General features: G+C 60.8%; 101 protein-coding genes and 2 pseudogenes (2 of these 103 running past the window's edge). 61 read left to right on the plus strand and 42 right to left on the minus strand.

Going from position 1 to position 115,343, the window contains the following annotated elements:
- On the minus strand, nt 1–1,967 hold the 5' portion of the coding sequence (locus RL_RS34540) for a TonB-dependent siderophore receptor (protein ID WP_011649096.1). The gene continues 214 nt to the left of window position 1, outside the view; only the first 1,967 of its 2,181 coding nucleotides appear in the window; it begins with the start codon at nt 1,965–1,967; its stop codon lies beyond the left edge, outside the window.
- A 415-nt stretch (nt 1,968–2,382) separates the two neighbouring features.
- On the opposite strand from RL_RS34540, the gene RL_RS34545 reads away from it, so the two are divergent.
- The 9 genes from RL_RS34545 (at nt 2,383) to RL_RS34585 (ending at nt 11,946) form a co-directional block, all read left to right on the plus strand.
- The gene (locus RL_RS34545; RefSeq protein WP_011649097.1) at nt 2,383–3,669 is read left to right on the plus strand and encodes a GGDEF domain-containing protein; all 1,287 of its coding nucleotides are present in this window, start codon (nt 2,383–2,385) and stop codon (nt 3,667–3,669) included.
- 175 nt (nt 3,670–3,844) lie between these two features.
- The gene (locus RL_RS34550; RefSeq protein WP_003550551.1) at nt 3,845–4,588 is read left to right on the plus strand and encodes a FadR/GntR family transcriptional regulator; all 744 of its coding nucleotides are present in this window, start codon (nt 3,845–3,847) and stop codon (nt 4,586–4,588) included.
- Nucleotides 4,572–6,170 carry an ABC transporter substrate-binding protein gene (locus tag RL_RS34555; protein ID WP_011649098.1) on the plus strand — a complete coding sequence of 533 codons (1,599 nt, stop codon included), beginning with the start codon at nt 4,572–4,574 and terminating at the stop codon, nt 6,168–6,170. The genes RL_RS34550 and RL_RS34555 overlap by 17 nt, the downstream gene beginning before the upstream one ends.
- Nucleotides 6,171–6,228: 58 nt before the next feature.
- Entirely contained in the window at nt 6,229–7,188 is a 960-nt protein-coding gene (locus tag RL_RS34560; RefSeq protein WP_011649099.1) for an ABC transporter permease, read from the plus strand.
- A gap of 2 nt (nt 7,189–7,190) precedes the next feature.
- Nucleotides 7,191–8,069, plus strand: coding sequence for an ABC transporter permease (locus RL_RS34565; RefSeq protein ID WP_011649100.1), 879 nt, complete (start codon nt 7,191–7,193; stop codon nt 8,067–8,069).
- Nucleotides 8,070–8,087: 18 nt separating this feature from the next.
- Nucleotides 8,088–9,005 carry a dihydrodipicolinate synthase family protein gene (locus RL_RS34570; RefSeq protein WP_011649101.1) on the plus strand — a complete coding sequence of 306 codons (918 nt, stop codon included), beginning with the start codon at nt 8,088–8,090 and terminating at the stop codon, nt 9,003–9,005.
- Nucleotides 9,006–9,013: 8 nt separating this feature from the next.
- On the plus strand, nt 9,014–10,030 hold the full coding sequence (locus RL_RS34575) for an ABC transporter ATP-binding protein (protein WP_011649102.1): 1,017 nt from the start codon (nt 9,014–9,016) through the stop codon (nt 10,028–10,030).
- Complete coding sequence (locus tag RL_RS34580) at nt 10,031–10,984, plus strand: ABC transporter ATP-binding protein (RefSeq protein ID WP_011649103.1); 954 nt, start codon at nt 10,031–10,033, stop codon at nt 10,982–10,984. It abuts the gene before it with no gap.
- 26 nt (nt 10,985–11,010) lie between these two features.
- Nucleotides 11,011–11,946 (plus strand): dihydrodipicolinate synthase family protein, encoded by a 936-nt coding sequence (locus RL_RS34585; RefSeq protein WP_011649104.1) that lies wholly within the window; start codon nt 11,011–11,013, stop codon nt 11,944–11,946.
- Between the two features lie 99 nt (nt 11,947–12,045).
- Here the strand turns inward: RL_RS34585 and RL_RS34590 are convergent, their stop codons facing one another.
- Nucleotides 12,046–12,810 (minus strand): IclR family transcriptional regulator, encoded by a 765-nt coding sequence (locus tag RL_RS34590; RefSeq protein WP_011649105.1) that lies wholly within the window; start codon nt 12,808–12,810, stop codon nt 12,046–12,048.
- Nucleotides 12,811–13,003: 193 nt separating this feature from the next.
- Here RL_RS34590 and RL_RS34595 point away from each other — a divergent pair, with 193 nt between their 5' ends.
- The 9 genes from RL_RS34595 (at nt 13,004) to RL_RS34635 (ending at nt 22,635) form a co-directional block, all read left to right on the plus strand.
- Nucleotides 13,004–14,578 carry an ABC transporter substrate-binding protein gene (locus RL_RS34595; protein ID WP_011649106.1) on the plus strand — a complete coding sequence of 525 codons (1,575 nt, stop codon included), beginning with the start codon at nt 13,004–13,006 and terminating at the stop codon, nt 14,576–14,578.
- Nucleotides 14,579–14,726: 148 nt separating this feature from the next.
- Entirely contained in the window at nt 14,727–15,581 is an 855-nt protein-coding gene (locus RL_RS34600; RefSeq protein WP_011649107.1) for a hydrolase, read from the plus strand.
- Complete coding sequence (gene ggt, locus RL_RS34605; RefSeq protein ID WP_011649108.1) at nt 15,578–17,188, plus strand: gamma-glutamyltransferase; 1,611 nt, start codon at nt 15,578–15,580, stop codon at nt 17,186–17,188. Before RL_RS34600 ends, ggt begins: the two co-directional genes overlap by 4 nt.
- Before the next feature lie 130 nt (nt 17,189–17,318).
- Entirely contained in the window at nt 17,319–18,293 is a 975-nt protein-coding gene (locus RL_RS34610) for an ABC transporter permease (protein ID WP_011649109.1), read from the plus strand.
- A gap of 4 nt (nt 18,294–18,297) precedes the next feature.
- The gene (locus RL_RS34615) at nt 18,298–19,212 is read left to right on the plus strand and encodes an ABC transporter permease (RefSeq protein ID WP_011649110.1); all 915 of its coding nucleotides are present in this window, start codon (nt 18,298–18,300) and stop codon (nt 19,210–19,212) included.
- A complete protein-coding gene (locus RL_RS34620; RefSeq protein WP_011649111.1) occupies nt 19,209–20,186 on the plus strand; it encodes an ABC transporter ATP-binding protein in 978 nt (325 codons plus the stop codon). Before RL_RS34615 ends, RL_RS34620 begins: the two co-directional genes overlap by 4 nt.
- Nucleotides 20,183–21,190 (plus strand): ABC transporter ATP-binding protein, encoded by a 1,008-nt coding sequence (locus tag RL_RS34625; protein WP_173364465.1) that lies wholly within the window; start codon nt 20,183–20,185, stop codon nt 21,188–21,190. Before RL_RS34620 ends, RL_RS34625 begins: the two co-directional genes overlap by 4 nt.
- Before the next feature lie 219 nt (nt 21,191–21,409).
- The gene (locus RL_RS34630; protein ID WP_041936996.1) at nt 21,410–22,084 is read left to right on the plus strand and encodes a L,D-transpeptidase; all 675 of its coding nucleotides are present in this window, start codon (nt 21,410–21,412) and stop codon (nt 22,082–22,084) included.
- Between the two features lie 14 nt (nt 22,085–22,098).
- Nucleotides 22,099–22,635 (plus strand): OmpA family protein, encoded by a 537-nt coding sequence (locus tag RL_RS34635; RefSeq protein ID WP_041937046.1) that lies wholly within the window; start codon nt 22,099–22,101, stop codon nt 22,633–22,635.
- A gap of 317 nt (nt 22,636–22,952) precedes the next feature.
- Here RL_RS34635 and RL_RS34640 read toward each other — a convergent pair whose 3' ends face one another.
- Entirely contained in the window at nt 22,953–23,423 is a 471-nt protein-coding gene (locus RL_RS34640) for an Hsp20 family protein (RefSeq protein ID WP_028742389.1), read from the minus strand.
- A gap of 256 nt (nt 23,424–23,679) precedes the next feature.
- On the opposite strand from RL_RS34640, the gene RL_RS34645 reads away from it, so the two are divergent.
- A complete protein-coding gene (locus RL_RS34645; RefSeq protein ID WP_011649116.1) occupies nt 23,680–24,030 on the plus strand; it encodes a hypothetical protein in 351 nt (116 codons plus the stop codon).
- Nucleotides 24,031–24,119: 89 nt separating this feature from the next.
- On the opposite strand, the gene RL_RS34650 is transcribed toward RL_RS34645, so the two are convergent.
- A complete protein-coding gene (locus tag RL_RS34650; protein WP_011649117.1) occupies nt 24,120–26,603 on the minus strand; it encodes a beta-glucosidase in 2,484 nt (827 codons plus the stop codon).
- A gap of 198 nt (nt 26,604–26,801) precedes the next feature.
- Here RL_RS34650 and RL_RS34655 point away from each other — a divergent pair, with 198 nt between their 5' ends.
- A complete protein-coding gene (locus RL_RS34655) occupies nt 26,802–27,440 on the plus strand; it encodes a TetR/AcrR family transcriptional regulator (RefSeq protein ID WP_011649118.1) in 639 nt (212 codons plus the stop codon).
- A gap of 57 nt (nt 27,441–27,497) precedes the next feature.
- On the opposite strand, the gene RL_RS34660 is transcribed toward RL_RS34655, so the two are convergent.
- Nucleotides 27,498–28,337, minus strand: a complete 840-nt coding sequence (locus RL_RS34660) for an alpha/beta hydrolase (protein WP_041936997.1) — start codon at nt 28,335–28,337, stop codon at nt 27,498–27,500.
- 124 nt (nt 28,338–28,461) lie between these two features.
- Here RL_RS34660 and RL_RS38780 point away from each other — a divergent pair, with 124 nt between their 5' ends.
- The gene (locus RL_RS38780; protein WP_011649120.1) at nt 28,462–29,403 is read left to right on the plus strand and encodes a LysR family transcriptional regulator; all 942 of its coding nucleotides are present in this window, start codon (nt 28,462–28,464) and stop codon (nt 29,401–29,403) included.
- Nucleotides 29,404–29,497: 94 nt separating this feature from the next.
- Here RL_RS38780 and RL_RS34670 read toward each other — a convergent pair whose 3' ends face one another.
- Nucleotides 29,498–32,524: an alpha-mannosidase gene (locus RL_RS34670; RefSeq protein ID WP_011649121.1), complete on the minus strand. Its 3,027-nt coding sequence runs from the start codon at nt 32,522–32,524 to the stop codon at nt 29,498–29,500.
- A gap of 242 nt (nt 32,525–32,766) precedes the next feature.
- Between RL_RS34670 and RL_RS34675 the strand changes: the two genes are divergently transcribed.
- The gene (locus RL_RS34675; protein WP_011649122.1) at nt 32,767–33,906 is read left to right on the plus strand and encodes an ROK family transcriptional regulator; all 1,140 of its coding nucleotides are present in this window, start codon (nt 32,767–32,769) and stop codon (nt 33,904–33,906) included.
- A 30-nt stretch (nt 33,907–33,936) separates the two neighbouring features.
- Here the strand turns inward: RL_RS34675 and RL_RS34680 are convergent, their stop codons facing one another.
- Entirely contained in the window at nt 33,937–34,983 is a 1,047-nt protein-coding gene (locus RL_RS34680; RefSeq protein WP_011649123.1) for a Gfo/Idh/MocA family protein, read from the minus strand.
- 370 nt (nt 34,984–35,353) lie between these two features.
- Here RL_RS34680 and RL_RS34685 point away from each other — a divergent pair, with 370 nt between their 5' ends.
- From RL_RS34685 to RL_RS34710, 6 genes are all read left to right on the plus strand, one after another.
- Nucleotides 35,354–36,652 carry an ABC transporter substrate-binding protein gene (locus RL_RS34685; RefSeq protein WP_027664475.1) on the plus strand — a complete coding sequence of 433 codons (1,299 nt, stop codon included), beginning with the start codon at nt 35,354–35,356 and terminating at the stop codon, nt 36,650–36,652.
- Nucleotides 36,653–36,722: 70 nt separating this feature from the next.
- Nucleotides 36,723–37,652, plus strand: a complete 930-nt coding sequence (locus RL_RS34690) for a carbohydrate ABC transporter permease (protein WP_003550501.1) — start codon at nt 36,723–36,725, stop codon at nt 37,650–37,652.
- Nucleotides 37,649–38,491: a carbohydrate ABC transporter permease gene (locus RL_RS34695; protein WP_011649125.1), complete on the plus strand. Its 843-nt coding sequence runs from the start codon at nt 37,649–37,651 to the stop codon at nt 38,489–38,491. Before RL_RS34690 ends, RL_RS34695 begins: the two co-directional genes overlap by 4 nt.
- A 38-nt stretch (nt 38,492–38,529) precedes the next feature.
- On the plus strand, nt 38,530–39,768 hold the full coding sequence (locus RL_RS34700; protein ID WP_028742380.1) for an ROK family transcriptional regulator: 1,239 nt from the start codon (nt 38,530–38,532) through the stop codon (nt 39,766–39,768).
- A 65-nt stretch (nt 39,769–39,833) separates the two neighbouring features.
- Nucleotides 39,834–40,688 carry a sugar phosphate isomerase/epimerase family protein gene (locus tag RL_RS34705; RefSeq protein WP_028742379.1) on the plus strand — a complete coding sequence of 285 codons (855 nt, stop codon included), beginning with the start codon at nt 39,834–39,836 and terminating at the stop codon, nt 40,686–40,688.
- A gap of 22 nt (nt 40,689–40,710) precedes the next feature.
- Nucleotides 40,711–41,772 carry an ABC transporter ATP-binding protein gene (locus RL_RS34710; protein ID WP_011649128.1) on the plus strand — a complete coding sequence of 354 codons (1,062 nt, stop codon included), beginning with the start codon at nt 40,711–40,713 and terminating at the stop codon, nt 41,770–41,772.
- A 171-nt stretch (nt 41,773–41,943) separates the two neighbouring features.
- Here the strand turns inward: RL_RS34710 and RL_RS34715 are convergent, their stop codons facing one another.
- The gene (locus tag RL_RS34715) at nt 41,944–43,041 is read right to left on the minus strand and encodes an IS630 family transposase (RefSeq protein ID WP_011649129.1); all 1,098 of its coding nucleotides are present in this window, start codon (nt 43,039–43,041) and stop codon (nt 41,944–41,946) included.
- 45 nt (nt 43,042–43,086) lie between these two features.
- Nucleotides 43,087–43,581: a ProQ/FINO family protein gene (locus RL_RS34720; RefSeq protein ID WP_011649130.1), complete on the minus strand. Its 495-nt coding sequence runs from the start codon at nt 43,579–43,581 to the stop codon at nt 43,087–43,089.
- Nucleotides 43,582–43,857: 276 nt separating this feature from the next.
- Here RL_RS34720 and panC point away from each other — a divergent pair, with 276 nt between their 5' ends.
- Together panC and panB are read left to right on the plus strand one after the other, a co-directional pair.
- On the plus strand, nt 43,858–44,769 hold the full coding sequence (gene panC, locus RL_RS34725) for a pantoate--beta-alanine ligase (RefSeq protein WP_011649131.1): 912 nt from the start codon (nt 43,858–43,860) through the stop codon (nt 44,767–44,769).
- Nucleotides 44,766–45,587 carry a 3-methyl-2-oxobutanoate hydroxymethyltransferase gene (gene panB, locus RL_RS34730; protein WP_011649132.1) on the plus strand — a complete coding sequence of 274 codons (822 nt, stop codon included), beginning with the start codon at nt 44,766–44,768 and terminating at the stop codon, nt 45,585–45,587. Before panC ends, panB begins: the two co-directional genes overlap by 4 nt.
- 21 nt (nt 45,588–45,608) lie before the next feature.
- On the opposite strand, the gene RL_RS34735 is transcribed toward panB, so the two are convergent.
- Nucleotides 45,609–46,523: a hydrogen peroxide-inducible genes activator gene (locus RL_RS34735; RefSeq protein ID WP_011649133.1), complete on the minus strand. Its 915-nt coding sequence runs from the start codon at nt 46,521–46,523 to the stop codon at nt 45,609–45,611.
- A 143-nt stretch (nt 46,524–46,666) separates the two neighbouring features.
- On the opposite strand from RL_RS34735, the gene katG reads away from it, so the two are divergent.
- On the plus strand, nt 46,667–48,847 hold the full coding sequence (katG, locus tag RL_RS34740; RefSeq protein WP_011649134.1) for a catalase/peroxidase HPI: 2,181 nt from the start codon (nt 46,667–46,669) through the stop codon (nt 48,845–48,847).
- Nucleotides 48,848–48,908: 61 nt separating this feature from the next.
- On the opposite strand, the gene RL_RS34745 is transcribed toward katG, so the two are convergent.
- The 4 genes from RL_RS34745 to RL_RS34760 form a co-directional block, all read right to left on the minus strand.
- A complete protein-coding gene (locus tag RL_RS34745) occupies nt 48,909–49,319 on the minus strand; it encodes a type II toxin-antitoxin system VapC family toxin (protein WP_011649135.1) in 411 nt (136 codons plus the stop codon).
- A complete protein-coding gene (locus RL_RS34750) occupies nt 49,316–49,576 on the minus strand; it encodes an AbrB/MazE/SpoVT family DNA-binding domain-containing protein (protein WP_011649136.1) in 261 nt (86 codons plus the stop codon). Before RL_RS34750 ends, RL_RS34745 begins: the two co-directional genes overlap by 4 nt.
- A gap of 135 nt (nt 49,577–49,711) precedes the next feature.
- Complete coding sequence (locus RL_RS34755; protein WP_028742374.1) at nt 49,712–50,269, minus strand: DUF3299 domain-containing protein; 558 nt, start codon at nt 50,267–50,269, stop codon at nt 49,712–49,714.
- Nucleotides 50,270–50,376: 107 nt separating this feature from the next.
- The gene (locus tag RL_RS34760) at nt 50,377–51,345 is read right to left on the minus strand and encodes a zinc-dependent alcohol dehydrogenase family protein (protein ID WP_041936998.1); all 969 of its coding nucleotides are present in this window, start codon (nt 51,343–51,345) and stop codon (nt 50,377–50,379) included.
- A 53-nt stretch (nt 51,346–51,398) separates the two neighbouring features.
- On the opposite strand from RL_RS34760, the gene RL_RS34765 reads away from it, so the two are divergent.
- The 6 genes from RL_RS34765 (at nt 51,399) to RL_RS34790 (ending at nt 57,685) form a co-directional block, all read left to right on the plus strand.
- Entirely contained in the window at nt 51,399–51,815 is a 417-nt protein-coding gene (locus RL_RS34765; RefSeq protein ID WP_011649139.1) for an acyl-CoA thioesterase, read from the plus strand.
- A gap of 29 nt (nt 51,816–51,844) precedes the next feature.
- A complete protein-coding gene (locus tag RL_RS34770) occupies nt 51,845–53,374 on the plus strand; it encodes a class I adenylate-forming enzyme family protein (protein ID WP_041936999.1) in 1,530 nt (509 codons plus the stop codon).
- A complete protein-coding gene (locus tag RL_RS34775; RefSeq protein WP_011649141.1) occupies nt 53,352–54,557 on the plus strand; it encodes a thiolase family protein in 1,206 nt (401 codons plus the stop codon). The genes RL_RS34770 and RL_RS34775 overlap by 23 nt, the downstream gene beginning before the upstream one ends.
- Nucleotides 54,558–55,116: 559 nt before the next feature.
- Complete coding sequence (locus RL_RS34780; RefSeq protein ID WP_011649142.1) at nt 55,117–56,184, plus strand: IS110 family transposase; 1,068 nt, start codon at nt 55,117–55,119, stop codon at nt 56,182–56,184.
- A 271-nt stretch (nt 56,185–56,455) separates the two neighbouring features.
- Nucleotides 56,456–57,220, plus strand: coding sequence for an SDR family oxidoreductase (locus tag RL_RS34785; protein WP_011649143.1), 765 nt, complete (start codon nt 56,456–56,458; stop codon nt 57,218–57,220).
- 51 nt (nt 57,221–57,271) lie between these two features.
- The gene (locus RL_RS34790; RefSeq protein ID WP_011649144.1) at nt 57,272–57,685 is read left to right on the plus strand and encodes a cupin domain-containing protein; all 414 of its coding nucleotides are present in this window, start codon (nt 57,272–57,274) and stop codon (nt 57,683–57,685) included.
- Between the two features lie 45 nt (nt 57,686–57,730).
- On the opposite strand, the gene RL_RS34795 is transcribed toward RL_RS34790, so the two are convergent.
- The 22 genes and pseudogenes from RL_RS34795 to oiaX all read right to left on the minus strand — a co-directional run bounded on the left by RL_RS34795 (nt 57,731) and on the right by oiaX (nt 85,715).
- On the minus strand, nt 57,731–59,014 hold the full coding sequence (locus tag RL_RS34795) for a cystathionine gamma-synthase family protein (protein WP_003550455.1): 1,284 nt from the start codon (nt 59,012–59,014) through the stop codon (nt 57,731–57,733).
- Nucleotides 59,015–59,087: 73 nt separating this feature from the next.
- The gene (locus RL_RS34800) at nt 59,088–60,167 is read right to left on the minus strand and encodes a YihY/virulence factor BrkB family protein (protein WP_011649145.1); all 1,080 of its coding nucleotides are present in this window, start codon (nt 60,165–60,167) and stop codon (nt 59,088–59,090) included.
- Between the two features lie 3,176 nt (nt 60,168–63,343).
- Nucleotides 63,344–63,475 (minus strand): annotated as a pseudogene (locus RL_RS40930) (integrase); the annotation flags it as partial.
- Between the two features lie 138 nt (nt 63,476–63,613).
- Entirely contained in the window at nt 63,614–64,525 is a 912-nt protein-coding gene (locus tag RL_RS34805) for a protein-L-isoaspartate O-methyltransferase family protein (RefSeq protein WP_011649146.1), read from the minus strand.
- A gap of 269 nt (nt 64,526–64,794) precedes the next feature.
- Nucleotides 64,795–66,465, minus strand: a complete 1,671-nt coding sequence (locus tag RL_RS34810; protein WP_011649147.1) for an IS66 family transposase — start codon at nt 66,463–66,465, stop codon at nt 64,795–64,797.
- 227 nt (nt 66,466–66,692) lie between these two features.
- Nucleotides 66,693–67,202, minus strand: coding sequence for a GNAT family N-acetyltransferase (locus RL_RS34815; protein WP_011649148.1), 510 nt, complete (start codon nt 67,200–67,202; stop codon nt 66,693–66,695).
- Nucleotides 67,203–67,325: 123 nt separating this feature from the next.
- The gene (locus RL_RS34820; protein ID WP_011649149.1) at nt 67,326–68,396 is read right to left on the minus strand and encodes an ABC transporter ATP-binding protein; all 1,071 of its coding nucleotides are present in this window, start codon (nt 68,394–68,396) and stop codon (nt 67,326–67,328) included.
- Nucleotides 68,397–68,416: 20 nt separating this feature from the next.
- Nucleotides 68,417–69,937 carry a DUF5060 domain-containing protein gene (locus tag RL_RS34825; protein ID WP_011649150.1) on the minus strand — a complete coding sequence of 507 codons (1,521 nt, stop codon included), beginning with the start codon at nt 69,935–69,937 and terminating at the stop codon, nt 68,417–68,419.
- A 33-nt stretch (nt 69,938–69,970) separates the two neighbouring features.
- Entirely contained in the window at nt 69,971–70,855 is an 885-nt protein-coding gene (locus RL_RS34830; protein ID WP_011649151.1) for a carbohydrate ABC transporter permease, read from the minus strand.
- Nucleotides 70,852–71,751, minus strand: a complete 900-nt coding sequence (locus RL_RS34835) for a carbohydrate ABC transporter permease (RefSeq protein WP_011649152.1) — start codon at nt 71,749–71,751, stop codon at nt 70,852–70,854. The genes RL_RS34830 and RL_RS34835 overlap by 4 nt, the downstream gene beginning before the upstream one ends.
- A gap of 93 nt (nt 71,752–71,844) precedes the next feature.
- Nucleotides 71,845–73,098: an ABC transporter substrate-binding protein gene (locus RL_RS34840; protein ID WP_003550417.1), complete on the minus strand. Its 1,254-nt coding sequence runs from the start codon at nt 73,096–73,098 to the stop codon at nt 71,845–71,847.
- Nucleotides 73,099–73,169: 71 nt separating this feature from the next.
- Entirely contained in the window at nt 73,170–73,814 is a 645-nt protein-coding gene (gene dhaL / locus RL_RS34845; protein WP_011649153.1) for a dihydroxyacetone kinase subunit DhaL, read from the minus strand.
- Nucleotides 73,815–73,817: 3 nt separating this feature from the next.
- Nucleotides 73,818–74,822, minus strand: a complete 1,005-nt coding sequence (locus RL_RS34850) for a dihydroxyacetone kinase subunit DhaK (protein ID WP_011649154.1) — start codon at nt 74,820–74,822, stop codon at nt 73,818–73,820.
- Between the two features lie 55 nt (nt 74,823–74,877).
- Nucleotides 74,878–76,740 carry a D-apionate lactonase gene (locus RL_RS34855; RefSeq protein ID WP_011649155.1) on the minus strand — a complete coding sequence of 621 codons (1,863 nt, stop codon included), beginning with the start codon at nt 76,738–76,740 and terminating at the stop codon, nt 74,878–74,880.
- Nucleotides 76,737–77,771, minus strand: coding sequence for a Gfo/Idh/MocA family protein (locus RL_RS34860; protein WP_011649156.1), 1,035 nt, complete (start codon nt 77,769–77,771; stop codon nt 76,737–76,739). The genes RL_RS34855 and RL_RS34860 overlap by 4 nt, the downstream gene beginning before the upstream one ends.
- A gap of 1 nt (nt 77,772) precedes the next feature.
- Nucleotides 77,773–78,837 carry an ABC transporter permease gene (locus RL_RS34865; RefSeq protein WP_011649157.1) on the minus strand — a complete coding sequence of 355 codons (1,065 nt, stop codon included), beginning with the start codon at nt 78,835–78,837 and terminating at the stop codon, nt 77,773–77,775.
- Entirely contained in the window at nt 78,834–80,384 is a 1,551-nt protein-coding gene (locus RL_RS34870; RefSeq protein ID WP_011649158.1) for a sugar ABC transporter ATP-binding protein, read from the minus strand. Before RL_RS34870 ends, RL_RS34865 begins: the two co-directional genes overlap by 4 nt.
- Complete coding sequence (locus RL_RS34875) at nt 80,381–81,025, minus strand: DUF2291 family protein (RefSeq protein WP_011649159.1); 645 nt, start codon at nt 81,023–81,025, stop codon at nt 80,381–80,383. The genes RL_RS34870 and RL_RS34875 overlap by 4 nt, the downstream gene beginning before the upstream one ends.
- A 73-nt stretch (nt 81,026–81,098) precedes the next feature.
- Entirely contained in the window at nt 81,099–82,040 is a 942-nt protein-coding gene (locus tag RL_RS34880) for a D-ribose ABC transporter substrate-binding protein (protein WP_003550404.1), read from the minus strand.
- A gap of 75 nt (nt 82,041–82,115) precedes the next feature.
- The gene (locus RL_RS34885) at nt 82,116–82,943 is read right to left on the minus strand and encodes a phosphogluconate dehydrogenase C-terminal domain-containing protein (protein ID WP_011649160.1); all 828 of its coding nucleotides are present in this window, start codon (nt 82,941–82,943) and stop codon (nt 82,116–82,118) included.
- A gap of 133 nt (nt 82,944–83,076) precedes the next feature.
- Nucleotides 83,077–84,414 (minus strand): four-carbon acid sugar kinase family protein, encoded by a 1,338-nt coding sequence (locus RL_RS34890; protein ID WP_011649161.1) that lies wholly within the window; start codon nt 84,412–84,414, stop codon nt 83,077–83,079.
- 5 nt (nt 84,415–84,419) lie between these two features.
- Nucleotides 84,420–85,715: a 3-oxo-isoapionate-4-phosphate decarboxylase OiaX gene (gene oiaX / locus RL_RS34895; protein WP_011649162.1), complete on the minus strand. Its 1,296-nt coding sequence runs from the start codon at nt 85,713–85,715 to the stop codon at nt 84,420–84,422.
- Between the two features lie 138 nt (nt 85,716–85,853).
- Here oiaX and RL_RS34900 point away from each other — a divergent pair, with 138 nt between their 5' ends.
- The 18 genes from RL_RS34900 (at nt 85,854) to RL_RS34985 (ending at nt 105,057) form a co-directional block, all read left to right on the plus strand.
- Entirely contained in the window at nt 85,854–86,558 is a 705-nt protein-coding gene (locus tag RL_RS34900) for a transcriptional regulator NanR (protein WP_003550397.1), read from the plus strand.
- A gap of 193 nt (nt 86,559–86,751) precedes the next feature.
- Nucleotides 86,752–87,057, plus strand: coding sequence for a hypothetical protein (locus RL_RS34905; RefSeq protein ID WP_011649164.1), 306 nt, complete (start codon nt 86,752–86,754; stop codon nt 87,055–87,057).
- A gap of 191 nt (nt 87,058–87,248) precedes the next feature.
- Nucleotides 87,249–88,007, plus strand: coding sequence for a FadR/GntR family transcriptional regulator (locus RL_RS34910; protein ID WP_011649165.1), 759 nt, complete (start codon nt 87,249–87,251; stop codon nt 88,005–88,007).
- Between the two features lie 23 nt (nt 88,008–88,030).
- Nucleotides 88,031–89,005: a sialic acid TRAP transporter substrate-binding protein SiaP gene (locus RL_RS34915; protein ID WP_011649166.1), complete on the plus strand. Its 975-nt coding sequence runs from the start codon at nt 88,031–88,033 to the stop codon at nt 89,003–89,005.
- Nucleotides 89,006–89,233: 228 nt separating this feature from the next.
- The gene (locus tag RL_RS34920) at nt 89,234–89,806 is read left to right on the plus strand and encodes a TRAP transporter small permease (protein ID WP_011649167.1); all 573 of its coding nucleotides are present in this window, start codon (nt 89,234–89,236) and stop codon (nt 89,804–89,806) included.
- A gap of 4 nt (nt 89,807–89,810) precedes the next feature.
- Entirely contained in the window at nt 89,811–91,217 is a 1,407-nt protein-coding gene (locus RL_RS34925; RefSeq protein WP_011649168.1) for a TRAP transporter large permease, read from the plus strand.
- 9 nt (nt 91,218–91,226) lie between these two features.
- Complete coding sequence (locus tag RL_RS34930; protein ID WP_011649169.1) at nt 91,227–92,261, plus strand: L-idonate 5-dehydrogenase; 1,035 nt, start codon at nt 91,227–91,229, stop codon at nt 92,259–92,261.
- Nucleotides 92,262–92,693: 432 nt separating this feature from the next.
- Complete coding sequence (locus RL_RS34935) at nt 92,694–93,887, plus strand: ABC transporter substrate-binding protein (RefSeq protein WP_011649170.1); 1,194 nt, start codon at nt 92,694–92,696, stop codon at nt 93,885–93,887.
- A 21-nt stretch (nt 93,888–93,908) separates the two neighbouring features.
- Nucleotides 93,909–94,781 (plus strand): branched-chain amino acid ABC transporter permease, encoded by an 873-nt coding sequence (locus tag RL_RS34940; RefSeq protein WP_011649171.1) that lies wholly within the window; start codon nt 93,909–93,911, stop codon nt 94,779–94,781.
- Between the two features lie 42 nt (nt 94,782–94,823).
- A complete protein-coding gene (locus RL_RS34945) occupies nt 94,824–95,810 on the plus strand; it encodes a branched-chain amino acid ABC transporter permease (RefSeq protein WP_011649172.1) in 987 nt (328 codons plus the stop codon).
- Nucleotides 95,807–96,580 carry an ABC transporter ATP-binding protein gene (locus tag RL_RS34950; RefSeq protein ID WP_011649173.1) on the plus strand — a complete coding sequence of 258 codons (774 nt, stop codon included), beginning with the start codon at nt 95,807–95,809 and terminating at the stop codon, nt 96,578–96,580. The genes RL_RS34945 and RL_RS34950 overlap by 4 nt, the downstream gene beginning before the upstream one ends.
- Nucleotides 96,570–97,313 (plus strand): branched-chain amino acid ABC transporter ATP-binding protein, encoded by a 744-nt coding sequence (locus RL_RS34955; RefSeq protein ID WP_041937000.1) that lies wholly within the window; start codon nt 96,570–96,572, stop codon nt 97,311–97,313. Before RL_RS34950 ends, RL_RS34955 begins: the two co-directional genes overlap by 11 nt.
- A gap of 41 nt (nt 97,314–97,354) precedes the next feature.
- A complete protein-coding gene (locus RL_RS34960) occupies nt 97,355–98,563 on the plus strand; it encodes an aspartate transaminase (RefSeq protein WP_011649175.1) in 1,209 nt (402 codons plus the stop codon).
- Nucleotides 98,564–98,642: 79 nt separating this feature from the next.
- Complete coding sequence (gene nac, locus RL_RS34965; RefSeq protein WP_011649176.1) at nt 98,643–99,581, plus strand: nitrogen assimilation transcriptional regulator NAC; 939 nt, start codon at nt 98,643–98,645, stop codon at nt 99,579–99,581.
- A gap of 193 nt (nt 99,582–99,774) precedes the next feature.
- Complete coding sequence (locus tag RL_RS34970) at nt 99,775–101,838, plus strand: hydantoinase/oxoprolinase family protein (RefSeq protein WP_011649177.1); 2,064 nt, start codon at nt 99,775–99,777, stop codon at nt 101,836–101,838.
- Between the two features lie 11 nt (nt 101,839–101,849).
- Entirely contained in the window at nt 101,850–103,526 is a 1,677-nt protein-coding gene (locus tag RL_RS34975; RefSeq protein ID WP_011649178.1) for a hydantoinase B/oxoprolinase family protein, read from the plus strand.
- Nucleotides 103,527–103,535: 9 nt separating this feature from the next.
- The gene (locus tag RL_RS34980; protein WP_011649179.1) at nt 103,536–104,339 is read left to right on the plus strand and encodes an SDR family oxidoreductase; all 804 of its coding nucleotides are present in this window, start codon (nt 103,536–103,538) and stop codon (nt 104,337–104,339) included.
- A 16-nt stretch (nt 104,340–104,355) separates the two neighbouring features.
- Nucleotides 104,356–105,057: an HpcH/HpaI aldolase family protein gene (locus RL_RS34985; RefSeq protein WP_011649180.1), complete on the plus strand. Its 702-nt coding sequence runs from the start codon at nt 104,356–104,358 to the stop codon at nt 105,055–105,057.
- Between the two features lie 82 nt (nt 105,058–105,139).
- On the opposite strand, the gene RL_RS34990 is transcribed toward RL_RS34985, so the two are convergent.
- Nucleotides 105,140–105,604 (minus strand): Lrp/AsnC family transcriptional regulator, encoded by a 465-nt coding sequence (locus RL_RS34990; protein WP_003550368.1) that lies wholly within the window; start codon nt 105,602–105,604, stop codon nt 105,140–105,142.
- A gap of 126 nt (nt 105,605–105,730) precedes the next feature.
- On the opposite strand from RL_RS34990, the gene alr reads away from it, so the two are divergent.
- From alr to RL_RS35005, 3 genes are all read left to right on the plus strand, one after another.
- Nucleotides 105,731–106,864, plus strand: a complete 1,134-nt coding sequence (gene alr / locus RL_RS34995; RefSeq protein ID WP_011649181.1) for an alanine racemase — start codon at nt 105,731–105,733, stop codon at nt 106,862–106,864.
- A gap of 29 nt (nt 106,865–106,893) precedes the next feature.
- Complete coding sequence (locus RL_RS35000) at nt 106,894–108,144, plus strand: D-amino acid dehydrogenase (protein WP_011649182.1); 1,251 nt, start codon at nt 106,894–106,896, stop codon at nt 108,142–108,144.
- 85 nt (nt 108,145–108,229) lie between these two features.
- Complete coding sequence (locus tag RL_RS35005; protein ID WP_011649183.1) at nt 108,230–109,252, plus strand: helix-turn-helix transcriptional regulator; 1,023 nt, start codon at nt 108,230–108,232, stop codon at nt 109,250–109,252.
- Nucleotides 109,253–109,333: 81 nt separating this feature from the next.
- Here RL_RS35005 and RL_RS35010 read toward each other — a convergent pair whose 3' ends face one another.
- Entirely contained in the window at nt 109,334–110,668 is a 1,335-nt protein-coding gene (locus RL_RS35010; protein ID WP_011649184.1) for an aspartate aminotransferase family protein, read from the minus strand.
- Nucleotides 110,669–110,811: 143 nt separating this feature from the next.
- Here RL_RS35010 and RL_RS35015 point away from each other — a divergent pair, with 143 nt between their 5' ends.
- Nucleotides 110,812–111,360 (plus strand): cupin domain-containing protein, encoded by a 549-nt coding sequence (locus RL_RS35015; RefSeq protein ID WP_011649185.1) that lies wholly within the window; start codon nt 110,812–110,814, stop codon nt 111,358–111,360.
- Here the strand turns inward: RL_RS35015 and RL_RS35020 are convergent.
- Nucleotides 111,357–112,139, minus strand: coding sequence for a pyrroline-5-carboxylate reductase (locus RL_RS35020; protein WP_011649186.1), 783 nt, complete (start codon nt 112,137–112,139; stop codon nt 111,357–111,359). The two genes, RL_RS35015 and RL_RS35020, sit on opposite strands and share 4 nt — an antisense overlap.
- A gap of 71 nt (nt 112,140–112,210) precedes the next feature.
- On the opposite strand from RL_RS35020, the pseudogene RL_RS38785 reads away from it, so the two are divergent.
- Both RL_RS38785 and RL_RS35025 read left to right on the plus strand, forming a co-directional pair.
- Nucleotides 112,211–112,327: pseudogene (locus tag RL_RS38785) on the plus strand (SDR family NAD(P)-dependent oxidoreductase); the annotation flags it as partial.
- 99 nt (nt 112,328–112,426) lie between these two features.
- Nucleotides 112,427–113,284, plus strand: coding sequence for a hypothetical protein (locus RL_RS35025; protein WP_011649187.1), 858 nt, complete (start codon nt 112,427–112,429; stop codon nt 113,282–113,284).
- Nucleotides 113,285–113,321: 37 nt separating this feature from the next.
- Here RL_RS35025 and RL_RS35030 read toward each other — a convergent pair whose 3' ends face one another.
- The 3 genes in view from RL_RS35030 to RL_RS35040 are tightly spaced (at most 1 nt apart) and all read right to left on the minus strand, a layout consistent with a single transcriptional unit that may run on beyond the window.
- Nucleotides 113,322–113,906 (minus strand): TadE/TadG family type IV pilus assembly protein, encoded by a 585-nt coding sequence (locus RL_RS35030; protein WP_011649188.1) that lies wholly within the window; start codon nt 113,904–113,906, stop codon nt 113,322–113,324.
- A 1-nt stretch (nt 113,907) separates the two neighbouring features.
- Nucleotides 113,908–114,438, minus strand: a complete 531-nt coding sequence (locus RL_RS35035) for a TadE/TadG family type IV pilus assembly protein (protein ID WP_011649189.1) — start codon at nt 114,436–114,438, stop codon at nt 113,908–113,910.
- Nucleotides 114,435–115,343, minus strand: partial view of a TadE/TadG family type IV pilus assembly protein gene (locus RL_RS35040; protein WP_041937001.1) — the 3' portion only. The gene runs 477 nt beyond the window's last position; only the last 909 of its 1,386 coding nucleotides appear in the window; the start codon falls outside the window, past its right edge — the gene reads right to left on this strand; its stop codon occupies nt 114,435–114,437. The genes RL_RS35035 and RL_RS35040 overlap by 4 nt, the downstream gene beginning before the upstream one ends.

Genomic DNA, 115,343 nt, shown 5'->3' on the forward strand with positions numbered 1-115,343 from the left:
GTCCAATTCTCGCTGACATAACGGACACCCGCGCCGACCGACAGGCCGTTGAAGGGGTTGGTTTCCTGGAATGTATAGTTGGCCCAGAGGCTTGCGACATGTGACGGCGTCACGGCTGGCGTATTGCCCTCGTTGTTGCCTCCGGTCACCTCGGAATGATTGTAGGTGTAGGCTGCAATGAGATCCAGGCCATCGGCGACTGCCGCGCGGGCTTCAAGCTCGATGCCTTTTCCCGTCACCTCGCCGAGCGAGTCATAGGCAAGGGTTACCGGATTGACCAGCACTGGCTTGTTCTGTTCGACGATATGATAGGCGACCGCCGACAGCAGGATATCTGTCCCTGGCGGCTGGTATTTTACGCCGAGTTCGTATTGTTCACCCTCTGTCGGCTCAAGAATCTTGCCGGATGTCGACCGGTTGGTCACCGGGTCAAACGAAGTTGCGTAAGAGACGAAGGGCGCGATGCCGTTGTCGAAGAGATAAAGCGCGCCGGCCTGCCAGGAGAACGCATTCTTGTTGACGTCTTCCGATTCGTTCGACCCGAAGGAGGGGTAGGTCGTATCTCGCGTCTGGTTCACCCAGGTCTGGCGGCCGCCGAGATTAAAGCGCCAGTTTCCGGCCTCGATCTGATCCATGGCGTAAACACCGACCTGTCGCATGTCGGCATCGGCAACGATGAAGTTATAGGCCGGCGTTGCGCCCGAGACGCCATAGGTCGGATTGGCGATATCGAAATCGAATGCCGAGTTGACGGCGCCAATGCCGTAGCCCCAATTGGATTGGAGATTGGTGTAGTCGAGCCCGAACAGCATCGTATGGGCAAGCGGGCCTGTATCGAACTTCGCCTCGAGCTGGTTGTCGACCTGGAAGACGTTCATCTCGTCCCGGATCGAACTTGCGTTGCGATGTGCGACGGTCCCGGTCCAGCTGGAAACGCCGAGGTAGCGCGCCCTGAGATCGAGATGCGAGTAACGCAGGTTCTGCCGGAACGTCAGGCCATTGTCGAATTCATGCTCGAACTGATAGCCGACCTGCTGCTGCTTGACCTTCTGGTAGTCGTAGTCGGGATCGCTCTGCCTGATGTCGAGTATTCTGCCGTCCAGAGTCGTGATCGCGCCGACGTTGGAGTCGGTCTCGTCGGCCTGCGCCAGACCGTACACCGTGAAGGTCGTGCCCTCGTCCGGTTTCCAGGTGAAGGACGGCGCCAGGAAATAGCGGTCGTCGGCAATATCGAAATTGGTGTCGCCACGGCGGGCAAGGCCGACGATGCGATAGAGGAAATCGTCATTGTCTTCGCTGATCGGCCCGCCGAAATCGAACATCGCCTGAGCCCGATCCTTGGTGCTGTATGAAATACCCACCTCGCGGATCGGCTCTTCGGTCGGAAGCTTCGATATCTTGTTGACGAGACCGCCCGGCGATCCCGAGCCGTAGAGCACGGATACCGGCCCCTTGATCACCTCGACGCGCTGCAGTTGATAGGGATCGGTGCGGAACATGCCGTAATTGATGTAGGGCTGGCGCAAGCTGTCACGGTAGTCACCGACCGTCGTAACGTTAAAGCCGCGGATGTAGATCTGGTCGAAGCGCGGATCGAAGCCGTTCGGCCCTGTCGTCACGCCGGCCGAGTAGCGCACGGCCTCGATGATGCTCTGGGCGCCACGCTGCTCGATTTCCTTCTCGGTGGTCACCGAGACCGAACGCGGCGTTTCGACGAGCGGCGTGTTGACCTTGGTCGCGGCCGAACTGTTCTTGGCGGCAACGGACGTCCGGTCCGTCTTGCTATCAGAGGATGCGCCTTGAATGACGATCGGTTCCAGCGCTGTCGCGCCGGCATCTGCGGATGCGCTCTGGGCTGAGGCCGGCGATGCTGCAATGCCGATCAGGACGATCGCTGTCGTGACAAATAGGCTATCTCTATAAATTCGCGATACATTATTAGAAACATTCAAAAAAACACGCGCCATTGCTTGGTCCCTACGCCACGGATGCGGGCGGAACCTATGGAGCGAAATTGGCTCTGTCAACATAAGATGATTATTTTAGTCATCTTTTAATCGATAAAATTGCTGCGTTCGACGCTCCCGAACAGGTTGCACTCAGCATCGAGCCCGTAACGTTTTGTTCGGGTAAATTGCCAACGGAGGCGGTTCTGTCGTGCGAGGGACCAAGTGCGGACTGAGACGACTGTCAATCTTCCGGTCTCGATGGGGGCGAACCGTAAATTTGGCCCGGCGCGGGTGAGACTTTGAACCGATGTGACACACCTTAACAACATACTGTCGTGAAGTGGTCCAAAATCATTAGGGCAAGCATATCGTCTTTTGCGGCGCAATTTGCGGCTCGTCTTGTCTCCGGTCGTCTGCTCCCTAGATCCGACACATGGATACCGAGCGAACCACAGCTCCTATCAAACCGGTAAGGGCGTCTTCGCGGAAACCTCTTCAGAGGTTGAGCCCGGCCATTGTCGAGCAGGTCGAGCGCCTGCTCGGTGGACGCACGCGTGATATCCGCTTCAATGGTGAACTGGCCCTGCTTTTTCGCGAACGCTCCTGGCCGCGGACTGCCAAGATCATCCGCGCGTGGATGGTTTGGGTAATCGTGCTCGACGTTCTGACGTTGGGCCTCAACGCGGTCTTGCTTCCGACCGAAACTGTGATGTCGATGCTTTGGCCAGCGTCTATCCTTCCCCCCGCAGCTCTTGTCGCATCGATAGCCTTCCTGCGGCCGCATGCCTTGTGGGTGCAGGGAGTTTTCATCCTCTCGGCTGTTTTTCTCATCCTCCTGTCGGTCGCCTTGGTGGGCGTTAACACCGGTGGCGAGTTTTACGAGCGGCATTTGAACATCATGCTTTTTGTGGCCGTCACCGCCATTATCATATTTCCCGTTCCACTCGGTTGGGCGATGGCGATCGGTGCTACTGCCCTCGGTATCTACCTTGTGTTTCAGCTGCGCAATCCAGACATTAAAGCGGGGAGTGCTCTGGCCGGTACGCTGTTTTTCGCAAGCGGTGTGGCTGCAACCGTCGTTGCCCGACGCACCGCAACCATCTTCGCTCAGAAGACTTTCTTGCTCGAGTTACGAGATCGAAGTCGCCTCGCGGAGCTTACCGACGCCAACTCGCAGCTTGAATTGCTGGCGCGGACCGATCCGCTGACGGGTGTCGCCAACCGGCGCTCGATGATGGAAACGCTCCATTATTTCTGGAGCGAGGATCTTAAACGAACGAGCGGCGCGGCGATGCTGATGTGCGATATCGACGACTTCAAGCATCTCAACGATAATCTCGGACATGCCGAAGGCGACCGCTGCCTGGTGAAAGTTGCCGGCATCATTCAGAGCAGCATGAGAGACGAGCGGGACCAGGTCGCCCGGTACGGAGGCGAAGAATTTCTCGTCTTTCTCCCAGGCTCTGATGAACAAGAGGCCGGGGTGATCGCTGAGAGAATTCGCAGCCGAGTAGAAGCTGCGTCTCTTCCAAATCCTACCTCCCGCGTCGGCCCCTGGGTCACTGTCAGCATCGGAGTAGCGATATTGATGCAAAACAGCGGACTCGTGTCAGCAGAGCACATGCAGCGACAAGCGGATGCGGCGCTCTACCTTGCCAAAAAGACCGGCCGCAACTGCGTGGTGGTCCATGCTTCAGAGGTCGGTCAAGCCTCCGGCTGAGGTCATTCCAGAAGAACTGTGCTGTTTGCCTGTTGTCGTTCTGGCGCCAAGAACGACCGCTTCAAACGGCTGCGAGCGGAGGGGCCAGCCATTCCAAGCCTGACCATTTGACAGATATCCTACAAGTGGATATGTAATATCCATCTTATTGGCGATGCGGGAAAGTGACCGGGGCATGACATTGAAATCGATGAAGCCGCTGACGCGTGCCCCGCTGTTGCATGTCTCCGTGCAGGAAAGTCTGCGCGCCTATATCGACGACAATGGCCTTGCGCCCGGAACCCTGCTTCCGGCGGAAGGAGAACTCGCCACCCAGCTAGGTGTCAGCCGCAATTCGCTGAGGGAAGGCATAAAGGCGTTGGAATCGCTCGGTGTGCTGGAGACGCGGCGCGGCGTCGGCATCTTCGTGAAGGCCTTTTCCTTCGAGCCGCTTCTCGACAACCTCGCTTACGGCCTCGGCGGCGCCCTGCGGCAGATCGAGGAGGTCCTCGAAATCCGGCGTACACTGGAAGTGGGATTGATCGGCAAGACGATCGACGTGATTGGCGAGGAGGACATCGCCGAGCTGCGCGCCACCGTCAATCGGATGCGCGCGCATGCCGAGCGGGGCGAAACCTTTGCGGAAGACGACCAGTTGTTCCACCGGCTGCTGTTTCGCTGCCAGGACAATGAAACGCTGGTGCGGCTGATCGATGTCTTCTGGCTCGCCTTCTACAAGGCGTCGGATTTCGTCAATCTTGAAAATGCCGATCCGATGGCGACGTGGCGCGACCATGCCGCGATCGTCGATGCGATCGAGGCAAAAGATCTGGAGGAGGCGCGCAGACGCCTGGATCGTCACTACGAGGGCATTGCCCGGGTGATTGCCAACAACAAGACAAGTTCAAACGTGGGAGGAACACATGAAAAGACTGTCTAGACTATCCGTTATTGCGCTTGGCGCCCTGCTGTCGACGGCTGCCGTTCCGGCTCTTGTCGTTTCGGGCGTTGCAACCCAGGCTCAGGCAGCCACGCTGTCGGGCGGCTTCGATGTCGGCCCCGGAGGCTTCCAGGGCAACTTCAATCCGCTCGCCGCGACCGCCGGCTTCACCTGGCTCAGCGTCTACTACGAACCGCTGATCACCTATGACGAGAAGCTGCAGAAGGTCGTCGGCGCGCTGGCAAGCTCCTACGAGGTCAGCTCCGACCAGATGACCTACACGTTCAAGCTGACGGACGCCAAATGGCATGACGGCAAACCGTTCACCGCCAAGGACGCGAAGTTCACCATGGGCCTTGCTATGGATGCGAAAACCGGCTCGGTGCTCGCTGCCCGGCTGAAGGGCATATCGTCCGTCGAGACGCCGGACGATCGCACTGTTATCATCAAGCTTAGCGCGCCGAGCAGCAGTTTTCCCGACACGATGACCAAGGTGATGATGCTGCCCGAGCATGCGCTCTCCTCGATTCCGGCCGACCAGCTGGCGAAGAACACCTGGTGGTCCACAGCTCCGATCGGCACCGGTCCGTTCAAATTCACCAAATACGTCTCGGATCAATATGTCGAACTTGCCGCAAACACCGATTATCGCGGTGGCAAACCCGCACTGGAACGCGTCATCAATCGCTATTTCGCCAACCCGGCCGCAGCGATCGCGGCGCTGAGATCCGGCGAAATTCAGTTCACCTATGTCGATTCCAACGACGTGCCGACCTTCAAGGACAACAAGGACTTCCAGGTCATCGAAGGCAACTCTTTCGTCGTCAATTATCTCGGCTTCAACCACGATTCGCCGCTCTGGAAGGACGCGCGCGTCCGCCAGGCGGTGATGTACGCGATCAATCGCGATGCCATCATCCAGAGCCTCTATGGCGGCGCGGCCAAGCCTGCCAATTGCGCCTATGTCGCCGAACAGCTGATCCCCCCTGATATCGACAGCTATGCCTATGATCCCGAGAAGGCCAAGAAGCTTTTGACGGATGCCGGCTGGGACCAGATCAATGGCGGCAAGCCGATCACCCTTCTGACCTATTACACCACACCGCTGGCGACCAATGTGCTTGCCGCAGTCCAGGCGATGCTGGCCCAGGTCGGCATCAACATCGTCCCGCGTGCCGTCGATGCGCCGACCTATAACAGCATCGTGCTCAATGCGACGCCGGACATTGCCCAGTTCCAATTGGTTTATGCCGGGCTGCAGAACGGGCCGGATGCCGGAAGCATCAATGTCGGCCTTAACGAGAAGCAGATCCCTCCGGCCGGACCGAATGTCGCCAGGGTTCGCATGCCTGACCTCACCAAGGCGCTCGATAGTGCCTTGGCCGAGCCTGACAGCACCAAGCGGGATGCCGCCTACCAGGACGTCTGCAAGGTGATGAACACCAACCTGCCCTGGGCGACCCTCTGGGTGGCGAACCGCTACGGCATCGTCTCGACCAAGGTGAAGGATTTCGTCTGGACGCCGGCGCCGGGCGGCGGCCCCTACCAGGCCAACCCGCAGAAATGGTCGATCGCCGAATAGGCTCTTTCCGGGAAAGCCTTGAGGGTGGCCTCGGCCACCCTGACAAGACGGATGAACCATGCTCCAATACAGTCTCAGACGCCTGGTCATAGGAATAGGCATGCTCGTTGCCCTGAGCATGCTGATCTTCCTGCTGCTGCGCCTGACGCCCGGCGATCCGATCGATGCCTATATCGATCCGAACCTGCCGATGTCGCCGTCAGACCTTGCCGATCTGCGCAGAAGCCTCGGGCTCGATCAGCCCTTGCCCGCGCAGTATCTGGGCTGGTTGCAGCAGGCGTTGACGGGCAATCTCGGCTATTCGATCAAGCGTATCGATCAGCCGGTTCTGGGCCTGGTGCTGTCACGGATCGGCCCGACAGTGCTCTTGATGGGCACCGCACTTGCCTTTGCCATCGTCGCAGGCATCACCTGCGGGGTGATCGGCGCCGTCCGCCGCAATTCGCTTGCCGATCTCTCCTTATCGGTGGTTGCGCTTGCCGGCATTTCGAGCCCAGCCTTCCTCAGCGCGCTGATCGGCCTTTATATTTTTTCCGTTCGTCTGCACTGGATGCCATCAGGCGGCATGCTGACGCCGGGCGAGGAATTCTCGCTCGGCGACCTCCTCCACCATCTGATCCTGCCGGCAGCACTTCTGTCTGTCGCGCAAGCCGCATTGATCATGCGTTACATGCGCGCTTCGCTGCTCGAAGTCCTGAACCAGGATTACGTGCGCACCGCCCGCGCCAAGGGCGTTCGCGAATTCTGGGTCATCACCAAGCATGCCTTGCGCAATGCGCTTCTTCCGATCGTCACGCTGATCGGCTCCACCATCGGGCTTGCAATCGGCGGCGCCATCTTCATCGAGAGCGTCTTCAACTGGCCGGGCATGGGGCTCTTGCTCGTCGATGCCGTGCAGACCCGCGATTACCCCGTCATCATGGGGGCAACGCTCGTCATCGGCGCCTGCGTTATCGTCGTCAATCTTCTGACCGATATCACTTATGCGGTCGTCGACCCGCGCATCAAGGTGGGTTGATCATGCTGGCACACTCTTCCGAACGCCGGAGCCCCGGACCACTGGCCCGCGCCTTCAGTCGGTTTCTGCTCAACCGCGCAGCCGTTGCCGGCGTCTGCATTGCCATTCCGATGCTGCTGTTGATCCTCTCCTATCCGTTATGGTGGGCTTTCCGGCCGAACGACATCGATCTTCTGGCCATGAATAGCGGCCCAACGGCAACGCACTGGTTCGGAGCCGACGGCGTCGGTCGCGACGTCTTCGCCCGCGTGCTCGAAGGCGGCAGGATTTCGCTGCTGGTCGCCGTCGCATCCACCGCGCTTTCGGCGGTCATCGGTTTTCTTTTCGGGGCAATCTCGGCGCTTGCGGGACGTTGGACGGACGCCGTCTCGATGCGCTTCGTCGATCTGGTGATGACCCTGCCGCCCGTCATTTTCCTGCTTGTGCTCGCCTCGATTGCCGGCACCGGCATCTGGCCGACCGTGCTGGTCATCTCGCTGCTTTCCTGGCCGCTGCTTGCGCGCATGATCCGCTCTCGATTGCTGGAATTGCGCGAGCGCGACTTCGTCATGGCTGCCCGCGGCATGGGCGCCGGCATCGGACATCTGCTCTTTCGCCACGGCCTGCCGAACTCGATCGATATCCTGGTGGTCTATGCAACGTTGCAGATCGCCAATGCCATCCTGCTCGAGGCGGGGCTGTCCTTTCTCGGTCTCGGCATCGCCCCGCCGGCGGCAAGCTGGGGCAACATGCTGAACGCGGCCCGCTCGACCGCCGTGCTCGAACAATATCCGTGGCAATGGCTCTTCCCCGGCGCCGCGCTCATCCTTGCCGTCCTGGCGATCAACTTCATTGGCGATGGCCTCAGAGATGCCTTCGACCCACGTGCCGAACTGAACTGACAATCGAAAGAAGCGAAAATGACCAAATTCAAGGGTGTCGTCCCTCCCGTCGTAACGCCGCTCAATCCGGATCTCACCGTCGATTACCCATCCTATACACGCGTGCTCGAACATCTGATCGATGCCGGCTGCCATGGCGTATTCGTGCTCGGCTCGACGAGTGAGGTGATCTTCCATGACGAAAAGACCCGGCGGGACGTCATCGAACATTCGGCCAAGGTGGTGAATGGCCGGGTGCCGTTGATCGTCGGCGTCATCGATCCGACCACGGATCGCGTCATCGCCCATGCGAAGGTCGCAAAGGCCGCCGGCGCCGATGCGGTCGTGGTGACGGCCCCATTCTATACTGTCACCAGCCAGTCCGAGATACTCGATCACTTCCGTTATATCCGCGACGCGGTGGACATTCCGCTGATCGCCTACGACATTCCCGTCTGCGTTCACGTCAAGCTGCAGCGCCAGACCGTGGTCACGCTCGCCAGGGAAGGCGCGATTATTGGTCTCAAGGATTCCAGCGGCGACGACGGCAACTTCCGCTATGCGCTCCTCGATCTTGCCGAACACAAGAACGTCTTCCTGATGACCGGCTCCGAGATCGTCGTCGACACCGCCCTGCTGATGGGCGCCCATGGCGTCGTTCCCGGTATCGCCAATGTCGATCCGCACGGCTATGTCCGCCTTTGGGATGCTGCCCAGCGTGGCGACTGGGTCGCCGCAAGGAAGGAGCAGGAGCGCCTCTGCCGCCTGTTCGAAATCGTCTGGGTCGCGCAGGGCCGCGTCAGCGGCGGCGCAGCCGGCATCGGCGCCTTCAAGGCGGCGATGCGCAGCCTCGGCATCATCGATTCCGCCGTCATGCCGCGGCCGCGTGCCGCCCTCAACGATGCCGAAACGGCGCGGATCGACGAGATCCTGCGTGCAACCGGCCTGCTGAACTGAGCCGGCTAATGGAACAGATCGCCGAACCCGTGCTCGACATCAAGGGATTGCGAACGGTCTTCCGCATCCGCGGCGGTGAGATCACGGCGGTCAACAATATCGACCTAACCGTTGCCGCCGGCGAGACGCTTGCGCTCGTCGGCGAATCCGGCTCCGGCAAGTCGGTCACCAGCCTGTCGGTCATGCGGCTGCTCACCCGCAACATCGGCGTGATCGCCGCAGGCAGCATCCGCCTTGCGACGAGCGATGGCGTGGTCCGCGATCTCGTCTCCCTCGACGAAGAGAGCATGCGCAGGATCAGGGGCGACGACATCGGCATGATATTCCAGGAGCCGATGTCGAGCCTCAATCCTGTCTTCACCATTGGCGACCAGATCGCCGAGCCGATCCGCATCCATCGCGGCGCGGACCGCAAGGCGGCAATGAACGCAGCCGTCGCGCTGCTTGAAAGCGTCGGCATACCGGACGCCCGACGCCGCGCCGGCCAATATCCGCACGAACTGTCAGGCGGCATGCGGCAGCGCGCGACGATCGCCATGGCGCTCGCCTGCGATCCGGCGCTGCTGATCGCCGACGAGCCGACCACGGCGCTCGACGTGACGATCCAGGCGCAGATTCTCGACCTGCTCCTCAAATTGCAGCGCGAGCGCGGCATGGCCATGCTCTTCGTCACCCACAATCTCGGCGTCGTCGCCGAAATCGCCCATCGCGTGGCGGTGATGTATGCCGGCCGGATCGTCGAAGAAGGGCCGGTCGGCGAGGTTTTCCGCAATCCCAAGCACCCCTACACGATGGGCCTTCTCGCCTCCATGCCGCGCCTTGGCGATGCCGCGCGGATGAAGCTGGCCGGCGAAAAGCTCGCGGCCATTCCCGGCATGGTTCCGAGCCTGATGAACATGCCGAGCGGCTGCGCCTTTTCCCCGCGCTGCAAATTCGCGATCGAAGCCTGTCGCGCTGCCGTTCCCGCGCTCGAACAGGTCAATCCGCAGCATCTCAGCCGCTGCATCAGATGGCAGGAGATCTAGATGAGCGCACCGCTGCTTTCCGTCCGCGACCTTTCGAAACATTATACTTCCCGCGGCACGCGGCTGAACATTCTCCAGGGCATCTCCTTCGATATCGGCAAGGGTGAAGTCGTCGGGCTGGTCGGCGAATCCGGCAGCGGAAAGACCACGATCGGGCGTACCGTTCTTCGCCTCGTCGAACCGTCGTCCGGCAGCGTCCGTTTCGACGGGACGGAGCTCACAGCGCTTTCCGCCTCCGCGCTCAGACGACAACGGCCGCGCATGCAGTATATATTCCAGGATCCCTTCGCCAGCCTGTCGCCGCGCATGACCATCGGTGAGATCCTGACGGAAGGCTTGCAGATCCAAGGGATCGGCACTGCCCGCGACAGACTCGACCGGGCACGGTCGGCCTTGGCAGAGGTCGAACTGCCCACCGATGCGATCAATCGGTACGCGCATGAATTTTCCGGTGGCCAGCGCCAACGCATCGGGATTGCCCGTGCGCTGACCTTGTCGCCCGAATTCATCGTCGCCGACGAGCCGGTCTCGGCGCTCGATGTGTCGATCCAGGCGCAGGTGATCAACCTGCTGCGCGACCTGCAGCAGCAGCTTGGCCTGACCATGCTGTTCATCTCGCATGACCTTGCCGTCGTCGAATATATCTGCGACCGGGTGATCGTGCTCTATCTCGGCCGCATTATGGAAATCGCGCCGAGTGCCGATCTCTATGCGAGACCGCAGCATCCCTATACACGCGCGCTGCTCTCGGCGATTCCGTCGCCCGATCCTGACGCTCGCCGTAACAGGCAGATCCTGAAAGGCGATATCCCAAGTCCGGCCAATCCGCCGAGCGGATGTGTTTTTCGCACGCGCTGTCCGAGCGCGCTCGATGCCTGCGCCGGCGCCGTTCCGCAATTGCAGGAAATCGCGCCCGGCCACTTCAAGGCCTGCATCCGCGACGACCTCAATTGATCCGTCATCCATCGGAGAAACAAGAGATGAATGCGAAGACGCTGCGTCCTGCCATTGGCGGAAATTGGGCGAGCCTGCTTTTGCCGATCGCAGCCGATGACAGCATCGAATTCGACAAGCTTGGTGAAGAGATCGACATCCTCATCGATGCCGGCGTCGATGGTATCTATTCCAACGGCACTGCCGGTGAATTCCACAATCAGACGGAAGCGGAGTTCGATAGCATCCAGGCAATGCTGGCCGAACGCTGCAAGGTGTCTTCAACCCCATTCGTCATCGGCGCCTGCCAGCCCGACCCGCTGATCATGCTCAATCGCGTCCGCCGCGCCGCCGCGCTCGATCCCCGCGCCATTCAGACCATATTGCCGGACTGGTGGCCGCTCACCGATGCCGAAGCGGTCGACTTCCTGAAACGAGCGGCCGAGGCTGCCGACGGTATTCCGCTCATCCTCTACAACCCGCCGCATGCAAAACGCGTGCTGGCGCCAAGGGAGCTCGGCATGGTCTGCGCGGCAGTGCCTGAGGTGATCGGCATCAAGCTCGCTGACGGCGACGGCTCCTGGTATGCCGAAGCACGCCGGCATTTGTCCGGGCTTTCGCTCTTCGTCCCCGGCCATCATCTCGCAACCGGCACCAAGGAAGGTGTGGCAGCAGGCTCTTTTTCCAATGTGGCCTGCCTTAGTCCCCGCGGTGCTCAGGCCTGGACGGTCTCGATGCGAAACGATATCGACGCCGCACTCGATCTGGAGCGACGCATCTGCGCGTTTATGGACGCGCATATCGTCCCGTTTCGCCAGGAATTTGGCTATTCGAACGCCGCTCTCGACAAGCTTTTAAGTGCGATCGGCAATTGGGGACCCGTGGGCACCCGTTTGCGCTTTCCCTATCGTTCGATAGACATGGCAGAAGCGGTCAGGTTGCGACCCATTGCACGCGCCGAACTCCCCGATCTTTTCCTCTGAGTTTGCTCAAAGAGCGGGCTTGTCACGAAACAACCTGCGTTGGCTCGCCTCGATGGGCGTCGAGCCGAAGAGACAAGGCCCGATATGGCGCAGAACGCTCTACCATCCCAGCCGGGCCGATATCTTGCTGGAGGCCTCCTTCAGCAGAACGATGAAGCGGTCGACGTCGCTTTTTTGCGTGCGGAAGGCCGGGGCGCCGACATTCACCGCGGCGATCACGGATCCGTCGAAAGCCAGAACCGGCACCGAGACGGAGACGAGTTGCTCGCTGACTTCACCGTAACTCACACAAAATCCCTGGCGGCGGATTTTATCCAATTCAGCCACCAGCTTGCTGCGATCCGTGATCGTGCGCTTGGTCAGCCGCGGCAAAGTCTCCGGGATCATTTGCAACTGCACCTGGGGGTGGAGATAGGCGAGAAGCACCTTGTACGAGCCGGCCGTGAGCGGCCGTCTTCGACCGATCATCGCCTGCACTCGCAAGTCGCGCATCGGTTCGAACTTTGCAATACACAGGGATTCCCCATTGTCGATGATCCTGAGCTGGGTCGTTTCGTTCGCCTTCTGGCCGACTTCTTCAAGAATAGGATTGGCTATTCGCACCAGATCAACCTGTGTCGAGGCAGCGGTCCCGAGAATGATCGCAGTCGTCCCCAGCCGGTAAGTGCCCGTATCGCTCTTCCGCACCAGGCCGCGCCGTTCCAGTGTGCGTAACATGCGCAAAATTCTCGGTTTGGTTTCCCCGAGGTTCTGCGCCACCTCAGTCAGTCTGATATCCGGGTTTTTGGCGACATTCAGCAATACGTCGATGCAGACATCAACAGATTGCACAATCTCGCTTTTTGATGGTTGTCTTTTGTCCATGGGACCAGAATTTTCTCCGCGACCAGGGCTGAAGGATTGGCGTAGTCTCAAGTTACGCCTATCGTAACGCGCTTGTTTTCCGTTTGACAGCCCCCTTGAGGCCCCCTTACCAATTTGTGTCAAGAGTGGACGGGAACCTGCTCGCACCGACCAAGCAAGGTCGGCCCAAAAACGCTAAACCGGGATGGAAGAAATGGCCGCAAAAACATTGACGCGGGCAGCGATCGGGCTGCTTGGCACGATTGCTATTCCTGCAATGGCCGCCGCACAGGAAACCCCGCTGACGATCGGGATGTCGACGACGCCGACGACGCTGGATCCTCATGAAGACAGTTCGGCGCCAAACAATGCGACCTCGCGCCATATCTGGGACAGCCTGATAAACCTCACGGGAACGTCGGCAAATGCGCCGGAACTCGCCACCGAATGGAAGGTCGTCGACCCTACTCACTGGGAATTCAAGCTGCGGAAGGGCGTGAAATTCCATGACGGCAGCGAGTTCAACGCCGATGACGTCATCGCTTCGCTTCTGCGTGCCCGCGACAAGCCCAGCCAGAGCTTTGCTTCCTACACCCGCAATATTGTCAATGTCACCGCCACGGATCCCTATACCATCGTCGTCGAGACAAAGGTTCCGGATCCGATCCTGCTGAATTCCGTCAGCCGAATTCGCATTATCAGCGCCGATTGCAAGGAGGCGCCAGTCCAGGATTTCGACAACGGCAAGTGTGCAATCGGAACCGGGGCCTATTCCTTCGTCTCCTATTCGCCAGGCAGCAACCTGACCTTGAAGCGCAATGACAGCTATTTCGCAGGCCCCTCGCACTGGTCGAACGTCACGCTGCGCTTCCTGCCCGATGACGGCGCCCGTCTGGCATCGCTTCTCTCCAACGAGATCGACCTTATCGAAACCCTTCCTGCCGATGGAATGGCACGCGTGGAAGCGAGCGATAATCTGCAAGTCATCAACGGCCTGTCTTCCCGCTTCGTTTATCTTGGCCTCGATGTCAGCCGCGATGTTTCACCTTTCGTGAAGGCTGCGGATGGTTCCGATCTCGACAAGAACCCGCTCAAGGATGAACGGGTGCGTCGGGCAATGCTGATGTCGATCAACCGGCCGGCAATCGTCGACCGCGTCATGCAGAAGAACGGCACGGTGGCCGACCAATTCGTCACCCAAGGCTATGCGGGCTATTCCGGAAAAGTCGAGAAGGTGGGTTATGATCCCGCCGCCGCCAAGGCGCTTTTGGCCGAGGCCGGTTATCCCGATGGCTTCAGCCTGACCCTGCACGGTCCCTCTGGCCGTTACGTCAAGGATGCCGAAGTTCTGCAGGCGGTCGGCCAGATGTTCACACGCATCGGCATCAAATCGAAAGTCGAAGTCCTGCCCTGGTCGATGTATTCGGAAGCCTATTCAAAGGGCACCTACAGCACCTATTTCGGCTCCTGGGGTGTGAACACCGGCGAAACCACCAATCCGACTGTCGCGCTCGTCGCCACGCGCGACGAGAAAAAGGGGACCGGCAGATATAACGGCGGCGGCGTGTCCGATCCGAAGATCGACGAGGTACTGGCCAAGGCGAGTTCGACACTCGATGAAGCTGCACGGGCGCCCCTTCTCGAGGAACTGTCGACCGAGACCTTCAACAACCTCTGGCTCCTCCCGATGCATTACGAAAACGTCGTGCTGGGTGCAAAGAAGACCGTGTCCTACACCCCGCGCGGTGACAAATATACGCTCGCTTACGACGTGAAGCCGGCGGATTAATGCATGTCGTCCGAAAGCGTGCAGCGGTTTTGGGACAAATAAAGATTTGAAGTGCGTCGCATCGATCCAATCGATGCGGCGCGGTTTAAAAAGAGCAGCATGGGGCCGCACCAGGGCCGTCCCTTTCTTCATCTCCCAGGAGACATTCATGCAGGAACTTGGAACGGGCGAAGCCGTCGCCCGGGCGAAGGCCATCTATGACTATGGCCAGACGGCCATCTTCGCCTCTCAGGCCGATCCCCGCCTCCATATGGTGCTTTATGTGCCGCCGACGGCGGCAGATGGCCGCAAGCTCGACCTCCTGGTCGCGGTCCACGGCACCGGGCGCACATCGGCCATCGACTTCCGCGACGGTTTTGCCGAATTCGGGCTCTACAACGACTGTGCCATCCTTTGCCCGATCTTCCCGGTTGGTGTGCTCGGCGATGGTGCGCGTTCCGGCTACAAGTTTCTTGAGGAAGGCGACATCCGCTACGATCAGGTCGTCCTGGCCATGGTCGCGGAGATGGCCGACAAATACCGTCAGGACTGGTCCAAATTCGCCATGTTCGGCTTCTCCGGTGGCGGGCATTTCGTGCACCGTTTCACCATCCTGCATCCGGAAAAGCTCTGGGCGGCATCCATCGGCGCACCTGGTTCCGTCACCCTTCTGGATCCGACGCGTGACTGGTGGGTCGGCATTCGGGATCTGGAGGTGCGCTTCGGCAAGTCCTTCCGGCCCGAAGATCTCGCCACGGTGCCGGTGCATATGATCGTCGGCGACGCCGATCTGGAGACCTGGGAAATCACCCACAAGCCGGGCGGCAAATATTATATGGATGGTGCCAACGACGCCGGCAAAACGCGGCCCGAGCGCCTTGCCGCTTTGGCGAGTTCATTCCGCGAAGCGGGTGTCGATGTAACGTTCGATCGTGTTCCGGGCGTCTCTCACGACCGGATGAGAGTTCTCGGTCACGTCAAGGCCTTCCTGGCAAAGGTGCTGGAGGAGCGGCGCGCGAAATGAGAAATGCAACGATCGTAGCGCCTCAGCCGGAGGCAGTCGAAGCCGGTGCGGAAGTTCTCGAACGCGGCGGCAATGCCATCGACGCAGCACTCGCCTGTGCTTTCGTCCAGGGCGTGGTCGACCCGCAGATGGCCGGCATCGGCGGCTTCGGCTCCATGCATGTCTATATGCCGAAAAAGGGTGTGCACGAGATCCTCGAATTTTATGCGCGCGCGCCGTTGAAGGCTGCGCCGGACATGTGGCTCGACAAGATCAAGCACCAGAGCCGCGACGGCTTCGGCTACGTGCTTGAAGGCAATATATCCGATATCGGCTACCTTGCCGTCTGCACCCCCGGCTCGCTCAAGGGTTATGAGACTGCGCTGCGCGACTACGGCACCTTCGATTGGGCCGATCTCATCAAGCCGGCTATCCGCCTTGCCCGTAACGGTTTCATGATCCGAAACCATATGCACTGGTATTGGGCCAAGGACCAGTCGAATGACGGTTTTGCCAACACGCTCGACAAGCTGCGCTTTTCTGAAACGGGCCGGAAAGTCTATTTCCACGACGACGGCACGCTCAAGAATGTCGGCGACCTGCTTGTCAACAAGGACATGGGAGAGACGCTCGAACGCATCGCGCGAAGCGGCGGCTCGGACATTTTCTATCACGGCGAACTGGCCGAACAGATCGCCGGCGATTTCAAGGCAAATGGCGGCTTGATCGATCGGCAGGATCTGGCGCGTTACGAATTGTCGAAGGTAGAGCCGGTTTGGGGCGACTACCGCGACCACCGCATCGCCACCTCGCCTCCACCAGGCTCGGGCTTCCCGATGCTGGAACTCCTGCATATCATGGAGCAGTTCGATGTCGGCTCGCTGCAGCATGGCAGCGCCGATCATGTCCGCATCCTGTTCGAAGCGATGAAGCGGATGACGATCGACAAGGACGCGCATATGGGTGATCCCGCCTATGTCGACGTGCCCTATGAAAAGCTGCTGTCGAAAGAGCATGCAAAGGCCCATGCCCGCGCGATCAAGGCGGGCGAGATCGCCAGTGTTTCGCGTCTTGATAGCTCGCAGCGCGACACCACCCACATCTCGGTAATCGACAAGGACGGCAATGCCGTCGCGATGACCCACACCCTCGGCAGTCCCTCGGGTGCGATCACCGACGGCCTCGGCTTCATGTACAATGGCACGATGAGCCGCTTTAATCCGCTTCCCGGCAAGCCCGGCTCCATCGCGCCCGGCAAGCGGCGTCCCAGCTCGGCAGCGCCGACGATCGTCTTCAAGGGCGACGAGCCCAGCATCGTCATTGGAGCGCCAGGCGGCAGCTATATCGCGCCGGCCGTTGCGCAATGCCTGATGAACATGATCGATTTCGACATGTCCGTGCTCGAAGCCGTCTCGGCGCCGAGGATCGTAGGGGTGTCGAACACGATCGACATCTGCAATCGCATTCGACACTCTGTCGAAGACGAGCTGCGGGCGCAGGGTTACCAGGTGGCGCGGTCGCCGCAGACATACGCGTTCGCCGCAGTCCACGCGATCAAGATTGACGGCGGCATCTCGAAAGGCGCTGCCGATCCGCAGCGTGACGGGATGGCGATCTCCGTCGGCTAGTGCATGTCGCGCAAAAGTGTGCAGCGGTTTTGCGGCAACGACATGCGTAAAAACAAAGACGTCGATTCAAAGTGTTACAGCGTCTTTTGCGGCTCTCGGAAAGACGCTCGGCGCTGTAGGGAGAGGTTCAATGGTCACATCCATCATCAGGCGATTGATACAGGCGCTGTTCGTCATTGTCGCGATGACGATCATCGTCTTCATCGGTGTCAATGTGATCGGCAATCCGGTCGACATCCTGATCAACCCGGACGCCAACCAGGCGGAGCGGGCACTCGTTATCGCGCATTACGGCCTGGATCAGCCGCTGTGGAAACAGTATCTGCTGTTTCTCCAAGGGCTTCTGCACGGGGACTTCGGCAACAGCTTCGTTTATGGGCGGCCGGCGCTGGGCCTGATCCTCGAACGTCTCCCGGCGACGCTCGAACTGGCGATCACGGCTCTTGTCATTGCACTGCTGTTCGGCTTGCCGCTTGGGCTGTATGCAGGGCTCTACCCCAATCGCATTTCCTCCAAGCTGATCATGAGCGGCTCAATTCTGGGTTTCTCGCTTCCGACCTTCTGGGTCGGTCTCATGCTGATCATGGTGTTTTCCGTCGAGCTCGGCTGGTTGCCGACGAATGGCCGCGGCCCAACGCGGGAACTGCTTGGCGCACAATGGTCGTTTCTGACCGGGGACGGCATCAGGCATCTTCTATTGCCGGCCTTCAACCTGGCTCTGTTCAAGACGTCGCTCATTCTTCGGCTGACCCGCGCCGGTGTACAGGAGGTCCTTCCCCAGGACTATGTGAAGTTTGCCCGCGCCAAGGGATTGCGAGAGCGGCGGATCATTTCGGTGCACGTTCTCAAGAACCTGATGATCCCGGTGGTGACCATCATCGGTCTCGAGTTCGGCTCACTCATCGCCTTTTCGGTCGTCACCGAAAGCATCTTTGCGTGGCCGGGCATGGGCAAGCTCATCATTGACTCGATCAATCTTCTCGATCGCCCGGTCATCGTCGCCTACCTGATGATGATGGTGCTGCTCTTCGTCGTCCTCAATTTCATCATCGATATCTGTTATACCCTTCTGGATCCGCGGGTCCGGCTGGAAGGAAAGGCTTGACCCCATGGCCGAACCACAAACGCAAGACACCAGCGCTCCAACGCCCGAACCCAGTCGTCTGTCGAAAGGGGTCACGGATTTCTTCAGCTCTCCGGCAGCCGCGATCGCCTTCCTCACGCTGGTGATCATCTGTTGCCTGGCGCTGTTTGCGCCATGGATCTCTCCGCAAAATCCCTATGATTTGATGCAGCTCGACATCATGGATGGACGGCTGCCGCCGGGGTCCGAATCCATGACCGGGCTTGTCTATCACCTCGGTACCGACAGCCAGGGCCGCGATATCCTGTCCGGCATCCTCTATGGGTTGCGCACCTCCTTGCTGGTGGGCGTTCTGTCGGCTTTCGCTGCTGCCATCATCGGAACCTCAGCCGGATTGTTTGCCGCTTACGTGGGAGGGCGCACGGAAACCGCGATGATGCGGCTCGTCGATCTGCAGCTCTCGTTTCCCACCATATTGATGGCGCTCATGATGCTCGCCGTGCTCGGCAAGGGCGTACCCAACGTCGTGATCGCACTGATCATCGCCGAGTGGGCGACCTATGCCCGAACGGTCCGCGGCACCGCTCTGGTCGAGCGCGAGAAGGAATATATCGAGGCGGCCCGGATGCTGCGCCTGCCCGGATGGCGCATCCTCTTCAGGCACCTGCTGCCGAACTGTCTTGCGCCGGTCATCGTCATCGCCACGATGCAGATCGCCCGGGCAATCGGCCTCGAAGCAACCTTGTCCTTCCTCGGTCTCGGTGCATCCGTGACCGAACCCTCGCTCGGCATGCTGATCTCGACGGGCTACCAGTATCTACTGACGGGCCTTTACTGGATCAGCTTCTTTCCCGGCATTGCCCTTCTGGTCACGATCGCGGCGATCAATCTCGTCGGCGACCGGCTGCGCGATGTCCTCAACCCGAGGAACATGTCATGACCCCATTGCTGCAAGTGAGCAATCTCGTCACCGAATTCGGCGGCGGCAGGGGACGCCCCAGCCTTTGCGCCGTCAACGATGTGTCGTTCACGGTGGAGCGCGGCAAGGTCCTTGGTCTTGTGGGAGAATCCGGATCCGGAAAGTCGGTGACCGGCTTCTCGATCATGCGGCTCCTCGATAAACCCGGCCGGGTTGCCGGCGGCCGGATCATCTTCGACGGCGCCGACATCGCGAAATATTCGGATGAAGAGATGCGGCAGCTGCGCGGCAAGCGGATCGCCATGGTATTCCAGGATCCGATGATGACGCTCAACCCGGTCCTGACGGTCGGTACGCAGATGGTGGAAGCCGTCCAGGCACACGACCGGGTCTCGAAGGATGCCGCCCGGCAGCGGGCGCGGGATGCTTTGGCGCTGGTCGGAATACCAAGCCCTGAAGAAAGGCTTGCCGCCTACCCGCATCAGTTTTCCGGCGGAATGCGCCAGCGGGTGGCGATCGCCATCGCGCTTCTTCACAAGCCGGACCTTATCATCGCCGATGAACCGACAACAGCGCTTGATGTGACGATCCAGAGCCAGATCATTTCCGAGTTCCAGAAGCTCACCGAAGAGGGGAATACGGCGGTGATCTGGATCACCCACGATCTGGCGATCGTCTCAAGATTGGCCGACGAGATCGCCGTCATGTATGCCGGCCGCCTCGTGGAGACCGGACCGGTGGGCAAGGTTCTGACCGATCCTCACCATCCCTACACGGCCGGTCTGATCGCGTCCGTTCCTTCGCAAAACAAACGCGGAGAACCGCTTCACCAGATCCGCGGCATGACGCCGGCGATCGACCGGCTCCCACAGGGATGCAGTTTTCGTACGCGCTGTGATCGAGCAACCGACGGTTGTCTGGTCGTGCCGGCGCTCATGCCGGAAGGCGATCGCTCCTTCCGCTGCATTCATCCCGTAACGAAAGAGGTAGCATGATGACGGCGACCACCGCGCCCCTGATCGAAGCGAGGAACGTGTCGCAACGCTTCGGAGCCAAGCCCGATCTCGCCGCCAAGGTCGTGCTCAAGCTCAAGCTGGCCAAACCGACGCCCGTCGTTCACGCGCTTGATAATGTCAGCCTCAGCATCCGGCCCGGAGAGGTTGTCGGCCTTGTCGGCGAAAGCGGTTGCGGGAAGTCGACGCTCGGCCGCGCCATTGCAGGGATCACCTCGCCAAGCCAGGGCCACATTCTCTGGAAGGGGATGGACCGAAGCGCCATGTCGAAAGGCGAGCAGCATCAGTTCGGTCTCGCCAGCCAGATGATCTTCCAGAATCCGATGGCGGCTCTCAATCCGCGCATGACCGTCGAGCAGCTTATCTGGGAGGCGCCTCGAACGCATGGGCTTGCCCGCTCGACGGAACGCGACGCCTATGTCGACAGATATTTGATGCTGGCCGGCTTCGACCCGGCCATGAAAAAGCGATACCCGCACCAGTTTTCCGGCGGCCAGCGGCAACGCGTCAATATTGCGCGCGCGCTCGCCGTGCAGCCGAAATTCCTCGTCTGTGACGAAAGCGTTGCGGCGCTCGACGTTTCCATCCAGGCACAGGTGATCAACCTGTTCATGGAACTTCGTGACAAGCTCGACCTGACCTATTTGTTCGTCAGCCATGATCTCGGCGTCGTGGAACATATTTCCGACCGTGTTGCGATCATGTATCTCGGCCGCATCGTCGAAGAGGCGCCCGTCGAGGAGGTTTTCAGGCGGCCCAATCATCCTTACACGAAAGCGCTCTTGGCCGAGGTGCCGCGCATCGAACCCGGCAAGCGGCAGTTCAAGCCCGTCGACGGCGAACTCCCCAGCCCGATAAACCCGCCGAAAGGCTGTCACTTCCATCCGAGATGCCCGTTTGCGATGGACCGCTGTCATATGGAAGTGCCGGTGAAAAAGGAAATTGCACCGGGGCACCTGTCGGCTTGCCATCTCAATGATGAATGATCTCAAACGACAGGAGCGCTGACAGCGATCTGTTCGCGCAAGTGGCCCGCGGGTTTGCAGGATTGGGCGTCATCTTTTCAGAGCAACGATCGGCGCAAGTTTGTCCAGCCGACCGGCAACCCGATCTCGGTCTTTAAGGGCAGAAGAATTTTCTGTTGTCGCAAATGAAAATTCTGATTTATTGTTACTTCGCTGCTGGCTTTAAGGGGGATATTGCCGATGGTGGGGACACGCAGGGATATTTTGCTTGGTAGTTTGGCGTTACTTGGCGCCGCCGCGGTTCAGAAACCGGCATTTGCCGTGGCGTCTTCCAATTTTACCGGCACCGCGGTCGACAATGGCGTGACGTTCCAAAGGACGAACTTCGCCAAGATTGATAAGAAGTGGCAACGCCGGGTCGTCAAATATTTCAGCAGCGAGCCGATCGGCACAGTGGTCGTCGATACAAGGCATCATTTTCTCTACGTGATTATGGAGAACAAGACGGCCATCCGCTACGGCGTCGGCGTCGGCCGCGAGGGCTTCAAATGGTTCGGCCGCGCCACGATCGACGCTAAATCGCTTTGGCCGCGCTGGACACCGCCACCGGAGATGCGCAAGCGCCATCCGGAACTGCCCGAATTCGTGGCGGGAGGTTCGCCAAAGAATCCGCTCGGTCCCCGCGCCATGTACCTGCATCGTGACGGCGTCGACACCGGCTATCGCTTCCACGGCACGGTGGAGCCTTGGAGCATCGGTAAGGATGCCTCCAGCGGCTGTATCCGCATGTTCAACGAAGACGCCATCGATCTTTACCAGCGTTGCCCGATCGGCACCGCTGTGCAGGTTCTGCCGCATATTGCCGACCAGGCTGAAAGTGCCGCGCAGGTCAGCCAAACAACTCCGGTCGAATGAGGAATATCACCCTGATGTTTGCTCCGACCGGATATACGAGGCGCCTTGCTGTCGCGGCCATGCTCCTGGCGCTCACTGCCTGCACCACCACCAAGGTCGCGTCCCTGGAAGAGCCTGCTGCGGCGCCGATGACCGGCCAGACCAACGATCCGGCGCCCGGCTTCGAAACCGTCGCGGCTGGCAGCGAAGAGGATTTCATCCTCAATGTCGGCCGACGGATCTACTTCGCGCAGGATTCGGCCACGCTCGATTCCGTCGCCATGGCAACGTTGGATAACCAGGCGGCCTGGCTCAGCAAGAACCCGACTTGGCTGCTCAAGCTGCAGGGATTTGCCGACGATTCCGGCTCCGCATCCAGCATGGAGACGCTGTCGCAGAAGCGCGCCGATGCGGCGATGGCCTATCTCGCCTCGAAGGGCGTGGAGGCCAGGCGCATGTGGGCCAAGGGTTACGGCAACGACCGCGAGGTCCGCGACTGCACGGAGCGCTCCTGCAAGGTGCAGAACCGGCGCGTCGTCTCCAATCTCCGCACCCAGCCGGACGCAGTCTGAGTTGGGATTGCCCGCGCCTCTTTTCAGCGCCGTCGGCCATGAAAATCCACGCGTGTGCGTCATGACGATGTCGCGCGGAACCGCAGCGAAGACGAAACCAAATCCAGTTAATTCAAAAGGGCCGGCCGCAGGCGCCGGCCCCACTTGACGTCAAAAGAGCTGCTCAGGGTCTTGGCACCGCTACGGCGCTTCCGGAGCGGAGCTTGTCTATCAGCTTCGAGCGCGCGCGCTTTCCTTCATCCTTCGCGCTGCTCGCGCGACGTTTCCTGACCTCAACGGTAAACGGCTTTGTCCGGGACTTCATCGAGAAGCTCTCCTTAAGCCACCTGACGCTCGGCTTCGATCTGAAGAGGCGTTTGCTGAAAGGAGCCTTCTCCGATCGCGATCTTGCGCGGCTTCATGGCTTCCGGCACTTCACGCTTCAAAGCGACCGAGAGAATACCGTTGGTCAAAGAAGCATTCTCGACCCTCACGTGGTCGGCGAGCTCGAAGCGACGCTCGAATGCGCGCCCGGCGATGCCGCGGTGCAGGTACTCGCCGTCCTTTTCTTCGGTCCTTTGACCCTTCACCACGAGAACGTTCCGCTCCTGCGTGATGTCGAGGTCGGCCTCGGCGAAGCCGGCAACCGCCATCTGGATTCGGTAGTCGTCTTCGCCGATCTTGACGATGTCATAAGGCGGCCAGCTATCGATCGCCTGCAGGCGTTGCGCATTGTTCAGGAGATTGAAGACCCGGTCGAAGCCGATGCTGGACCGGTAAAGGGGTGCGAAGTCAAGTTCGTTTCTCATAGCCATATCCTCCGTAAAGCAACATGGGTTGGAGACGCATTGGAAACTGCGCCTCTGCTCTGATCGGCCCGCTTTGCGCTGCCGACGAAAATGATCTGGTTTCGCGCATTTTTCGATTCAAGAGCAGATCCAAAAATTTTTTCTGCATGTTCACCGACAACGATCGGAAGCCTCTTGAACGCTGTTTTTGTTCACCTAAATCGACTGATGCCTGAAGATGTTCTTCGATTGTGTGGAAATTTTTGGGAGAGTTCTCATGACCAGCAAAGGCACCACCACGATCATTCCTGATGGCGTCGCCGAGGCGATCTCCGCGTCGCACATCTTACATCCCCAACTCCATTTCACGTCTCCGAACGAAATCCTCGCCGCCGACACGCCTGCGCAGGAGAAGAGAGCGATCCTCGCGTCCTGGGCTTCGGACCTCTATGCGGTGGAGTCCGTTCCGGAACTGCGGCAGCCGCCAGGCGTGCCGGCTCCGGTTCGCTATGCCGACATCCTGGCGGCGCTGAAGGCCCTGGATGGCGGGCGCGCTGAGGCAGGCCGCGTCGGGAAAGGATTTCGGCGCTCTCGCCCTTGGATGACTTCCCGGATCCGGGCCGCTTGACCTTCACGGGAGCGATGGTCGCGCTCGACCTGCCTCATCGGGCGCGAACCTCATCAATCCAATGGGATTGGTGTGGTGAAGGCGGCCGTTTATGCGATGAGACTGGTCGCTTGGTGCGACGGAGGCAGCAAATAATCCAATGGTGACGGCAGATCGATGACAAACCTGATATCCGCGGCATTCGCCGCCACGATCAGTTGGTAATCGCCCGGTTCAGCGCGGAAGGCGCCGGCCTCGATGTCAAAATAGGCGAGGTCGCGCGGCAGGATCCTCATTTCGGCCGTGCCGGTCTCACCGGGCGGCAGCGAAAGCTTTGCGAAGGCGCGCAGCTCCTTGTCCGGCCGCTCCACCCTGGATTTTGGCGAGCGCACATAGAGCTGGACCAGTTCCGATCCGGCCCGGTCGCCGATATTGGTCAGATCGACGCTGATCGTCACGCCTTCGGCACCCATTTCGCTTGCTGAGAGCCGCGGCTCGCCCCAGTTGAAGCGTGTATAGCCAAGGCCGAAACCGAAGGCGAAGAGCGGCTCGACGGCGCGTGTATCGTGGTGACGGTAGCCGACGAACACGCCTTCGGCATAGCGCACATGCCCATCCTTACCCGGATAGACGGCCGGATCGCCCGTCATGGCGGAATTGTCGGCAAGCGCCTTCGGGAATGTTTGCGGCAGGCGTCCGCCGGGCTCGACGTCGCCGAACAGGACATCGGCGACGGCATTGCCCATCTCCTGCCCGGGATACCAGATCTGCAGCACGGCGCGAACCTTGCCGAGCCAGGGCATTTCCACCGGACCGCCGGTCTGCAGCACGACCACGGTGTTGGCGTTGATGGCCGCAACCCGCTCGATGAGCTCTTCCTGCCGGCCCGGAAGCCGCATGTCGGGCAGGTCCAAGCCCTCGGTATCCCATTCGCCGTCGCGGCCGACGAAGAGAAGCGCCACATCGGCATTCAGCGCCGTCTCGACGGCGTCCTCGATATCGGCCTCGCCCAAAGGCTTTTCGACGCCGAAGCGAATGGCCGTGAGGTTGATCCCCTCCCCGGTCGCCACCGGCGGGTCATACTCGACGGTGACGGCATGGGCTTTGCCCGCATCGAGCGCTACCGTGCCGCGCTGTTCATCATTGGCCGTGCCGAAATAGTTTTCGCCGCGCGTCCAGCCGTCATGACCATCGACCGTGAGCCTGCCATCGACGAAGAGCCGCGCCAGTCCGGCATTGGTCATGCCGAAGACATGATCGCCGCTCTCCTCCGGCACGAATTGCATCGTCATCCGCGCCGAGAAATTGGCGGGGTCGAGTTCGCCTGACGGCAACTCGAACCAGAAGAACTCGCCCTTGTCGACGGTCTCGACGTGAAGGGGAGTACCCCGGCAACCGCGTCCCTTGAAATATTCGACGGTGATCTTTCCCTTGGCCACCTCGATCAGACGGTTGTGGCGGCAGCCAACGGCGTGGCTGACGCTGTTGGCATTGGAAAGGGCCGCTCGAATCCCTTCGAGCGGGCTGACCGTATAATGCGCCGCGATCTGCGCACTGCCGCCGCCCATGACACGCGCGCTCGCAGCGTTGGGTCCGATGACGGCGATCCGGTCGAGCGACGTCTTGGCAAGCGGCAGGACGCCGTCGTTCTTCAAAAGGACCGCGCCTTCCGCGCCGAGACGTCGTATCAGCGCCCGGTCTTCCGGCAGGTCGACCGCCTGCTCCGTAAGATCTGGCTTCTTCTCGAACGCGCCGACCCGCTCGAGCAGCAGCAGGATTCGCCGCGCCGCCGCCCGCACGGTGGCCGCTTCGACCCTGCCCTCGCGCACGGCCGCAACCAGTTTCTCGCCGCGATCGCGCGCCGGGCCGGGCATTTCGAGATCGAGTCCGGCATTGATCGTCTCGGCCGTCGAATGCGAACCGAACCAGTCGGACATGACGATCCCGTCAAATCCCCATTCCTCGCGCAGCACCTTGGTCAGTAGCCACGCGTGTTCGCTCGTATAGGTGCCGTTGAGGCGGTTATAGGAGGACATGACGGCCATCACCCCGGCGCGCCGGACAGCCTGTTCGAAGGGCGGGAAGTAGATTTCGCGCAGCGTCCGCTCGTCGATATCGGAAGACATGGTCTGCCGCTCGATCTCGGATTCGTTGCCGGCGAAGTGCTTGATCGTCGCTGCGATCCCCTGGCTCTGCACGCCCTTGATATAGGCGACGGCGAGTTCCGCCGTCAGCATCGGATCTTCGGAATAACATTCGAAATTTCGCCCGTTGAGCCCGGAACGATGGATATTCACCGTGGGTGCGAGCAGCACGGCGGCACCCTTGCTCTTCGCCTGTTGGGCAAGCGCCACGCCCATACGCTCGACGAGATCGGGGTTCCAGGTGGCGCCGAGCGCGATGGCGACAGGAAAACAGGTCGCCTTGACGCCGCCGACCAGCGAGCCCGCGCCGCGAGCCCCATTCGGCCCGTCCGTCACCTTGATCTTCGGCACATCAAGACGCTCGACGGGAACCGTCGTCCAGAAATCGGCGCCGGACAGCAACGAGACCTGCTCCTCAATCGTCATCTTGTCGAGAATGGAATCGATCATGCAAACCTCCCCTTCAATGGAATTCGGGCATTGCGAAATGCTGGCCGAGTATGCCCCGTGCCAATTCACCCGGTGGCGACGCCAACTTCTCTACGCACAGGTAGTTCTTAAACCTACCGATTACTCGGTATTTTTAAGATGTCAACTACGCGCCCGTGATGTATGGATGGAGGGCGTGAGAAAGAGGCAGACGAGACGATGGCAGAATTTTTCGAATCGAAGACCGGACTGGAGGAAAAGCGACGGCGCCGATCCCGCAAGGGCGAAGCGCGCCGCGCGGAGATCCTGTCGGCTGCGATGCGACGCTTTGCCGAAGACGGCTACCAGAATGCTGCGATCGGCGATATCGCCCGCGACGTCGGCCTGTCGCTGCCCGGCCTGCTGCACCATTTTCCGACCAAGGTCGATCTCCTGCTTGCCATTCTGGACAAGCGCGATCTCGAAAGCGAAAGCTTCATCGGGCCCTATCGCTCCGATCTCCGCGGCTTGCTCAAGGGCATGGTCGAAGTCTTCCGCCGCAACGCCGATATGGTCGAGGTCGTCAGGACCTTCGCCATCCTGAATGCCGAGAGCCTGATGAAGGATCACCCGGCCAAGGCATGGTTTCTCGATCGCGCCACCCAGCTGCAGAATGACATCGCCGCGACTTTCGAACAGGCCGTCGCCGATGGCTCGATAGACGGCAAGATCGATGGCCGGGCGATGGCAGCCGAGCTGATCGCCGTGATGGACGGCCTTCAGATGCTCTGGCTGCGCGATCCCACCCGCTTCGACATGGTCGGCGGGTTGGAAGCCTATGTCAGCCGCCTGCTGGCGAGCCTTGGCCTGGAGGATTGAGCTTGGCTTGCGGCTCTGTGCTCGGGGGCCGATCGAGGTGGCGCTCTATCGGAAGATCTAGCATCCATCAAAGCGTGCCAACCAGACCATAATGCGGCTTACAGCTTCGTAATACCTCTGCCCGACGAGCAGACCCGTATGTGTCGTACCCCAGAGACCTAGATATTCGCCACCGATGTGGCGTGCTGTCGCCAGGCCTCGATGATCATCGGATTCGTCGTTGACGGCGCAAATGACGAGGCTGGGGCACGTGATCTTCTCGCTTTCGATGGAAATCCCCTCCGCCCCGAAATGAAAGGAAAATTCGCTGAATGCTTTTGCAGATTCCATGGACAGGTACTTCCGCTGGAATTCGATATCCTCGAATGTTTCATCGGTACTGATTTGCTCGTCACGCACGGGAGCAGGCACGACGAGGTCGGGCATTCGCAACGCGAGATCGCGATAGTGCGCCTCCGCATGCACTTCCCTGCAAATACTGGAATCGATCAGCACCAGCCCGGCTATCTTCACGCTTTCCGCCAGTTTCTGGCTCAGGATTCCTCCCATGCTGAAAGCGATCACGATGGGAGGAGTTCCACATTCTTCGACGATTTCGGAGATCACCAGCCGGATGTCTTCCAGGTAATCTTCAAACAGGATTTTTGTGAAATCCACCGACCTGCTTTTGTAGTGGCCTCGCAGGTTGACGCAATAAGAGTTCCATCCAGCGGATATGAAATGAGGAATGTATTTGCTCCACATCCAGCTCCCGGTAAACGCGCCGTGAACAAAGAGCAAAGGCGGCCGAACGGACTGCCCTGGGTCCCTGTTCCCATGAAACATTTCCAGAAATAGGTCATTCTCTCCGATGTATTTTTCCGTGTGCTCGGGTCGTTCTTTTGCATAGTCCCTCATACCGCTCACTCCTTTGATATTGGCTGGCTGCGCATCGAGACAGAGGATATTTCCTATGCAATATTGATCAATTACGGCTCTTGGACTTACATAAAGGACAAAATATCTTCAATCGGGTGCTGATGTGGACAGTCTCGCAAGTGTTGTCGCCTTCGTTCACGCCGCCGAACAGCAGAGTTATGTCGCAGCCGCCAGGGTTGGCGGAGTTTCGCCGTCCGCGATCGGAAAGGCAGTGGCGCGTCTCGAAGGCCGGCTGGGCGTGCGGCTCTTCAACCGGACGACGCGCAGTATCAGCCTGACTGAGGAAGGAGCGGTCCTCTACGAGCGCTACAAACGCATCATCGATGACATGGACGACGCAGAGGCCACAATCTCACGAAGCCGGGAACGACCAAGGGGGCGCCTTCGCGTCAGCGTACCGCATATCGTCGGACACCACCTTCTTATGCCGATCCTGCCCATTTTTGCCGAGCAGTTTCCGGAGATCGAACTGGACATCGATTTCGAAGACAAGGTCACCGATCTGGTTGCAGAGGGCCTGGATGTCGTCGTGCGCAGTGGTGAGCTTGCCGATGCACGATTGATTGCCCGCCGTCTCGGCGATCAGCATTTCGTCGTTTGCGGAAGTCCCGATTATCTCAAGCGCCATGGGCGACCGGAGACCCCGGATGACCTCTCCCAACATGCCTGCATTCACTTCAAATACCCATCCAGCGGCCGGCTCGCACCATGGGCATTCCGCTCACCATACGATCGGGTAATTTTTCCAAGAACCCTTACATTCAACAATACGGACGCAGGGCTGCGGGCAGCACGAGACGGTTTGGGGATCGCGCATCTGCCTGTCTACGTCGCAGAGCCCCATATGCGAACCGGGAGTCTGGTCCCCGTCCTGACCTCCTTCATGGTGCCGTACGGCTCGCTCTCGCTCGTCTGGCCGTCCAATCGTCAGCTTTCACCAAAAGTCCGCGCTTTCGTGGATTTTGTGGCTGCGAACTTTGCCGCCCGACCCGACGCTTTTCGCCCGCTGGATGCGGCTGGCATCCCATCCAATTCTAGGAGATAGCAGGCGCTTTCAGGAGCGCCCGCCAGTTCTTGAAATCATGGTGCGACATGCTGCCGTAGGCCATTTGATTCCCGGCACGTATGGCGGTCAGGCGTCAGCCATTCTGCAGCTTCCAGGTCCGGATCTCGAACGGCATGATGTCGGCAGGTCCCTTCCGTTCCATCGGTTCTTCGAGAATGTTCAGCGGCTGCGATGCTGCCCATCCGGAAGGTAGCCCGAGGGCGAGCCTGCCGCGCCGGCCGGCCGGTTCGTAAAGGCGCAGGATGAGACCATCACCCTCTTCCGCCGGCTTCAGGCCCGAGAACGCGACGGGGATGCCGGTGACCGTAAGCGGCGCGAAAGTGCCGGTGGAGAGGCCGGTGGCTTCGGCCGAGACGAGCGGCTGGTTGAGATCGATCGCCTCGTCGAGAACACCGCCTTCATGCCAGGCGCCTTCATGCGGCATCAGTGCATAGGTGAAGCTCTGCTCCCCTTCGTCGGCCAGCGGATCCGGATAGATCGGCCCGCGCACGAGGCTCATGCCGATCACATTGCCGCGGGCGCTATGGCCGTATTTGGCATTGTTGAGCAGCGCGACCCCGAAGTCCGGCTCGCTGATATCGACGAAGCGATGCGCGACGGCCTCGAACATCGCCTGCTCCCAGGACGTATTCGTGTGCGTTGCCCGCTCGACGATGCCGAAGGCGCATTCGAAGGTCGCCTTGCGGGCCTGCGCGGCGACCGGGTTCAGGGTTCGCAGCAGCGTGCGGCGATCATGCCAGTCGATCGTCGTTTCGATGTCGAGCCGCCTGGCGTTGGCCGTCAGCACATAGGTCTGCGTGACGCTCGAATTCCGGTAGCGGTAAACGACGCGGATCGCCGCGCGGTGCGGCCCGTCTTCAACGAGGGTGATACTCTCAGGCGCATCGAGGCGGACGGCCTTTTCGGCATAATCCGCATCGATGTCCCAAGCGTCCCAGTTGCGCGGCTTGTCGGCCGGATAGACCCAGAGCTGGTTGGCCGAGCCGTCGACTGCTTCCCGGCCCGTTGCCTTGTGAAGAAGGCTCGAAACCGCCCCATCCTTGCCGATGGAGACCGAGAGTTGGTCGTTTTCGAGACGGTCGGGGCCTGCCTTCAACCCGCCTGCCGGCTTGAGCGAACCCTTGTCGAAGACCGCGACGGATAAGGGCGCAACGAAATCCGCGGCCGCAATGACCGTGCCGTCAGAGAGTGTCGCGCTGAGCGGCCTCGGCGCAAGAGACGGATTGACGACGACGAGGGCATCGCCAACTCCGCCCTTCGGCAGCTTGGCCGACAGCGCCTGCAATCCCCCCGCCTGTTCGGCCTTGGCATGTTCGATGACGCCGTCCAGTTCCTGCTCTGCATCCTGATAGACCTCGCGGATGCTCGAACCCGGCAGAATGTCGTGAAACTCGTTCTTCAGCACCACACGCCAATCCGCTTCGAGGCTATTCGGCCTGTCTGCTCCGAGCATATGCGCCAGCGAAGCGATGGTTTCGGCGGTGATCAGCGCACGTTCGGCCTGGCGATGCTTGCGCTTGACGCCGCTTTGCGACGTCAGCGTCGCACGATGCAGTTCGAGATAGATTTCGCCATCCCACACCGGAAGGTTCTTTTCGCCTGCGGTGCGGTGCGCCTGTTCGTAATAGCTTTTGACGGTGCCCCAGCGCGCCTGCGGGATAGCCGGGAAATCGCGCAACTGCACCTCGCGCTCGACCATCTCCGGGGTGACGCCGCCGCCGCCGTCGCCATAACCGACGGCCAGCAGCGACGTATCGTGCTGGGTCTTGCCGCGGAAATTCTTCCACGTCGGCAGGTAGCAATCGGGTTGCACGAAGCCGTTGTAACCCTGCATCGGATTGTCGAACGTATGGGTCAGCACCCGGCTGCCGTCGAGGCCCTTCCACCAGAAGAGATCGGAGGGAATATGGTTGGTCTCGCTCCAGTTGACCTTGATCGTGAAGAAACTGTCGATGCCGCCCTGTCTCAGGATTTGCGGCAGCGCGCCGGAAAAGCCGAAGCAGTCCGGCAGCCAGCAGACCGTATGGCGAGTGCCGAAGGTCTTTTCGAAATAACGCTGGCCATAGAGAACCTGACGGGCGAGGCTTTCGCCGGTCGGCATGTTCGTGTCGGGCTCCACCCACATGCCGCCGACGGTTTCCCACTTTCCGTCCGCGACCTTTTTCTTGATGCGATCGAGAAGCTCCGGGTCTTCTTCTTCCATCTGCGCGTAATAATGGGCGGTTGACTGGTTGAAGCGGAAATCGTCGGAGCGTTCCATCAGCGAGAGCGCCGTATTGAAGGTGCGCCGCATTTTCCGCCGCGTCTCGCGATAAGGCCAAAGCCAGGCGAGATCGATATGCGCATGGCCCGTCAGCAGCAGTTCTCCGTTCGGCGGGAAGCGCTTCTGCAGCTCCTTCAACCGCGCCGTCAGAGCCTCGAAGGCCGTGGCTGCCGAAGCGCTCTGCTCTTCCGTGAGGCCTGCCGGATTAACCTCAAGTTCCGGCAGTTCCCAGATCTTCTGCTGCATGACGGCGCCGGATGTGCGGGAGATATAGGCCGCCGTATCCGACGGCCAGTCGAGGCTGCGCAATGCATGCTCGGCGGCATCCATCAGGTGCGGCACAACTTCATGCTCGCCGAGCGCATCGATTGCCTCGGCAATCTGCTTCAGCAAAAGTTGCAGGCGGTGAGCGGGACCATCGAGCCAGATAAACCGGGCCTTGTTGAGCTTGGGCGCTCGATTGGGCTCCCCGAACGGAAAGCGGGCGACGGTTTCCGTCGCGATCGAGAGGCGGCGGCCCTTTACCGGGAATTCCTGATGATAGGGGTCGAGACCGAATGTTTCTGTCTCGCCATCGGGATAGCTCAGCGTGATCAGGCTCTCGCCGCCGAGATCGAGCTGCAGGCGAATGTCCGCGAGAGGCCATGCCTCCGGCGCTTCAGCGGTCGCGGCAAAATGCACCACTCCCTGGCGGTGCGGCCAATCCTGGTGATGTGCGATCGGCTCGCCCTCGAAAGTCCAGCCGTCGATCGCAGCACTTTGTCGATCCCGCCAATGAGCCAACTCGGCAATGCGAACTTTCAGACGATCGAGGCGCTGGGCAATGGTCAGAGGCATGGCTTATCCTGTTGAAAATCGACGGCTGACAATCTTGTCGTCATGCTTTTGGGGTCGTGGTCATGGTTGTGGGGGAGACGAAGATGGCGCGACCGACATCGCGATTGCCCGGCCCCTCCTCCAAGCGGGCTTGCAGAGTCTTAGATTAAGTAACTTTGATTTGGCGTCAAGCCCGTAAGAATTTCATTGCGGTAGACGCCGGCGTGATACACAAGCGTCATGGAGCTCTAAGGACGGCGACTATGCGGTATCTTCGGTCAGGGCCGCGTCGGCTTCACACTCAGGAGATGGGTGCCCCGCGCGCCAAAACGGTCGGCCTGAGGTCCGGTGAAATCGCCGACCGGAATATTCGCGTCATTCTGGAGGCGATCCGCCGCCATGGCCCGTTGACGCGGATGGAGCTTGGCGGGCATTGCGGCCTGACCGGCCCCGGCATTACCAATATTCTACGCCGATTGGCTGAGGAGAAGCTCGTGACCTCCAACCGCCGCAATGGCGTTGGCGGAGGGGCCACCGCGACCGAGTTTGCCTTGCGCCCGGAAGGTGCTTTCTCGATCGGCGTCAAGCTTCGCCAAAGGCGTGGCGAGGCCGTGCTCATCGATCTGAGTGGTCAGGTCCATGACCGGGTCTATATCGAGCTGGACCCCGCAGACAGGGTCAGCCTGGTACATGCGGCCGTCAGGGATATAGTCGATCGCCACGCCGCCTTGCCGATCATCGGCCTTGGCATCGCCGCCAACGACTGGACAGAGGATCAAAGCGATCAGATCGCCGCGATGTCGACGATTGCGCGTCCCTATGTCGAGAACGAGTGCACGGCGAGCCTTCTCGCCGAACGCACGATCGGCAGCTCCGGCAGGGAAGGCGGACTTGCGATGATCATCATCGACGACGACGTTCAGGCCGGCTTTCTCATTCGCGGTATTCCCTATTCCGGCGTGCATGGCAGGGCAGGCAGCATCGGCGAAATGCTGACCGGCCCGGACAATGTCCAGCTGAACACTGTCGTCGGTTTCGAGTCGCTGCGATCACGGATCGGCGACCAGGCATTCACCCGCCTGCTGCAAGGAGAAGAATTCTCCTCGCCATCACTGTCGCAATGGATACGGGAAGCCGCAGGCCATCTCCTCGACCCGATCATCGCCATGGCCGGTTTTCTCGCGCCGAGCGTCGTCATGATCGGCAGCGATCTGCCGCAGGGCGTGATCGAAGCGCTGATCCATCAGCTTTCCATCGAGCGGCGCGACACCTCGACGAGACCATTGCTGACACCCTGGATTTCGCCGATGAAACCGGCGAGTTTCAGCGGCGGCGGCGTTGCGCTCGGCGCAGCCCTCCTGCCCTTCCTCAACACTTTGCTGCTGCCGCCTGCTTCGGCGTGATGGCCCAAACGCGCTGCGCGCTTGGCCAACTCAGCCGAGCGCTTCATCGGCGTGGCTGAGATCGGAGGCCAGCGCCTTGTCCAGGACTTTCTGGATATTGGCCGCCCGCCGGAACGAGGGTTCCTGGGCCCTGCCCGCCCGCACGGCCTGGACGAAACGCTGGTAGTTCGTCTCGACCGGATCGAAGGGGACGTCGCGCCAGGTCGCCGTGTGCACGTCTTCTCCAAGACAGGCGCGAAGCGTCGATTTTCCGGTGTCGTAGATCATCTCGATCGAGCCGGTTTCGCCATAGACCCTGAGGCGTAGCTGATCCATCTGCCCGGCCGCCGTGCGCGTTGCCTGGATCGTCCCGATCGCCCCGCCGAAGAAATCGACATTCATCGTAAAGCTGTCATTCGCGTCGAGATCATACTCACCGATCTTATGATCAGGCGCCTTGTCGAAGGTCTTCAGCCGGGCGAAGACATGAGCAACGTCGAGCCCGGAACCGTAGGATGCGAAATCGACGATGTGAATTCCGATATCGCCGAGCGCGCCGTTGGATCCGTGCTTCTTGCTCAGCCGCCACAGCCATTTGCTTTCGGTTTTCCAGTCGCCCCAGTGGCGGCCGACCAGCCAGCTTTGCAGGTGGGAGGCCTCGACGTGCCTGATCTCCCCGATTTCGCCGGCGAGCACCATCTGCCGGCCTTTCTGAAGGGCAGGCGAATTGCGATAGGTGAAATTGACCATGCCGACCTTGCCCGATCGCTCGATGGCCTCGGTCATCTCCATGGCCTTGATGGCATCGGTGGCGAGCGGCTTTTCGCAGAAGACGTGCTTGCCGGCGGCAATGGCCTGAAGCGTCGTCGGGGGGTGAATGCGGTCCGGCGTGACGTTTGCCACTGCGTCGAACTCGCCCCAGGCGAGAGCATCCTCGAGGGTGGTGAAGTGGTTGGCGATGCCATGTTCGGTGCAAAAGGCCGCGAGCCTTTCCGGGACGACATCGACGCCGCCCACGACACTGACGCCTTCGATCGCCTTGAAGTTGGCGGCATGCTGGTTGGCCATTCCGCCGGTACCGAGAATGAGTAGACGCATCTTATCCTCCATGGAATTAACTTCCCGCGGCAGTTCAGCCGGGGCAAAACAGCACTGACGCAATCGCAGCCATCCGCGATTGCCTCGTGCTCTTCTTCAGGAAAATTGCGGTGGATGCGCCGCGCATGCCGCGGGACGCTCCATCACTTTCGCGGCGCATGTTCTTTTCCGAAAATCGATCTCGATTTTCCGGAACTGTGCGCTAGCTGCTGTTGATTGTCGCCAGCATCTCAACCTCCCAAGTCTGGCCATCCAAGCTGTGGCTTGACATCAAATCAAAGTAACTTAATCTAATTAATGCAGCACGGAAATGAGGAGAGGTCAACTGACCGCCAGGCTGTATCCGTTCAAAATGGGGAGGAGACCCATCATGAAGAGCGCCACCGTCAGCGCATTTGCGCTGAGCACCATGTTATTTTCAGCATCCGTTTCATTTGCCCAGGAACTTGCCACGAAGGACAGGATCGGCCTTGCCGATGCGCCGAAATCCCTCGTCGTCCGTCTGACGAACGATAGTCCCAACAATTCGGATCCGGCGATCGCCGAGGGCTATCAGAAGCTGTTCGTCGATTTCATCAAGAAGCATCCGGACTGGAAATTGCAGATGCAATTCATGTCCTCGGACATCGGCACCGAACAGGCCAAGATGCTGGAGCAGGCCAAGGCCGGCAACGCGCCTGACTGCGCTGCCGTCGACTCCTTCGTCCTCTCGCAGTTCATGGTCAATAAAGTTCTTGCGGACTTCACGCCGTATTTTTCGAAGGAGGAAGTGGATGACCTGTTCCCCTTCATCCGCAGCGGCATCACGGATAAGGACCAGACGGTCCGCGCCTGGTGGTGGGATACGGACCTTCGTGTGCTCTACCGCAACAAGTCGATCGTTGCGGATGCGCCGCAGACATGGGACGACCTGAAAACGGCCGCGCTCGCCTCCACCAAGGAAGGCATGGAAGGCGTTCTCTTCAACGGCGGGCGCTGGGAAGGGACGACGTTCGACTGGCTCGCGAATTATTGGGCGCTGGGCGGCAAGCTCGTCGACGACTCAGGCAAGCCGGTATTCGGCGAAGGCGAGAACAAGGAGAAATTCCTGAAGGCGCTGAATTATTTCAAGGATCTCGTCGATTCGGGTGCCGCGCCCAAGCGCGTCAGCACGATCGCGAATTACGACGATATGAATGCCGCGGCGGCAGCGGCGACGACGGCGCTCTTCATCGGCGGCAACTGGCAATATGCGCAGCTGAAGGCCACGCTCGACGAGGACGAGTTCAACAACTGGACCTTCTCGCCGATCCCCGGCCCCAGCGCCGATCAGCGTTCGACCGGAACCGGCGGCTGGACGATCGCATCCTTCAGCAAGGACAAGGACAAGATCGAGATGTGCGCCAACCTCGCACGCGAGGTCTATATGGGGCCGGCAAACGCGCTGCAGCAGCAGTTGCCGACCAGGAAGTCGCTGTTCGACAAATATGAGGTCTTCTCCACCGAAGCCAACAAGACCTTCGCCGCGGCTCTGGTCGATGGACAGGCACGCCCGGGTGTGCCGATCTATCCTGAAATCTCCAACCAGATCCAGATCATGATGGGCGACGTGCTCTCGGGGACCAAAAAGCCGGAAGACGCCTTGAATGCCGCCTTCAATGCGGCGCTGGAGGCCTACAAGCGTCTCTAGTGCTTCCGACCGTGACGGCGCCTGCCTGCCAGGCGCCGTCGACATTGCGAAACCCCGCACAGAGAAGCCAATGAGCCCCATTGCCATCGAGGCTGACAGCCCGCCTCAAAGCAGAACGTTCATGCGCCGTTTCGCCGGTGCGCCCCTGCCCTGGATTATGCCCGTGATCGTCGTCATCGGCATCTTCTACCTTTACCCCGTCATCGACGTTTTCAGGCTTTCATTCACCAATGCCACGCTGATCGGCGACAATCAGGATTATACGCTGGGGTCGATCACCAATGCGTTGAGCTCGCCGCAGCTACCCGACATTTTATGGGCGACCCTGATCTTTGTCGGCGGCAGCGTTATCGGTCAGCAGATTTTAGGCCTTGCGGTCGCCGTCGTGGTTATCCGCGGCGAAAAGCGCGGCCTGTTCGGCACCACCATTTTGAGGACGACGGCGCTGGTTGCCTGGGTTGTCCCCGGAATTGCCGGCGGCATCATCTGGCAGATGCTCTTTTCCGAAGCGCCTTATGGTGCGTTGAACAGCATTCTGAGGCTAATGCACATGCCTGTTGTCGCCTGGCTCTCGGATCCTGCTATTGCGCCGTGGTCTACCCTCATCTCCAACATATGGCGCGGCACGGCATTTTCGATGGTCGTCATGTATGCGGCGCTGAAGTCGATCGATCCCTCGCTCTATGAAGCGGCGGAGGTCGACGGCGCGACGGCATCGCAGCAGTTTTTCTTCGTCACGCTTCCGCAGCTGCGCGCGGCAATCCTCGTCAACATGATCCTCATTACGATCCAGACGGTGAATACCTTCGATGCGATCATCACGCTGACGGGCGGCGGTCCGGGGCGTGCGACCGAGGTCATCTCGCTCTACGTCTTCAATATCGTCTTTAGAAACTACGACCTGTCCGGCGGCAGCGTGCTCTCCGTGCTCATGCTGATCATCAGCCTCGGGCTTGCCTTTATCTATGCGTCGTTCCTGCCGAAGGAGGAAGAGCAATGAGCGGACGGACCGGAACGCGGCTCGGCGATGCCATGAGCTATCTGTTCATGCTGGTAATGTTCGTATTCTTCGCCGGCCCCCTCACCTATCTCCTGTCGATGGCGATGCGTGACAAGCGCGAGATCTATCGCGGCGCCGCGCGATATATTCCAAACAATCCCACCATCGACAATTTCATCACCGTTTTGAACAACAGCTATTTTCCGATCTATCTCTGGAACGGCCTCAAGCTTGCCGCCCTGAGCGGACTGGGCGTCCTGATCGTCGCACTGCCCGCGGCATATGCCTTTTCCCGCTTTCAGTTCCGGGGCAAGGGCCTGTCGATGATGGGGCTGCTGCTCTTCCAGATGATCTCGCCGCTTGTCATCATGGTGCCGCTCTACCGCTACATGAACCGCCTCGGCCTGCTGGATACGCATTTTGCCGTCGTCATGGTCTATATCGCACTTGGCGTTCCGCTGGCGACCTGGCTTCTGAAGAGCTCGGTCGACGGCATCCCGCGCAGCCTCGACGAAGCGGCGATGATCGATGGCTGCAATCGATTTTCGGTCTTCTGGCGCATCATTCTGCCACTATCGGCGCCGGGCATCGCCTCCGTCTTCATCATCACGGTGATTGCCGGCTGGTCGCAATTTCTGGTGCCTTTTCTGTTGCTCACGAAAAATGATCTGATGCCGATCGGCGTCGGGATCTTTAACTTCCGCGGCATGCAAACCGACTCGTCCATTCAGCTGCTTGCCGCCGCCTGCCTGATCGCGGTCGTTCCGGCGATCGTCGCCTTCCTGTCGCTCCAGCGGCTGATCCTCGGTGCGATGACCAGCGGCGCGGTCAAGGGATGAGGAGCGGTTCAAGCTATGCGCAAGGAAGGATTTCAAGCATGAACCAGACACTCGGCGCCAGACTGTCCCCGGATCTGACCGGCGCCAATGTCGAAGATGCAGGTGAGCACAATAGGGCCGTCGTCCTGCGCTGCATTCATCGCCAGGCGCCGATTTCGCGCGCTGAAATTGCCAGGCGGACGGGTTTTACCAAACCGGCAATCGCCCGGATCGTCGATCGCCTGCTGGACGAGGGGCTGATCATGGAAGCCCGCCGGCGGCATGGGTTGAGAGGCCAGCCGGCAATCGAACTCGAAATCAATCCGGATGCCTGCTTTGCCATCGGCATCAACATCGATCGCGACCATCTGACGATCCTGGCCGTCGATGCCGTCGGCAATGTCCGCGCCCGCGTGCACCATGAGAAACGCTTCATCCTGCCGGCGGAATTCCTGCAGCTCACGGCCGATGCGATTTCGCATTTCCAACGCAGCCGGCTCATCGACGACGCGCGCCTCGCCGGTATCGGTCTGGCGATGCCGGATTGGCTTGGCGAGATTTCGCTCCTCGGCAAGCCCGAGGCTTATCAGGAATGGACGGCATTCGATGTGCGCGCCGCACTGGAGAACCTGACGCAGCATCCCGTCTTCATCGAAAACGAAGCCAATGCCGCAGCCCTTGCCGAACTCGATTATGGACTGGGTGCTGAAAGCAGCAGCTTCTTCTACATCGCCATCAACCCATGCCCGGGCGGCGGCCTCGTGCTCGACGGCAACGGTCATCGTGGCGCCATGGGCCTCAGCGGCGAAATCGGCTGGCTGCCGATCGCCGACGGCCGGGACGGGACGGCCCATAAGGTCCAGCTTCTCGGCGAGATATTCTCGCTGTTCTTCCTCTATGATTTCCTTGCGCAACACGGCGTCGAGGTGAGTGTTCCCCACGATCTCCTGACGCTGGATGCGCATGGCAGGCGCCTCGTTTCGCAGTGGCTGAAGGAAATGAGCGCGCATCTGGCCGTCGCCGTCAAGCATATTGGCATGGTCGTCGACCCCGACGCCGTCCTCGTCGGCGGCCGATTGCCGATCCGCATCGTCGACGAATTGCTGCGCTATGTGCACGAGCATCTCGATGCCGAGGACACCAACCTTCCCTCGCTTCATCGCGCCTCGCTCGGAGAGGATGCCTCGGCCATGGGGGCGGCGGTTATGCCGATGGCAGCAGCCCTCATGCTCGCATCGGCCGACGCGGCTCAACGCACACGTTCGCCACTCAAGAACATGGATCGCCTGAACAGTTGAAACGGCTGGCAAGGCCCACGGATTTTGGTGAAGAACGGGATTTTGGTGAAGATCGGAGGATTTTGGTGAAGATCGGCTTTTACACTTCGACATTCAACGATCGCCCCCTGGAGGAAGTGGTGGATTTCGCCGCATCGGCCAGGTTCGACGCCATCGAGATCGACGTCGGCGGCCATATCAAGACGCCCGATCGAGTGGAGGCCGCCGTCGCGCTCGCGCGCAGCCGCGACCTCTTCGTGTCGTCGATCACCTATTTCGGCAACCAGCTCGATGCCGACCGGGCAAAACGAACGGCACTTCGGGAAAGGACCACCGAATTTGCCGGCGCGATCGGGCAAGCGGGCGTCCCGATCTTCGTGATCTTCCCGGGCCGGGACGACACCGCAAGCGACGAAGCCAATTATGATGACTTCGCCGATTTCGCCAACGGCCTGATCACTGAGACGGAGCCCTACGGCCTGACGGTTGCAATCGAGAACTGGCCCGGTCCGAAGGACAATTTCATCGGGACGACGCCGAAAGGATGGCAGGAGCTTTTTCAAAGGATCGAGAACCCCCGCTTCGGCCTGGAATTCGATCCCTCGCACCTCATTCGCATCGGCGTCGATCCTTATCGGGCGATGGAGGCGGTGAAGGATCGCATCGCCATCCTTCATGCCAAGGACACGGCAATCGATCGGGAGAGCCTGCAGGCTGTCGGTTATCACGGCAAGGGCTGGTGGCAATACAAGCTGCCGGGGCTCGGCCTCATCGATTGGCCGAGGTTTCTGCGCCAGGCCCGCGGGGCCGGCTTCGACGGCACGCTGTCGATCGAACACGAGGATGGCGCCTATGGCTGGCCGGGCAAGGACTTAGCCGCGCGCAAAGACGGTGAGCGCCTCGGCCTCGATTATTTGAGAAATGTCCTGAGCGGACTTTGACAGCGATTTCGGGAGGACGGTAATGGCCCATGTTTCGGTCAACAATGCGCGCAAGGATTACGGCGCGTTCAAAGCCATCAAAGGCGTGTCGGTCGATATCGGTGACGGCGAGTTCGTCGTTCTGGTCGGTCCCTCGGGCTGCGGCAAATCCACGCTTCTGAGGATGATCGCGGGCCTCGAGGGTATCACCTCAGGGCAGATCCAGATCGGCAAGCATATCGTCAACGAGCTTGCCCCCAAGGACCGGGACATCGCCATGGTGTTCCAGAATTACGCGCTCTACCCGCATATGACCGTTGCCAAGAACATGGGCTTTTCGCTGCGGCTGAAACGGATGCCGAGGACGGAGATCGATCAGCGGGTCGGCAACGCCGCGAAGATCCTCGGTCTCGAAAGTCTCCTGGAGAGATATCCCAAGCAACTGTCGGGCGGCCAGAGACAGCGTGTGGCGATGGGGCGGGCGATCGTGCGCGACCCGGCCGTCTTCCTCTTCGACGAGCCCCTGTCGAACCTCGACGCCAAGCTCAGAGTGCAGATGCGCTCGGAGATCAAGGAACTGCATCAACGGCTGCAGACGACGACCATCTATGTCACTCACGACCAGATCGAAGCCATGACCATGGCCGACAAGATCGTCGTCATGAAGGACGGCCTGATCGAGCAGTCGGGTTCTCCGCTGGAATTGTACGATCGTCCGAACAATCTTTTCGTCGCCGGCTTCATCGGCTCGCCGGCGATGAATTTCATCAGCGGCAGCATGACGGAAGACGGGTTTCGAACCGCCGACGGCCTGCTCCTGCCGAGCGAGCGCCGTCCGGCAGATGCCGCCATCTACGGCATTCGTCCTGAACATATCCGGTTGGACCCGGGCGGCATCGAGGTCACGACGGTGGTCGTCGAGCCCACGGGTTCGGAAACGCTGGTCATCGTCCGGTTGGGGACGCAGACGCTGACCTGCGTCTTCAGGGAACGGATCAGGGCCGCCCCCGGCGAGGTGCTGAGGATCGCGCCAATCCACGATACCATCCACCTGTTTGGAAAGGACGAGCAGCGGATCACATCAGGCGAAGCCCCGTTGAACTGACCCGGCCGATTGCCCCTCCCCTTCGGCCGGCGCCGGCCGGGGGCGCGTTTTCCGCGCCCCCGATGCGGCCAAGCTCATAGAGCGACTCCGTCGCCATTGCCAATGACGGCCGCACGACCAAGACCGCGCAATGACTGCAAGCCGGATATGAGACGCTGATGTCATCATGCTCTAGTCACCTGAATCTGAAGTTCGGTTCATTGTCTTCTGGCAGAAGCGCTTGACCGACGCGAGGATTTGGTCGGCGGATTTGACCCACTTGTACGGGGTGGGGTTCTCGTTGTGGGTTTCGATGAAGGCGTCGATGTCGGCTTCCAGTTCTGCGGTGGAACGGTGTACGCCGCGCTGCAACTGCTTTCGCGTTAGCTCTGCAAACCACCGCTCGACCTGATTGATCCAGGATGCCGACGTTGGCGTGAAGTGAACATGCCAGTGTGGGCGGCGCGCGAGCCAGGCCTTGATTCTCGGCGTCTTGTGGGTCGCATAGTTGTCCATCACCAGATGCACGTCCGGCCCACTGGGCATTTCGGCGTCGATCCGCTTCAGGAAGTCGAGGAATTCAGTGGCCCGGTGACGCTTGTAGCAATGACCGATCACCGCACCAGTGGCAATGTCGAGCGCGGCGAACAGAGAAGTCGTGCCGTTGCGGACATAGGTATGGGTGCGCCGTTCGGCGACGCCCGGTGCCATAGGCAGAACCGGCTGCTCGCGATCCAATGCCTGGATTTGCGATTTCTCATCCACGCATAGCACGATCGCCCGGTCCGGTGGCGACATATAAAGGCCGACGATGTCCTGCACCTTATCGACGAAGAGCGGATCTGAGGAAAGCTTGAATGTCTCGGCACGATGCGGCTGCAGGCCAAATGCGGTCCAGATCCGACGGATGGTGGTATGCGAAAGGCCGCTGTCGGCTGCCATCGAACGGATGGACCAGTGCGTGGCATCCTTGGGAGTGACGTTCAACGTACGCTCGACGACCTGAGCAACCTGGGCATCGGAGACAGTTCGCGGTCGACCGGCACGATATTCATCTGTCAGCCCTTCAATACCATCCTGTACGAACCTGCGGCGCCACTTGCCAACCGTGTGCTCGTGAACACCCAGGCGTTCGGCAACGTCCTTGCTTTGCAAACCCTGCGCGCACAGCAAGACCATCCGGCATCGATCCGACAACGAGCGTGCCGCTTTATGCCGGCGCACCTGAGATTCGAGGAAATTTCTGTCCGCGTCGCTCAGAACGACGAGGTCCGCCTGCCTGCCAACCATCGATCAAACTCCTGCTCTTGTGACAGAAGCCGAACAAAATGAAGCTTACTTTGGTTCCAGGTGACTAGCTGGCGGCGTTCCTTTTTTGCCGAGGAGAGCTGCGCGGATCTGTTCGCTTTTGCTCAACAGGGGAGCGAGGACCGGTGCTGTCTGCTCGGGCGCGTCTGTCTTACCGGTGGTCTGCTTGAGGCTCAGGAAGCGTTTTTGCGCGACCAGCCGGTCTTCGGACGACAGTGGTTCGACAGGTTCACCGTCAAGACTATGGCGCATGGAATCGGGTTGGGCGCTGGCGAAATAGTAGCGCCGGCAGTGGACATAGGCCGCGGTCGCTCGCCTGAGCGTGGTGACGCCGGCATCGGGCTTTAGGAGCGGGCGGAGTTCGTTGAAAAGGCCGACGGCAAACGGAAGGACAGGATCTCCCGCCTTGGCCGGAAGGACGCCGACCGGCCGCATCAACAGCACATTGATCGCGTTTGCCTTCTCCACGTCGAGCTCGGTTGCCGCAATCGGTCCGCGGCTGATCTTCCAGGGCTTGTCCATGCGTCCTCCATGTAACGTCCATAGCGATCGACTGTGATGGTATCTTGACGGACAGGGCGAGTAACGGAAGTCGCACATCGTCGGTTCCACCGCAAGCAGGTGAGACGCGGAACAGGAGCCAAGTGACGAAAATCCGTTCCCCGGGCCTGATATGGTCCGGTGTCATCGGCTGGCGTTTCATCTAATCGTCTTTATCGAGGAATATGCATTGACCTGCCGCATCGATTACACTTCTTATCCGCGCCCAAGATGGAGTGACCGGCCAGGGGAGGATATATGCGGGTTTTCTCGAGCATTGACGAGCTGCGCCACACGCTCGACGCGCTGAGGCGGCAGGGGCGAACCGTCGGCCTCGTTCCGACGATGGGTTATCTCCATGCCGGTCATATGGAGCTCGTCTCGCGCGCTCGCGCCGAGAACGACATCGTCGTCGTCTCGATTTTCGTCAATCCGCTGCAGTTCGGCCCGGCGGAAGATCTCAGCAAATATCCGCGCGATCTGGAACGCGATGCCGCCATGCTGAGGCAAGCCGGCGTCAATTTCCTTTTTTCGCCTGGTGTCGAGGACATGTATTCCCGCCCGATGTTGACCGTCGTCGACGTTCCAGATCTCGGGCGCGAACTCGAAGGGGCGGTACGGCCTGGGCATTTCGCCGGCGTCGCCACTGTCGTCTGCAAGCTTTTCAACATCGTGCAGCCGCAGACCGCCTATTTTGGAGCGAAGGATTACCAGCAGGTCGTCATCATCAAGCGCATGGTGGACGATCTGGCCTTGCCGGTGCGCCTGATATCGGTGCCGACCGTCAGGGATAGCGACGGCCTCGCATTGTCGTCGCGCAACGTCTATCTCAGCGAGGCGGAGCGGCGTGCCGCGGTGATCGTCCCTCAGACCCTTGACGAGGCCGAGCGCCTGGTCGCCGACGGCCTGACCGATCCGGTGGAACTAGAGGCACGGCTCACGGCATTTCTTAGTCGCGAGCCTCTGGCAAAGCCCGAGGTCGTCGCCGTCAGAGATGCCGCAACGCTGCAGCCAGTCACGTCGATCGCAGACCCTGTCGTCGTGGCGCTCTTCGTTCGGGTCGGCTCGACACGGCTTCTCGACAACAGGGTCGTTGGGAGCAACCGGTTTGTCGGGAACAACAGGGTTGCCGGCGGGCAGAGCTTGCCGGGAAAGGGAGTGACCAGATGAGCGCGGCCGGAATTCAGAAGCGCATTACGCCAGCGCGCATCTCAGCCATGAAGGGCGGCAAGCCGATCGTCTGCCTGACCGCCTATACGACGCCGATGGCGCGGCTGCTCGATGAGCATTGCGACCTCCTGCTGGTCGGGGATTCGCTCGGCATGGTGCTCTACGGTATGGAGACCACCATCGGCGTCACGCTCGATATGATGATCGCACACGGCAAGGCGGTGATGCGCGGCGTCGGTAAGGCCTGCGTCGTCGTCGACATGCCGTTCGGCAGTTATCAGGAATCGAAGGAGATTGCCTTCCGCAATGCTGTCCGCATCCTGCAGGAAACCGGCTGCGATGCCGTAAAGCTGGAGGGCGGCGAGGAGATGGCCGAGACCATCGCCTTTCTGACGAAGCGGGGGATTCCGGTTATGGGCCATATCGGCCTGATGCCGCAGCAGGTCCAAACCGCAGGCGGTTATCGATCTGTCGGCCATTCCGAACACGAGACGTCGAAGATCCGCCGCGATGCCCACGCCGTTGGCGGCTCGGGCGCCTTTGCCGTCGTCATCGAGGGCACGGTGGAGCCGCTCGCCCGGGAGGTGACGTCCGCCGTGCACGTCCCGACCATCGGCATCGGCGCTTCTTCCGCCTGCGACGGTCAGGTTCTGGTTTCCGACGACATTCTGGGCCTCTTCAACGATTTCACCCCGCGCTTCGTGAAGCGCTACGACGAACTCGGCAAGAGGATTTCAGCCGCCGCTGCCGCTTATGCCGACGAGGTCCGATCGCGACAGTTTCCGGCAGCGGAGCATACGTTCAAACGGCGATCTTGAGGCGAGGCCATATCAGATCCATCACCGGGCGGCATACTGTTCGCGCATGCTGTCGGCCGACCGGCGAACCGCCTCGGAAACCTGCTGGAGCTGTTTGGCCATCGGTGTCGAATTGCGCCAGATCATGCCGATCGTTCGCGACGGCTGCGGAGACTGAAAACGGGAGATCGAGACGTGCGCCGAGCGCGTTTCGAGGGGAACGGCCATCTCGGGAATCAAGGTGATGCCGATACCGGCACTGACCATCTGGACCAGGGTGGAGAGAGAGCTGCCTTCCATGACTTCCCGGGGACGGGCCTGCCCGATCTTGCAGAACGACAAGGCCTGATCGCGAAAGCAGTGGCCTTCCTCGAGCAGCAACAACCGCATTTCGCGCAACGCCTCGCGTTCGGGCACCGGCTTACCCTCGTCTTCGGGCCGCCGAACCAGCACGAACTCTTCCTTGAAGAGCTCGAGTTCTGCGAGGGATGGTTCCGACACGGGCAAGGCAACGATTGCCGTATCCAGCTGGCCCTGCGCCAGCTCGTGAACCAGCTTCGACGTCTGCGTTTCGCGCACTTCGATCTGAATGCCTGCAAAGCTCCTGTTCAGATCGTTGATGATTGCCGGCAACAGATAGGGCGCAATCGTCGGGATGATGCCGATGCGCAGCCGCGTCAGGAAAGGATCGCGCGCGGCGCGCGCCAGGTCCGCCAGTTCGTCCACGCCACGCAGGATATCGCGGATCCTGAGAGCGACGGTCTGACCGAAAGCGGTCAGCTTCACCTCACGCGCGTTGCGCTCGAAAAGCTCACCGCCCAACTCTTGCTCAAGTTCTTTGATCTGCATTGACAATGCCGGCTGGGAGATCGCACAGGCGTCGGCCGCGCGTCGGAAGCGTCCATCTCTTGCCAGCGCTTCAAAATAACGCAGCTGTTTCAGCGTAAGGTTCTTCATAATCTCAGCTTATCGCAGCGATCAGTAAATCCAACTTAAATTTATGAAGCGCTTCCGATATGAAGACTGCAGGGAGAGAGTGGGGCGCCAGCTCGGCTCATCTTTTTGGACCGCAGACAGATCAAGCAATCAAGGAGACGATCATGGACAACCCCACTGACAGCGCAGGCAAATGTCCTGTCGCACACGGCAATACGCCTCGCAGCAGATCCAATCGCGACTGGTGGCCGGATCAACTGAACGTGCAGATTCTTCACCAGAATTCCGGCCGCGCCGACCCGCTCGGCCAAGCCTTCGACTATGCCGAGGAGTTCAAGAAGCTCGATCTCGACGGCCTGAAGAAGGATCTTCACGCCTTGATGACGGATTCGCAGGATTGGTGGCCGGCCGATTTCGGTCACTATGGCGGCCTGTTCATCCGCATGGCCTGGCACAGCGCCGGCACTTACCGCATCACCGATGGCCGCGGCGGCGCCGGGGCCGGCCAGCAGCGTTTTGCGCCGCTCAACAGCTGGCCTGACAACGTGAACCTCGACAAGGCCCGCCGCCTGCTGTGGCCTATCAAGCAGAAATACGGCAACCGTATCTCCTGGGCTGACCTGTTGATCCTCACCGGCAACGTCGCGCTCGAATCCATGGGTTTCAAGACCTTCGGTTTCGCCGGCGGCCGCGCCGACGTCTGGGAGCCGGAAGAACTCTACTGGGGTCCTGAGGGAACCTGGCTGGGTGACGAACGCTACAGTGGCGAACGCGGACTGGCAGAGCCGCTTGGCGCCGTGCAGATGGGCCTTATCTATGTCAACCCGGAAGGCCCGAACGGCACTCCGGATCCGCTGGCATCCGCCCGCGACATCCGTGAAACCTTCGCCCGTATGGCGATGAACGACGAAGAAACCGTGGCGCTGATCGCCGGCGGGCATACCTTCGGCAAGACCCATGGCGCTGGCGATCCGTCGTTTGTCGGTGTCGACCCGGAAGGCGGCGAGCTCGAAGCTCAGGGCCTGGGCTGGACCAGCAAGTTCAACACCGGCGTCGGTCGCGATGCCATCGGCAGCGGCCTCGAAGTGACCTGGACCCAGACGCCGACCCAGTGGAGCAACTACTTCTTCGAAAACCTGTTCGCTTTCGAATGGGAACTGACCAAGAGCCCGGGCGGTGCGCATCAGTGGCAGGCCAAGAACGCCGATGCCTCCATTCCGGATGCCTACGACGCCTCGAAGAGGCACCTGCCGACCATGCTGACCAGCGACCTCGCGCTGCGTTTCGATCCGGTCTACGAGAAGATCTCGCGCCGCTTCCTCGAAAATCCCGACCAGTTCGCCGACGCTTTCGCCCGCGCCTGGTTCAAGCTGACCCACCGCGACATGGGACCGAAGGTGCGCTACCTCGGCCCGGAAGTTCCGGCCGAAGACCTGATCTGGCAGGACGTGATCCCGGCCGTCGACCACCCGCTTGTCGACGACAAGGACATTGCCGACCTGAAGGAAAAGGTTCTCGCCACCGGCCTCACGGTGCAGGAACTGGTCTCGACCGCCTGGGCGTCCGCCTCGACCTTCCGCGGCTCCGACAAGCGCGGCGGTGCCAATGGCGCGCGTATCCGCCTTGCCCCGCAGAAGGACTGGGAAGTCAACCAGCCGGCGCAGCTCGCCAAGGTCCTCGGCGTTCTCGAAGGCATCCAGAAAAACTTCAACGCCGCCCAGACCGGGGCGAAGAAGATCTCGCTCGCCGACCTGATCGTTCTGGGTGGTGCAGCCGGTGTGGAAAAGGCGGCAGCGGCCGGCGGTCATGCCGTCAGCGTGCCGTTCACGCCGGGTCGCATGGACGCTTCCGAGGCACAGACCGACGCGCATTCCTTCGCGGCGCTGAAGCCCCGCGCCGACGGTTTCCGCAACTATATCGGTGGCCGGCAGTTCATGAAGCCGGAAGAAGCGCTCGTCGACCGCGCCCAGCTGTTGACGCTGACCGGACCTGAAATGACCGTTCTCGTCGGCGGCCTGCGTGTGCTGAAGGCCGGCGCCCCCGAGCATGGCGTCTTCACGTCCCGTCCGGAAACGCTGACGAACGACTTCTTCGTCAACCTGCTCGACATGGGCACGCAGTGGTCGCCCGCTGCCGGCAGGGACGGCGTTTACGAAGGGCGTGATCGCAAGACCAACGACGTCAAGTGGACCGGCACCCGCGTCGACCTGATCTTCGGCTCGCACTCGCAGCTGCGCGCCTTTGCCGAAGTCTACGGCCAGGCCGATACCAAGGAGAAGTTCGTGAGGGATTTCGTCGCGGCCTGGACCAAGGTCATGAACGCCGATCGTTTCGATCTCGTCTGATCGACAGCATTTTGCCCGGGCGCAGTTTCGGCTGCGCCCGGGCATTCATCGGAGACCGGACCTACCGCCCGACCGTCCAGTCCTCGACACGCAGACCATCGACGCGGCCGAATTCTCCGACATTGTTGGTGACGAGAACCAGATCCCGGGTCCTGGCCTGAGCGGCGATCAGAACATCATAGGGGCCGATCGGCGTTCCCTTTGCCGCCAATGCGGCACGGATCTCCCCAGCGGCCAACGCATCCTCCTGCTCGAAACCGACGACTGAGAAATCCGCCACGAACAGCCGCAGGGTTTCGAGATTGTAGGAGATTTTCGTGCTTTTATAGGCGCCATAATAAAGCTCGTGCATCACCACGGTCGACAGCCCGATCGATCCCTCGTCGCTATCGATCACGCGCTTCAGCAGTGTTTCGGATTTCCTGCCGATCAGGGCGATCACCGCATTGGTGTCGATAAGATGCGTGATCACTTGAACAGGTTCTGAAGATCAGGCCTCTCCTGCGCCTCCGGCTGCTCTCGCCCTTCCGCCATGAAATCGTCGCTGAGGCCGCGCTCCAAGGCGCTATGCAACGATGCCCACCGCATACCGCGATCGGCCCGTGGCCGAAGGATCACAGCATCGCCTTCCCGCGTCACCTCCACCTGGTCGACGTCGAAGCGGAACTCTTTCGGCAGCCGGACGGCTTGCGAATTGCCGGATTGGAAAACGCGAGCGTATTGCGGCATGGGTGCTCTCCGAGGCTCGTATATATGTTGTTGTATATACGCGATTGGCGGTATTCATGCAAGAAGCCGTCCCTGCGCCTTCTACTGGAGCATGATGCCGAAAAGTGTAAGCGGCTTTTCGGACGACATCCTGTTCTAGCGAGGCAAAATGCCGAAAGGCGAAAGTGACAGCAGATCGGGATCGGTCGTCGCCGTTACTGTCGCTACCTGGGCATGGCTTATGCTGTAGCCGTAGGTGAGGACGCGGTCACCGTCGATCATGAAGAATTGCGCCTGATCCAGGCCGGGCCGCAGGGTACCCGTCACGGTGACGGTCTCGTACATTCTTGCCAGGTGCAAAGGCTCTTCCGGAACGACACGAACCAGTTGGTTGGGCGGAGGGGAAGGCATGTGGCTGCAGGCTCCGGCCCACGGCACCAGCATGAATTCGTAGACAAGATCGCCATCCTGGTCGATCGGCAGAACGAAGCCCGTCAATTCGATCGGATGCCCCTCGCCATGCCAGGCGAGTGTTTCGCCCTGTGGGCCGCTCACCGCCTTGCCCGACAGCGGCACTGTCGCTTTGGCCTGATCGGCCGGCCGTAAAGCGCTCCAGAAGATAGGCTGCGCGGCAGCCAAGGCGTTAGAAATTGGCCATGCGGAACAAAATGCCAGCGCCGCAAACGTCAGGAGGAAAGGTTTGTGTTTCATCATTGCATCTCCATCGGGCCGGCCGCTTTGACCACCTTGCCGCTGCCGCATGGATGCTACTCCCGATCCCGATTAGCCGTCAAAGCTACCTCGCGGCCCACGGATGTTCGTCAGGCCAGCAGAACTTTGCCGCCCGCTCGGAAGGGAAGAGCGGAGTGCAGGGCTTGCCGGACATTTTCCAAGGGGAATACCTCCCGCACCTCGGTCGCGATAACCTTCGAAACGATCTGCGCCGCGATCTCGGAATAGGCCTGTTGGACATCTCCCATGGCTTGCGAATGAACCCATTCCCGCAGGTGACAATAGGAAAAGGCAATATCGGGATGGGAGGCCCAGAAGGAAGCCGGAATGCTTTGGCCCGAAAGCAGGCCGTAATGCACGAAATGCCCGCCGGGCTTCAGCGCATCGGCGAGGGTCGCGGCGCGCGCACCTCCGACGCAATCAAGCACCGCGTCGACCCCATGCCGGCCGGCGAGCCCGGCAACCAGATCGCTTTCCTCCCTATCGATGATGATAGCCTCGACCCGGCCGCGCAGGCGCTCAAGCGATCCTTCGCTGCGGACGATGGCGACCGGCTCCACGCCTGCGGCATTGGCGAGACCGATCAATATCGCTCCGATCGAAGAGGCGGCGGCATTGATGGCGATACGCATGCCCGGCCTCAGTCCGATCTTGGCATGCAGCATCAACCAGGCCGTCATCGGATTGACGTAGCTCGTCGCAGCTTCGAAGTCGGTGAGCGCGTCTGGAACACGAAGGCACCAGCCGGGATCGGTATCCTTGAATTCCTGCCAGCCACCGGCGCTGCGCACCGGCAGCACGCGTGTTCCCGGGGAAAGCCCATGAACCTCCTCGCCGCACTGTTCGACCACGCCGAACGCTTCGAAGCCGGGAATGAAGGGCAACGTCGTGCGTCCGCTATAGGCTCCTGATATGGTGATGATATCGGACGGGTTGATCGCCCGCGCCAGCAGGCGCACCCTCACCTGGTCGCGCCGCAGCGGCGGCAGCGCCGCCCGCTCGAGCTCGACAACCTCCTGGGCCGGGCCGAATTTTCGCACGACCGCCTGATATTGCATTGCATCCCCCACACACTGCGGTTAGATCACCCCGTCGAATTTTCGGTGATCGAATGAGCGTTGATGACAGGCCTTTAGCATCGTTCCGGGTCTCGATGCGAGACATTGACATCTATGGTCATGTCCACAATTCCCGTTATCTCGACTATTGCGAGGATGCGGTCGTCGAGTTCCTGCGGCAACGGCAAATTCTCAGCCATTTCCGTCACACCTCCTCCGGCGTCGCCTATCACGTGAAAAAGGCGGAGATCACCTTTCACAGCCCGATCGACCTCGACGATGTCGTCGAGGCGAAGGTGGACGTGGAGAAAATCGGGCGCACGAGCCTGTCCTTTGCCATAGAACTCTTTCGCCAGCGCGATGGCGCCCATTGCGCATCGGCGCATTTCGTCTGGGTCTGCGTCGGCCTCTCCGACAGCCGCCCGACGCCGATCCCCGAAGCGACCAGAGCCGCTCTGTCTCCAGGCTGACGGCCGATCATTCAAACCAGCGGGTGTCCATGCCGATCCATGCGCAGCTTCTTCGACATGCAACGGAGACACCGGACAAGCCGGCGCTGGTGATCAACGGGCATTCGCTCAGCTATGGCGAGCTCTATGTGCGCGCCAAGGCAATCTATCGGTTTCTCCAAGATCTCCCTCGCTCGAACCGCCGCACGCTCGATCTGCCCGGTGTGGAGACGCTTGCCGCTCTCAGCCTTAGCAACCATATCGGCTTTGCCGAGTATTTTGCGGCGGCCACCGCTTTCCCGAATGCCTGCGCGGTCATCGACCCGATAATGCCGGCGGAAAGGATCGAACGCATCATCGAGCGGCTGACGCCTGACGTTCTGATCGTCGACGACGATGCCGGGCCGAGCGCCGAAATTGCCCGTAGATTCGGCATTCCCGTCGTCACCGCCGGAGCGGAGGCTTTCGACCTCGCTGCAGCGGGCGGTGAAGCAGAGCTGCCGGCCGATGCCGACAAGATTTTTCTGATCGGCTTCACGTCAGGGACCACCGCCGAGCCGAAGGCCTATTATCGCTCGCGCGAGCAGTGGCGCTGGAGCCTCGATCGCGGACGCGTCGTTTTCGAGCTCGAAGACGCGCCGTCGACAATGTGCCCGGGAGCCCTCGCGCACGGCCTGGCGCTCTATGCATTGGTCGAAGCTCTTGATGCGGGGGCAACCTTCCATTCAGTCCGGAAATGGGATCCGGGCGTGGTCGCACGCACGCTCTGCTCCTGGCAAGTCGAACGGCTGGTTGCCGTGCCCACCCATATAGCCGGAATTGCAAGGGCGTGGGCGGGCGAACCCGCTTTGACCTTCTTGCGCGACGTCCTAACCGCCGGCGCAAAGCTTGACAGGAACGGGGTCGAATCCATGCGTCGCCTGTTTCCGAAGGCCCGTATCCGGGAATATTACGGCGCATCCGAGATTGGTTTCATGACCGTCTCGACCCTTGCGGGCGGCGAGATCGATTTTCCGATCGACCGGGTCGGACAAGCCTATCCCGGTGTCGAAATCTCCATTCGCGATCCAGACGAGAATAATGTCGGGACCGATGTGCCAGGCACCATTTTCGTCAGGAGCGACCTGATCGCGGATGGATATCTCTGGGGCGACGACGGTCAGGCCTTCCGGGTCACAGAAGCCGGAGCGACGGTCGGAGATCTCGGCGAACTCGATGCCAATGGCATGCTGCGGGTGATCGGCAGGGCGGGCGGCATGATGATATCAGGCGGCAACAACGTTTATCCCGCCGAAGTCGAGAGTGCGCTCAAGGCCTGCCCGGGGGTAGAGGATGCTGTTGTCTTCGCGCTGCCGGACGCCTATTTCGGCCAACGGATCGTCGCTGTCGTCTCGGGAGAGACGGTGGGCCCGAAAATCCTGGCTGATCATTGCGCGCAGATGCTCGGGAAGTACAAGATCCCCAAGCAATTCTACCATATAAGGTCCTGGCCGATGACGAGCAGCGGCAAGATTTCGAGGGGGCAAGTGGAGCGGGCCGTGGTTTCTGGAGACGATCTTGTCCTACGCCTTTCAGCCTGACGAGGATTGGCAGCCAGTCGTGGTTGCCGCCTACCGGTCGCCGATCGGCCGGGCTTTCGGATCGCTTGCGACTGTCGCGGCGGAAGACCTGCTTGCGCCGATCATTCATCGGATCCTTTCCGAAACGGGAATTGCGCCCGAAAGCATCGACGACGTTCTGGTGGGCAACGCCGCAGGCGGCGGCGGAAACATCGCGCGGCTGGCAGCGCTGACCGCAGGTCTGCCCGTGGCGGTTCCCGGTGTTTCGATCGATCGGCAATGCGGCTCGGGCCTGGAAGCGATCATCATGGCAGCCCGGCAGATCCAGGCGAAAGCCGGTTCGTGCTTTCTGGCCGGTGGCGTGGAGAGCGTCAGCACCGCGCCATGGCGCGTCGAAAGACCAAAGGCGAATGGGATGCCGCCGCGATTTTACGGGCGCGCCCGGTTTTCGCCTGACACGATCGGCGACCCGGAAATGGGGATTGCCGCCGAAAACGTCGCCCGTCAGTTCGGCATATCGCGGCAGAGACAGGATGAATTCGCCCTGCGCAGCCACCGGCTCGCAGTAGCGGCGGCCGAGGCAGGCATCTTTCGCCCCGAGATCGTCGACATTTCCACCGGCCACGGTCTGATCGAACGGGACGAGTGCCCGCGCCCGTCCACATCTCTCGAGGCGCTCGCAAACCTCCGGCCGGTCTTCCTGGCCGATGGTTCGGTGACAGCCGGCAATGCCTGCCCGCTGAACGACGGCGCCTGTCTGGTGCTGGTCATGAGCCGCGCAATGGCGAGAAGCATGGGCATCGAAAAGGGCCTTGCCTTCATCGACAGTGCCGCTGCCGGTGTGGATCCCAATCTGCTCGGCATCGGCCCGGTCGCCTCGACCAGAAAGCTATTGCAGCGTCAGCCCGGGCTCTCACTTTCCGACGTCAATGCCATCGAATTCAACGAGGCCTTCGTGGCCCAGGTTCTGGCATCGCTGGACCAGCTCGCTATCCCTGCCGACGCGATCAACAAGGACGGCGGAGCCATTGCGCTCGGCCATCCGTTCGGGGCGTCCGGCGCAATCCTCGTTACCAGGCTATACAGCCGGCTGATCCGCAACACCGGGGAAGGCTGGGCGCCCGGCGCGACTGCCTTGGCCATGATCGGCATCGGCGGAGGCATCGGACTGACCGCCATGTTCGAGGCTACCCAGCTTTCTTGACCTGCCGAAGGCGCAGAACCGTCAGGCGGCGGCGCGTTTGTGATCCGCCGGATGTTGAAGCCGGAAGCCGATCGAGAGCGACTCCCGCCATGCGTTTGGAAGCAGCAACCGGTCATCCGTTTCGCCGAGCCTTAGCGCGTCCTCATCCTCAGGCCGATGCCTGTTGACGTGATGTTCCTCCATTTCAGCCAACTGGCTCATCGCAGAGCCAGCTCGCCTACTACGTTCGCATAGGGTGACAGCGACCGAGGAAGAATAGTTTGGGGCCGCGATCCGGCGCATCCTCTTGCCCATCGGTTACACCGGCCGCACCGGCAACGGTCCCGATGAAGTCGCTTCGCTCATCGAGGGCGCGGGGGCATGCCGAGCAGTTGCCTGCTCGCTTTCAGGTCAACAGAGGAAACTCCTCGTAAAGGACAAGGAGGTGGCATGAAAGAGGCCGCGCCCGTTGAGAGAACGGATCACTGAGATGCAGATGATGATCGAGGGACAGTCACACTTCCAGCCTTTCGGCTTATCCTATTGGGGTTTCGAAGATCTCAATAAGGGAGTTGGAAGCATGACTGCCTCTTATGAATACCATATCGGGGTCGACTACCACAAATCCTACAGCCACCTGGTGGTTCAGGACAGCAGCGGCAAGACGCTGAGATCCGGCCGGGTGAAGAACGACCGACAGTCGCTCGGCGGGTTTCTCGAACGCTATCGGGAGAACTCGCATGCGGTTGTCGAAGCGACGCGCAACTGGATGGTGATGTACGACTGGCTCGACGACATTTGTGATGATGTCGTTCTCGCTCATCCGCTGAAGGTTAAGGCGATCGCCGACGCCAAGATCAAGACCGACAAGATCGACGCGACGGTGCTGGCACATCTGCTCAGAGCCGATCTGGTACCCGAAGCCTGGGCGCCAAGCGAGAGATCGCGGGACCTTCGCGTCGCGCTGCGCGAGCGGATGTTTTACGTGCGGCTGCGCACGATGACCAAGAACCGCATCGTCACGGTGTTCGACCGCTATCCGGAGCAGACGGCGCAATTGAAGAAGCTTGGCGACCTGTTTGGCAAGGCCGGCCGCGTCCAGCTGGCTCAAGTGAACGTCTCTGAGATCGACCGCATCCAGATTGACCGTGGTCTCGCCTTCATCGGCGACATCGACATGCGGATCAAACAGTCGGAAGCAACGATCCGGGCGATGACCAAGGCCAATGCCAACGTCAAGCTGTTGAAGACGATCCCCGGCATCGGCGAGTTCTTCGCCCGGCTGATCGATGCGGAGATCGACGACATATCGCGGTTCCGCCACTCGAAGAAGCTTGCCGCCTATGCCGGGCTTGTGCCGTCGACCCATTCCTCCGGCGGCAAGACCTTCCACGGCAAGATCATCAAGCAGGGCAACAAGTGGCTGCGCTGGGCCTTCGTCGAAGCCGTCGCTCCTGCCATCGCCAGCGATCCACAGCTGCGCGCCCAATACGAGCATCTGAAGATCAAAGGAATAAACAAGGCGCGGGTGGCGATTGCGCGCAAGCTTTTGACGATCACCTTCCAGATCCTGCGTGACCAGCGCGCCTACGAGCCGCGCGGCGAAAGCACCATGGAAGGCGCGTCGACGATATCCCGGTTGTCCTGATGGCAGTCTAGCGAGCCCGGTAGAACTGGGTTGCGCTTCTCAAGGAGAATGGGAAACCGGGAGCCGAACGCCACTCTGTGACCGAAGCCCCAGGCATCAGGTCACGCATTGGAGACTGGTTCAAGAACCGAAGGACAGCAAAGCGATCTGTCCGGCGGAAAGAGAGACTTTGCCGATCGGTGCGAATGCCGGTCAAAACTTAACCGAACCCAAGGAAAAGCCGCCAAATGGTGGTGTTCTGCCCCTTGCGTTCTTTCATTGGAGACTACCCATGAAAATCGTCGTTATCGGCGGCACTGGCCTCATCGGCTCAAAGACCGTGGAAAGATTGCGCAACAAGGGGCACGAGGTGTTGGCGGCTTCGCCGAATTCGGGCGTCGACACGATTACCGGCAAGGGCCTGGCCGAAGCGCTCGCCGGTGCGCAGGTGGTTCTCGATCTCGCGAACTCGCCCTCATTCGAGGACAAGGCCGTCCTGGAATTCTTCCAGACGTCAGGCCGCAATCTGCTCAAGGCAGAGGCTGCCGCCGGCGTGAAGCATCATATCGCCCTGTCGATCGTCGGCATGGAGCGGCTGCAGGGCAGCGGCTACATGCGCGCCAAGATGGCCCAGGAGGAGCTGATCAAGACGTCCGGCATACCCTACACCATCGTGCACTCGACGCAGTTCCATGAATTCATGGCTGGCATCGCCCAGTCAGGCACCGTCGGTCAGACCGTGCATCTGTCGCCCGCCCACATGCAGCCGATCGCCTCGGACGACGTCGCCGACGTCATGGCCGAGGTGGCGCTCGCCTCGCCTCTCAACGGCACCATCGAGATCGGCGGGCCGGAGAAAATCCGCCTCACCGAAATCGTCACGCGTCTCTTCAAGGCGACAAACGATCCGCGCCAGGTGGTCGTCGATCCGCACGCCCGCTATTTCGGCGTCGAGCTCGAAGACAATTCGCTCGTGACCGGGGCCAAGGCTCGGCTCGGCCAGATCCGTTTCGACGATTGGCTCAGCCGCCAGCCGCCGCAGAAAAAGAGCGCCTGACAGCGAGGCGGCGCCTGTCGACACCCATTCTATTAACCGAGGAGACCAGACATGCTCAGAAAAATGATCTCGGCAGCGGCCTTCGCCCTTGTCTTTGCCGCCGGTACTCAAGCTCACGCCGGAGGTGGAAAAGCGAAGATAAGCGTCGTTTTCGACCAGAAGCTTCCCAATGTTCCCGGCAAGAGCATGAAGGCTGTGATGGTGGAATATGAGCCCGGCGGCATCTCGCCCGGCCATACCCATCCGGATTCGGCCTTCATCTACGCCACCGTTCTCGAAGGGGCGATCCGCAGCGCGGTGAATGACGGCCCGGTGAAAACGTATAAGGCCGGAGAAAGCTTCGCCGAATTTCCCGGCGATCACCATAGCGTCAGCGCAAACGCCAGCGACACCAAGCCGGCGCGCCTGCTTGCGGTCTTCGTGCTGGACACAGACGAGACGGAACTGACGATCGACGACAAATAATGTGGTACTTGATGCCCGGCGCCGCCGGGCATCGTTTCCCCCCGATCACGCAGCCTGCAGTGCTATCTCCAGGTCGGCGATCAGATCGTCCGGATGCTCGATGCCGATCGAAAGACGGATCGTCGATTCCAGAACGCCGATGCGCTGACGGACATCGGCGGGCACGCCGGAATGCGTCATGGCGGCCGGATGGCTCGCAAGCGATTCCGTGCCCCCCAGGCTGACCGCGAGCTTGAAGATCTGCAGCGCGTTCAGGAATTTGAACGAGGCAGGCTGACCGCCGCGGATGTCGAAAGAGAAGGTCGAGCCGGCGCCGGTGCATTGCGCGATGAAGGTCCGGCCGGCCGGCGATTCCGGATCGTGGTAGGGCAGGTAGTGAACCTTCTCGACCTTCGGGTGATCGCGCAGAAAGTCGGCGACGGCCCGCGCGTTGCTGTTTGCCCGTTCCATACGGAGCTGCAGCGTTTCCAGCGAACGGCCGAGCATCCAGCAGGAATGCGGATCGAGCTGGGTGCCGATCGCGCCGCGCAAGGCCTTGATCTGCTTGATCACCGCCTTGCGGCCAAGAACGGCGCCGGCGATCAGATCGGAATGACCACCGACATATTTTGTCAGCGAATAGAGCGAGATATCGGCGCCGTGCTCGATCGGTCGCTGGAAGACCGGCCCGAGCAGGGTGTTGTCGCAGACGATGATCGGCATATGGCCCTGTCTTGCACCGATCGCGTCGGCCACGCGTCGGATCATCGCCACATCGACCAGACTGTTGGTCGGATTGGCAGGCGTCTCGATCAGGATGACGGAAACGCGGCCCTTGGCCATCGCCTCTTCAGCCGCCTTCTGCACCGATCCTTCGCTGACGCCGTCGGCAAATCCGACGGCGGCGGCGCCGAGGTTCAGGAAGGTCTTCGCCAGCAATGTTTCGGTTCCGCCGTAGAGCGGCTGCGAATGCAGGATCGCATCGCCCGGCCGGACGAAGGCAAGCAGGGTGGTGGCAATCGCCGCCATGCCGGATGAAAACAGCACGCCGCTTTCCGTCCGTTCGTAGACGGCGAGCCTGTCCTCGACGATCTCGCTGTTTGGATGGTTGAAGCGCGAATAGACGAGGCCTGCCCCCTTCCCTTCGGGCGGCTCGCGACGGCCAGACACGTAATCGAAGAAGTCGCGGCCATCTTCCGCCGTCTTGAACACGAAGGTCGAGGTGAGGAATACCGGCGGCTTGACCGCCCCTTCCGAGAGCTCCGGATCGTAGCCGTAATTTAGCATCTGCGTTTCGGGATGCAGGGCATGATTGCCGATATGGGTTTTGGAAGGATGCGGGGCGGTCATCATCGTCTCCTGTGTCGCGACTGGCGAAATGGCAGAATACATCAAAACCATAGGAGAGGAGCAATCTTCCCGGTCAGTTCATGGTCTCGCCCAGAGTGTCCGCGACATAGGCTCCGCGCGCTCCCATCGGCAGCGGCGTTCCCGTCGTCGTGTCCTTCGCGGTCTGATGCTCCAGTTCGGCGTTAAGCTCCCCTCCGACGATGAGAATGACGACGGAAAGCCAGATCCAGATGAGGAAGCCGATCAGTGCGCCGAGCGTGCCGTAGGTCGCGTTGTAATTGGCGAAATGATCCAGATAGTAGGAGAAGCCGAGGGACATGGCGGTCCAGGCGACCGTAGTCAGAACCGCGCCCCATGTCATCCACCGGAGCTTGGCAGGCTCCCGGCTGGGGCCGAAGCGGTAGACCGATGTAACGGCCACTGCGACGACCAGCAGAAGCAGCGGCCATCGCAGGAGAAGGGCCATGTGCTCCTTGAACTGATCGAGCCAGAGATAGGAGAGAACAACCGGCATGACCCCGACGAGCGCCACCATGACTACCGTCAAAAGCATTGCGCACAAGGTGAAGCAGAGGCCGATCAGGTTCAATCGGATAAGCCCCCGCTTCTCCTCCTCCTCATAGGCGACGTTCATCGCGTCGAAGATCGCCAGCGTGCCGCTATGCGTGCTCCAGAGGGCGATACCGAGGCCGACGAAGAAGGTGATGCCGAGCGTAGCATCGCGCCGATCAACGAGTTCCTTGATCTGATTGGCAAGAAGATCGAACGCTCCGGATGGCATGAGGCCAGCCAATTCGCGAAGATGTTCGGATATGGTGGCCGGATCTGCAACCAGCCCGTAGAGCGATACCAAAGCCGCCATGGCTGGAAACAGCGCCAGCAGCAGATAGAAGGTCACGCCCGCGGCAATCAGCGTGACCCGGTCGGCGAGGACCTCGTGGAAGACGCGCCAGAACACGTCTCGAAGGCCGCTGAAGGGGATAGCCTCGGGCGTGCTGGCGCTGCGGCCATGATCGTCAGCTGCGCGGACGGTATCCGCAGACGGGGCGACCGACCTGCGATCAGTTGCCTGCATCAAGACAAATGCGCCAATCGCTGCGGCCATCATTGTCGCCGCAATGGGGAACTTCTTGAGGTGAAGTACATCTGGCATGAGGATGTTCTCCGATCTGGTGCGGAGATAACGCAGGGTGCCGCTAAAGGATGCAAGCCGTTGCTTTCCTGCGGACATTTGATGCAGGGCCGAGGGGGCCCGCTTGTCCAATTGTGTCAGGAAGCGGGGATTGGAACGATTGATCGACGCCGCCGCTACAATTATAAGCTATTGATATCACTGCAGTCACATCCTGCTACGGAAGCAAATCTGGACTTTAGTTTCGTTACTGCAGTGCTGGGGGTCTTTTCAACAAATCTACCGATGGGGCGGCTTGGCAGCCGCGAAGCGGTAGATTGGTGCGCAGCCCGTATCTGAGGCGCGGCTTGGATCTGAATTCCACCTGCTGCGATCCGAAGCAGGCAACTATCTGCGACCGGCACCTCAGGCGATGTGCTGTGCAGCAAGTCCAACAAAACAATAGCGCCGGTGACAGCGGCCTGCAATAGCCGTTTGCGTTATCAACGGGCAAATACCAGGCCGGCCACCTGCGAGCCGATTGCTCTCGCTCGGCGCGCGGCATGGCTGAGTGTCGTCGAGACACTGCCTGCCGGCGGCCGCGACCTCCATGGCCACGATGGTTGCTTGATAGCGTCTCGGCAATCGGCAGAACGCGCATCGCGATCGCCAAGTCTCCACGCGAAAGCAACTGTATGGCAAGGCGGTGGTGACATGATGCGCGCTGCTCCGGACGTCGGTCAGCTCGCAGTCTGGCGTTATGTGCCATCGGCGGCCCCTCCCCGACTGTCACTGGCAGCGCTGCTCCGGCAGTTCTTTGCCGGGCATCTCCAGCATCCCTTTCGAAGGTGCAGGATCATCTCCTGGCATATCGGCCGGGACTAACGCTCGTCCTCCACATTGCCTTAGAGCGAGGAGCTGCGCGTCATCAAATAACGTGCATCAATGATGGGCGCCGCCCCATCTGACATGGCGGCGAAGCCGTGGCGCCACGGTCGGCTATCCCAGGACATGGTGGACCGGAGGCCACCGTTCCCACACGCGCTCGCTCGCTGTCGCAAGCAGATCGGGGATAGTCGTCGCTAGGTCATGCGCGCTGACGGGCTGTCGGTCGATATCAGCGGCCACCCCGTTCGCAATGAGCTGATGCGTCGGAAGGCCTCGGCTGTGACCTGCCGATCCCGTAGGTCGAAAGGCAGCCCCTCCCCTGTCGCCTGATCCTTCCGCTCGGTCGCGTGAAGAGCCGAATGCGGTGGCGGCGAGACAGCGTTCTGTGTCGGTCGGCTATCGCACGGAAGGCGCAGCCTCAATGACGGGAGGACTGTCGACCCTCCAGTCTTGCCTCAGGCGAATCCGCGAATCCCTGCAGGTCGAATGTCGACTGATCGTGCCGTTGTCCGCGGACAACCGGATGATCAACGTGGTAGATGTCAGGTCGTTTGCACATGATCCGATCTCCGCAGCAATTGGTTCGCTGCCGGGAAAATATCCCTGATATCGCCCTGCTGATGGATGCCATAGACTTGCGGCAGTACGCCCGCCTGATGGCCCTGCCTGCCATTGTAGAACAGCGGTGTCCTGCGTCTTGCCGAACAGGCGTGGCGCCTTCGGCTCCAAGAGTTTCGAAGATCTCTGTCGGGTCTGTGGACGGGTCCGTGATACCAAGAGCTTACCCCGCGTTTAGGAGGAGCAGAACGTTGCCAATTCGAAGAGATGCGGGCTGCCTGCGATGCGGCTTCGGTCACCGAAAGGGATCCGCGGCAAGGATGGCATGGCGCCGCCGCGGCCTCATCCTTGCCACTCTTGGGCCTCCTTGATGAGGCGGCAATCGAGGCCGCTCGTCACCAGGCGGAGGTTGTTTGGCCAACGACTACGCTTCGGTCGCAATCCCGGGCAGATCGGGCAAGCGGGGCGGCCAGCACCGTCCTTCGAGGCCTCTGCGGGGCATCTTAGGGGAGGGCTGGAGAGAGCGCGGCAGGTGACGGCGGCGAATTCAGCAGCGTGTCAGCCCGCGGGACGTCGATCGGTTTGTTCGTCCAAGCCTGCCGATTGGTCCCCTTCCTGTGCTTCGTAGGTCAAAGGCCGAAGCCTCGAATGATGCGGCGGATGGCGAAAAGCCGGCGGCGACATCCGCATGTGGTGGGCGGATGGGCCGGATGTTCTGGTCGTCGTTGGTCGCCGGCGCCAGATCGTCCGGCTTAGCGATTGCCTTATTCGATCTCTCGGTCAATTCGGCTTCAGTCAGATGGAGATAAGCGAGACCACGCCCGTGAGAAGGCGAAGGGTTAGGCAAGGCAGCTCCAAGGCAGATCGCCGTCGACCATTGCGGTAATCTCCATTCGCGCGCCCGGTTTTTGGCGCACCAGCAGTGCGATCCCCTACCCTCGTCGAGCATTTCGGGGTGGAGCAGGTCGGCCCGCTGAAAGCTGTTGAACTCCCTCCGCCGGATCGCTGACGGCAAGTTGTCCGCGGACAACCCCTCGCCTAGCCCTGATCGCGTGCGAGATTGGGCTGTACTTGCCTGGCACTTCGTCTGCGACATCCGCGCAATCGTCAGGCTTGAATTTGCCGCATTGCGACATTACCTCGTGACGGACCGAAGCGCTTTCCCCTCCTAGCCGCTTCGGTCCGACGGACAGCACTTCTCCTCCCAGCTGTCGGTCACTTTCGAAGCCCGGCGCATCTCTCCCGCGCCGGGCTTTTGTCATTCTGGCAACCCGCCGCCGCACAGGCGCCGCATCCTCACCTTCCATACGTGTCGATCGGACTTCGCGAGATGTGTCGAGATCAGGGAGCTTGAGCCGGCGATGGGTTGTCTGCGCCGCCGATTTGCGCCGCGACCGCCGCATCGCCTCCAGCAGGAGAGACGCGCGTGGTTGTTTCGTGAGATCGCTGGCGAGCAAGCCGCGCGCCAAGAGCGCCACCGACCGACGATGGCGCGGTCGCCGCCGCTTGCTGATCTCAGCCGCCGGTCTACGTGGCGCTTTCCAGGAGGAAGCGCGCAAAGCCTTGGTCATGTCGAGCCAGCCTATTAGAGCCGATCAAGTCAGCTGTTGGGGCGCCATATCTGACGCACGCTGGCCGCTGCATTCAACACGCCGTCGGCGGCCAATCTTATCTCGATCTCAGTCGGTATGCCTTGGCTCCGATCCTTGCCGCACGCTCGCTGACTCCGAGAGATGATGGATGTTGATTTCACAGCAGGTCCTCTAGCACTGGGCGGGGAAGGGTGCCGGTGGCTCGCCATGACTAAGCTCCGAGATGGCCAGATCCGAGGTCGGCGCTCTGAGCATATTGTCGCCCATGCCTTGCGCCGGATGTTTGAGCGTTGCGACGTCATCGTCGGTCAGAAGTGCGGCTAGCTGATCGCGTCGGTCGAAGGAAAGGTGGTGCCGAGAACGTCAAACTCTTGGGTGCCGCGGCGCGCTACGTCACTCCCGTTCTCCGCAGGGATGGGTGGTCGGTTTTGCCGAACCGGCGCGGATGGCTCAGACGTCGTCATAGCAGAGCGCCCATTGGCCGCCGATATGCCAGCAGCGCCCTATCCGCGGCTCCGTCTTCCAGAGCAGGCTTTTGACGAACTCGATGCCGCCGCGCCTGAAGGCGGCGGTCAGCGCCTCGATCTCGTTATCGTCGATCGTCAACCCACCGTTGGCGCAGACGAAATAGGCTGTGCCGATCCAACGCGCCGCAAATCCACCCTCGCCGTGCTCGATACGAAGTGCAGCACCATGGGACGCATGACGGCCGCCTTTCGGCGGTCGGTCCTGGCGCGGTACGCCGAGTGGCAGCACCAGACGCCCTCCAGGCCGCAGCCTTTCGATCCAGGGTTCCGCGGGCCGCGCGACGGCGAAATTCACATAGATCGCATCCACCTCTTGCTGCGGCCATTGACTACCGTCGGCGTTGATGACGCTAACATTGGCGCGCTCGGCAAGCGCTGCTTGCGCGTGGGCCGCCAGATCGGGATCCATCTCGACGGCATAGACATGACCAGAAGTGCCGACCAACTCTGCGAGAATTGCGCTGTAATAACCGGTGCCGGCACCGATATGGGCGATGCGATCGCCGATTTGTATGTCCAGTTCTGCCAGGAGCCGGGCATGCAGTGAGGGGCTACCATTGTTGACACCGTTGTCGGGCTGCAGGGCGAATAGCACGTCCTGATAGGCCAGAACCAAGTCGGAGGAGGGGAGGGGGCGATTTCCGCCGCCCAGATTGGCGATCTGCCATGGTGGCGCGCCGAGGAATTTTTCGCGCGGGACGGTGGCAAAGGCAGCTTCGATCCGCGGGTTCGTCGTTGCGGCGGTTGCCATCACCTGATGCGCGTAAGCGCGGCGGATCACCGCCAGTTCGTCGGCCGTGAACATCGTAGTCGGCATGGGCAAATCTCCGGGCATGGCTTTGACCTGTTCCCCTTTTTGCGCTTTGCGGCTCCAAATCCATTTCTATCCCGAATGATTGATTCATGGAGGAGGTGAACTGGTGACGGAAGCTATCCGACACTTCTCTTCCATTATGAAAAACTACGCTGTTACTTCATATGGTTAACTTCCAGCGTGGCCGGACAAAGACGCGGTATCGGCCTGTAAGTGGGGCAGATTCGATGGCGCTGCCGGTTTGGCAGGCAGAAGCGTCGAGCGCTGATGACCGTTGGTGGCTCCAGCGTTTAAGCCCGGGCAAGGATGGTGGCCGGGAGAGACGGGATGGGGTGATCTTCACTGCCGATCCCAAGCCGGTCACCGAGATAATGGTAGAAGGAAAGGCCGAGCTTTTGGCAGGTCTTCATCAGGCCGAGCATGACATCGCGCGCAACACGGCCATCCTGGCTCATTGTGCCACCGGAGATCTTCCGCTTCGTGACAAACGTCCGTAAGGCATTTTCGGAGGCATTGGTGTGGAGCGGGATGCCGGGATACTCGAGCACCTTTAGCAGCTCGTTCTTCCTGCGATGCAGTCGCTCGAGAAGCGTGTCGAGTGCTTCATAACCCGTACGTAGTGTGAAGATCCTATCGAACCGTCGTCGGAATGCGGGAGCGGACTGGGGGGAAGGGCACTGCTGGTAGGCTTTCAGCGCTTTATAGAAACGCCAGACGAGATCTCGGACCATCGTGACCAGCCGCTCCTCCTTTGCAGTGGTCGGCATCAGCTTTTGCAGAAGGCGCTCAGTATGGACCCAACACAGTGCATGATTGCCGACACGGAACTGTCCGGCATCGTCGGACACGATCACCGTATTTGCCATCAGGCCGTGATGGCGGATGGAGCCCCAAAGCCCTGCTTCGGCAAGGGTGCCGATCTCCTGGCGGTTGAGAATATCGACACCTTTGTCAGCCAGATGCGCCATGAACGGTACCTGGTTGCAGAAGTGTTGCGGCTCAAACGTCCGAAGCCCATGGACTACGGGCGGATTGCCGCGACGTTCTTTCAGATAATCGAATGCGGCGTCACCCAGCACATAATCCTGATAGCCGCCGCGCAGCAGGGACAGAAAGTTCAGGCGTGACTTCGATTTCGTGGTGCGAAAGACGGTAAAATCCGCACCGCCGATCTGTGTGGTGTAATAGTTATTATGGGAATGCCGCGCGCCGGTGTCGTCAACCGTCACATAAGGCGACGCCACGAGACCGGCATGCAGCAGTGCGGCATCCTCGGCGACGAAGCCCTCCAGCTGCCTGGTGAGAAGCCGCACTATCTGACGCTTGGAGATGGCGATCCCGACATCGTTCAGCAATGTCGTCAACCGCTGCGTCGTCACCTGTCCTTGTGCGTGCAGCATCAGGCAAAGCCGCCGGAGGTTGGCGCCATAGCCACCTATGATCCCGGCCGGCAAGGGAGCGAGAACCGTCTTTCCATCCGGTGTCACCCAGCATTCACGGCGGTAGTGCACGAGTTCCGCCTTGAGCACCAGGTCTCGGACGTAGACGCTTCTATATCCCTTGAAGCGCGAGCCGGACGGAGCATCGATGCGCAGGATCTCCTGCCGGCTGACCCGATCCACATCCAGCTTCGGACCCCGCGGCTTTTTCCTGCCGGCCACATGGTTTGCTGGAGAGGCCTCCGTTGCCCTCTCCATGCCGGAGGCGCGAAACGGCGGGCGCGGCGGCAGATTTTTCAGCCGGGCGATCTCGTCGCGCAACAGCTGGTTCTCGAGTTTCAGGCGGGTATTCTCCAGCCGAAGGGCGGCGTTTTCCTCCCGCAGCTGGATGTTGTCGGCCTCAAGCTTCGCAAGCCGGGCTTCTGCCTGCTGCGACCGTTCCAGAAGACCCGTCACCAATCCGCGCAACGCATTCAGTGAAAGCGTGTCGGCATGCTCGGGGGAGGGGAGCCGTTTCTTCATTGCAGAATCGAATCATGATTTGCCCCGGCTTGAGAATCCCCAGACTAGCAATCACTTCTCAAAGCGCGCGGTTATGCACACTTCTATGACCGCTCACCAAAACGCCGCCATGGATTTTGCCCCACGTACTATCGGCCTATCGGTCCTCGACAGCAGGTGACGCTGGGCAAGGCTGAAGCCGTCCGGCCCCTGGATGCCAAGCACTCCGACAGGACTATCGACACGTTTCAGGCGTCGGGTATCGTGTGGTGCCCAGCGTCTACTCTGAAACGCTTCTTGATCCTATCGACGGGCGTCCCGTCCTGAAGTGGAACCTGGACCAGCCGGTCATAGGTCTCGAAGCCCATCTTTGCGTAATAGCCAAGGCCGCTGATGTTGTCGGCCCGAATGGTCGCATTAATGAATTCGATCCCGAACTCTCCCGCTGCGGCTCGGGTTGCCGGGAAGAGAGCACTGCCGACGCCTGGGGTTCTTGGGTTCAGGCGGGCAAAGGTAGCGATGTCGGCGAAGCCTTTCGGCGGATCGCCGTATAAGCTCAGCGACTGAAAACCGACGAGCGACCGATCGTGCTCTGCAACATGGCAGGTAAGAGGAAACTCGCCATCGATGAACCAGTCCGCGAACTCGGCAGCCGAAAGCGGCGTCTCGAGTGCGGTCGTTCCACCGGCAAGGATGATCTCGTTCAGGAGACTGCTCAGCTCCGCCGCGTCGGCGGAGACGGCCTTTCGAATGTGCATGTCTTGGCTACCTCGTCTTCGACCAACAGCCTGTTGGCGAGACTAGAGAGTACAAGTCAGCGTTTCGTCTGCAAGGGCAAATTCCGGTTCCGCGTTCGACGGACTACTCCGGGTGTGTCGTCTTCAGGCGTTCAGGCGCTGCTGCGTCTGCCGGTCGAAGAAGTGAACCTTGGCGGTTTCGAAAGAAAGCTTCACCGGCTGTTCCGGCACCAGCTCGACACGTTCGCGAACGACCCATGTCAGCTCCCTGCCTTCGAGTTCCACGGCGACATGGGTTTCCGATCCCGTGGGCTCGACCACCTTGACCACGGCATCCACACCGTTTTCGCCGCCGAAGGTGATGTCTTCGGGACGAATACCCAGCGTCAGCGGTCTGTTGGCGGCATTGGCTGGAGCCCGCGAAAGCGTTACGCGTGACCCACCCGGCAGTGACAATACCGGGTTGCCTGCGCCCTCAAGGGTTCCCTCGAGAAAGTTCATCGCGGGGGAACCGAGAAAACCGGCGACAAAGATATTGCGTGGTCGGTCATAGAGCTCGAGCGGACTGCCGATCTGTTCGACGCGACCGCCGTGGAGCACGACGATCTTGTCAGCCATGGTCATGGCCTCGATCTGGTCGTGGGTGACGTAAACGATCGTGGTCTTCAGGCGCTGGTGCAGAGCCTTGATCTCCGCTCTCATCTTCACCCGCAGTTTCGCATCCAGATTGGAGAGCGGCTCGTCGAATAGAAAGACTTTCGGATCGCGAACGATGGCGCGGCCCATGGCGACGCGCTGCCGCTGTCCGCCCGACAGCTGCGCCGGCTTTCGATCGAGAAGCGGCTGCAATCCGAGAATTGCTGCAGCCTCACCGACCTTCTGTTCGATTTCCGGCCGCTTGGCCCCGGCGAGTTCAAGCGCAAATCCCATGTTCTGGGAGACCGTCATCTGCGGGTATAATGCATAGTTCTGGAAGACCATCGCGATATCGCGATCCTTCGGCTGTAGATTGTTCACGACCCGGCCGTCAATGCTGATTTGACCGGCGGTGATATCCTCGAGCCCGGCAATCATGCGCAGCAATGTCGACTTGCCGCAGCCGGAGGGGCCGACGAGAATGGTAAATTCACCGTCGGCGATCTCGACGTCGACACCATGAATGATGTCGACCGTGCCGAAGGATTTCTTGACGTTTCTGATGCTCAAGCCAGACATTTAGTACCCCTTGTCATCTTCTAGCGCTTCCTGCGCACGCGCAGCGCCTGGTACGGCTTGCGCGGAATTTTCACGCCGAAGGCCGCGTCCGGCTTGCCGCCGCGCACGACCGAGCCATGGCGCGTCGGATGCGGAACGGGAGCCGCCACCTTCTCGACCGGTGTGATCGTCATCTCCCAGGTGTCGATGAGATCGACATCATAGTCGTCGCCGTCGACCGGCAGGCCGGTGGACCAGATCACCGGCTGATGCTCACCGAAATAGATCAGACGGAAATCGCCGTCGCCGTCGCGCGCGCCCGAGACGCGGGACCAGGGCCACTCGCCGATGATGCCGAGCGGCTCGAGGCCGTGCTTGACATCGGCTTCCAGGAGGTCGCGGAGAAAGGCGATGCGCTTCCACGCTTCGCCGCGCAGTTCCCCGCCTTTGGCCCACCAGATCAGGTCCTCGGGATGAGAATAGGTTTCGCCGTGGCCGGCATAGCCGCCGCGCGCCATCGTGATCCAGAAGCGATGCACGAGCTCCTGCGCATTGAGATTGCCCCATGATTGCAGGATGTCGCCCTCATATTCGGGCTCGTCGTTGACGACAGGCTTGCCGTAGGCATCGCGCCATTCCTGTGTCCGCTTGACGTCTGGGTTTTGAATGCAGGTGTGCGTCACCCACGGCTTGCGATGATCGAAATTCGCCGTCACGTCGCCATTATGGATGGAGCGCAGGTGCTGGTATGGGTCGTTCTCTTCCAGGATGTGGAAGTAGCGATCCCACTGCTCCATCGGCTTTGTATCGATGAGGAAATCATATTCGTTGGCAAGCGACCACCAGACGTTCCGGTAGGCGGCGAGACGAGCGGCCAGATATTCGACATAGCGAAAATCCTGTTCGGCCGACATGTCGGCATAGCCCCACCGGTCATAGGGGTGGAAGATGATGATATCGGCTTCGATTCCCAGCTGGCAGAGCGCTGCGACCTGCTTCTCGAAGTGCTGGAACGAGGCGGGGTTCGGACGATCGAAGTCTTCCTTCCCGTCCGCTCCGCGTTCGAAGCAGGCGTGCAGCGGCTCGTTGACGTTGTAGGGATAATCCTTCGGAAACACGCCCATCCGCATCTTGTTGAAGCGGGCTTTCTTGAGGGTTTCGAGGGTCTGCTTCTGCATCTCGAGCGGCTGGTGCGTCCAGGCATAGCAGGTCGTTCCGAATGACAGGAACGGGGTGCCGTCGGCATAGGCGAAGTGGAATTTGTTGCGCACGCGCACCGGTCCGTGATTGCCGGCCGAAGGCACGGTGGCAGTCAATGCACCGGTCTTGCCGTCGAGTGCAGCAGTCCTGGAACGGGTCAGAAACGACCATTCGCCCTCGCTATCCGGCATGAAGCGGATGCGGTAGGTGCCGTTGCCGTCATAGAAGCCCGGCACGCGGACTTCGCGGCTCTTGTGGGTGAACACGGCATCGAATGCCACGTCGAGATAGGGATTTCCGCCGGAGGGTCCATCAAAGGAGGCCTCGAACACGCCCCATTTTTCGACTGTTGCATCAGACATAGAATATTCTCCTCGTGAATGCTTTTGTGGTCGCTAGCCTTTGACGGCGCCGGAGGTCAGGCCAGAGACGAAGTAACGCTGGAAGATGAGATAGACGATCGTTGCCGGCAGGACGGTCATCACGATGGCCGCATTGAGCTGGCCGTAATTGCTCGAGAACTGCCCCTGAAACGACATAAGGCCGAGCGGTAAGGTCCACATGTGCTGATCCTGGAGCAGCACCAGCGCCATGGCGAATTCGTTCCAGGTGGAAACGAAGTCGAGGATGAGCAGGGCGGCAAGCACGGGCAGGCACACCGGCAGAAAGATCCGTCTGAAGATGATGAAGTGGTTGGCACCATCGATCAGTGCTGCTTCCGACAGCTCCTTGGGAATGCTCTTGAAGAAGCCGTGCAGGATGAAAACCTGATAGGGAACGCCGAAGGCGATGTAGGGAAGGATGACGCCCGGATAGGTGTCGATCAGGCCGAGTGAATTGACCAGGGTGAAGAGCGGCGCAAGCATCACCTGGAAGGGGATCATCGTGCCGAACACCACGAGCAGCAGCAAGGCCTTGGTGATCTTCAGCTTGATCTTGGCAAGGGCATAGGCGGCCATCGCCGAAAGGAACAGCCCGAGCGGCACCTTGATGACGGTGATGATGACGCTGTTGAAGAAGGAGTTTGCGAAGTTGCCGCGGCTCCATGCGGCGCTGTAGTTTTCGAAAGCGAGCTCGGTTGGCGGCACGAAGGCGCCCGTGCCCGTCACCGCCGCCGGCGTCTTCAAGGAGGTGAAGACGATGAAGACGAATGGCGCGACCCAGACGAGCGCCACGATGACAAGCGTGATCCAGAGGCCGATCAGAATCGGATCCCGCTTCATCGACGATGGTTCGACCTGCAGATGCACTGCGGTCTGGTCGGTCGGTACTGCTGTCACGATTCAACCTCCTCGTGCTTCTGGGTCCATTTGAGATAGGGAATGACGACGGCCATGGTGATCAGCAGCAGCACGACCGAAATCGCCGCACCTCGTCCGAAATCGAAGATCTGCATCGCCTGCGTGAACGCCCAGAGCGCCAGCATCTGGGTGGACTGCGCCGGCCCGCCGCCCGTCAGACCATAGACGATGTCGAAAGCCTTCAGGGAGGAGATGACGGAAAGAACGAGAACGATCGTGATCGTCGGGCGCAATGCCGGCAATGTCACATGCTTGAACACCGCCCAGCGGCCGGCGCCATCGATGCGCGCGGCCTCGACGAGTGTCTGGGAGACGTTCTGCAGGCCCGCCAGGAACAGGACCATCGAGAAGCCAACTGTCTGCCACAGATAGGCGACGAAGACCGAATAAAGGGCGATATCCCGGTTGCCCAGCCAGTCATTGATCCAACCTTGCATGCCCCACGAGGTGAGCAATTGGCTGAAAAGGCCGAAGAACGGATCGTACATCCATTTCCACATGGTGGCGACGGCAATCGGCGCGATGATAACCGGCAGATAGAAGATGGCCCTGAGGCCATTTCGGCCGAATATCTTCTGGTTGAGGCTGAGCGCCAGCAGCAGTCCGACCATTGGCGGGAAGATCAGGCTCATCAAGGTCCAGATCACCGTGTTGCGAAAGGCAACCCAGAACACAGGATCTCTTGTGAAAATTGCCTGGTAGTTCGCAATCCCCACGAATTGTCGATTGGGATCGAGCCCGTTCCATTTCTGAAAGCTCAGGATCACGACGTTGAGCATCGGGTAGAGCGCGAAGACCGCGTAAATCGCGAGTGCTGGCACGAGCAGGATGAGCGCTTGTACGCGCGGATCATGTGTCGATTGTCGAAGTGACATGCTTTCCTCCTGGCAGTGAAGCGGCTGCCAGCTGATGAAAGAATGTGCCGGTCGATCGACAGTTGGGTCGATCGACTGGCACCTCGGGAGGAATCAGGTTCGGCTTGCGATGAAGCTCTGCAGCTGCTTGGCGGCATCGGCCGGCTCGGTGTTGCCGGAAGCAACATCGTTGATGACCCGGAAGTACTCCGTCGTGACGTCGAGCGGGAACGCCTGGTCGCCGTTCATGTACACTTTGCCATATTTCTGGAAGATCCCCAGCCATTCCGCCTCAAGCGGCTTCTGGTTGGCATATTGTACGTTCTTGTTGACGGAGGTCGAACTCAGCTGGCCGAGCAGGTCCTGCTGCACCTTCGTCGACAGGAAGTAGTCGAGGAACTTCGCCGCTACGTCAGGGCTCTTGCTCTTGGTGCTGATGTAATTGTACTCGGCAAAGCCATAGAGACGATCGGTGTTGGTCGGGAAGGGGAAAATCCCGTAGTCGTCGAGATTGGCGCCGGAGCCGTTAAGCTGGCTGACCAGCCAGTCGCCTTCGAGCATCATCGCTGCACGACCCGCGGTGAAGAGGCTGTAGGACTGTTTGTTGTCGATGCCCATGAACGGCTGCAGCGTATAGTCCTTCGTCCACTTCGCAAACTCCGCGAAGGATTCCGTCGCGCAGGGTTCCTTGGTCCAGTCCAGCGTCATCGCCTTCAGCGCATCGTGTTTTTCAGCACCGCACTTCGTTTCAAGGATGACGTCCATGAGACGCATGACGTGCCAGTTGACCGTGCCGCCGAAGGTGAAGGCGGGGATGCCTGCGGCCTTCAGCTTATCGGCCGCGGCAAGGAATTCCTCGTAGGTCTTCGGCTCTTCCTTGATGCCGGCCTGTTCGAAAAGCTTCTTGTTGTAATAGACGGCCTCACCCTTGAAGGTGAAGGGGACGCCATGCTTGCCGCCGGGATAGAGGTCGGCAAAAGCCGCTGCCGAGGGCAACAATTCGTCGCTCCACTTATACTCGGCATAGTATTTGTCGAGGGGCAGGGACAGACCGGCCTTCACATATTCGCCACCGAGGCCGAGGCCGGCCCAGCTGAAATAAATGTCAGGCCCCTTGTCGGAGCCAGCAGCGACGCGCAAGGCGGTCTTATGCTCGTCGACGGCGCGCTGAACGATCTCGACATGCGTTCCGGGGTTTGCCGCTTCGAAGTCCGTCGCCACCTTTTTCAGAGCCGTGTTGGCAGCATTGTTGTCGAAGTTGAGGGTCCAAAGCGTGATGTCTTCAGCAAGAACCGGCGTGGCCGATAGCGACGCCACGGCGATCGCAACGATGCTCGCAGTCTTCAATTTCGCAGAAAGGGTCAGCATTACCGTCCTCCTCTTGTAAAGCCGGGCCCCTTGTTGCAGATAGTCATTGACATGTCAACTGGTATGATGAGCTAACCATCGTGATGCTGAGCAAATTTGGCCATCGCGGCGATGATGATGACTGCGGAGGCGGCGCCGGGATCGATGTGCCCGATCACGCGGTCCCCCAATCGCGAAGCCCGTCCCTTGGCCGCCGTCATGTTGCCGGTCGCTTCACAGCCTGCGCGCGCTGCCCGCTCGGCCGCCTCGAAGCATTGGGGGAGGGGCTCTCCCGACTGACGGGCATCGAGTGCCGCGTCAGCCGCGGGCCTCCAGGCGTCAACCATTGTCTTTTCACCGGGTTCGGCCTTTCCGCGTTCCTGGATTCCCCGCGCCATTGCCGCGAAGACGCGCAGGAAGTCGTCGTCGCTCAAAGTCTGCTTGTCTTTGGCGGCTGCTCCGGCGCGCATGAAGGCCGTGGCATATAACGGGCCGGACGAAGCGCCGACCGCATTCAGGAATGCCTTTGCCGCGACGTTGAATGCGGTTGTCGGGGCAATCCCGGGGTCAAGTTCGCCGACCGCTTTCGCCGCGGCCTGGCAGCCCGCATCCATGGCAAGGCCGTGATCTCCATCGCCGATGGCGCCGTCCAACGCGCAGAGATGGTCGCTCTCTGCTGCAATATCCTCGGCAATCCCGGCAAACATGCGCTGCAGGTCTTCGGTCGTAAACATCATCGATTACCTCGCAAACATCGCGCAATCACAGGGGTGGTCGATCAATCGCTGAAGCTCGTCGTCGAGATGCATGACCGTGATCGACGCGCCGGCCATTTCGAGCGAGGTGCAGTAGTTTCCGACGAGCGACGTATGGATGACGAACCCGGCATCGTCGAGCCGGGACTTCACGCGCCGCATCATGATGTAGAGTTCCATCATCGGGGTCGAGCCCAGTGAATTGACGAGCACCGCGACACGATCACCCCGGTCTGCTTTCATTTCGCGAAGAATGCTGTCCAGGAGTTCGTCGGTCACCGCGTCGGCCGGCCTCAGCGGCTCGCGCGCCACGCCAGGCTCCCCATGGATGCCCATTCCGATCTCCATCTCGCCTTCGCCGATCAGGAAGTTTGGTCGGAGGGTCTGGGGCAGCGAACAGGGCGAAAGCGCGACACCCATCGTATAGGTTCGCGCATTGGCATGGCGGGCGACACGCTCGACATCGTCAAAGGAATAGAGAAGATCGCAGGCCGCACCGGCAGCCTTGAAGATGAAGACGTTGCCCGCTACGCCCCGCCGCCTGTCCCGCTGATCAGCAGGGGCAGACGCCACGTCATCCGTGGTGAGCACGGTGCGTACCTCGATCTCGTCAAGCGCAAGCATCTCGGCAGCCATGTCGAAGTTCATCACGTCGCCGGCATAATTGCCATACATGAACAGGACACCGGCGCCGCCGTCGACCGCCATGGCGCAGGCGATGATCGGATCGGGCGGCGGCGACGCGAAGACGTTGCCGATCGCGGCCGCGTCTGCGAGGCCTTTGCCGACAAACCCCAGAAATGTCGGTTCGTGCCCGGATCCACCGCCGATGACCAGCCCGACCTTGCCCCTGCGCGGCCCGTTTCTGGCAATGATCGCGCGGGGCATGTTCTCCACGGCGTATAGGTGGCGCGGATGCGCTGCCAACACCCCTTGCAGCATCTCATCGACGGCATCTGCGCCGGCATTGATAAGCTTCTTCGTCTTCATGCAATCCTCCACGGAACGAACTCCGATTGCATAGATGCGGCTGGCGCGTGGGACGTCAATCCGCCAGCGGCAAGGCTGCGGTCGCAAACGGCGCGAGCAGCAACTCTTTGCCCGCATCTGCCGGCCGGCATGCGCCGCAATCGACCTTTCGTTCTTCGCCCGTCAGATTGACGATGTGAAGTCTGGCGCCTGCGGCATCCCGCGCAACGAAAGCCAGGACCTCGGAGGGCGAGGAGGAGACACATGCCTGCCAGGATGCACCAGCCAATCGGGACAATGCCCGCACAGTGTTGAACAGCGGGCGCCGCCCGCCTTGCTCGGTCGGTTCGGCCGGACCGGCGATCAAACCGAATGGCCCTGACAAGGCCGAGAGCGTCAGGCATTCCAGACCGGCATCCAGCACCCGTATCGCGTAACCGAGCGCGAAAGCTTCCGCGAAGCGTCCATTGTGACGCGGGTCGCGATTGGCCATGGGGATGCGTGCGCCCACCGGATTGTCCATCGTGCGGCTGCCATAGGGGTTTTGCCGCATCGGGATCGTCGACGGGCCGATTCGGTAGGGTTTGTCGCCGTAGATCGCACGCACCGACCGCGTGATGAAGGGCAGCGCTTCCAATGTCTGCATGACGCTGAGATCGTCGGCGGCATGCACGATCGGATTGGTGCAGTGGCTGACGAAGTCGAGCTGTCCATCCGGCACGCGCTTCCGGTTGAGTTCGGTGAAATAGCTCAGCATGCCGCCGCCAATGCGAATGCCGGGAAAGGCGGCGCGGGCAGCTGTATAGACCTCATCCAGGGGCGGGCATTCCGGCCATTTGCTGCCGGGCGGCGTCGATTGCCGGTCGACGGATGGCGAGATCATGATGGCATCCGGCCTGAATTCCGCCAGCCGCATCTGGTGGGCGATCTCGGCCGCCTCGCTTGACGGCGACGATTTGCAGGGAAGGGCGATCTCCAGCGTCGAGCGGCCGCGATGGACTGTGGCGATTGCGGCAAACCGCCTGAGCGCTTCGACGCCGTGCCCGGCGCCGGGGTCGAAATGGAAGAGGAGTTCCTGGGGAGCGATTTCGGTCAGGACGGACTTTGCCGACAGCGTCGTATCGGCCTCTTCGGGCGTAATGATCACGCCGATATCAGGCATGGTGCCGGTTCGCGCCCCGAGTTCGAGTTTTATGGCGCCGCCTGACGCCGCAGCTGAAGGATGCCGTGTAGCACCGCTGATATCCCTGATAACAAGCGACGTTTTCTGCCGAACGGGCCGATTGGCGGGAATCTCATACGGCCAGGGAAGAGCGAGCGGTCTGACATAGGTCTTGTAGGATGCGTCCGACCAATTCCTTTGATCTTCCATTTCAAAAGTGTCGCCCTCCATTCGGCACTCCGCCTGAACGTCAGGTATAACCTCGTGGGTGATGGCGCGCATGTCCTTGAACGGCTGCCAAGGCTCGATGACATCGGGAAACCGTGTCGCCTCGATCTGCCCGTCGACATGCTCGACCGTCGCCGGTGAACCCGCCACGCCGACGATCGGATGCAGGATGCAGAAGCCGCAGCGGTTGGTCTCGAAGCCGGTTGGGGCGACGGCTTCGGCCTCGAAGTCAAGCCGATCCGCGTTTCCGCTGATGCGAACATCGATGATGAGTTTGGTATCATCCGGCCCCTCGCAGCAGGCCCGATAGGCGACCTCGAAACGATCGTCACTCTGCTCGATCCGGAGATCGGCGATTTCAGGGCTGTACGTCCCCCAATCCCGGTCGCGAACGAGATAGGAAATCGCTCGCAGCACCTCGGTCCCACCGTAGCGGATGGTGCGGAGGTTGCCGTTGGTGAGATCGGCTTCCAATTTTCCGGCTCTCAGGCGAACCGGTGGCGGATCGACGAGATGAGTGCCGTAGAGCTGGAACGCATCGATCGTCATCGCAGCATCGCTCCGACGTCGATCGTCTGTCCCTCGGCAGCGCTGTCATAGGCAGCCTCGACGAGTGCAAAAGTTTTCAGATTGTCGGCCCCTGAGGTCGAGTGTTCCGCGCCGCGCTCCAACTGATCGACCCAATGCTGCTGGATCGCGTAGACGCTCTCCTGGATGTTGTGCCAGGGCCGCGAGGCCCATGGCAGCAGCTTCGGAGATACGTCGGTCGTGGTGGTGCCCTTGGCGTTGGTGATTTCGAGGCCGTAACCCTGGGTCAGGCGGATCGTGCCCTCCGAACCGTCGAGCTCGATCAAGGTCTCGGGGAACGGTTCCCTGGAAAGCCTGGTGGCGTAGCTGACGTCGACGACCGACGTGGCGCCGTTTTCGTGATCGAGCAGAATGGTTGCGACATCCTCGCCCTTGATTCCGGGATTGACCCGCTTGGTGCGGGCCGTGAGCGATCGAACGTCGCCAAGGATATAGCGGGCGATATCGAGCGTATGGATGCCGAGGTCTTCGATGATGAACCGTTCGCCTTCGGCGAGATAGGGCTGGCCGGAGAAGACGTCGTAAGCCGAACGGAAGGAGAAACGGCCCCAGAAGGGCGTGCCGATGGCATTTGAATCGAGGGCTTTTCGTACAGCCTGGATCGGCGTCTGCCAGCGAAAATTCTCGTGCACCATCAGCGGTATGCCGGCATTGCGACACGCCTCGACCATCGCCTTCGCGTCCGACAAGGTCTTGGCGAACGGCTTCTGGCAGATAGCCGGCACTTTGTTCCGAGCCGCCATTTCGACGAGAAAGCGATGGCTTTCGACGGTCGTGGCAATGTCGACGAAATCAAAACCGCCGTCGGCAAACAAAGCCTCGGCATCGCCATAGCGGCGATCGATGCCGAATTGGTCGCCGACGATCTTCAGCCGCTCCGGATCGCGATCGCAGATCGCGACGATGCCGGCGCCCCGAACGTCGTTCCAGGCATGCATCTGGTTGATCGCAAAGAAGCCGCAACCGATCAAAGCCCCTTTCAATTCCGTCATATCAACCTGCCTTTGCCATCTGCATGAGGGTGACGCGCTGCTGCAGGCGGCGCTGCGCCTGGTCGACCACGACGGCGATGATGATGACCAGGCCCTTGATGACCATCTGCCAGAAGGAGGAGACGCCCATCATCACCAACCCGTCGGAGAGGATGCCGATGACGAAGGCGCCGATGATCGTGCCGCCGATCGTGCCGCGGCCGCCCGACATCGAGGTGCCGCCAAGCACGGCTGCGGCAATCGCATTGAGTTCGAAGCTTTCGCCGGTTGCCGGATGGGCTGCCATCAGCTCGGAGGAGATGACGACGCCGACGATTGCCGCGCAAAGTCCGGAGAACATGTAGACGAAGATCTTCACGACATCGACCCGGATACCGGACATGCGCGCGGCACGCTCATTGCCGCCGACGGCGAAGATATGACGGCCGATCGGCGTCGAGCGGGCGACATAGGCCGCCAGCAGCGCAAGCACGATCAGGATCCAGATCGACACCGGCAGGCCGAGAATGCGTCCTGCGCCGAAGAAATCGAAGCCGGTCGTGGCATATTCAGGCCGGCCGACAAGGTTCGGAAAGGTCTGGCCGTCCGATGACAGCAAAGCGAGACCGCGGGCGATATAGAGCGTGCCGAGCGTGGCGATGAAGGGCGCGACGTTGAGCTTGGTGATCAGCAGGCCGTTGATCAGACCGATGAGCAGGCCGATCGACAAGGTGATCAGCACGATCTCGAAGAGGTTGAAAAAGATGGTGTAGCCGATCGGCAATTCGATGCCGTAAAGGATCAGGCCGCCGGCGACCATGCCGCAAAGCCCGACGATCGATCCGACCGAGAGATCAATGCCGCCGGTGATGATGACGAAGGTCATGCCCATCACCAGGAAGGCGTTCAGCGCCACATGCTTCGACATCAGGATCATGTTCGCCGTCGAGGTGAAGTTCGGGGCGAAGATCGCAAAGAAGATGATGACAGCGAACAGCGCGATGAACGTCCTGAGCTTCATCAGTGTCAGAAGTGCCGAGCCGTTGGCGCCCTTCGGCGCAAGAGTGGTTGATGTAGCCGCCATCATGACGCGAGTTTCCCTTGATGTCCGTGTCCCTTGGCCGAAGCCGCGATTATGGCTTCTTCCGTCGCCTCGTTGCGGTCGAAGACGGCGACCAGCTGGCCGTTGCTCAAGACCGCGATGCGATCGGAAAGCGCCATGACCTCCTCAAGGTCGGAAGTTGAAAACAGAATGGCGAGCCCGTTTGCCGCCAGCCGCCGCATGGTGCGGAAGACATCGGCCTTGGCGCCGACATCGATGCCGCGGCTCGGCTCGTCCATCAGAAGCACCTTCGGATTGGTCATCAACGCCTTACCGATGACGACCTTCTGCTGATTGCCCCCCGACATCGAGGTCACCTCGAAATCCGGGTTCGGCGCCTTGATCGAAAGATCGCGGATTGCATCGCGAATGGCACTCTTCTCCGCACCCCTGTCGATATGGAAGAGCCGGGTGAAGCGGCCAAGGCTCGCCAGTGTCAGATTGGAGGCGATGGAGAGCACCTGGACCAGACCTTCGCGCTGCCGGTCTTCCGGAATGAGCGCAAGGCCGCGGCGGATGCGCCGCGTGGTGTCGCGGGCGCGAACATGCTTGCCGTCGATGAAGATCTTGCCGGTCGAGTGTGTGTGCCGGCCGATCACGCATTCGAAGAATTCGCTGCGCCCGGCGCCCATCAGGCCGTAGATGCCGAGGATTTCGCCTGCCTTGACCGACAGGGAGACATCATTGACCGAAAGCCCACCCGTCGGCCGCGGCAGGCTGATGTTTTCGGCGCGAAAGACCTCGGCTCCGACGGCGTGGTCCACGGATTTTGCAAAATCCTTGGCATCCGAGCCGATCATCGAGCGCACGATCCAGCGTGTGTCGATGTCGCGGACCATTGCCTCACCGGTGACCTGGCCGTCACGCAGCACCGTGATGTAGTCGCCGATCCGCATCAGCTCCTCGAGCCGGTGCGAGATATAGACGATCGCCACACCCTGGGCCTTCAGTTCCGCGATCACCTTGAACAGGATCTCGACTTCGGCTGCCGAAAGCGCCGACGTCGGCTCGTCCATGATCAGGATACGGGCATTCAACGACATCGCCTTGGCGATCTCGACGAGCTGCTGCTGGCCGATCGGCAAATCCTCGACCATCGTATCCGCCTCGATTCCGGCATCCAGACGCTTCAGAAACGCATTGGCTTTTTGCACCTGTGCCTTGTGATCGATGCCGAGGATGCCGCGGGTGATCTCACGCCTGGCGAAGATGTTCTCGGCGACCGACATGTTGGCGAAGAGATTGAGCTCCTGGAAGATCATGCCGATGCCATTCGCCTGCGCGTGCGCCGGGCTGTCGAAGGATACGGGCTTGCCATCCAGGATAATGCGGCCGAGCGTCGGACGCTCGACACCGGCGATGATCTTCATCAGCGTCGACTTGCCAGCACCGTTTTCGCCGACAAGGACGTTCACCGCGCCGCGGCGAAGCTCGAGATTGGCGCGCTTGACGGCGACGATGCCGGAATAGACCTTCGACACGTCATCGAGGCGCAGGATGACATCGTCCTTTTGTGCCTCTGCTGTGGTCATGGGCCGACCTTCAGTTCCGAAGGTGTTATGAGCGGCAGCTCGCCGCTCTTCGGCAGCGGAAAGGCGCCGATCGCGGTCACCGTCTTGCCGGCGAGGCCCTCACGCGGAATGGCGGAGAGAAAGGCCGTATTGGCCTTCTCGTTGAAGGCTTTGCCGAACTGCGCCCACTCGATCTGGTTCTTGAATTCGTTGAAATTGACGAACTCCAGCGTGTCGCGCAGCGCCGTGCCGCGCAGCGCCGGCCCGATCTGCACCTTGGCGTCGGCCTTGCCGTCGCCATCGGCGTCGATATCGAGCGTCGCCGCGCGCGAGGCCGTATCGGCCGCAACAACCTTGCCGGTGATCTTCACCGCATAGGTCCATGGCGAGCTGCTCTGCTTGCGGGGGTTGCCGTATTTCTCGCCTGCGGCGTCGGGGCTGGAGGCTGCCAGTTGCATGACGTCCTTGAGGTCGCCGGCGCGCTTTTCGAAATAGGGCACTGCCTCGGACTGCCAGATCGCCTCGACCTTTGCATTCGGGTCGAAGGCGGTCTTGGCCGCTGCCGCCGCCTTTTCCTCAGCCGTCGGCGTCTTGATGATCTTGCAACCGGGCAAGGCGGCCGCCACGACGGCAGCGAGCAGGGCGCCCTTCATTCTCAACATGCAGTGAACCTCGACGTCTTGCGAAATGCATTGCGGAGGGCGCAGTGCTGCGCCCTCCGCAATTCGCGGCTGATCAGTTCGTCAGGGCGAAGGTTTCGAGCTTGCCGGCATTGTCGGCATTGATGAGAACGCAATCCATCAACTGCTTCTCTTCCTTTGGCGTCGTCTTGTTCTTGATGTAGGCGTCGGCCTGTTCCACTGCCAGCTGAGCCTGCGCATAGGCGGGCTGCAGGACTGTTGCCTTGATGCCGCCCGACTTGATGGAGTCGCGCACGTCGTTGGAACCGTCGAAGCCGACGACGATCACGTCCTTGCGGCCGGCAGCCTGCAGCGCTGCGATCGCACCCATGGCCATGGTGTCGTTCCCTGAAATGACGCCCTTGATGTCGGGATTTGCCTGGAGGATGGTTTCCATCTTCGAATAGGCTTCCGTCTGGCTCCAATTGGCCGACTGCTTGGCGACGGACTTCAGATCCGGATAGTCGTCGATGACGTCGTGGTAGCCTTGCGAGCGGATGCCGGCATTGGTGTCGGACTCCTTGCCCACCAGCTCGACGTAATTGCCCTTCTCGCCCATCAGCTTGACGAATTCCTGCGCCCCGAGCTGGGCGCCCTGATAGTTGTTCGAGACGATCTGGGCGACGGCAACGCCAGTCGCGTTGATTTCGCGGTCGATCAGGAAGGAGGGGATGCCTGCATCCTTCGCCTTTTTGACGGCCGCGACGGAGGCGTCAGCTCCGGCATTGTCGAGGATGATCGCCTTGGCGCCGCGCCCGATCGCCGTGTCGATCATTTCGGACTGCTTGTTGGCGTCGTCATCATGCGTCATGAGCAGCGTCTCGTAGCCGAGCTCCTTCGCCTTGGCTTCGGCGCCGACGGCTTCGGCCTTGAAGAAGGGATTGTCATGCGCCGGCGTGATGATGGCGATGAGATCGGCCGAAAAGGCCGGAAGAGCCGTTCCGAGCGCCAATGCGCCGGCAAAAGCTGCAAGTGTCAGTCTGCGCGTCAGTTTCATATTTTCCTCCCTGTTGTGACTAAAGCCCCTTCTCCCTGGGGCGGTTGAGGGGAGGGCTTGCCTCCCCAAGCCGGTTCAGGTGATGCGCCGGATGCTTTCGGCGATCTCCTGCGGTTCGAATACTTTTTTCCAGTCGTCGCGCATCAGCGCCGGGATGCCGAACTCGATCGCCTTGTTGCAGGCATCCGAAAACACGCCCTCGACTTCCTTGAAGATGACCGCGCCGAGTACGTTCATATGGCCGAGCAGGAAGTCGCGGGCGGCCTGTTCCGGCACGCCGCGTGCCACGCATTCGTCCATGGCCTGTCGCATGACGACGAGCAGCGATGCGCAGACGGTTTCCGACAAACCCGGTTCGAGCATGGCAAGCTGATCGACCGTGACCCTGTGCGAGCGCATGACCGGGGCCCAGATCAGCTTGGCGATTTCCTCGCCGAGCGCATAGGCGCTTTCCGGACCCTGCATCAGCGCCGAAACGATATGCTGCTTGGCGAAGAGGCCGCCGAAGTGGTCCTTTTTCGCCTGCATCTCCGTCTCGTCGTTGAAGATCGGCGGATGGCAGGGATGGGTGACGAAATAGGTAAGATCATCACGCTTCGGCAGGTGGCCGGCAAAGGGAGCCGCAGCGTCCAGCGCGATCACCATGGTACCTGCTGCGAGCTTGTCGACGATGCCTGCCGCGACTTTGCCGATCGCCGTGTCCGGCACGGCAAGGATCACCACCTCAGCGCCGTCGAGCCCGGCATCGACAGGGACGCAATCGACACCGAGATCGTTCTTCAAACGGGCCTTGCCTGCGTCGCTCACCTCGACATGGCGGACCTCGAAACGCGAGCCTTTGAGATTTTTGGCGAGCCGGTATCCCATTTTTCCGCCTGCGCCGAAGAGGGCAATCTTAGTCATGTTTTCCTCACCTTTTCCGTTCTCAATAGGACCACAAACTGGTATGATGAGTCAATCACCATATCACTGCTTAATTTGTTAGAGTCACGTTTTTCTGCGATCGCACGTTTCGGCCGATACCGAAGGAAAACCATCAGTGCTTCCTTCCCTCACGGATCTGAACGAAATAGCCGTCCGTCCCGACCTGGCCGCCTTTGAGCGCGATCTGCAGGCCGTTCGTCGGCTGATAGTCGCCATGCGCAAGGCAAAGCGGAGAACCCGGCGTCTGGGGCAGCGGCAGAAGCGTCGTCAGCGCGTCGATCTTCAACTGCCTGAGTGCATGACTTGATGTGTCACCGCCGGCGACGACCGCACGTGAAAGCCTTTCGTTCTCGATCAGGCGGCGCAAGATCGTGCCGAGCGCGCTCCCGAGCCGGTGACGAGCGCCTGGAAGCCTGTCTATGTCGGCGCCGCGGTCTGCGGACGGTCCAAGCGCGGTATACAGGATGACGCTCTTGCCTTGCCTGAGCTGCTGCGTTCCAGCCTCCACCGCAGCATTTACCGCGCCTTCGCCATGCTCCGAGACCAGGGTGAGCGGATCGAGCGCTATACTCTCGAAGCCGTTCTCGACAGCCGTCCGGATCTGGCGCTCGGTCGTCGGCGATACGCTGCCCGACACGACGGCGAGGCGGTCGACCGGGCCGATATCGGGAAACTCGGCGCCGCTGCTGCCGATGAAACCGCTCCGCCGCCATGCGCTGAGCAGGGCATATTCGACACCCGAGGAGCCGGCGACAAAACTTCCGGAACGGCCGGTGACACGAAGCAGCTGCCTACCAGCAGCCTCCTGCGTCGCCTCGGAGTCGACATCGATGAGCAGGATCCCTTGTAAAGCCGACGCCAGTTCGTCGACACGCGCATCGGCGTCCGTCGCGGTGATGGCGACGAGATCGGCGACCAGGACGGGAAGCCGGGTCTGCTTCGACAGGTGGACCGCAAGATCCGCCTCGTCCATCGGGGTCACCGGATGGCGGCTCATGACGGGATGGCGGTCGATGCGAAAGATCCGGCCCTGGTAAGCGGCAAAGAGATTGCCGAATGCCGTGTAGCGTTTCAATTGCGGTGCGCCGACGATGACGGGCACGACGGATTGCCCGAACACCGAGCGGCCGATTTCGATCGCCTTGCCAATATTGCCGATTTCGGGGCTGGAATCGAAGGTCGAGCAGACCTTGTAGTGACAAATGTCAGCGCCGAGCGAATTCAGCCATTCGAAAGCGCGCGTGAGGTACTCTCCCATCCATGCGGGGGTCTCGCTGCGGCTTGTCCCGGCAATGCCGATTGCGCGGCAATCCCCAAAGCGCGCGAGCAGTTCCGGTGTCGGAACGTCGAGGAAGAGCACGGTAGAGACACCGTTCGACGCCAGGGCCTCCATGACATCGGTGGAGCCGGTGAAGTCGTCCCCGTAATAGCTGACGAGAGGTCCATCCATCGCGGTCACGCGCCCTTGCCGCCGCTGAATTTTGCAATCGAGGCGGCGAGTTCCGGGTGATCCCGGGCATAGACCTCCAACGGGATGTCTGCGACGGCTGCCTGCCATGCCTGCTGCACGGCCCGAACGCCGGCCGCCGGGCCGCCGGGGTGGCTGACGATGCCGCCGCCGCAGAGATAGAGAAGATCGATGGTGCGGCCGGTCCGGTGATAGGTCTCAGGCGCCTGTCCTCCCCACTGGCCCGAACCGGCAACCGGAAGCGGGCAATCGGAGGCGTCGAAGAGCGGCGTGCTGACGGCCTTGAAGGACGAGACGAAACTGTCGTCCGGCTCCCAATATTTGACCCTGATACCGTTGATCTGAAACTGATCGACCCCCAGCAGCCGCCAGAATTGCTGGTAGACCTTGAAATCCATGCCGGCGCCCGGATCGCGCGTCAGCACGTCCCAACCGTTTCGATGCGCGTGCAGCACTAGATTGGAGCGCTTGCGCAGAAAGCTCATGCCGCCGAAGCCGATCGAGTTGATGTTGACGACGGCGCAGTTGCCGCCGGCCTTGGCGACGATGTCGTGGTTGCGCATCATCTCGTCGGGGTCGGCATGCGAGATGCCGAAGGCATACATGACCTTCTTGCCGGTCTTCTGCTCGTGATCGAGAATGCGCGGCATGATCGCCGCAACGCGGTCCTTGAGCGGCGAATAGGCGGGGCTCATCAGTTTTTCGTCATCCTTGATGAAGTCGACGCCGGATGAGATCAACTCGCCGACGAGTTCCGCCGTTTCGTGGGGCCTGAGACCAAGCGCCGGCTTGACGATCGTTCCGATGATGGGGCGACCTTCGACGCCGGCGAGGCGGCGGCTTCCAGGGATGCCGAACTGTGGTCCCGGATGCGCGCTCTTGAAGGCTTCGGGCAGCGTCAAGTCGACGATGCGGATGCCGGTCATGCCCTTGATGGAATAGACGCCGCCGATCGCAATGGTCATCAATGCCGAAAGGTCCGTGCCGATCGCGTCCAGCGGAAAGGCGATGTCGACATCGGCGCGATGAAGCAGCGTGCCGGGGGCGACCTCGGGCCAGGTCGGATGACTGGCGCCTTCGAGCGGACGGATCGCCAGGACACGGGCGGCGACACGCGATTTCAGCTCTTCGGTCTCGCCGGGGACGGGAACGAAGGTTCCCGTCGACTGGTCGCTCGCGATCTTTTCCGCCATCGCCTCGACGCTGCCGGGCGTTTCGATACGGTAGGTCAGGGTAATCATCATGAAACTGGCGGTTGCTCCTCTCGCCACGCAGATTGCCATGGCGTCAACTCGTGATCTGGTATAATGAGTATTCCAACTTATGAAAAGTAGAATCTTCGGATCCGCAAAATTTCGCCGACAGCTTTGTTCTCGACACGGAAACTGTTAGGAGAAAACATTTTGAGCCAGCGAGATGTGATGACCCAACCCCTCGAACAAATCGTCCGCCGGAAACTCTCTGACGAAGTGTTTGATCGACTTGAGCGAATGATCACCTCGGGCGAGCTTCAGCCCGGCGACGAAATGCCGTCCGAGCGGGTGCTGATGGAACGCTTCGGCGTCGGCCGGCCGGCGATCAGGGAGGCGATGCAGTCCCTTGCCAATAAAGGTCTTGTCAGCATTTCGCATGGCGAGCGGGCGAAGGTCCTCAGGCTGACGGCAAAGTCGATATTCCGTCAGGTCGATCTCACCGCCAAGATCATGCTGTCGCAATCGTCGGACTCGTTGGAATATCTGAAGAGCGCGCGCATCTTCTTCGAGCGGGGCATGGCGCGCGAGGCGGCGCAGCGGGCCTCCGCAAATGATATCGCTGACCTCAGGAATGTCATCGAACGCCAGCGCATGTCGCTTGGCCGGGCAGAAGAGTTCATCGACGCGGACATGGAATTCCACACCCGCATCGCGCAGATATCAGGCAACCCGATCTACGTCGCCGTCAGCGAAGCAATGCTTGCCTGGCTGAAGGAATATCATACCGAGATGCTGATCTGGACCGGCAAGGAAAAATTCACGCTCGCCGAACACGACGAGATCGTCGACCGCCTTGAAGCAAACGACGTGGATGGCTCGGAAACGGCACTCCTCAAGCATCTCGAGCGGTCGCGAGCGCTTTACGCGAAGTAATATTCACGAACTCGGCGACCACCCTTGGCTGGCATACCTGGCCGTCGCTCGTCTCCTGACCCGTCTCACCCTTGATCCTCGGCCGCGCGCGCATTTGCCGAGCGTATCGCGCATTTGTAAGCAGCTGGTAGGGAACAATGACGTGCCGGCGAAGTTCCGAAAGATCACGCAAAGATCCTAAGGAGGACATCAGATGCGTATGAAACTCGTAGCAGCTTCGTTTCTCGCTGTCGGCATGGCCACATCTGCTTTCGCGCAATCCAATCCGGCGCCGGCCGGGGCTACGATCGACAAGAACCACGTCGATCAGGGTGGCGCGAAGGTCAAAACACCGATGGCGACCGATTCAACCACGACAAACTCCACGACCGGCGGCACGATGAAAACAGGCAGGACCAAGTGCCCCAACCCCGTTAACAATTCCAGCAATCTTCAAACGCAAGGCGGCACAAGCAACGCCACGCCGATGGATGAGGCCTGCGCAGCGCATAACAATTGATCACCCCTCTTCGCAGAAAACCCCGCTTCGGCGGGGTTTTCTGCGCCGGGGCTTTGCCTATGGTCTGAACTCTCCTTCTGAGTTTATGCGGCGGATTGACGCACAACTCCAGCAATGCTATTCAAGTACTAATTGGTCAGGCCAGTTGACCAGCTGCGCGCTTGAGGAGAAGCTCGCCTAGGGAGGCCACGATGTTTTCGCCTGTTGAATCACGCCGCCTTTACCGGCAGGTCGCCGATCAGATTCGCTTGATGATCGCCAGCGGCGAGCTTGCCGTCGGCCAGCGGCTGCCGGCCGAGCGCGACCTGGCGGAGCAACTGTCGGTTTCACGCCCGACCGTCCGCGAGGCGCTGATCGTCCTGGAGGTCGAAGGCCTCGTCAACATCCGCATGGGATCCGGCATCTATGTGGTGCGCCAGCATGCTGCGACCGTCACTGGGGCCGAGCGAGAGCCGGTGGAGGGCCCGTTCGAGCTGCTGCAGGCGCGCGCCCTCATCGAATGCGCCATTGCCGAAGAAGCTGCAGGCCGCGCCAAACCGGACGATATCGCGCTGCTCGATGAAGCTCTGACGCGCATGGGTGGTGTGGTCAACGATGCGATCGCAGTGCTCGATGCCGATCGCGCCTTCCACACCGGCATTGCCGCCATCGTCGGCAATGCGACATTGATCCGCGTCACGGGCGAGATGTTCGACATGCGCATGACGCCTTATTTCGCAAGGCTCGCCAGCCACTTCGAGGGGCCTACGACATGGCGTAGCGCCCTGGACGAGCATCGCGCCATTCGCGACGCGATCGCCGCCGGCGATGCAGCCGGCGCCAAGGCTGCCATGCGCGCTCATCTCACCATGTCGCAGAAGAGGTTTTCCGAGAGCTTCGGGGAGGAGTTCTCGGGGGAAGAGGAGCGCGGACGCAACAAGCGGCCGTCGAAAGGAACTGCCAAGACTTAACCCAAGCTCGGGAGGAGAGAGCAATGAAAAGCAGACTGGCAACGATACTTTGCACCGCAGCCGTAATCATGGCGAGTAGCGCAATCGCGCAGGCCCAGACAGTGCTGAAATGGGCGCATGTCTATGAAACGTCAGAGCCCTTCCACACGGATTCCGTATGGGCCGCAGAAGAGATCAACAAGCGCACCGACGGGCGCTACAAGATCGAGGTCTATCCGGCATCGCAGCTCGGCAAGGAAGCCGACATCAACCAGGGCCTCAAGCTCGGGACCGTCGATGTCATCATCTCGGGATCGAGCTTTGCGGCCCGCGACTACAAGCCGATCGGCGTGACTTACTTCCCCTATATCTTCCGCGGTCCCGATCACCTGATCGCCTATACCAAGAGCGATGTCTTCAAACGTCTTGCCAAAGGCTATGAAGACAAGACCGGCAACCACATCGCCGCCGTCAGCTATTACGGCACGCGCCACACGACATCAAACAAGCCGATCGCCAAATGCGCCGATATGCAGGGCTTGAAGATCCGCGTGCCTGACGTTCCGGCCTATCTCGCCATGCCGCGCGCATGCGGCGCCAACACGACGCCGATCGCCTTTGCCGAAGTCTATCTCGCTTTGCAGAACGGCACGGTCGAGGCACAGGAAAACCCGCTGACGACGATCGAGGCGAAGAAGTTCTACGAAGTCCAGAAGAACATCATCCTCACCGGCCACATCGTCGATCACCTCAACACCGTGATCTCGAAGACGCGGTGGGCGAGCCTTTCCGACGAGGACAAGAAGATCTTCGGCGAGGTCATGCAGGAGGCCGCCGAGCGCACGAGCAAGACGATCGCCGGCAAGGAAAACGGTCTTATTGCGACCTTCAAGGAAAAAGGCTTGAACGTCGCCGAGGTCGACAAGGCTGATTTCGAAAAGACCGTGATGGAAAAGGTCAATTTCGAGGATTTCGGCTACGAGAAGGCCGATTGGGAAGCAATCCGCGCGATCCAGTAAAACTCGCGGCGCGGCGTCCAAGCGCGGCGCCCTTCGCTAGCAAAGCCCGCCAACTCTTCCTTCGTCATGCTCGGGCTTGTCCCGAGCATCTGCTCCGATCGACACGTGGCAGATCCTCGGCACAAGGCCGAGGATGACGGCGAGCAAAGAACGGGCTTTGTCAGCAGTCCAAAAGGGCCGCAGCCCAAGCGCCGCGTTCCTTCTTCCCCAACTGGAACAGGGCCGATCATGTCGCAAGAAATCCATACGCAAATTACGGCCGAAGAAATCGGTCACGAGTTCGAAGGACACGCGCCGACCGCTAACGTCTCGGATTACGCTATCGAAGACTGGATCACGCTGCTCGTCTTCTGGCTGATGGCCGGTTGCGTCTTCCTGCAATTCTTCACGCGCTATGTGCTGAACGACAGCTACGCATGGACCGAGGAGATCGCGATCAACTGCCTGATCGGCGTCGTCTTTCTCGGTTCCGTCATGTGCGTGCGCACCTCGCGGCATATCCAGGTGGATGTGTTCTATCACTATATGCCGGCAAGCCTTGCGCGCGTGCTCGCCACTTTCGTCGATATCGTCCGCATCGGCTTCTTCGCCTATGGCTGCCATCTGATGTGGCGTTACGTCGACATCGTCGCGGACGAGCAGATGGTCACCATCGACCTGCCGCGCAACATCGTCTTCTACAGCGTTCTCGTCGCCTTCGTGCTGATGCTGATCCGCGCGGTCATCGTCTTCATCGCCAACATGCGCCGCGGCTACTCCGTTCTGGAGCGCCCCGAAGAATTCCAGACCGTCGAGGGTTGATCAGATGCTGCTGCTTCTAGGTTCGTTCCTGGTGTTGATGCTGATCGGGGTGCCCGTCGCCATTTCGATGGCCGTCGCATCCGTGCTCTACATCGTCCTTTATGGCGTCGCGCCGGACATTATCGTCGCCCAGCGCATGATCGCCGGCGTCGAAAGCTTCCCGCTGCTCGCCGTGCCGTTCTTCATCCTCGCGGGCAACCTGATGAACTCGGCCGGTGTCACCGGCCGCATCTATTCCTTTGCCGTTGCTCTCGTCGGCTGGATGAAGGGCGGTCTCGCGCAGGTCAACATCATCGGTTCGGTGATCTTCTCCGGCATGTCGGGCACCGCGCTTGCCGATGCCGCGGGTATCGGCACGATCGAGATCAAGGCGATGAAGGATCACGGCTATCCGGTCGAGGCCGCGGTCGGCGTGACGGCGGCCTCGGCAACGCTCGGCCCGATCTTCCCGCCATCGCTGCCTTTCGTGATCTACGGCATGATGGCGAACGTCTCGATCGGCGCTCTTTTCATGGCGGGCATCCTGCCCGGCATCGTCATGACGCTGTTGATGATGATCACGGTCGCCGCCTTTGCTTATAAGAAGCGGTGGGGCTCGGATGCGCCGTTTAATGTCAGAGAGCTCCTATCGGCGGGGATGGAAATCGTCGTCGTCCTGGCGGTGCCGCTGGCCATCTATCTGATGATGCGGGCCGGCGTATCGATGAATGTTGCGGCGGGCATTGCTCTTGCCCTCCTTCTAGCCCTCGACTGGTATTTCCGCTTCTCCGCCGTCATGGCGCTGATGACGCCCGTCATCCTGATCGGCGGCATGACGATGGGCTGGTTCACGCCGACGGAGGCAGCCGTCGCAGCCGTCCTCTGGTCTCTGTTCCTCGGTCTGGTGCGTTACCGCACGATGACGCCCTCGACGCTCGCCAAGGCAAGCTTCGATACGATCGAGACGACGGCATCCGTTCTCTTCATCGTCACCGCGGCATCGGTCTTCGCATGGCTGCTGACGGTAAGCCAGGCGGCCCAGCTGCTGTCCGATGCAATCCTGTCGATCACCGACAATAAATGGGTTTTCCTGATCCTCGTGAACCTGCTGATGCTCTTCGTCGGCTGCTTCCTGGACACGATCGCGGCCATCACCATCCTCGTGCCGATCCTTCTGCCGATCGTCCTGAAATTCGGGATCGATCCCGTCCAGTTCGGCCTCATCATGACGCTGAACCTGATGATCGGTCTGTTGCACCCGCCGCTCGGCATGGTGCTTTTCGTGCTGTCGAGGGTCGCGAAACTTTCTGTCGAACGCACGACCATGGCGATCCTGCCCTGGCTGGTGCCGCTCTTCCTGGCGCTGATCCTGATCACCTTCGTGCCCGCCATATCGCTGTGGCTGCCGCAGCAACTCGGGCTGCTGAGATAGGAGTGGAAGATGCGGACACGTGTGGCACGGCTTTACCAAAAGGGCGACCTCAGGATCGAGACCGCCGCGGTTGCGGCCCCTGGTCCCGGGGAGGTGCTTCTCAAAATGGCGGCCGCAGGGATTTGCGGCTCCGACCTGCATTATTATCAGGACGGCGGCTTCGGGCCTGTCCGGGTTCGCGAGCCGATCATACCCGGCCACGAGGCCTCGGGGACCGTGAGCCAAGCGGGCGAGGGCGTCGATCTGAAGGCTGGCACGCTGGTGGCGGTCAATCCCAGCCAACCCTGCGGGCATTGCGAATATTGCCAGAAAAACATGCCGATCCACTGCCTGGACATGCGCTTCATGGGCAGTGCGATGCGCCTGCCGCATGAGCAGGGCATGTTCCGGGAATGGCTGGTGGTGCCGGCCAAGCAATGCTTTGCGGTCGGAGCTGCGACAACCGCCGCGGAAGCGGCCTGCAGCGAGCCGCTCTCCGTCTGCCTGCACGCGGCATCGCGCGCAGGAGATATCACAGGCAAACGCGTGCTGGTCACCGGAGCCGGCCCGATCGGCGCCCTGATGGTTGCCGTCGCCTCCTATCACCATGCAAGCGAGATCGTGGTGACAGATCTCGCGGACGCGGCGCTGGACCGGGCCAAAGCGATGGGCGCCAGCCGCACGATCAATGTTTCCAAAAACGCCCAGGCGCTTGCCGAATTCGAGGCGGGAAAGGGCTATTTCGATCTCGTCTTCGAATGCTCGGCCGCCGCCCCGGCCATCCGCGGCGCAATTGCCGCCATCAGGCCGCGCGGAACGATCGTGCAGGTCGGCGTCACAGGAGACGTCCCGATCCCGCTCAACGCCATCGTCGGCAAGGAGCTTCAACTCCACGGAACGCAGCGCTTCCACGAGGAGTTCGGTACTGCCGTCGAGCTGATCTCCAGCCGCAAGATCGATGTGCGGCCGATCATCAGTCACAGCCTGCCGCTCGAAGAAGCCACCGCAGCCTTCACCCTCGCCGGCGACCGCGCGGCCGCCTGCAAGGTGCAACTGACTTTTTAGAGCGCGTCGCCGAACTCACGCCTGTGCTCGGCGGGGCGATGAGCAATCGAATCCGCCCGGCCGACGCGTCTACGCGCGCCTGGCTGCCCCGACGGTATTGCCACCGCAGCCTTTCACGACGATCGGAGCAAAGATCCACGTCGCCTATCGCGAGTGGAGCGCAGGATCCGAGTGATGAGGGGCGACATCGTCACTGTCGCCCGACGGCTCGTCCGGCCGGGACGGCGAACCGTTCCGGCAATGCCGAATCGATCGCTTCGCTATAAATAAACGCTATAGCGGCAGAGTGGAGTTGTGTTGGCCAGCGACGCTTCCCTGAACCTACTGTGACGGTGTCAGCGCTGGGCTGACGCGATAAGAACCGCGGAAAGCGGTCAGGACTACGCTGGGCCATATGCCAAGCGTTTGCAACCGAGAACATGGAGTGGGAACATGAAACTTACCGTAAGCCGCAGAGCACTTTTCATTTCTACAGCGGTCCTTTCGCTGGCCGTGACCGTCTCCGGCCTGCCGGCTATCGCGCTGGCAGCGGACGGGACGATCAAGCTCGGACTTGTCGCGCCGATGAGCGGTCCGAATGCGCGCTACGGCGCATTTTCAATGCATGGAGCCGAACTCGCCGTCAAAGACATCAATGATGCCGGCGGCATCGACGGGATGAAAATCGAACTCCTCAACGCCGACAGCCAGGGCACGCCGGTCGAAGGCGTTTCGGCCGCCCGTCGTTTGATTGACCAGGATGGCGTCGACTTCATCATCGGCGATGTTTCCAGCTCGGTGACGCTTGCCATCCAGCCCGTCGCGGAAGATGCCGAAGTGCTTCTCCTGAATGCGGCCTCATCCAATCCGAAGATCACCTATCAGGCCGGTGTCGGCGGTTTCAAGTGGACCTATCGCAACTATCCGACAGATGAGAACCGGGCGCTGATCGTCGCCAAATATGCCGCAGAACAGCGCGGCTTCACCAAGTTCGCGGTGCTCTCGGTCGACAGCGACTATGGCCGCTCGGCGATCACCTTCACGAAGAAGTACCTGCCCGATTTCAAGGGTGAGATCCTCAGCGAAGACTATTACAAGGAAGGCGAAGTCGACTTCCGCAGCGTTCTCGCCAAGATCCGCGACAATGGCGCCCAGGCGATCATCATGTACGGCCTCGCCGATACGACGCCCATCATCGCCCGCCAGATGATCGAACTCGGAATAGCCGGCAAGGTCGCGCTGATCGGCAATGGCGAGTTCAACACGGAAAAGACCATCAAATCAGCCCCGTCGGCGCTCGAAGGTGCCGTCGAAGCCGCCGCATGGCTTCCGCAGTTCGACTCGCCTGAAAGCAAGGCTTTCGTCGAGAAGTTCACTGCCACCTACAACGAAGCCCCGAACAACCACGCCTACGTTCACTGGGATACCGTCAACCTCCTCGCCGCGGCGATCAAGCAGGCCGGCAGTGCTGACAAGGTGAAGGTTCGCGATGCACTCTCGAAGATCAAGTACAAGAGCCCGGTCGGCGAAGTCACTTTCGACGACCACAACCAGGCCCGCCTGCCGATGATCCTACTGCAGATCGAGAACGGCAAGCCGAGCATCAAGGGTGCATATACCGCGGACATTCAATATCCTGCCAACTAATCTGCCGGGAGGAGTAGGCCCATGCTCTCGACCATACTCGAGCAATCTGTGAATGGAATCGTCACGGGTTCCGTTTACGCCATCGTCGCCGTCGGCATGACCATGATTTTCGGCGTGCTGAGAGCCATCAATTTTGCTCACGGCGAATACTACATGCTCGGCACGTTCGGGGCCTGGTTTGCGATCGATTATCTCGGCCTGTCCTACGAAGTGTCGATTGTCGTGGGCGTTCTTGCGACAATCGCCGTTGCCTATGTGGTCGGGCAACTCGTCATGCGCCGGATGGTCGGCGCGCCCGCGGAGTCGGGCGTGCTCGCCACCCTTGGCATCGCGCTGATCCTGCAGAACACCATCATTCTCGTCTTCGGCGGAGGCTACAAGTTCTTCGCCGGAGGCTATATCGAACCGGTTTCCATCCTGGGCTTCAGTCTGGCCGAGCAGCGCATTCTCATTCTCGTCGTCTGCCTGTTGGTATTCATCGGCCTCGAACTGATGGTCAGCTACACCCGCCTCGGAATGGCGATGCGCGCCGTTTCCCAGAACGTCGAGTGCTGCAGCGTCGTCGGCATCGATGTGCCACAGGTGGTGCTTCGAACCTTCATGCTGGGGGCGGCCCTCGCCGCACTTTCGGGTGTTCTGACGGCGCCGGTCAATGTCAGTGTTTATGGCGGCATGGGCGAGTTGATCACCTTCAAGACGCTGCCGATCATTATCATGGGCGGTTTGGGGAATGTGCGTGGAACTTTCGTCGCGGCGATGATCCTTGGCGTTGCCGAGAGCCTGGTCGCCACCTATGTCGGCTTGCAATTCCGCGACACGGTCGGCTTCGCCACGCTGATCCTGATGCTGATGTGGCGACCGCATGGCCTCTTTTCGACGCAGGCGCGCTTCTAGCAGCTGCGCCCGCCATCTTTCTCGAACGACCGAGGACTCGATATGTCTCTCACGGAAACCGCTCAACAGGCACGCAGGCGCGACCTTCGCATACCGCTCGCCGCAGTCCTGGTCGTCCTGGCACTTGCCGCGCCGTTCATCGGCAGCCGTTACATCACCCATTCCCTGATCATCGCCCTGATCTTCATGCTTCCGGCTCACGGGCTCAATCTGCTTGTGGGATACACCGGTCTTCTGTCATTGGCTCAGGCCGCGTTTTTCGGCATCGGCGCCTATACGGCAGGTCTTCTCGCCGTCACCTACGGAACGCCGTTCTACGTCAATCTCATCGCCGCGGGCGCCGTCTCCGGGGCCCTTGCTCTTCCGCTCGGCATTCCCGCCTTGCGTCTGCGCTCGACGTCCTTCGTCATGTGTACGCTCGGTTTCGTGATCATCGGCCAGGCAATCGCCAAGAACTGGGTCTCGCTGACGCGCGGCGACATGGGACTATCGAGCATTCCAAAACCATACTTCGAGCTCGGCCCGCTTTCGTTCACGGTGTCCGGTACGACGAACTTCTACTATCTTGCCCTGATTATCGGGACGCTTGCCACCTTCGCCGTCTGGGCAATCGTCCGCTCGCCGGCCGGGCGCAATATGGTGGCGATCCGTGAGAACGAAACGCTCGCCGAATCTCTCGGCGTTCCCACCTGGCACTACAAGCTGATCGTCTTCATGATCAGCGCCGTGTTTGCCGGGGTCGGCGGCTGCCTCTACGCCTATTACCTGACGGTCGTCAGCCCGCTGACCTTCCAGATGTACTATTCGACCACGATGCTGATCATCGTGCTCGGAGGCGGGGCGGGGATGATTTCCGGCACTGTCTTCGGAAGCCTGCTCTTCGTCGGGCTGACGGAGGCGCTGCGCATTACACCCGAACTGCGCATGATCGCCTATGGTGTCTGCCTTCTCGTCCTCGTCTTCTGGTTCAAGAAGGGCTGCGCGCCGCTGATCAATCGTTTCTGGAATGCGATTGGAGGCGCGAAATGACCAGTCATCTTCCGCTTCTCGAGATCAAGAACCTCAGCAAGTCCTACGGTGCGGTCAAGGCCGTCAACGATGTCAGCATTCACATCGATCGAGGTGAGATCGCGGGCCTGATCGGACCGAACGGCTCCGGCAAGTCGACCTTCTTCGATTGCAGCACCGGCCTTGCAAAGCCAGACACCGGCACGGTCGTCCTTGATGGACAGGATATCACCGGTTGGTCCTTGAACCGCATCGCCAGGGAAGGTCGCATGCTGCGGTCTTTCCAGAAGACCGTCACTTTCCGGTCGCTCGATGTCGAGGAGAACCTGGTCATCGCCGGTCAGATGTTCACCTTCCCGTCCATCACCTCGACCTTCGGTCTCGGAAAGATGTCCCGGCAGCGCGTCGGTGGTCTCCGGGAGCGAGCTCGCGACCTCATCAAGATGGCGGGTCTTTGGGATGTGCGCCATCAGCCGGCGGGCAATCTGTCGGGCGGACAGCAGAAACTTATCCAGTTCGCATCCATGTTGATGCCCGAACCGAAGCTCATCCTGCTGGATGAGCCGATGGCCGGCATCAATCCGAAGATCATCGAACGCGTCGTCGACACCATCCGTTATGCGAACAAGTCGCTTGGCGTGAGCTTCCTGGTGATCGAGCATAATATCGATGTCGTCACCAGCATCTGCCAGCGCGTCATCGTGCTCGACCAGGGAGCCAAGCTCGTCGAAGGCTTGCCAGGCGACATCATTCAGGATCAGCGCGTCAGGGAGGCCTATCTTGGAGGGTAACTCGCAACTTTTGATCCGCGACCTGCGCGCAGGTTACGGCAATCTGGATATTCTGAACGGCGTCGATCTCGACGTGCCCGCCGGACAGTTCGTGGCGCTCATGGGGCCGAACGGGGCGGGCAAGTCCACTCTTCTCAAGACGCTCTACGGCATGACCACCATCAAGCAGGGAAGCATCGACTGGCGCGGCAAGAATATCGCCGGCAGCAAGTCGAGATCCATTCTGGGCGAGGGGATTTCCTTCGTGCCTCAGGGGCGCTGCAACTTCCCCGTGATGAGTGTCGATGAAAATCTTCAGATGGCCGCCTATACCCTCCGCGACGCCAAGGTGAAGGCCGACCGCGATTACGTCTACGACCTCTTTCCGATCCTGAAGAATCGCCGTGCGACGCTCGCAGGCAATATGTCCGGCGGCGAGCAGCAACTGCTCGAGGTGGCGATGGCGGTGCTGCAGCGGCCGAAAGTGCTGCTGGTCGACGAGCCGTCCGTGGGGCTGTCGCCGGCTGCGATCGGTATCGTCTTCGACGAACTTCTTCGACTTCACGCAGATGGCATGACGATCCTGCTGGTTGAACAGAACACCAAGAAAGCCATGGAAGTGGCGGAGCGCGCGGTCATTCTGAGACTTGGCAAAGTCATCTGGGACGGCCTGCCGAAAGACATCACCCATGACGAGCTCGGCGAACTGTTCCTGACCGGGAAGATGCGCGGCGAAACCGAAGCCGTTCACTGAGGCGGTCCCGCCTCTCAAGAATCATAATCGAGGAAATCTCAATGAGCACTTTTGTGCCTGCATCGCGTGTGTCCAGAATCAAGGTTTCGCCAAGCACGGCTGCGGCAGCCCGGGCTCGCGAACTGAAGGCAGCCGGCCGCGATATCGTCGACCTGACCGTCGGCGAGCCGGACTTCGATACGCCTGACAACATCAAGGCCGCGGCGCACGCGGCCATCGACAGGGGCGAAACCAAATATACCGCCGTCAACGGCACGCCGGCGCTGCGCAAGGCAATCATCGGCGATATCAAGCGCCGGCTCGGCCTCAGCTACGCAGACAACGAAATCTGCGTGGGTGGCGGCGCCAAGCAGATTCTGTTTCTGGCGCTTATGGCGAGCGTGGAAAACAATGCCGAGGTGATCATCCCCGCACCATACTGGGTCTCCTATCCCGATATGGTCATCGCCAACGAAGGCAAGCCGGTCATTATCGAATGCCCACAGGAAACAGGCTTCAAGCTCACGCCGGAGGCTTTGGAAAGAGCGATCACGCCGAAGACCTTGTGGCTGGTTCTCAACGCGCCGTCCAATCCAACGGGCGCGGCATATGACAGGAGCGAGCTCGAAGCCCTCGGCAAAGTGCTGCTGCGCCATCCCCACGTCTTCGTGCTTTCCGACGACATTTACGACCAGGTCTGGTTCAAGGACGAGCCGATGACGACGCTGGTGGCCGCCGTCCCGGAACTGAAGGAGCGTGTTCTGCTCACCAACGGCGTCTCAAAGTCCTACGCCATGACCGGATGGCGTATCGGCTACGCGGCGGGTCCGGCCGTCTTGATCGCAGCCATCAACAAGCTGCAGTCGCAGATGTCGTCCTGCCCGTCGTCGGTCAGTCAGGCCGCAGCCGCCTATGCGCTGTCTTCGGACCAGTCATTCGTCACGGAAAGCGTGACGGTCTACAGAAAGCGCCGGGATTATGCGTGCTCACGGCTCAACGCGGTGCCAGGCCTCTCCTGCCTGGTGCCTGACGGCGCTTTCTATCTGTTTCCGAACTGCGCTGGTGTTATCGGCAAGAAGACCCCCGAAGGTAAGACAATCGAGACAGACCTCGATTTCGTGCTCTATCTGCTCGATGGCGTCGGGGTCGCGGCGCTGCAGGGTGCCGCCTACGGAGTATCGCCTCATTTCCGTCTCTCGATCGCAACGTCGATGGAGGCAATCACGCAGGCATGCGATCGCATTGAACGGGCTGTTGCCGACCTGTATTGACTGCAAAGAGGCTGGCGGGGCCTTGCGCCCCACCGGCCGCAGGCTTTACGTTTTTTCGTGAAACAAGAAGCCGGTGGCAATGAGCGTCGATTTCCGAAAACTGAAGAGCTTCGTCAAGATCGTCGATACAGGCAGCGTATCGCGAGCAGCAAGCCTTCTGAGGACGGCCCAGCCGGCACTGTCGCAGCAGATTGCCGCTCTCGAAGCGCACTTCAAGCACAAGCTTCTCATCCGCAGCAATGTCGGCATTACGCCGACCGAGGCGGGGCTCATCCTCTATCGGCATGCGCAACTGATGCTGAAGCAGATCGAGCAGGCGCAGGTCGACATCGATCAGGCCGCCAAATCGGTGGCGGGCCGCGTCTCGATCGGGCTTGCGACCTATTCCTCGTCAAGCGCCTTGTCGCTGCCGATCCTCAAGGAGATGAAGGCCAGGCATCCCCATATCGTCGTCCACATCAATGACAGTTTCGGCCAGATCCTCAGCGAACTGATCATGACGGGCAAGATGGATATGGCGCTGATCTATGCCGCTGCCCCGATCAAGGGCGTCACCCTGCAGCCATTGTTTCGCGAGGAAATGTTCCTTGTCTCGCCGCCGGGAATCGAACTTCCCGGCGAGAGCAGTGCGCCGCTTCCCCTCTCTGCCCTCCAGGATATTCCGCTGCTGCTTCCCAGCAAGGCACATCTGCTCCGGCGGCTGATCGACGACGCCCTGGCGAGAGCGAGAGCCACACCTGATGTCGTCGCGGAAATCGAATCCGTTCCGGCCCTCAGCGCGGCCGTCCTCGATGGGCTTGGATCGACCATTCTGCCGGCTTCGGTGGTCACCGAGACTGCGATCTTTTCAGGCGCGCAGGTGCGGGCGCTGACGAAGCCGGTGATTGACGCGACCGTGTCGCTTTGCGTCGCCGATCATCTTCCCTTGTCGGAACCCGCCATCGCTGCGCGGTCGGTTCTCCTCGATGTCGTGGGCAAGCTCATGAGCAGTCATCACCCCGGAATCAGGCCGGCTTAGCCCGCGGCCAATCCTCGCAACGGCGATCTGACGGCGTATCTCCGCTTCGCCATAAGCAAACCCTATAGCGGCAGACTGTAGTTGTGTTAGCCAACGCGCCGGGCATTCCCCTAACCTTCAAGCAGACACCGGGTCCGGGCATCGGATCCGCATAGCGGCGCCTGCCGCGCCGAACAGTCGCTTCGAGGACAACATGGCAAAACTGGCTTTCGACACGGGCGGTACCTTTACCGACTTCGCGCTCCTGGACGACAAGGGCGACCTTCACCTTCACAAGGTCCTGAGCACGCCAAAGAATCCTGCAGAAGCAGTCGTGCAGGGTGTGTCCGAATTGCTGGAAAAATTCGCGGGCACCATCGCCATCGAGAACCTGCAAGTGCTGGGCGCCACCACCGTCGTCACCAACGCGGTTCTCGAGCGCAAGGGCGTCGAGACGGGGTTCGTCACCACCGACGGTTTTCAGGACATGCTGCGTATCCGCAACGAAGGGCGCTACGACCTCTACGACCTGAATATCAAATATCCCGACCCGCTGGTCACCCGCGCAAACAGCTTCGGCGCCGAAGAGCGTATCGCGGCTGACGGTTCTGTCATGACCGAGCTCAAGGAAGAGACGGTGCGAGAAATCGCCGGCCGCCTGAAGGAGAAGGGCATCCGCTCCGTCGCCGTCTGCCTTCTCCATGCCTACAAGTATCCCCAGCACGAGCAGCGCGTCGCAGCGCTGCTGCGCGAAGAACACCCTGACATCTTCGTCTCGCTTTCTTCCGAAGTCTGCCCTGAGATGCGCGAGTTCGATCGCGCGTCGACGACTGTTGTCAATGCCTATACCAGGCCGCAGATGGCTGGGCACGTCGCTCATCTCCAGCGTGAGTTCGCTGCGAAGGGCATCGATCGGCAGGTCCTCTGGATGACGTCATCGGGCGGGCTGGTGCCGAGCCGGCGTGCCGCAGAACTGCCGGTACGCCTGATCGAGTCAGGCCCTGCGGCCGGCGCCGTGGCCGCTGCCGAGTTCGGCCGCACGGCAGGTGAGGCGAGTGTCCTGTCCTTCGACATGGGCGGCACGACCGCGAAGCTCTGCCTGATCCCCGACGGTGAGCCGAATGTCGGCACCGACCTCGAAGTCGCCCATTATCAGCGCTTCCGCAAAGGATCCGGTTTCCCGCTGAAGATCCAGTCGATCCAGATGATCGAGATCGGCGCGGGCGGCGGTTCGATTGCGGCCAAAAACCCTCTCGGTCTGCTTGACGTCGGCCCGCACTCTGCAGGCGCCATGCCCGGGCCGGCCGCCTACCAGCGCGGCGGCACCCAGCCGACCGTCACGGATGCCGACATCCTGCTCGGTTACATGGGCACCGAATCCTTCGTCGGCGGCTCGTTCAAAGTTTCCAAGGAAGCCGCCCACGAGGCGATGGCCAAACTTGCCGCATCGCTCGAGGTCTCGGTCGAACGCTGCGCATGGGGCATCCATGACCTCGTCAACGAATCCATGAGCAAGGCGGCCGCCATGCATGCGACCGATCTCGGCGTCGATCCCCGTTCGCTGCCCATGGTCGCGTTCGGCGGCGCCGGTCCGGTCCACGCCTATGGCATCGCCCGCAAGCTCGGCATTTCCCGCATCATCTGCCCGACCGGTGCAGGCGTGAGCTCGGCGATCGGCCTGTTGATCGCTCCCGTGGCGGTCGATCTGTCCGCAAGCCATCCGATGGCACTCGACGCTTGGAATATGGACGCCATGAACCGTCTGCTGGACGAACTCTCGGCCCAAGGTGCCGAAGTCGTGTCGGCGGCGGGCGTGCCGAAGGATACGATCAGCAACCGCTACACCGTCGACATGCGCCATGTCGGCCAGGGCCACGAGATCACCGTGGTTCTGCCTGACCGGAACCTGCCGAAGGAGGAATTCCTCAGTGAGCTCCGTGGCAATTTCTTCAAGCTGTACCATGAACTGTTTGGCCGTACCGTTGCCGCGCCGCTGGAGGTCATCACCTGGCGCCTGCGCGCCGGCGGCAAAAAAGATCAGGTCACGCGCCCGCACGAGACCGTCGTTGCCGACGCGAAGAAGGGCAGCCGCAAGGTCTACTTCCAGGAGATCGGCGGCTTTACCGAGACTGCGGTCTACGACCATTACAAGCTTCCCGTCGGCGAAGAGGTCAGGGGTCCGGCAATCGTCGAGCAGCGTGAATCGACTGCGGTCGTCGGGCCAAGCGGCGCCTTCCATGTGGATGCCCATGGCAACCTCGTGATCAACATTCGCTAAGGGGTACTCAGATGTCGAAACCCGCCACCGATTTCAACGACCCGATCAACCTTCAGGTCATGTGGAACCGCCTGATCTTCATCGCAGACCAGGCTGACAACGTCCTCGGCAAGACGGCATTCTCGCCGATCGTTCGCGAGAACCACGATTACGTCACCGTCCTGCTGGACAGCAAGGGACGGGCGCTGGCGCAATGCACCTGGTCGATCCCGGTCTTCATCACCTCGCTTCCGGCCGCGGCCCAGAATTATTTCCTGCCGAAGTTCCCGGCAGACAAGCTCGAAGAGGGTGACGTGCTGGCGACCAACGATCCGGAGATCGGTACCGGCCATCTTCCCGATGTCACGATGATCACGCCGATCTTCAAGAACGGCAAGGTCGTCGCCTATGCCGGCTCCATCGCCCATCTTCCCGATATCGGCGGCGCCCCTCTGCATTCCGAAGCGAGCGATATCTACGAAGAAGGCATCCGCTTCCCGATTATCAAGCTGCTGAAGGCCGGCGTTCCGAACCAGGACGTCTTCGACATCATCGAAGCGTCGGTCCGCCTTCCGACCGAAGTGCGCGGCGATCTCGAGTCGATGATCGCTGCCAACAACGTCATGGGCCGCGAACTCGTCAAATTCCTGGATGAGTACGGTCTCGACGACGTCGAAGGCCTGGCAACCGCCATCCATTCCCGCTCCGAAGCGCAGACCCGCAAGGCGATCCGGGAATGGCCGAACGGCAGCTACGCCGCCGAGGTTCTGCTCGACGGTTATGATGTCGACGTCACGCTGAAGGCTTCAGTCATTGTCAACGATGACTCGATCCATGTCGATTACACCGGCACCTCCGACCAGGTTTTGCACTCGATCAACTGCCGGACGAACTATCGCTACGCCCATTCGGTCTATGCTCTGAAATGCCTGCTCGACCCCGAGACTCCGAACAACGAGGGCTGCATCGTTCCGATCACCGACGAGGCGCCGCTCGGCTGCATCCTCAATCCGCAGCACTGGACGGCGGGCAACTCGCGGAACCTGATCGGGCACGTTATTCCCTCGCTGATCTTCAAGGCGCTCGAAGGCGTGGTGCCCGAGAAGGTTATGGGCGACAGCGGCGGCGCGCCGATCTGGGCTGCCAATTGCGTTGGTCAGCGCAATGACGGCACGCAATATGGCTCCGTCCAGAATTTCCATGGCGGGCAGGGCGCGCGCGCGGAGCTCGACGGTCTGGATACGCTGAGTTTCCCCTCGAACTGCAAGGTAACGGCCATCGAGATGTTCGAGGTTGCCGTTCCCGTGCTGACGGAGCGGAAGGAACTGATCGCGGACTCCGGCGGTGCCGGCAAGCATCGCGGCGGTCTCGGCCAGCGTGTCGTGCTGCGGAACCTCGGCAAGAACCCGATGAACATCTACCTCGCCTCCGAGCGTGTTCGCCATCCCTGCTTCGGTGTCGTGGAAGGCCAGAGCGGATCGGCTGGAAAGGTCATGAAGGATGGCAAGCCTCAGTTCCCGAAGGGCAAGGTGGTTCTGAAGACAGGCCAGCGCCTCGAGGTCGAGACGCCAGGCGGCGGCGGTTGGGGAGCTGCGAGTAATCGTTCGTCTGCACTCATCGAGCAGGATCTTTCCGAAAACCTGATTACGGCGAAGGCTGCGAAGGAAATTTACGGCTATTCTGGCCCGCTCGCTGCTGCGGCCGAATAGGGGAAAACCATGGGACTTCTCGAAGGAAAAATCGCTCTCGTGACGGGAGCCGGCTCCGGCATCGGTCGCGAAACCGCCCTGCTGCTGGCAAAGGACGGCGCCACCGTCGTACTGACCGGGCGGCGGATCGAACCGCTGCGCGAGGTGGCGGCCCTGATCGAAGAGGCTAATGGCAAGGCCGTCGCGCGCGCGCTCGATATCGAGACGCGTGAAGAGATCTTTGCGGCCGTGACGTGGATCAAGGATAGCGTCGGACCCGTCGACATCCTGGTGAACAATGCCGGCAGCGCCAGCAAGGTGCTGAACGCGCGTTTTCTGAGCGAGGCCGAGTGGACCTCCACCATCAACGTCAATCTGACTGCCGTCTTCAACCTGACCCAGGCGGTCCTTCCCGACATGATCGCTAAGGGCGAGGGGACGATCATCACGGTCTCGTCGCTCGCGGTGATCAACCCCAACCTGCTCGGTGGCGCGGCCTATGGTGCGGCCAAGGCCGGCGTGAAGAACTTCATGACCTTCCTGCACAATACCTATCGCAATCAGGGGATCCGGGCGACGACGATCCTGCCCGGCGAGACGAATACGCCGATCATGGACAATCGCGCGCGGCCTCCTCTGCAGGAGGAACGCGCCGTCATGATGGATCCTCATGACGTCGCCCGTGCGATCGTCCTCTGCGCCAGCCTGAACAAGAGCGCCGTGATCCCCGAGCTTCACATCTGCCCGACATTCATGCGGGACACGTCAGCGGATATCGAAATTGCGCGTTGGGTCGGTGCGCCGGCCGATACGCCCGATATGCCGAAAAAATAGAATTGGGAGGACATTGATGAACGGAGCCAAATTGCGCGCCCGGCTGTTGGCCGGCGAGGCGATCACCATGTATACGCCGCACCACTCCTCGTCGGGGCTGGCAGCCCGACTGGTGGAGCTCGGCGCCGATTCCGTCTTCGTCGACTGCGAACACGGAACCTGGAGCTTCGACGATGTGCGCATGACCGCACAGATTGTCCGTTCTGTCGGCGGAGCGGCGATCGTCCGGCCACATTCGCACGAACGCCCGATCATCATCAGATATCTGAATGCGGGAGCCGACGGCATCATGGTCCCGATGGTGGACACGGCCGAACAGGCGCGCGCCGTCGTCGATGCCGTCCGTTACGCTCTTCCGTCCGACTTCGACAAGCGCCTGGTGGTGGCGATGATCGAGACAGTGGATGCCATCGACAATCTCGACCAGATGCTGAAGGTCGACGGCATCGACGTCTTCTTCATCGGACCTGGCGATCTCTCACAGAATATGGGCTATCCGCCGGCTCCACCCTTCGGCGAGCCGCGTCCTGAAGCTGTCATGGAGAAGGTCGCGCTCGCCGTCGACAAGATCCGCGCAGCAGGCAGGGTTGCAGGCACGCTGGCCACCGCCGATGAACTGCCTCATTGGCTGCAGAAGGGTGTTCAGTTCTTTTACATCCACACCGACCCCTTCCTGCGCCGCGGGATTGCCGGCATCAGGCAGACGCTGGCGCGATAGCAGGCGGGGTAGATTTCCTTCTTCGCTGACGCTGGGCTGCCATGCGGAGGGGCGCTCAATTAATATTAGCTTAGATCGCGGTTCAGCGCCTGCCCCTCGTGCGCGTCGCCAGAACATTGCGGATCGAGAAGCTGGAATGAATTCTGAGGACGCCGGGTAAGGTCGACAGTATCTCTTTGTGGATCCGCTCGAACTCGCCCGCATTGGCAACCTCCACGCGCAGCAGATAGTCGGAACCGCCCGTCATCAGAAAACATTCCCGGATCTCGGGATGCCGCCGAACCGCCGCCTCGAGGCGGTCGAGATAGTCCTCCGTTTGTCGCTCTAGAGTGATGTTGATGATCACGGCGATCATCTCATCCGCATTGCCGGTGTCGACCAGCACCGTATAGCCGCGGATCACGCCTGATTTTTCCATGATCTTGATGCGCCTGAGGCAGGCCGAGGGAGAAAGACCGATCTCGGCGGCGAGCTTGGCATTGCTCATGCGGGCATCGAGGCGCAGTAGCCTCAGGATATTGCGATCGATGGCGTCGAGAGCGGGCATAGTGGATCATTCCAAACTTTTATCGATTATGCGCATAATGGGCAAATCAAGCAATAATCGGCTACTGAATGATAGGCAATTTCGCTCATTATTTCATAAACTCCCTGAGATCAAAAAGGGGTGGACATGGATAGCGATATTTTGGTTTCCCGCACACGCACCGCTACGATCGCGCAGGGAGCCACGGGCTATCTGATGATCGATCTTGCCGCCCTCGGCCGTAACTATCGCAAGCTCGTATCGATGCTGGCACCGGTCCGCGCCGGCGCCGTCGTCAAGGCCGATGCCTATGGTCTCGGCGCCGAGCGGGTCGCGAGAACGCTTTACAGTGAAGGTTGCAGGCATTTCTTCGTCGCCCAATTTGTCGAGGCCGTGAGGCTCAGACCGGCCCTTGCGCACGACGCCCAGATTTTCGTGCTGAACGGCTTGCAGCCGGGCAACGAGATCGCCTGCGCCGAGATGGGCATTGTCCCGGTTCTCAATTCGCTGGCGCAGTGGCGGCAGTGGTCGGCGGCTGCGCGCATTCTGAAGCGCTGCCTGCCAGCCGTCCTCCAATTCGACACCGGGATGTCGCGGCTCGGTTTTCCCCGGGAAGAGCGAAGAGAGCTGGCGGCGGCTCTTCGCGATGGCAGCAATGTCGAAATCCTGTTCATCATGAGCCATCTGGCTTCGGCCGATGACATGGGCAGCGAGCAGAACGGCGAACAGTTTGCCGAGATGTCCCGCATCGCCGACGAATTTCCCGGCTTCGACATTTCCTTCGCCAATTCCGGCGGCGTTTTCCTGGGCGAGGCCTATTACGGCGTACTCGCCCGCCCCGGCATCGCGCTTTATGGCGGCGCTCCGAACGCCGGCGAGAAGAACCCGATGGAGCCGGTCGTCAGCCTCAATGTCGCCGTTGTGCAGACGCGCACCGTACCGGCGGGTGCGAAGGTCGGCTATGGCGGCGCGCATGTCACGCAACGGGAAACGCGTCTCGCCACCATTGCCGCCGGCTATGCTGATGGCCTGCCGCGATGCCTCAGCGACCGCGGCGCCGTCTATTTCAAGGGCGTCCGCCTGCCGATCGTCGGCCGCGTGTCGATGGACAGCACGACCGTCGACATCACAGCACTGCCCGAAGGGGCGCTGACCTTCGGCAGTCTCGTCGAAGTGCTCGGCCGCCATCAGACGCTTGAGGACATCGCGCGCGATGCCGGCACCATTTCTTACGAAATCCTAACTGGCCTGGGCGATCGTTACGACAGGCAATATCGCTAAGAGCCGGCGGCTCCATCATTGGGGACATCATGAAGGTCATCGTTCTAGGAGCCGGCATCGTCGGCGTTACATCCGCTTATCAACTGGCCAAGGCCGGTCATGACGTCACGGTCGTCGACCGGCAGCCGGGTCCGGCACTGGAGACGAGCTTTGCCAATGCCGGCGAAGTCTCCTTCGGCTATTGCTCGCCATGGGCAGCGCCCGGCATTCCTATGAAGGCCATGAAGTGGCTGTTCATGAAACATGCGCCGCTCATCCTGCGCCCAAAATTAGACATGGCCATGCTTTCCTGGATGGCGAGGATGCTGTCGAACTGCACCTCCGAGCGTTACGCGATCAACAAGAGCCGCATGCTGCGCCTTGCCGATTACAGCCGCATCGCGCTGGCCGATCTTCGCGCCGAGACCGGCATCGCCTATGATGAACGCATGCAGGGAACCCTGCAGCTGTTCCGCACGCAGCAGCAGCTCGAGGCCTCGGCAAAGGATGTCAAGGCGCTGGCTGCCGACGGCATTCCCTATGAGGTGCTGGACCGGGACGGCTGCATCCGCTTCGAACCGGCGCTGAAGCATGTGCGCGACAAGATTGTCGGCGGTCTGCTGACGCCGAAGGACGAAACCGGCGATTGCTTCAAGTTCACCAATGCGCTGGCGGCCAAAGCCGAGGCGCTCGGCGTCCGTTTCGCTTACGGGACGACGATCAAGGCGCTGGATGTCGAGGCCGGCCGCGTGCGTGGGGTCATCACCGATCGTGAAAGGATGAGTGCGGAGGCGGTGGTGGTCGCGCTCGGCAGCTATTCGCCGCTGCTGCTCAAGCCGCTCGGCATCCGGCTGCCGGTCTATCCCGTCAAGGGCTATTCGCTCACCATCCCGATCGCCGATGCGTCACGCGCGCCGGAATCGACTGTGATGGACGAGACCTACAAGATCGCGATCACCCGGCTCGGCGATCGCATTCGTGTCGGCGGCATGGCTGAAATATCAGGCTATACCAATGATCTCGGCCTGGCCCGTCGCAGCACGCTGGAATATTCGGTCACCGATCTCTTCCCCGGCGGCGATATTTCCAAGGCCTCCTTCTGGTCCGGCCTGCGCCCGATGACGCCTGATGGCACGCCGGTTATCGGCCCGACAAAGGTCGCCGGTCTCTTCCTCAATACCGGCCACGGCACGCTCGGCTGGACGATGAGCACCGGTTCGGCGCGGCTCATCGGCGATCTCGTCGGCGGCGGCCAGCCGGAAATCGACGCGAGGGATCTCGCCATCACCCGCTACGGCTGAAACCCGGGGCAACACAGAAAAAGAGGGATGAACATGATTGCGCAAATCCATTATCACTTGTGTACATCGCCTTTCGAGGTCACGAATGTCCGTTAATTCTCATATACAAAACGATGGCAGCCTCGCCCGACAGCTGGCGGTGCAGAGCATGTTGTTTCGGGAAACGGCGCACAGCGGAACGGACCCGGATGAACTCTCGGAAATATTGTCGACGCCAACCTCCCCGATCAAGGTTGCGGCGGAAGGCAATATGCCGATTGCATACCACTGCAATTTCGTCTCCGTGGGAGAAGAGGTAACGGTAGCCGATTGTACCTACGAAGGCACAATCCTGATCAGGCGGGAGGCGCCCAGCGATAGGATGATCGTTTTTCTGCCGATGGCAGGAAACGCATCCTTCGAAGGCATGCGGGAGCAAATATATTCCATTCCCGCGCGTGGCACGATCCTTGAGGCAGGTCGTGCCGCGGGTGCTCGCCTGTTTGGGCCGCGCCGTCATTTCGGCCTGTTCGTCGATCAGGCGAAGATCATTAGCCACCTAACGCATATGTTCGAGAGAACGATCAGCGGCGACGTCGATTTTCATCCTCACATCGATCTGACGACCGGTCCCGGGCTTGTATTCCAGCAACTTGTCTCGAGCCTCCATCGCGGCCTCAGCGGCAACGGACCGCTGCAACGCTCGCCGTTGGCGGCCAGCTTGCTCTGTGACGCGGCGATCTATCTGCTTCTGGAGACCTGCCCCAATCGTTATTCGAACGAGCTTGCGCTCCCTGCTCCAGCGCCGGCTCCACGCCATGTGAAATGGGCCATCGACTTCATGCAGGAACACATCGCCGAGCCGATTTCGCTCAACGACATTGCGATTGCAGCCAAAGTCAGCGTTCGGACTTTGCAACAGGGTTTCCGCCAGTTCAGGAATACGACCCCGATGTCCTACCTGCATGACCTTCGGATGGCCGCCGCCCATCGCGATTTGCTCGAGTCTGACGAGAAGCAAGCCATCGCCGACGTCGCGCTGCGATGGGGCTTTACGCATCTTGGGCGATTTTCTGCCGAATACAGGAAGCGTTTCGGCCAGTTGCCGTCACAGACCTTGAGGCGCTGAGCTCTATCTCGGCGTGGATGATTCCGTCGACGATGGACCAGGCGTCCGATCGCCGACGGGAGCGGCACGCGGGATACGGATCTATGCCGCGCGCTTCAGGGCATCACCGAGGATCGAAACGATCGTGTCGATCTGGCTTTTCTCGATAATGAGCGGCGGGGAGAGGGCGATAATGTCGCCGGTTACCCGGATCAACAGGCCCTTGTTGAAGCAGTCAACGAAGATGTCATAGGCGCGGGTTCCAGGCGCCCCGTCACGAGAAGCCAGTTCGACTGCGCCGACCAGTCCGAGATTGCGGATGTCGACGACATGAGGCAGGCCTTTCAGTGAATGGAGGGCCTCCTGCCAGTACTCGGCCAAATCGGCTGCGCGGGTCAGCAGGCCTTCCTCCTCGTAGATCTCCAGAGTAGCGAGCCCGGCCGCACAGGCGACCGGATGGCCGGAATAGGTGTAGCCATGGAAGAGTTCGATCGCGTTATCGGGTCCGACCATCAGGCCGTCATAGACCTTCCTGCTGGCAAAGACCGCGCCCATGGGGATCGAGCCGTTGGTGATGCCTTTTGCCGTGGTGATCAGGTCGGGCACGACGCCGAAGTAGTCGGCCGCGAAAGGAGTGCCGAGACGTCCGAAGCCGGTGATGACCTCGTCGAAGATCAGCAGGATTCCGTGCTTGTCGGCGGTTGCGCGCAGTTTCTCCAGATAGCCCTTCGCAGGCAGAACCACGCCTGCCGATCCCGACATCGGCTCGACGATGACCGCTGCGATGGTTTCGGCGCCGTGCAGTTGCACCAGGCGCTCGAGATCGTCCGCCAGTTCCACGCCGTGAGCGGGAAGACCCTTTGAGAACGCATTGCGCTCGATGTCGAGCGTGTGGCGCATATGGTCGGCCGGTATTTGCGGGAAGACCCGCCGGTTGTTGACGAGACCGCCGACGGAAATGCCGCCGAACCCGACGCCATGATATCCCTTCTCGCGCCCGATGATCCGCGTGCGGGTGCCCTGGCCGATCGCCCGCTGATAGGCGATGGCGATCTTCAGCGCCGTATCGACCGATTCCGAGCCTGAGCCGGTGAAGAATATCCTGTCGAGCTTGGCTTCCGGGCCGCCCGGCGCGTTCGCAGCCAGTTTTGAGGCGAAGTCGAAGGCGATCGGATGCCCCATCTGAAAGGTCGGCGCATAGTCCAGCGTTGCAAGCTGTCGCTCGACGGCATGGGCGATCTTCTTGCGGCCGTGGCCGGCATTGCAGCACCAGAGCCCGGCGGTGCCGTCAAGCACCTGATGTCCATCGACGTCGGTGTAGTACATTCCCTCCGCGGCTGCGAGAAGCCGCGGCGTGGCCTTGAATTGCCGGTTCGCGGTGAATGGCATCCAGAAATTTTCGAGTACGGGCGCGTTCGTTTTGCTGATCTGGTCCATCCTGGCCTCCTTTGGGGATGGCGCCGAGAATGTCAGTTTCCCTCTGACAAACAAGTCCTTTTCTTTGCTGTTGCAAGCTATTGAAATTCAATGGATTTGGAGATAAATTTTAGATATTCTGGACAACGCAAACGAGCCGCATCATGTCAGTCGATATCGGCAGCCGCCTTCGCTATCTCCGCATCGCCAATAAGCTTTCCCAGCGAGAGCTCGCCAAGCGCACCGGCGTGCCGAACTCGACGATCTCGCTCATCGAATCGAACGCCTCCAACCCGTCGGTCGGAGCCTTGAAGCGAATTCTGGACGGCATCCCCATCGGGCTCGCTGAATTCTTCGCCTTCGAGCCCGAGCGTCCAAGGAAGGCCTTCTATGCGGCCGAGGAGCTGGTGGAGATCGGCAAGGGCGCCATTTCCTACAGGCAGGTTGGAGAAAACCTGTTCGGCCGCAGCCTGCAAATCCTCAAGGAATGCTACCAGCCGGGTGCGGACACCGGAAAGGTTCCCCTTGTTCACGAGGGGGAAGAGGGCGGGATCGTGCTCTCGGGAAGGCTCGAGGTGACGGTCGATGACGAGCGGCGGATCCTTGGAGCGGGTGACGCCTACTATTTCGAAAGCAGACGCCCGCACCGCTTCCGCTGCGTCGGACCGGTGCCCTGCGAGGTCATCAGCGCCTGCACGCCGCCGACTTTCTAGTTCTTGCCCTCGATGCGGGCAAGCACCCCGTCGAGTGCAGCGGTCAGCGCGGCAAGGCCGCCCTTCTTCTCGAAGTCTGAGAAAACCTGCTCGTTCAGTCCGCCCTTGGTCGCGAATTCGCGGCTCAGCGCGCTGAACGGTTCGTTGCCGGGGCTGTTCGCTTTCTGCGCGAGGCTTGCAAAGAGCGGGGCAATGTAGGCCTGTCCCTTCGCCTTTTCGAGGCCGCCTCTTTCCAGCCAGACGGCAACCTGCTCCATGATGCCGAAATAGGTCGACATCATTGCGCTCGCTGCCGCGAGAAGATCATACTCCTTCCTCGACTGGCATTGGACAGCCGTTCCGAGCGCATCGAAAAGCGCTGCGACGGCGGTATCAGGCGGATAGACGGCAGTGACGCCTTGCCGGCCGGCGACGAAGGGCAGGGGGATCGCCTGCACCAGATGCACGTCGGCGGCGATCCATTCGGAGAGAGCCTGGCGCTCCGTCGCCGCAACGAGGCTGACGACCATTTGGCCATCCCTGAACGATAGCGCACGCACGACCTCCTCGGCGACCTGCGGCCGTATCGCCAGGAACACCATGTCGCTGCGTTCGACGACGTCCTGATTATCCTTGGCAATTCTCACAGTGGCGAATTCGTCGGCCAGCGTCGCGGCGATGTGGGCGCTTCGTGGAGACACGTGAATTTGGGAGGCATAGGCCGGCTCGGTGAGAAGCCCGCGAACCATGGCCTCGGTAATCGCGCCGGTGCCGACGAAGCCGATACTGTCGATTTTCATTTGATTACTCCGCAGCCCGCAGCGGGCCCAATGCGACATCCCCGTGCCGAACTACATCACCTACAAACGGCAAGACGGCGGTTACCGCCTTCACCCAGAACTTCGCCTGCGACTATGCACCCGACAAGATCGGGGTCAATGCCGTCTGCCCCGGCGAAATCCATACGCCGATGCATGACGCCGTTATTTGCGCGCTGGCGGATGCCTGATCCTGCTTTTGTTTCGGATTTCATCCGGTTACAAGGCGAGGAGGCTGCGAACATTCGACCGAACGGAAGGCATCGATCTTGAATCTCCTGCGTCGCGCGCTCTTGGCGTCCATCGGGGCGATGATCGGCTGGAAACCGTCATCGGCCAAGGAAATCAGCCCGGCTTCCGGCGAGGAAACGGTGACCCAAAACGAGGCGGAGGAATCGTCGGTGACGCCCCGGCATGTCTTATGTTTCCTCGGCAAGGGACGTGACCTCAGCCCCTTGTCCGAAGCGGCATCGCAGGCGATCCGTGACTTCGCCACCGGCTTCAGCATCGACGGGGACTATTCCCAGGCCGAGCCTGATGACCGTATGAGCCAGTCATTCGCCGTGTGCTGGGATCGGGTCGAAGCCGATGCGTGGAGCCCGGCAGACGAGGAGGCCGTCGCCGATCATCAGTCGGTCCTCTATGTCCTCGGGCCGAGCATGGCGCAGGCGGGGACGGTGAAGGTTTCGATGCTGGCGCTGCGCCTCGTTGAACGGCTGATCGGTGCGGGAGCGGTTGCGGTAAAGGGCGAAAGCGCCGGCATTGCCCATGGCCTCGACCGATGGAGCGAGCTGATCGGGCAAGGCGCCGAGGCGGTAAAGGCCGCCGACCCGCTGACCCAGCAACGGATCGGCCGGCTGGCCTTTGCGAAGCGGCCGCTATCGGTTCCGGGATACCTGGAGAGCGTCGGTTTCCATCTCGTCGGATTGCCGGAGGTCTATGTGCCTGAGACGGCCGGCAGCGAAAGGCAGATCGTCGCCATCATGGATGCGGTTGCCGACGAGATCGCGCAGCAGGGCCTCGAGCCGACGCTCAAGGAGCGCCGTGCAAGCCTCTCCTTCGATTCGACTTACGAACCGGATGAGTTCAAGTTCAACCCATACGGCATAGTCAAGCTGCCCAAGTGAGCCTGGGCTGTCGTCCCGCAGGGCTTCGATTTCCGGTTTAGTTGTAAGTGATCGTGTCGCCGACCCTCGGGCGATTGAAGTAATGGCGATCGAAGCTGTAGCCATTCTGCCCGGTGAAATTCGAAAAGAACGCCGAGACCGGCGTCGTCAATGTGTACTGCACCCGGGTCAGCACCACCTGCACGCCGTCATCCTGGATCTCCGAAGGGACCTCGATTGTGCTCGCCGAGCCGGAGGTAAGAGCGGAGGTGTTGAGCGCTGCAGACCAGTTGACCGTCGCGCTGCCGCTCTTGGCGATATCGTCCACCGCCAGCGTGATCGTCAGCCCGGTCGTGTCATAGGGCTGCAGGATGAAGCTGGCGCCGGAGAGAAGCTTGGCGACATCGGATTTCGTCCAGGAGCCCTGCTGTGAAATCATGTCGCCTGTGGAAGAGGCGATCTCATCTATCTTTCGGCTGACTGTGAGTGCATGGCCGAGATCGACGGTGCCGAACAGGAGCATCACCAGGATCGGCAACACCAGCGCGAATTCCACACCCGAAGCCGCCGACCGGTCGCACAGGAGATGACGGGCGCGGGATCGGGCGAAGCGGAAGAAGGACAGGCTCCGTTTTATGATCATGTCAGAAAGGCTCGTTGCGGAACAGAACGGAAGATCCGAGCAGGTAGCGGCCGTCCGAAAGCTTGGCGCTCGACAGGCTGAAGAAATTGACGACGGCTGTCCATGGCAGGAATGTCTGAACCAGGATGTAGTCGCTGCCCTTGCCGATATCATAGGTCTCGGTGACAGTGAGATTGCCGCTGTCGTCGATGGGGTCGGCGCTGGCGGCGGACGAGAGGTCGGAAAGCACGTTCACCTTGACCAGCAGACCGCTGGAGCAGCTGAACGAGAGAAGCATGTCGTTGCAAATCCCGGCCTTGAAATCGGCCAGCGTGATGTTGGAGGACGCAACCTCGCCGGTGCGGATCATCCGGGAGATCTTGTGCACCGAAGCGTCCAGCGCCGAGTTGACGAAGAACATTAGCGACACTTCGATAATGCCGAATATCATGATGAAGAGCGGCAGAGCCAGGATCGCAAATTCGATCGCTGCGACCCCTTTGCGGTCGCCAAGCAGACGGCGCAACGATGCGAAGTGTTTCCCTCGCCTCATTGGGTCAGCCGGACGGATGCGAGATATTGGGTGAAAAGCGCCGACAGACCTGCGGTGATCTCGGTCGACGACGACGCGGATATGAACAGGCTCTTGGAGGATGCGCAGTCGGAAAGCGCATAGGGAATGTAATCCCGTCTCGTGATGCTGGTCGACACGCCGCTTTGCATGGTGCCGCCGTAGGTGCTCTTCCAGCTGGCGCTTGCCATGGTCGAGCCCACAGTGGCGTTGTAACCCCAGTCCGAGGTGATCGGCAGGTATTCGGTATAAAGAACCGCCATGGTGGCGGACTGATTTTTGACGTAGGCGCACCAATCCGGATTAAGCGGCGCGACTTTGTTCCAGTATGCCCCGTACGTCGCCTGCCCGTTCTTCCATGTCACCTTGTCAGTCACCCATTCGCGCTGCGACTGGACGCCGTCCGTCAGCAGGAGAACCAGCTTGAGCGGCGAGCCCGAGGATGTTCCGTCCCCGCCTGTGCCGACTTTCTGTTTCAGCGTCGCCAGAGAGACGTCAAAATAGGTGGCTGCCTTCGAGGTCGCGCTGGTCAGGCCGTAACTTGCGTCCGCAAGGCGATTGCGCGCCGTGTCCGTGCTGAGCGTCGGGGTCAGAACTTCCGTGAGGGTATCGCCGAGGCTATATAATCCGACCTTGATGCGTTGATGATTGCTGTCGGAGTCGTCGATCATGTCGAGCACGTCTCTGACGGCGTCACCGGCAACATCGGCGCGCAGCTTAATGGTCTTGGCCGCGCTGTATTCGTAATTGTTGGCGTATTTCGTCTTGCCGACAGTGTGCGCATCGCCCGTGTGGCAGGCGAACTGGCATCCGATGCCGGAATACATGGCCGACTGGCCGGCCGTTGTTGCCGCCAGAAGCATCGACGGCGATGTGTCGATGACGAT

This window comes from Rhizobium johnstonii 3841 (genome assembly GCF_000009265.1).
Taxonomy (GTDB): Bacteria; Pseudomonadota; Alphaproteobacteria; order Rhizobiales; family Rhizobiaceae; genus Rhizobium; species Rhizobium acaciae.

Excerpts from the sequence above, each read along its gene's own strand:
- RL_RS34595 (WP_011649106.1), top strand. The coding sequence starts at position 13,004 with ATGGCCGCAAAAACATTGACGCGGGCAGCGATCGGGCTGCTTGGCACG.
- RL_RS34820 (WP_011649149.1), bottom strand. The coding sequence starts at position 68,396 with ATGTCTGGCTTGAGCATCAGAAACGTCAAGAAATCCTTCGGCACGGTC.
- RL_RS34660 (WP_041936997.1), bottom strand. The coding sequence starts at position 28,337 with ATGAGGGACTATGCAAAAGAACGACCCGAGCACACGGAAAAATACATC.
- RL_RS34685 (WP_027664475.1), top strand. The coding sequence starts at position 35,354 with ATGAAGAGCGCCACCGTCAGCGCATTTGCGCTGAGCACCATGTTATTT.
- RL_RS34975 (WP_011649178.1), top strand. The coding sequence starts at position 101,850 with ATGTCGAAACCCGCCACCGATTTCAACGACCCGATCAACCTTCAGGTC.
- RL_RS34990 (WP_003550368.1), bottom strand. The coding sequence starts at position 105,604 with ATGCCCGCTCTCGACGCCATCGATCGCAATATCCTGAGGCTACTGCGC.
- RL_RS34950 (WP_011649173.1), top strand. The coding sequence starts at position 95,807 with ATGACCAGTCATCTTCCGCTTCTCGAGATCAAGAACCTCAGCAAGTCC.
- RL_RS35005 (WP_011649183.1), top strand. The coding sequence starts at position 108,230 with ATGTCCGTTAATTCTCATATACAAAACGATGGCAGCCTCGCCCGACAG.
- RL_RS35035 (WP_011649189.1), bottom strand. The coding sequence starts at position 114,438 with ATGAGGCGAGGGAAACACTTCGCATCGTTGCGCCGTCTGCTTGGCGAC.
- RL_RS35020 (WP_011649186.1), bottom strand. The coding sequence starts at position 112,139 with ATGAAAATCGACAGTATCGGCTTCGTCGGCACCGGCGCGATTACCGAG.
- RL_RS34760 (WP_041936998.1), bottom strand. The coding sequence starts at position 51,345 with ATGCAATATCAGGCGGTCGTGCGAAAATTCGGCCCGGCCCAGGAGGTT.
- RL_RS34855 (WP_011649155.1), bottom strand. The coding sequence starts at position 76,740 with ATGACGATCGATGCGTTCCAGCTCTACGGCACTCATCTCGTCGATCCG.
- RL_RS34600 (WP_011649107.1), top strand. The coding sequence starts at position 14,727 with ATGCAGGAACTTGGAACGGGCGAAGCCGTCGCCCGGGCGAAGGCCATC.
- RL_RS34805 (WP_011649146.1), bottom strand. The coding sequence starts at position 64,525 with ATGCCCGGAGATTTGCCCATGCCGACTACGATGTTCACGGCCGACGAA.
- RL_RS34780 (WP_011649142.1), top strand. The coding sequence starts at position 55,117 with ATGACTGCCTCTTATGAATACCATATCGGGGTCGACTACCACAAATCC.
- RL_RS34755 (WP_028742374.1), bottom strand. The coding sequence starts at position 50,269 with ATGATGAAACACAAACCTTTCCTCCTGACGTTTGCGGCGCTGGCATTT.
- dhaL (WP_011649153.1), bottom strand. The coding sequence starts at position 73,814 with ATGATGTTTACGACCGAAGACCTGCAGCGCATGTTTGCCGGGATTGCC.
- RL_RS34570 (WP_011649101.1), top strand. The coding sequence starts at position 8,088 with ATGACCAAATTCAAGGGTGTCGTCCCTCCCGTCGTAACGCCGCTCAAT.
- ggt (WP_011649108.1), top strand. The coding sequence starts at position 15,578 with ATGAGAAATGCAACGATCGTAGCGCCTCAGCCGGAGGCAGTCGAAGCC.
- RL_RS34980 (WP_011649179.1), top strand. The coding sequence starts at position 103,536 with ATGGGACTTCTCGAAGGAAAAATCGCTCTCGTGACGGGAGCCGGCTCC.
- RL_RS34715 (WP_011649129.1), bottom strand. The coding sequence starts at position 43,041 with ATGGTTGGCAGGCAGGCGGACCTCGTCGTTCTGAGCGACGCGGACAGA.
- RL_RS34590 (WP_011649105.1), bottom strand. The coding sequence starts at position 12,810 with ATGGACAAAAGACAACCATCAAAAAGCGAGATTGTGCAATCTGTTGAT.
- nac (WP_011649176.1), top strand. The coding sequence starts at position 98,643 with ATGAGCGTCGATTTCCGAAAACTGAAGAGCTTCGTCAAGATCGTCGAT.
- RL_RS34835 (WP_011649152.1), bottom strand. The coding sequence starts at position 71,751 with ATGTCACTTCGACAATCGACACATGATCCGCGCGTACAAGCGCTCATC.
- RL_RS34940 (WP_011649171.1), top strand. The coding sequence starts at position 93,909 with ATGCTCTCGACCATACTCGAGCAATCTGTGAATGGAATCGTCACGGGT.
- RL_RS34765 (WP_011649139.1), top strand. The coding sequence starts at position 51,399 with ATGAGCGTTGATGACAGGCCTTTAGCATCGTTCCGGGTCTCGATGCGA.
- RL_RS34710 (WP_011649128.1), top strand. The coding sequence starts at position 40,711 with ATGGCCCATGTTTCGGTCAACAATGCGCGCAAGGATTACGGCGCGTTC.
- panB (WP_011649132.1), top strand. The coding sequence starts at position 44,766 with ATGAGCGCGGCCGGAATTCAGAAGCGCATTACGCCAGCGCGCATCTCA.
- RL_RS34810 (WP_011649147.1), bottom strand. The coding sequence starts at position 66,465 with ATGAAGAAACGGCTCCCCTCCCCCGAGCATGCCGACACGCTTTCACTG.
- RL_RS34650 (WP_011649117.1), bottom strand. The coding sequence starts at position 26,603 with ATGATCGATTCCATTCTCGACAAGATGACGATTGAGGAGCAGGTCTCG.
- RL_RS34690 (WP_003550501.1), top strand. The coding sequence starts at position 36,723 with ATGAGCCCCATTGCCATCGAGGCTGACAGCCCGCCTCAAAGCAGAACG.
- RL_RS34785 (WP_011649143.1), top strand. The coding sequence starts at position 56,456 with ATGAAAATCGTCGTTATCGGCGGCACTGGCCTCATCGGCTCAAAGACC.
- RL_RS34555 (WP_011649098.1), top strand. The coding sequence starts at position 4,572 with ATGAAAAGACTGTCTAGACTATCCGTTATTGCGCTTGGCGCCCTGCTG.
- RL_RS34850 (WP_011649154.1), bottom strand. The coding sequence starts at position 74,822 with ATGAAGACGAAGAAGCTTATCAATGCCGGCGCAGATGCCGTCGATGAG.
- RL_RS34585 (WP_011649104.1), top strand. The coding sequence starts at position 11,011 with ATGAATGCGAAGACGCTGCGTCCTGCCATTGGCGGAAATTGGGCGAGC.
- RL_RS34900 (WP_003550397.1), top strand. The coding sequence starts at position 85,854 with ATGACCCAACCCCTCGAACAAATCGTCCGCCGGAAACTCTCTGACGAA.
- RL_RS34875 (WP_011649159.1), bottom strand. The coding sequence starts at position 81,025 with ATGTTGAGAATGAAGGGCGCCCTGCTCGCTGCCGTCGTGGCGGCCGCC.
- RL_RS34860 (WP_011649156.1), bottom strand. The coding sequence starts at position 77,771 with ATGACGGAATTGAAAGGGGCTTTGATCGGTTGCGGCTTCTTTGCGATC.
- RL_RS34560 (WP_011649099.1), top strand. The coding sequence starts at position 6,229 with ATGCTCCAATACAGTCTCAGACGCCTGGTCATAGGAATAGGCATGCTC.
- RL_RS34825 (WP_011649150.1), bottom strand. The coding sequence starts at position 69,937 with ATGTCTGATGCAACAGTCGAAAAATGGGGCGTGTTCGAGGCCTCCTTT.
- alr (WP_011649181.1), top strand. The coding sequence starts at position 105,731 with ATGGATAGCGATATTTTGGTTTCCCGCACACGCACCGCTACGATCGCG.
- RL_RS34915 (WP_011649166.1), top strand. The coding sequence starts at position 88,031 with ATGAAAAGCAGACTGGCAACGATACTTTGCACCGCAGCCGTAATCATG.
- RL_RS34655 (WP_011649118.1), top strand. The coding sequence starts at position 26,802 with ATGGCAGAATTTTTCGAATCGAAGACCGGACTGGAGGAAAAGCGACGG.
- RL_RS34615 (WP_011649110.1), top strand. The coding sequence starts at position 18,298 with ATGGCCGAACCACAAACGCAAGACACCAGCGCTCCAACGCCCGAACCC.
- RL_RS34905 (WP_011649164.1), top strand. The coding sequence starts at position 86,752 with ATGCGTATGAAACTCGTAGCAGCTTCGTTTCTCGCTGTCGGCATGGCC.
- RL_RS34840 (WP_003550417.1), bottom strand. The coding sequence starts at position 73,098 with ATGCTGACCCTTTCTGCGAAATTGAAGACTGCGAGCATCGTTGCGATC.
- RL_RS34790 (WP_011649144.1), top strand. The coding sequence starts at position 57,272 with ATGCTCAGAAAAATGATCTCGGCAGCGGCCTTCGCCCTTGTCTTTGCC.
- RL_RS34580 (WP_011649103.1), top strand. The coding sequence starts at position 10,031 with ATGAGCGCACCGCTGCTTTCCGTCCGCGACCTTTCGAAACATTATACT.
- RL_RS34885 (WP_011649160.1), bottom strand. The coding sequence starts at position 82,943 with ATGACTAAGATTGCCCTCTTCGGCGCAGGCGGAAAAATGGGATACCGG.
- RL_RS34720 (WP_011649130.1), bottom strand. The coding sequence starts at position 43,581 with ATGGACAAGCCCTGGAAGATCAGCCGCGGACCGATTGCGGCAACCGAG.
- RL_RS34890 (WP_011649161.1), bottom strand. The coding sequence starts at position 84,414 with ATGGATGGACCTCTCGTCAGCTATTACGGGGACGACTTCACCGGCTCC.
- RL_RS34985 (WP_011649180.1), top strand. The coding sequence starts at position 104,356 with ATGAACGGAGCCAAATTGCGCGCCCGGCTGTTGGCCGGCGAGGCGATC.
- RL_RS34815 (WP_011649148.1), bottom strand. The coding sequence starts at position 67,202 with ATGCACATTCGAAAGGCCGTCTCCGCCGACGCGGCGGAGCTGAGCAGT.
- RL_RS34870 (WP_011649158.1), bottom strand. The coding sequence starts at position 80,384 with ATGACCACAGCAGAGGCACAAAAGGACGATGTCATCCTGCGCCTCGAT.
- RL_RS34550 (WP_003550551.1), top strand. The coding sequence starts at position 3,845 with ATGACATTGAAATCGATGAAGCCGCTGACGCGTGCCCCGCTGTTGCAT.
- RL_RS35015 (WP_011649185.1), top strand. The coding sequence starts at position 110,812 with ATGTCAGTCGATATCGGCAGCCGCCTTCGCTATCTCCGCATCGCCAAT.
- RL_RS34680 (WP_011649123.1), bottom strand. The coding sequence starts at position 34,983 with ATGCGTCTACTCATTCTCGGTACCGGCGGAATGGCCAACCAGCATGCC.
- RL_RS34545 (WP_011649097.1), top strand. The coding sequence starts at position 2,383 with ATGGATACCGAGCGAACCACAGCTCCTATCAAACCGGTAAGGGCGTCT.
- RL_RS34800 (WP_011649145.1), bottom strand. The coding sequence starts at position 60,167 with ATGCCAGATGTACTTCACCTCAAGAAGTTCCCCATTGCGGCGACAATG.
- RL_RS34865 (WP_011649157.1), bottom strand. The coding sequence starts at position 78,837 with ATGATGGCGGCTACATCAACCACTCTTGCGCCGAAGGGCGCCAACGGC.
- RL_RS34970 (WP_011649177.1), top strand. The coding sequence starts at position 99,775 with ATGGCAAAACTGGCTTTCGACACGGGCGGTACCTTTACCGACTTCGCG.
- RL_RS34640 (WP_028742389.1), bottom strand. The coding sequence starts at position 23,423 with ATGAGAAACGAACTTGACTTCGCACCCCTTTACCGGTCCAGCATCGGC.
- RL_RS34795 (WP_003550455.1), bottom strand. The coding sequence starts at position 59,014 with ATGACCGCCCCGCATCCTTCCAAAACCCATATCGGCAATCATGCCCTG.
- RL_RS34575 (WP_011649102.1), top strand. The coding sequence starts at position 9,014 with ATGGAACAGATCGCCGAACCCGTGCTCGACATCAAGGGATTGCGAACG.
- RL_RS34630 (WP_041936996.1), top strand. The coding sequence starts at position 21,410 with ATGGTGGGGACACGCAGGGATATTTTGCTTGGTAGTTTGGCGTTACTT.
- RL_RS34675 (WP_011649122.1), top strand. The coding sequence starts at position 32,767 with ATGCGGTATCTTCGGTCAGGGCCGCGTCGGCTTCACACTCAGGAGATG.
- RL_RS34880 (WP_003550404.1), bottom strand. The coding sequence starts at position 82,040 with ATGAAACTGACGCGCAGACTGACACTTGCAGCTTTTGCCGGCGCATTG.
- RL_RS34770 (WP_041936999.1), top strand. The coding sequence starts at position 51,845 with ATGCCGATCCATGCGCAGCTTCTTCGACATGCAACGGAGACACCGGAC.
- katG (WP_011649134.1), top strand. The coding sequence starts at position 46,667 with ATGGACAACCCCACTGACAGCGCAGGCAAATGTCCTGTCGCACACGGC.
- RL_RS35030 (WP_011649188.1), bottom strand. The coding sequence starts at position 113,906 with ATGATCATAAAACGGAGCCTGTCCTTCTTCCGCTTCGCCCGATCCCGC.
- RL_RS34645 (WP_011649116.1), top strand. The coding sequence starts at position 23,680 with ATGACCAGCAAAGGCACCACCACGATCATTCCTGATGGCGTCGCCGAG.
- RL_RS34635 (WP_041937046.1), top strand. The coding sequence starts at position 22,099 with ATGTTTGCTCCGACCGGATATACGAGGCGCCTTGCTGTCGCGGCCATG.
- oiaX (WP_011649162.1), bottom strand. The coding sequence starts at position 85,715 with ATGGCAATCTGCGTGGCGAGAGGAGCAACCGCCAGTTTCATGATGATT.
- RL_RS35010 (WP_011649184.1), bottom strand. The coding sequence starts at position 110,668 with ATGGACCAGATCAGCAAAACGAACGCGCCCGTACTCGAAAATTTCTGG.
- RL_RS34565 (WP_011649100.1), top strand. The coding sequence starts at position 7,191 with ATGCTGGCACACTCTTCCGAACGCCGGAGCCCCGGACCACTGGCCCGC.
- RL_RS34735 (WP_011649133.1), bottom strand. The coding sequence starts at position 46,523 with ATGAAGAACCTTACGCTGAAACAGCTGCGTTATTTTGAAGCGCTGGCA.
- RL_RS34670 (WP_011649121.1), bottom strand. The coding sequence starts at position 32,524 with ATGCCTCTGACCATTGCCCAGCGCCTCGATCGTCTGAAAGTTCGCATT.
- RL_RS34695 (WP_011649125.1), top strand. The coding sequence starts at position 37,649 with ATGAGCGGACGGACCGGAACGCGGCTCGGCGATGCCATGAGCTATCTG.
- RL_RS34935 (WP_011649170.1), top strand. The coding sequence starts at position 92,694 with ATGAAACTTACCGTAAGCCGCAGAGCACTTTTCATTTCTACAGCGGTC.
- RL_RS34925 (WP_011649168.1), top strand. The coding sequence starts at position 89,811 with ATGCTGCTGCTTCTAGGTTCGTTCCTGGTGTTGATGCTGATCGGGGTG.
- RL_RS34910 (WP_011649165.1), top strand. The coding sequence starts at position 87,249 with ATGTTTTCGCCTGTTGAATCACGCCGCCTTTACCGGCAGGTCGCCGAT.
- RL_RS34625 (WP_173364465.1), top strand. The coding sequence starts at position 20,183 with ATGATGACGGCGACCACCGCGCCCCTGATCGAAGCGAGGAACGTGTCG.
- RL_RS34610 (WP_011649109.1), top strand. The coding sequence starts at position 17,319 with ATGGTCACATCCATCATCAGGCGATTGATACAGGCGCTGTTCGTCATT.
- RL_RS34920 (WP_011649167.1), top strand. The coding sequence starts at position 89,234 with ATGTCGCAAGAAATCCATACGCAAATTACGGCCGAAGAAATCGGTCAC.
- panC (WP_011649131.1), top strand. The coding sequence starts at position 43,858 with ATGCGGGTTTTCTCGAGCATTGACGAGCTGCGCCACACGCTCGACGCG.
- RL_RS34620 (WP_011649111.1), top strand. The coding sequence starts at position 19,209 with ATGACCCCATTGCTGCAAGTGAGCAATCTCGTCACCGAATTCGGCGGC.
- RL_RS34945 (WP_011649172.1), top strand. The coding sequence starts at position 94,824 with ATGTCTCTCACGGAAACCGCTCAACAGGCACGCAGGCGCGACCTTCGC.
- RL_RS34930 (WP_011649169.1), top strand. The coding sequence starts at position 91,227 with ATGCGGACACGTGTGGCACGGCTTTACCAAAAGGGCGACCTCAGGATC.
- RL_RS34750 (WP_011649136.1), bottom strand. The coding sequence starts at position 49,576 with ATGCCGCAATACGCTCGCGTTTTCCAATCCGGCAATTCGCAAGCCGTC.
- RL_RS35000 (WP_011649182.1), top strand. The coding sequence starts at position 106,894 with ATGAAGGTCATCGTTCTAGGAGCCGGCATCGTCGGCGTTACATCCGCT.
- RL_RS34960 (WP_011649175.1), top strand. The coding sequence starts at position 97,355 with ATGAGCACTTTTGTGCCTGCATCGCGTGTGTCCAGAATCAAGGTTTCG.
- RL_RS34700 (WP_028742380.1), top strand. The coding sequence starts at position 38,530 with ATGAACCAGACACTCGGCGCCAGACTGTCCCCGGATCTGACCGGCGCC.